Annotated in this window: 105 protein-coding genes, 1 tRNA gene and 1 pseudogene (1 of these 107 only partly in view); 39 read left to right on the forward strand and 68 right to left on the reverse strand. The window is 71.9% G+C overall.

What is annotated here, in order from left to right; translation table 11 throughout:
* Nucleotides 1-533 precede the first annotated feature (533 nt).
* A complete protein-coding gene (gene trpS / locus IO24_RS0127815; RefSeq protein ID WP_031140182.1) occupies nt 534-1568 on the forward strand; it encodes a tryptophan--tRNA ligase in 1035 nt (344 codons plus the stop codon).
* 43 nt (nt 1569-1611) lie between these two features.
* Here the strand turns inward: trpS and proC are convergent, their stop codons facing one another.
* From proC to IO24_RS0127840, 5 genes are all read right to left on the reverse strand, one after another.
* Complete coding sequence (gene proC, locus IO24_RS0127820) at nt 1612-2424, reverse strand: pyrroline-5-carboxylate reductase (protein WP_031140184.1); 813 nt, start codon at nt 2422-2424, stop codon at nt 1612-1614.
* A gap of 104 nt (nt 2425-2528) precedes the next feature.
* Nucleotides 2529-3290 (reverse strand): ABC transporter permease, encoded by a 762-nt coding sequence (locus IO24_RS0127825; RefSeq protein ID WP_031140186.1) that lies wholly within the window; start codon nt 3288-3290, stop codon nt 2529-2531.
* Nucleotides 3287-4120 (reverse strand): ABC transporter ATP-binding protein, encoded by an 834-nt coding sequence (locus IO24_RS0127830; RefSeq protein ID WP_031140188.1) that lies wholly within the window; start codon nt 4118-4120, stop codon nt 3287-3289. The genes IO24_RS0127825 and IO24_RS0127830 overlap by 4 nt, the downstream gene beginning before the upstream one ends.
* A 73-nt stretch (nt 4121-4193) precedes the next feature.
* On the reverse strand, nt 4194-5033 hold the full coding sequence (locus tag IO24_RS0127835; protein WP_031140190.1) for a class I SAM-dependent methyltransferase: 840 nt from the start codon (nt 5031-5033) through the stop codon (nt 4194-4196).
* A gap of 102 nt (nt 5034-5135) precedes the next feature.
* The gene (locus IO24_RS0127840; RefSeq protein ID WP_031140192.1) at nt 5136-5729 is read right to left on the reverse strand and encodes a dihydrofolate reductase family protein; all 594 of its coding nucleotides are present in this window, start codon (nt 5727-5729) and stop codon (nt 5136-5138) included.
* Nucleotides 5730-5799: 70 nt separating this feature from the next.
* Between IO24_RS0127840 and IO24_RS0127845 the strand changes: the two genes are divergently transcribed.
* Nucleotides 5800-6390 carry a TetR/AcrR family transcriptional regulator gene (locus IO24_RS0127845; RefSeq protein WP_031140194.1) on the forward strand — a complete coding sequence of 197 codons (591 nt, stop codon included), beginning with the start codon at nt 5800-5802 and terminating at the stop codon, nt 6388-6390.
* A 9-nt stretch (nt 6391-6399) separates the two neighbouring features.
* On the opposite strand, the gene IO24_RS0127850 is transcribed toward IO24_RS0127845, so the two are convergent.
* The 3 genes and pseudogenes from IO24_RS0127850 to IO24_RS0127860 form a co-directional block, all read right to left on the reverse strand.
* The gene (locus IO24_RS0127850; protein ID WP_031140195.1) at nt 6400-6900 is read right to left on the reverse strand and encodes a hypothetical protein; all 501 of its coding nucleotides are present in this window, start codon (nt 6898-6900) and stop codon (nt 6400-6402) included.
* 42 nt (nt 6901-6942) lie between these two features.
* Nucleotides 6943-7255, reverse strand: a pseudogene (locus IO24_RS41060) (hypothetical protein).
* A 78-nt stretch (nt 7256-7333) separates the two neighbouring features.
* On the reverse strand, nt 7334-7660 hold the full coding sequence (locus tag IO24_RS0127860) for an SH3 domain-containing protein (RefSeq protein ID WP_031140197.1): 327 nt from the start codon (nt 7658-7660) through the stop codon (nt 7334-7336).
* 182 nt (nt 7661-7842) lie between these two features.
* On the opposite strand from IO24_RS0127860, the gene IO24_RS0127865 reads away from it, so the two are divergent.
* Nucleotides 7843-9933: a serine/threonine-protein kinase gene (locus tag IO24_RS0127865; protein ID WP_031140199.1), complete on the forward strand. Its 2091-nt coding sequence runs from the start codon at nt 7843-7845 to the stop codon at nt 9931-9933.
* Nucleotides 9934-9989: 56 nt separating this feature from the next.
* Here the strand turns inward: IO24_RS0127865 and ilvD are convergent, their stop codons facing one another.
* From ilvD to IO24_RS0127885, 4 genes are all read right to left on the reverse strand, one after another.
* Nucleotides 9990-11843, reverse strand: a complete 1854-nt coding sequence (gene ilvD / locus IO24_RS0127870; protein WP_031140201.1) for a dihydroxy-acid dehydratase — start codon at nt 11841-11843, stop codon at nt 9990-9992.
* A 139-nt stretch (nt 11844-11982) separates the two neighbouring features.
* Nucleotides 11983-12615, reverse strand: coding sequence for a TetR/AcrR family transcriptional regulator (locus IO24_RS0127875; protein WP_031140203.1), 633 nt, complete (start codon nt 12613-12615; stop codon nt 11983-11985).
* Nucleotides 12612-13436 carry a sugar phosphate isomerase/epimerase family protein gene (locus IO24_RS0127880; protein ID WP_031140205.1) on the reverse strand — a complete coding sequence of 275 codons (825 nt, stop codon included), beginning with the start codon at nt 13434-13436 and terminating at the stop codon, nt 12612-12614. Before IO24_RS0127880 ends, IO24_RS0127875 begins: the two co-directional genes overlap by 4 nt.
* Before the next feature lie 82 nt (nt 13437-13518).
* Nucleotides 13519-14451, reverse strand: a complete 933-nt coding sequence (locus IO24_RS0127885; RefSeq protein WP_031140207.1) for a Ppx/GppA family phosphatase — start codon at nt 14449-14451, stop codon at nt 13519-13521.
* A gap of 71 nt (nt 14452-14522) precedes the next feature.
* On the opposite strand from IO24_RS0127885, the gene IO24_RS0127890 reads away from it, so the two are divergent.
* Nucleotides 14523-15323: a DUF3109 family protein gene (locus IO24_RS0127890; protein ID WP_031140209.1), complete on the forward strand. Its 801-nt coding sequence runs from the start codon at nt 14523-14525 to the stop codon at nt 15321-15323.
* Between the two features lie 8 nt (nt 15324-15331).
* Here the strand turns inward: IO24_RS0127890 and IO24_RS0127895 are convergent, their stop codons facing one another.
* Nucleotides 15332-17056, reverse strand: coding sequence for a BACON domain-containing protein (locus IO24_RS0127895; protein ID WP_031140211.1), 1725 nt, complete (start codon nt 17054-17056; stop codon nt 15332-15334).
* A gap of 197 nt (nt 17057-17253) precedes the next feature.
* Between IO24_RS0127895 and radA the strand changes: the two genes are divergently transcribed.
* The gene (gene radA / locus IO24_RS0127900) at nt 17254-18663 is read left to right on the forward strand and encodes a DNA repair protein RadA (RefSeq protein WP_031140213.1); all 1410 of its coding nucleotides are present in this window, start codon (nt 17254-17256) and stop codon (nt 18661-18663) included.
* Between the two features lie 80 nt (nt 18664-18743).
* On the forward strand, nt 18744-19868 hold the full coding sequence (disA, locus tag IO24_RS0127905; protein WP_031140214.1) for a DNA integrity scanning diadenylate cyclase DisA: 1125 nt from the start codon (nt 18744-18746) through the stop codon (nt 19866-19868).
* Nucleotides 19869-19947: 79 nt separating this feature from the next.
* Here disA and IO24_RS0127910 read toward each other — a convergent pair whose 3' ends face one another.
* Nucleotides 19948-20805, reverse strand: coding sequence for a hypothetical protein (locus tag IO24_RS0127910; protein WP_078899395.1), 858 nt, complete (start codon nt 20803-20805; stop codon nt 19948-19950).
* 175 nt (nt 20806-20980) lie between these two features.
* Between IO24_RS0127910 and IO24_RS0127915 the strand changes: the two genes are divergently transcribed.
* Nucleotides 20981-21622, forward strand: coding sequence for a phosphatase PAP2 family protein (locus tag IO24_RS0127915; RefSeq protein ID WP_045296582.1), 642 nt, complete (start codon nt 20981-20983; stop codon nt 21620-21622).
* 70 nt (nt 21623-21692) lie between these two features.
* Here the strand turns inward: IO24_RS0127915 and IO24_RS0127920 are convergent, their stop codons facing one another.
* Together IO24_RS0127920 and IO24_RS0127925 are read right to left on the reverse strand one after the other, a co-directional pair.
* Nucleotides 21693-22376 carry a response regulator transcription factor gene (locus tag IO24_RS0127920; RefSeq protein WP_031140221.1) on the reverse strand — a complete coding sequence of 228 codons (684 nt, stop codon included), beginning with the start codon at nt 22374-22376 and terminating at the stop codon, nt 21693-21695.
* Nucleotides 22373-23959 (reverse strand): sensor histidine kinase, encoded by a 1587-nt coding sequence (locus IO24_RS0127925; RefSeq protein ID WP_031140224.1) that lies wholly within the window; start codon nt 23957-23959, stop codon nt 22373-22375. The genes IO24_RS0127920 and IO24_RS0127925 overlap by 4 nt, the downstream gene beginning before the upstream one ends.
* Nucleotides 23960-24078: 119 nt before the next feature.
* Between IO24_RS0127925 and IO24_RS0127930 the strand changes: the two genes are divergently transcribed.
* From IO24_RS0127930 to cseC, 5 genes are all read left to right on the forward strand, one after another.
* Nucleotides 24079-25020 carry an HhH-GPD family protein gene (locus tag IO24_RS0127930; protein ID WP_031140226.1) on the forward strand — a complete coding sequence of 314 codons (942 nt, stop codon included), beginning with the start codon at nt 24079-24081 and terminating at the stop codon, nt 25018-25020.
* Between the two features lie 284 nt (nt 25021-25304).
* Entirely contained in the window at nt 25305-25844 is a 540-nt protein-coding gene (locus tag IO24_RS0127935) for a SigE family RNA polymerase sigma factor (protein WP_030251439.1), read from the forward strand.
* Nucleotides 25832-26485 carry a hypothetical protein gene (locus IO24_RS0127940; protein ID WP_031140232.1) on the forward strand — a complete coding sequence of 218 codons (654 nt, stop codon included), beginning with the start codon at nt 25832-25834 and terminating at the stop codon, nt 26483-26485. Before IO24_RS0127935 ends, IO24_RS0127940 begins: the two co-directional genes overlap by 13 nt.
* A gap of 129 nt (nt 26486-26614) precedes the next feature.
* On the forward strand, nt 26615-27316 hold the full coding sequence (gene cseB, locus IO24_RS0127945; protein ID WP_031140234.1) for a two-component system response regulator CseB: 702 nt from the start codon (nt 26615-26617) through the stop codon (nt 27314-27316).
* Between the two features lie 14 nt (nt 27317-27330).
* The gene (cseC, locus tag IO24_RS0127950) at nt 27331-28680 is read left to right on the forward strand and encodes a two-component system sensor histidine kinase CseC (RefSeq protein WP_031140236.1); all 1350 of its coding nucleotides are present in this window, start codon (nt 27331-27333) and stop codon (nt 28678-28680) included.
* Nucleotides 28681-28693: 13 nt separating this feature from the next.
* On the opposite strand, the gene IO24_RS0127955 is transcribed toward cseC, so the two are convergent.
* The 3 genes from IO24_RS0127955 to IO24_RS0127965 form a co-directional block, all read right to left on the reverse strand.
* Nucleotides 28694-29140: a VOC family protein gene (locus tag IO24_RS0127955; RefSeq protein ID WP_031140238.1), complete on the reverse strand. Its 447-nt coding sequence runs from the start codon at nt 29138-29140 to the stop codon at nt 28694-28696.
* A 65-nt stretch (nt 29141-29205) separates the two neighbouring features.
* The gene (locus IO24_RS0127960; protein WP_031140240.1) at nt 29206-29640 is read right to left on the reverse strand and encodes a helix-turn-helix transcriptional regulator; all 435 of its coding nucleotides are present in this window, start codon (nt 29638-29640) and stop codon (nt 29206-29208) included.
* 236 nt (nt 29641-29876) lie between these two features.
* Nucleotides 29877-31460 carry an MDR family MFS transporter gene (locus tag IO24_RS0127965; protein ID WP_031140242.1) on the reverse strand — a complete coding sequence of 528 codons (1584 nt, stop codon included), beginning with the start codon at nt 31458-31460 and terminating at the stop codon, nt 29877-29879.
* 121 nt (nt 31461-31581) lie between these two features.
* On the opposite strand from IO24_RS0127965, the gene IO24_RS0127970 reads away from it, so the two are divergent.
* Nucleotides 31582-32178, forward strand: coding sequence for a TetR/AcrR family transcriptional regulator (locus IO24_RS0127970; protein WP_031140244.1), 597 nt, complete (start codon nt 31582-31584; stop codon nt 32176-32178).
* 25 nt (nt 32179-32203) lie between these two features.
* On the opposite strand, the gene IO24_RS0127975 is transcribed toward IO24_RS0127970, so the two are convergent.
* Nucleotides 32204-32911: a M23 family metallopeptidase gene (locus IO24_RS0127975; RefSeq protein WP_031140246.1), complete on the reverse strand. Its 708-nt coding sequence runs from the start codon at nt 32909-32911 to the stop codon at nt 32204-32206.
* Nucleotides 32912-33350: 439 nt separating this feature from the next.
* On the opposite strand from IO24_RS0127975, the gene IO24_RS0127980 reads away from it, so the two are divergent.
* Nucleotides 33351-33983 (forward strand): HAD family acid phosphatase, encoded by a 633-nt coding sequence (locus tag IO24_RS0127980; protein WP_031140248.1) that lies wholly within the window; start codon nt 33351-33353, stop codon nt 33981-33983.
* Between the two features lie 176 nt (nt 33984-34159).
* On the opposite strand, the gene IO24_RS0127985 is transcribed toward IO24_RS0127980, so the two are convergent.
* Nucleotides 34160-36685, reverse strand: a complete 2526-nt coding sequence (locus IO24_RS0127985; protein ID WP_031140250.1) for an ATP-dependent Clp protease ATP-binding subunit — start codon at nt 36683-36685, stop codon at nt 34160-34162.
* Nucleotides 36686-37115: 430 nt separating this feature from the next.
* On the opposite strand from IO24_RS0127985, the gene IO24_RS0127990 reads away from it, so the two are divergent.
* Nucleotides 37116-37784 (forward strand): SCO3374 family protein, encoded by a 669-nt coding sequence (locus tag IO24_RS0127990; RefSeq protein ID WP_031140252.1) that lies wholly within the window; start codon nt 37116-37118, stop codon nt 37782-37784.
* 9 nt (nt 37785-37793) lie between these two features.
* Here IO24_RS0127990 and IO24_RS0127995 read toward each other — a convergent pair whose 3' ends face one another.
* From IO24_RS0127995 to IO24_RS0128040, 10 genes are all read right to left on the reverse strand, one after another.
* Nucleotides 37794-38129: a histone-like nucleoid-structuring protein Lsr2 gene (locus tag IO24_RS0127995; RefSeq protein ID WP_010048839.1), complete on the reverse strand. Its 336-nt coding sequence runs from the start codon at nt 38127-38129 to the stop codon at nt 37794-37796.
* Between the two features lie 266 nt (nt 38130-38395).
* The gene (locus IO24_RS0128000) at nt 38396-38929 is read right to left on the reverse strand and encodes an amino-acid N-acetyltransferase (RefSeq protein WP_031140257.1); all 534 of its coding nucleotides are present in this window, start codon (nt 38927-38929) and stop codon (nt 38396-38398) included.
* Between the two features lie 9 nt (nt 38930-38938).
* Complete coding sequence (locus tag IO24_RS0128005) at nt 38939-39412, reverse strand: BlaI/MecI/CopY family transcriptional regulator (RefSeq protein WP_078899398.1); 474 nt, start codon at nt 39410-39412, stop codon at nt 38939-38941.
* A gap of 146 nt (nt 39413-39558) precedes the next feature.
* Nucleotides 39559-39747 carry a hypothetical protein gene (locus tag IO24_RS0128010; RefSeq protein ID WP_031140261.1) on the reverse strand — a complete coding sequence of 63 codons (189 nt, stop codon included), beginning with the start codon at nt 39745-39747 and terminating at the stop codon, nt 39559-39561.
* Between the two features lie 18 nt (nt 39748-39765).
* Nucleotides 39766-40419, reverse strand: coding sequence for a hypothetical protein (locus IO24_RS0128015; protein WP_107063038.1), 654 nt, complete (start codon nt 40417-40419; stop codon nt 39766-39768).
* 144 nt (nt 40420-40563) lie between these two features.
* Nucleotides 40564-41361, reverse strand: coding sequence for a type III pantothenate kinase (locus tag IO24_RS0128020; RefSeq protein ID WP_031140265.1), 798 nt, complete (start codon nt 41359-41361; stop codon nt 40564-40566).
* A 14-nt stretch (nt 41362-41375) separates the two neighbouring features.
* The gene (nadC, locus tag IO24_RS0128025) at nt 41376-42350 is read right to left on the reverse strand and encodes a carboxylating nicotinate-nucleotide diphosphorylase (protein WP_031140267.1); all 975 of its coding nucleotides are present in this window, start codon (nt 42348-42350) and stop codon (nt 41376-41378) included.
* A gap of 5 nt (nt 42351-42355) precedes the next feature.
* Nucleotides 42356-44068 (reverse strand): L-aspartate oxidase, encoded by a 1713-nt coding sequence (locus tag IO24_RS0128030; RefSeq protein WP_031140269.1) that lies wholly within the window; start codon nt 44066-44068, stop codon nt 42356-42358.
* Nucleotides 44065-45066: a pantoate--beta-alanine ligase gene (gene panC, locus IO24_RS0128035; protein ID WP_031140271.1), complete on the reverse strand. Its 1002-nt coding sequence runs from the start codon at nt 45064-45066 to the stop codon at nt 44065-44067. Before panC ends, IO24_RS0128030 begins: the two co-directional genes overlap by 4 nt.
* A complete protein-coding gene (locus tag IO24_RS0128040; protein WP_031140273.1) occupies nt 45063-45992 on the reverse strand; it encodes a Rossmann-like and DUF2520 domain-containing protein in 930 nt (309 codons plus the stop codon). Before IO24_RS0128040 ends, panC begins: the two co-directional genes overlap by 4 nt.
* A gap of 207 nt (nt 45993-46199) precedes the next feature.
* Here IO24_RS0128040 and IO24_RS0128045 point away from each other — a divergent pair, with 207 nt between their 5' ends.
* Nucleotides 46200-47381: a threonine aldolase family protein gene (locus tag IO24_RS0128045; RefSeq protein ID WP_031140275.1), complete on the forward strand. Its 1182-nt coding sequence runs from the start codon at nt 46200-46202 to the stop codon at nt 47379-47381.
* Here the strand turns inward: IO24_RS0128045 and IO24_RS0128050 are convergent.
* Nucleotides 47374-47577, reverse strand: a complete 204-nt coding sequence (locus tag IO24_RS0128050) for a hypothetical protein (protein ID WP_031140277.1) — start codon at nt 47575-47577, stop codon at nt 47374-47376. The two genes, IO24_RS0128045 and IO24_RS0128050, sit on opposite strands and share 8 nt — an antisense overlap.
* Before the next feature lie 159 nt (nt 47578-47736).
* Here IO24_RS0128050 and IO24_RS0128055 point away from each other — a divergent pair, with 159 nt between their 5' ends.
* The gene (locus IO24_RS0128055) at nt 47737-48843 is read left to right on the forward strand and encodes a DUF5937 family protein (RefSeq protein ID WP_031140279.1); all 1107 of its coding nucleotides are present in this window, start codon (nt 47737-47739) and stop codon (nt 48841-48843) included.
* A gap of 18 nt (nt 48844-48861) precedes the next feature.
* On the opposite strand, the gene IO24_RS0128060 is transcribed toward IO24_RS0128055, so the two are convergent.
* Nucleotides 48862-49530 (reverse strand): response regulator, encoded by a 669-nt coding sequence (locus tag IO24_RS0128060; protein WP_031140281.1) that lies wholly within the window; start codon nt 49528-49530, stop codon nt 48862-48864.
* Between the two features lie 54 nt (nt 49531-49584).
* Nucleotides 49585-50778 carry a sensor histidine kinase gene (locus IO24_RS0128065; RefSeq protein ID WP_031140283.1) on the reverse strand — a complete coding sequence of 398 codons (1194 nt, stop codon included), beginning with the start codon at nt 50776-50778 and terminating at the stop codon, nt 49585-49587.
* A 117-nt stretch (nt 50779-50895) separates the two neighbouring features.
* On the opposite strand from IO24_RS0128065, the gene IO24_RS0128070 reads away from it, so the two are divergent.
* Nucleotides 50896-51897, forward strand: a complete 1002-nt coding sequence (locus IO24_RS0128070) for an SAM-dependent methyltransferase (RefSeq protein ID WP_031140285.1) — start codon at nt 50896-50898, stop codon at nt 51895-51897.
* Between the two features lie 4 nt (nt 51898-51901).
* Here the strand turns inward: IO24_RS0128070 and IO24_RS0128075 are convergent, their stop codons facing one another.
* A complete protein-coding gene (locus IO24_RS0128075; protein ID WP_031140287.1) occupies nt 51902-53053 on the reverse strand; it encodes an NADH-quinone oxidoreductase subunit D in 1152 nt (383 codons plus the stop codon).
* A gap of 31 nt (nt 53054-53084) precedes the next feature.
* Between IO24_RS0128075 and IO24_RS0128080 the strand changes: the two genes are divergently transcribed.
* A complete protein-coding gene (locus IO24_RS0128080) occupies nt 53085-53615 on the forward strand; it encodes a PH domain-containing protein (protein WP_031140289.1) in 531 nt (176 codons plus the stop codon).
* On the forward strand, nt 53612-54946 hold the full coding sequence (locus IO24_RS0128085; protein ID WP_031140291.1) for a PH domain-containing protein: 1335 nt from the start codon (nt 53612-53614) through the stop codon (nt 54944-54946). The genes IO24_RS0128080 and IO24_RS0128085 overlap by 4 nt, the downstream gene beginning before the upstream one ends.
* Nucleotides 54947-55005: 59 nt before the next feature.
* Here IO24_RS0128085 and IO24_RS0128090 read toward each other — a convergent pair whose 3' ends face one another.
* Nucleotides 55006-56226 carry a hypothetical protein gene (locus tag IO24_RS0128090; protein WP_167551641.1) on the reverse strand — a complete coding sequence of 407 codons (1221 nt, stop codon included), beginning with the start codon at nt 56224-56226 and terminating at the stop codon, nt 55006-55008.
* Nucleotides 56227-56361: 135 nt separating this feature from the next.
* Nucleotides 56362-57480 carry an alpha/beta hydrolase gene (locus IO24_RS0128095; protein ID WP_031140296.1) on the reverse strand — a complete coding sequence of 373 codons (1119 nt, stop codon included), beginning with the start codon at nt 57478-57480 and terminating at the stop codon, nt 56362-56364.
* Nucleotides 57481-57713: 233 nt separating this feature from the next.
* Here IO24_RS0128095 and IO24_RS0128100 point away from each other — a divergent pair, with 233 nt between their 5' ends.
* From IO24_RS0128100 to IO24_RS0128125, 6 genes are all read left to right on the forward strand, one after another.
* The gene (locus IO24_RS0128100) at nt 57714-59549 is read left to right on the forward strand and encodes a phosphatidylglycerol lysyltransferase domain-containing protein (RefSeq protein ID WP_031140298.1); all 1836 of its coding nucleotides are present in this window, start codon (nt 57714-57716) and stop codon (nt 59547-59549) included.
* Between the two features lie 73 nt (nt 59550-59622).
* Entirely contained in the window at nt 59623-60513 is an 891-nt protein-coding gene (gene folP / locus IO24_RS0128105) for a dihydropteroate synthase (protein ID WP_078899399.1), read from the forward strand.
* Complete coding sequence (locus IO24_RS0128110; protein WP_031140301.1) at nt 60510-61016, forward strand: nuclear transport factor 2 family protein; 507 nt, start codon at nt 60510-60512, stop codon at nt 61014-61016. The genes folP and IO24_RS0128110 overlap by 4 nt, the downstream gene beginning before the upstream one ends.
* 235 nt (nt 61017-61251) lie before the next feature.
* The gene (gene folB, locus IO24_RS0128115; protein WP_031140303.1) at nt 61252-61611 is read left to right on the forward strand and encodes a dihydroneopterin aldolase; all 360 of its coding nucleotides are present in this window, start codon (nt 61252-61254) and stop codon (nt 61609-61611) included.
* A complete protein-coding gene (gene folK / locus IO24_RS0128120; protein WP_031140305.1) occupies nt 61608-62219 on the forward strand; it encodes a 2-amino-4-hydroxy-6-hydroxymethyldihydropteridine diphosphokinase in 612 nt (203 codons plus the stop codon). The genes folB and folK overlap by 4 nt, the downstream gene beginning before the upstream one ends.
* A gap of 58 nt (nt 62220-62277) precedes the next feature.
* Nucleotides 62278-62766, forward strand: a complete 489-nt coding sequence (locus tag IO24_RS0128125; protein WP_031140306.1) for a DUF3180 domain-containing protein — start codon at nt 62278-62280, stop codon at nt 62764-62766.
* Between the two features lie 12 nt (nt 62767-62778).
* Here the strand turns inward: IO24_RS0128125 and folE are convergent, their stop codons facing one another.
* From folE to dacB, 6 genes are all read right to left on the reverse strand, one after another.
* Entirely contained in the window at nt 62779-63384 is a 606-nt protein-coding gene (folE, locus tag IO24_RS0128130) for a GTP cyclohydrolase I FolE (protein WP_031140308.1), read from the reverse strand.
* A 109-nt stretch (nt 63385-63493) separates the two neighbouring features.
* On the reverse strand, nt 63494-65533 hold the full coding sequence (ftsH, locus tag IO24_RS0128135) for an ATP-dependent zinc metalloprotease FtsH (protein WP_031140310.1): 2040 nt from the start codon (nt 65531-65533) through the stop codon (nt 63494-63496).
* A 186-nt stretch (nt 65534-65719) separates the two neighbouring features.
* Nucleotides 65720-66280, reverse strand: a complete 561-nt coding sequence (gene hpt, locus IO24_RS0128140; protein ID WP_030845937.1) for a hypoxanthine phosphoribosyltransferase — start codon at nt 66278-66280, stop codon at nt 65720-65722.
* A 61-nt stretch (nt 66281-66341) separates the two neighbouring features.
* The gene (tilS, locus tag IO24_RS0128145; protein ID WP_031140313.1) at nt 66342-67406 is read right to left on the reverse strand and encodes a tRNA lysidine(34) synthetase TilS; all 1065 of its coding nucleotides are present in this window, start codon (nt 67404-67406) and stop codon (nt 66342-66344) included.
* A 196-nt stretch (nt 67407-67602) separates the two neighbouring features.
* Nucleotides 67603-68730: a zinc-dependent metalloprotease gene (locus IO24_RS0128150; protein WP_031140315.1), complete on the reverse strand. Its 1128-nt coding sequence runs from the start codon at nt 68728-68730 to the stop codon at nt 67603-67605.
* Between the two features lie 68 nt (nt 68731-68798).
* Nucleotides 68799-70385, reverse strand: coding sequence for a D-alanyl-D-alanine carboxypeptidase/D-alanyl-D-alanine endopeptidase (gene dacB / locus IO24_RS0128155; protein WP_031140317.1), 1587 nt, complete (start codon nt 70383-70385; stop codon nt 68799-68801).
* Between the two features lie 79 nt (nt 70386-70464).
* On the opposite strand from dacB, the gene IO24_RS0128160 reads away from it, so the two are divergent.
* The gene (locus tag IO24_RS0128160) at nt 70465-70956 is read left to right on the forward strand and encodes an inorganic diphosphatase (protein ID WP_007452023.1); all 492 of its coding nucleotides are present in this window, start codon (nt 70465-70467) and stop codon (nt 70954-70956) included.
* A gap of 118 nt (nt 70957-71074) precedes the next feature.
* Nucleotides 71075-72772, forward strand: a complete 1698-nt coding sequence (locus IO24_RS0128165; RefSeq protein WP_031140320.1) for a threonine/serine exporter family protein — start codon at nt 71075-71077, stop codon at nt 72770-72772.
* Between the two features lie 24 nt (nt 72773-72796).
* Here IO24_RS0128165 and IO24_RS0128170 read toward each other — a convergent pair whose 3' ends face one another.
* Nucleotides 72797-73705 (reverse strand): DedA family protein, encoded by a 909-nt coding sequence (locus IO24_RS0128170; RefSeq protein ID WP_031140322.1) that lies wholly within the window; start codon nt 73703-73705, stop codon nt 72797-72799.
* Nucleotides 73706-73839: 134 nt separating this feature from the next.
* Here IO24_RS0128170 and IO24_RS0128175 point away from each other — a divergent pair, with 134 nt between their 5' ends.
* Complete coding sequence (locus IO24_RS0128175) at nt 73840-74205, forward strand: YbjQ family protein (RefSeq protein WP_031140325.1); 366 nt, start codon at nt 73840-73842, stop codon at nt 74203-74205.
* Nucleotides 74206-74224: 19 nt separating this feature from the next.
* Here the strand turns inward: IO24_RS0128175 and IO24_RS0128180 are convergent, their stop codons facing one another.
* The gene (locus IO24_RS0128180) at nt 74225-74986 is read right to left on the reverse strand and encodes a MerR family transcriptional regulator (RefSeq protein WP_031140328.1); all 762 of its coding nucleotides are present in this window, start codon (nt 74984-74986) and stop codon (nt 74225-74227) included.
* A gap of 102 nt (nt 74987-75088) precedes the next feature.
* Here IO24_RS0128180 and IO24_RS0128185 point away from each other — a divergent pair, with 102 nt between their 5' ends.
* Both IO24_RS0128185 and gad read left to right on the forward strand, forming a co-directional pair.
* Entirely contained in the window at nt 75089-76375 is a 1287-nt protein-coding gene (locus IO24_RS0128185; RefSeq protein ID WP_031140330.1) for an ion channel protein, read from the forward strand.
* A gap of 33 nt (nt 76376-76408) precedes the next feature.
* On the forward strand, nt 76409-77815 hold the full coding sequence (gad, locus tag IO24_RS0128190; protein WP_031140332.1) for a glutamate decarboxylase: 1407 nt from the start codon (nt 76409-76411) through the stop codon (nt 77813-77815).
* A gap of 88 nt (nt 77816-77903) precedes the next feature.
* On the opposite strand, the gene IO24_RS0128195 is transcribed toward gad, so the two are convergent.
* From IO24_RS0128195 to IO24_RS0128220, 6 genes are all read right to left on the reverse strand, one after another.
* A complete protein-coding gene (locus IO24_RS0128195; RefSeq protein WP_031140334.1) occupies nt 77904-78665 on the reverse strand; it encodes an ABC transporter permease in 762 nt (253 codons plus the stop codon).
* The gene (locus tag IO24_RS0128200) at nt 78662-79612 is read right to left on the reverse strand and encodes a daunorubicin resistance protein DrrA family ABC transporter ATP-binding protein (protein WP_031140335.1); all 951 of its coding nucleotides are present in this window, start codon (nt 79610-79612) and stop codon (nt 78662-78664) included. Before IO24_RS0128200 ends, IO24_RS0128195 begins: the two co-directional genes overlap by 4 nt.
* Nucleotides 79613-79684: 72 nt before the next feature.
* Nucleotides 79685-80326: a PadR family transcriptional regulator gene (locus tag IO24_RS0128205; protein WP_031140336.1), complete on the reverse strand. Its 642-nt coding sequence runs from the start codon at nt 80324-80326 to the stop codon at nt 79685-79687.
* A gap of 10 nt (nt 80327-80336) precedes the next feature.
* Nucleotides 80337-80888, reverse strand: coding sequence for a DinB family protein (locus IO24_RS0128210; RefSeq protein WP_031140338.1), 552 nt, complete (start codon nt 80886-80888; stop codon nt 80337-80339).
* A 104-nt stretch (nt 80889-80992) separates the two neighbouring features.
* Entirely contained in the window at nt 80993-82456 is a 1464-nt protein-coding gene (locus tag IO24_RS0128215; protein WP_031140340.1) for an aldehyde dehydrogenase family protein, read from the reverse strand.
* Nucleotides 82457-82572: 116 nt separating this feature from the next.
* Nucleotides 82573-83397 (reverse strand): helix-turn-helix domain-containing protein, encoded by an 825-nt coding sequence (locus IO24_RS0128220; RefSeq protein ID WP_045296611.1) that lies wholly within the window; start codon nt 83395-83397, stop codon nt 82573-82575.
* 363 nt (nt 83398-83760) lie between these two features.
* Here IO24_RS0128220 and IO24_RS0128225 point away from each other — a divergent pair, with 363 nt between their 5' ends.
* On the forward strand, nt 83761-84252 hold the full coding sequence (locus tag IO24_RS0128225; RefSeq protein ID WP_037668636.1) for an ATP-binding protein: 492 nt from the start codon (nt 83761-83763) through the stop codon (nt 84250-84252).
* A gap of 92 nt (nt 84253-84344) precedes the next feature.
* Here IO24_RS0128225 and IO24_RS0128230 read toward each other — a convergent pair whose 3' ends face one another.
* From IO24_RS0128230 to rpmG, 5 genes are all read right to left on the reverse strand, one after another.
* Nucleotides 84345-84563 (reverse strand): DUF397 domain-containing protein, encoded by a 219-nt coding sequence (locus tag IO24_RS0128230; RefSeq protein ID WP_045296613.1) that lies wholly within the window; start codon nt 84561-84563, stop codon nt 84345-84347.
* A 689-nt stretch (nt 84564-85252) separates the two neighbouring features.
* Complete coding sequence (gene rpsR, locus IO24_RS0128235) at nt 85253-85486, reverse strand: 30S ribosomal protein S18 (RefSeq protein ID WP_031140346.1); 234 nt, start codon at nt 85484-85486, stop codon at nt 85253-85255.
* A gap of 6 nt (nt 85487-85492) precedes the next feature.
* Complete coding sequence (locus tag IO24_RS0128240; RefSeq protein ID WP_031140348.1) at nt 85493-86686, reverse strand: CobW family GTP-binding protein; 1194 nt, start codon at nt 86684-86686, stop codon at nt 85493-85495.
* A gap of 4 nt (nt 86687-86690) precedes the next feature.
* Nucleotides 86691-86939, reverse strand: a complete 249-nt coding sequence (locus IO24_RS0128245; protein ID WP_031140350.1) for a type B 50S ribosomal protein L31 — start codon at nt 86937-86939, stop codon at nt 86691-86693.
* 2 nt (nt 86940-86941) lie between these two features.
* Nucleotides 86942-87106 (reverse strand): 50S ribosomal protein L33, encoded by a 165-nt coding sequence (gene rpmG, locus IO24_RS0128250; protein WP_003991959.1) that lies wholly within the window; start codon nt 87104-87106, stop codon nt 86942-86944.
* A 64-nt stretch (nt 87107-87170) separates the two neighbouring features.
* Here rpmG and rpmB point away from each other — a divergent pair, with 64 nt between their 5' ends.
* From rpmB to IO24_RS0128270, 4 genes are all read left to right on the forward strand, one after another.
* Complete coding sequence (gene rpmB, locus IO24_RS0128255) at nt 87171-87407, forward strand: 50S ribosomal protein L28 (protein WP_031140353.1); 237 nt, start codon at nt 87171-87173, stop codon at nt 87405-87407.
* Nucleotides 87407-87712 (forward strand): 30S ribosomal protein S14, encoded by a 306-nt coding sequence (rpsN, locus tag IO24_RS0128260; RefSeq protein WP_031140355.1) that lies wholly within the window; start codon nt 87407-87409, stop codon nt 87710-87712. Before rpmB ends, rpsN begins: the two co-directional genes overlap by 1 nt.
* Before the next feature lie 125 nt (nt 87713-87837).
* Nucleotides 87838-88344 (forward strand): hypothetical protein, encoded by a 507-nt coding sequence (locus IO24_RS0128265; protein WP_031140357.1) that lies wholly within the window; start codon nt 87838-87840, stop codon nt 88342-88344.
* 836 nt (nt 88345-89180) lie between these two features.
* Nucleotides 89181-89720, forward strand: a complete 540-nt coding sequence (locus IO24_RS0128270; RefSeq protein WP_031140359.1) for a DUF4232 domain-containing protein — start codon at nt 89181-89183, stop codon at nt 89718-89720.
* A gap of 21 nt (nt 89721-89741) precedes the next feature.
* On the opposite strand, the gene IO24_RS0128275 is transcribed toward IO24_RS0128270, so the two are convergent.
* The gene (locus IO24_RS0128275) at nt 89742-90854 is read right to left on the reverse strand and encodes a DUF2786 domain-containing protein (protein WP_031140361.1); all 1113 of its coding nucleotides are present in this window, start codon (nt 90852-90854) and stop codon (nt 89742-89744) included.
* Nucleotides 90855-90951: 97 nt separating this feature from the next.
* Here IO24_RS0128275 and IO24_RS0128280 point away from each other — a divergent pair, with 97 nt between their 5' ends.
* Together IO24_RS0128280 and IO24_RS0128285 are read left to right on the forward strand one after the other, a co-directional pair.
* Nucleotides 90952-91692: a Clp protease N-terminal domain-containing protein gene (locus tag IO24_RS0128280; RefSeq protein ID WP_031140363.1), complete on the forward strand. Its 741-nt coding sequence runs from the start codon at nt 90952-90954 to the stop codon at nt 91690-91692.
* Nucleotides 91693-91752: 60 nt separating this feature from the next.
* Nucleotides 91753-93456 (forward strand): bifunctional 3'-5' exonuclease/DNA polymerase, encoded by a 1704-nt coding sequence (locus tag IO24_RS0128285; RefSeq protein ID WP_031140365.1) that lies wholly within the window; start codon nt 91753-91755, stop codon nt 93454-93456.
* Here the strand turns inward: IO24_RS0128285 and IO24_RS0128290 are convergent.
* Together IO24_RS0128290 and IO24_RS0128295 are read right to left on the reverse strand one after the other, a co-directional pair.
* Nucleotides 93416-96457 carry an AfsR/SARP family transcriptional regulator gene (locus tag IO24_RS0128290; protein WP_107063041.1) on the reverse strand — a complete coding sequence of 1014 codons (3042 nt, stop codon included), beginning with the start codon at nt 96455-96457 and terminating at the stop codon, nt 93416-93418. The genes IO24_RS0128285 and IO24_RS0128290 overlap by 41 nt on opposite strands.
* A gap of 494 nt (nt 96458-96951) precedes the next feature.
* On the reverse strand, nt 96952-97845 hold the full coding sequence (locus IO24_RS0128295; RefSeq protein ID WP_031140369.1) for a glycosyltransferase family 2 protein: 894 nt from the start codon (nt 97843-97845) through the stop codon (nt 96952-96954).
* Between the two features lie 205 nt (nt 97846-98050).
* Here IO24_RS0128295 and IO24_RS0128300 point away from each other — a divergent pair, with 205 nt between their 5' ends.
* On the forward strand, nt 98051-98932 hold the full coding sequence (locus IO24_RS0128300) for an AraC family transcriptional regulator (protein ID WP_031140371.1): 882 nt from the start codon (nt 98051-98053) through the stop codon (nt 98930-98932).
* A 513-nt stretch (nt 98933-99445) separates the two neighbouring features.
* On the opposite strand, the gene IO24_RS0128305 is transcribed toward IO24_RS0128300, so the two are convergent.
* The 9 genes from IO24_RS0128305 to IO24_RS0128345 all read right to left on the reverse strand — a co-directional run.
* A tRNA-Thr gene (locus IO24_RS0128305) sits at nt 99446-99519 on the reverse strand.
* A gap of 107 nt (nt 99520-99626) precedes the next feature.
* On the reverse strand, nt 99627-101249 hold the full coding sequence (locus tag IO24_RS0128310; RefSeq protein WP_031140373.1) for an alpha/beta hydrolase: 1623 nt from the start codon (nt 101247-101249) through the stop codon (nt 99627-99629).
* Nucleotides 101250-101356: 107 nt separating this feature from the next.
* Complete coding sequence (locus IO24_RS0128315; protein WP_031140375.1) at nt 101357-102562, reverse strand: DNA polymerase III subunit delta'; 1206 nt, start codon at nt 102560-102562, stop codon at nt 101357-101359.
* Between the two features lie 165 nt (nt 102563-102727).
* A complete protein-coding gene (gene tmk, locus IO24_RS0128320) occupies nt 102728-106012 on the reverse strand; it encodes a dTMP kinase (RefSeq protein ID WP_031140377.1) in 3285 nt (1094 codons plus the stop codon).
* 153 nt (nt 106013-106165) lie between these two features.
* Complete coding sequence (gene topA / locus IO24_RS0128325; protein WP_031140379.1) at nt 106166-108997, reverse strand: type I DNA topoisomerase; 2832 nt, start codon at nt 108995-108997, stop codon at nt 106166-106168.
* Between the two features lie 247 nt (nt 108998-109244).
* The gene (locus IO24_RS0128330; protein ID WP_031140381.1) at nt 109245-109442 is read right to left on the reverse strand and encodes a hypothetical protein; all 198 of its coding nucleotides are present in this window, start codon (nt 109440-109442) and stop codon (nt 109245-109247) included.
* A 263-nt stretch (nt 109443-109705) separates the two neighbouring features.
* Nucleotides 109706-111232 carry a DUF7059 domain-containing protein gene (locus IO24_RS0128335; protein ID WP_031140383.1) on the reverse strand — a complete coding sequence of 509 codons (1527 nt, stop codon included), beginning with the start codon at nt 111230-111232 and terminating at the stop codon, nt 109706-109708.
* A gap of 148 nt (nt 111233-111380) precedes the next feature.
* A complete protein-coding gene (locus IO24_RS0128340) occupies nt 111381-111971 on the reverse strand; it encodes a hypothetical protein (RefSeq protein ID WP_031140385.1) in 591 nt (196 codons plus the stop codon).
* A 192-nt stretch (nt 111972-112163) separates the two neighbouring features.
* On the reverse strand, nt 112164-112824 hold the final stretch of the coding sequence (locus tag IO24_RS0128345; protein WP_031140387.1) for a sodium-translocating pyrophosphatase. It continues 1745 nt past the right edge of the window; 661 of the gene's 2406 nt are visible here — the last part of the coding sequence; its start codon lies beyond the right edge, outside the window — the gene reads right to left on this strand; its stop codon occupies nt 112164-112166.

The raw sequence follows: 112824 nt of genomic DNA on the forward strand, positions 1-112824 counted from the left end.
CGCGTTTCCCTTTCCGGCGGTTCCGACTCTACCAGATCCTTTCGGGCCTGATCCCCGGTCAGCGGGGTTTGTCTTTGCGGCTGTTGGGCCGTTCCGACGAGTGAGACTTTAGCGGATTCCCCGGCTCCCGAGCCAATCGGGGGCCGCGTCCTTTCGAACGGAGATTCCTCATTCCGTAAATACGCATACCAATGAAGCGACGACAGATGTGCCGTGCGTCGATTGGTGACTGGTACTTATGGATTGGCTGCCCGGGGACCGACCGGAGTCGGCGCTCACGTCGGGCAACTCGGAGAACACTACGGACGGGGTCCGGGCGTGTCAACTCAAGGGCGGACGGCGCTCCGGGCGCGTACTCTGGGCCTCATGACGACGCGTACGTGCACCCAGCTGTGGTGGGCCGCCTGACGGCGGCCGTCCCCACGTATGCACGCAACGGCCGCCGCTTCGGCGGCCGTTTTCGTTTCTCCCTCCTGGAACCGCGGAGGGACGGCCGCCCGGGGCGGCGGTCCCGACCAGGAGGTTGAGCAGAGATGACACGGGTCTTCAGCGGGGTCAAGCCGACGGGGCATCTGACGCTGGGGAACTACCTGGGAGCCATGCGGCGGTGGGCTGCAGTCGACCAGCACGAGGCCGACGCCTTGTTCTGCGTCGTCGATCTGCATGCCCTGACCGTTGACCACGATCCCGCGCGGGTGCGCAGGCTGAGCCGGCAGTCGGCGACCTTGTTGCTGGCGGCCGGGCTGGATCCGGAGCTCTGCACGGTCTTCGTGCAGAGCCATGTGGACGAGCACGCCCGGCTGTCGTACGTACTGGAGTGCGTGGCCACCGACGGTGAGATGCGGCGGATGATCCAGTACAAGGAGAAGGCCGCGCGGGAGCAGCGGCGGGGTGGGAGTGTGCGGCTGTCGCTGCTGACGTATCCCGTGCTGATGGCGGCGGACATCCTGGCGTACGGGGCCGGCGAGGTGCCGGTCGGGGACGATCAGCGGCAGCATGTGGAACTCGCTCGGGATCTGGCCGTGCGGTTCAACCAGCGATACGGGCACACGTTCGTGGTGCCGCGGGCCTCGCGGCCCGGGGTGGCGGCGCGGGTGATGAATCTGCAGGATCCGGCGTCGAAGATGGGCAAGAGCGACGACGTCGGGCCGGGGATCGTCTATCTGCTGGACGAGCCGGACGTGGTGCGCAAGAAGGTCATGCGGGCCGTGACCGACAGCGGGCGGGAGGTCGTCTACGACCGGGAGGCCCGGCCGGGGCTCGCGAATCTGCTGGAGATCCTCGCGGCGTGCACGGGTGCGGAGCCCGAGCGGCTGAGTGGTGCGTACGAGTCGTACGGGGCCTTGAAGAAGGACACCGCCGAGGCTGTGGTCGAGGTGCTCCGGCCCTTGCAGGAGAGGCACAAGGAGTTGTGTGCCGATCCCGGTCATGTGGAGGGCGTGCTGCGGGACGGTGCGGAGCGGGCCCGGGGGATGGCCCGGCCGACGGTGGATGCCGCGTATCGCGCGATCGGGCTGCTGCCGGCCGTGACGGAGGTGGCCGGCGCCGGGGCCGTGGTGGCGGTGTGAGGTGACGCGGCTGCGGGGGCGGGGACGGGCCCGCCCCCGGTGGTCAGCTGTTGTTGCCGGAGGCCAGGGCGCGGCTGCGGTCGCGGGCGGCTTCGAGGGCGGCGATGAGGGCGGCCCGTACGCCGTGGTTCTCGAGTTCGCGGATGGCGTTGATCGTCGTGCCGGCGGGGGACGTGACGTTCTCGCGGAGCTTGACGGGGTGTTCGCCGCTGTCGCGGAGCATGGTCGCGGCGCCGATGGCGGACTGGACGATCAGGTCGTGTGCCTTGTCGCGGGGCAGGCCGAGGAGGATGCCGGCGTCGGTCATGGCTTCGACGAGGTAGTAGAAGTAGGCCGGGCCGGAGCCGGAGAGGGCGGTGCAGGCGTCCTGCTGGGACTCGGGGACGCGGAGCGTCTTGCCCACGGCGCCGAAGATCTCCTCGGTGTGGGCGAGGTGGTCGGCGGTGGCGTGGGTGCCGGCGGAGATGACGGACATCGCCTCGTCGACCAGGGCGGGGGTGTTCGTCATGACGCGGACGACCGGGGTGTCGGGGGCCAGTCGGTCCTCGAAGTACGCCGTGGGGATGCCGGCGGCGCCGCTGATGACCAGTCGGTCGGCGGGTACGTGGGGGGCGAGCTCGTCGAGGAGGGTGCCCATGTCCTGCGGTTTGACCGTGAGGATCAGGGTGTCGGCGGTCTTGGCGGCCTCGGGGTTGGTGACCGGTGTGACGCCGTAGCGGGTGCGGAGTTCCTCGGCTCGTTCCGGGCGGCGGGCGGTGACCAGGAGGTCGGACGGGGTCCAGCCGGCGCGGATCATTCCGCTGAGCAGGGCTTCGCCGATCTTGCCGGTGCCGAGGACTGCGACTTTCTGCGTCATGGCGCGGGATGCCTCCGAAGGGTGCGTCGTCCGGGGTCCATCCTCGCACCGGGGAGTGGGGGACGGCTCGGGTGTCCGCTGGGCGGGATGTCGGGCCGGGCCGGCTAGGCCGTGCGGCGCCTGAGGGTGGCCGCGCCCAGGGTCAGGACCAGGAGGGCGCAGCCCGCGACGATCAGGATGTCCCGGACGAACGCGGTGGTCATGTCCGTGTGGCGCAGGACCTCGTTCATGCCGTCGACGGCGTAGGACATGGGGAGGACGTCGGAGATGGCCTCCAGGGCCGGGTGCATGTGGTCGCGCGGGGTGAACAGGCCGCACAGGAGGAGCTGGGGGAAGATCACCGCCGGCATGAACTGGACCGCCTGGAATTCCGACGCCGCGAAGGCCGAGACGAAGAGGCCGAGGGCTGTGCCGAGGAGGGCGTCGAGGAGGGCCACCAGGAGGAGGAGCCAGGGGCTGCCGGTGACGTCGAGGCCGAGGAACCAGACCGCGAGGCCGGTGGCCAGGGCGGACTGGATGATCGCGAGGGTGCCGAAGGCGAGGGCGTAGCCGGCGATGAGGTCGCCCTTGCCGAGGGGCATGGCGAGGAGGCGTTCGAGGGTGCCCGAGGTGCGTTCGCGCAGGGTGGCGATGGAGGTCACCAGGAACATCGTGATCAGCGGGAAGATCCCGAGCAGGGACGCGCCGATGCTGTCGAAGGTGCGGGGGCTGCCGTCGAAGACGTAGCGCAGCAGGAACAGCATCACGCAGGGGATGAGGATCAGCAGCGCGATGGTGCGGGGGTCGTGGGTGAGCTGGCGGAGGACCCGGGCCGCGGTGGCGGTGGTGCGGGAGGCGCTGAGGGCCCGGGGCGGGGTGGTGGTCATCGGGTCGTCTCCTTCGCGCGGGCTGCTGCTTCGGCCTCGTCCACCAGGTGCAGGAAGGCCTCCTCGACCGTGTCGGTGCCGGTGCGGGTGCGCAGGGCGTCGGGGCTGTCGTCGGCAAGGAGTTCGCCGTCGCGCATGAGGAGGAGGCGGTGGCAGCGCTCGGCCTCGTCCATGACGTGCGAGGAGACGAGGAGGGTCGCGCCGCGGCTCGCCGCGATGTCGTGGAAGAGGGTCCAGAGGTCGCGGCGCAGGACCGGGTCGAGGCCGACGGTCGGTTCGTCGAGGACCAGGAGTTCGGGGGCGTCGAGGAGGGCGACGGCCAGGGAGACGCGGTTGCGCTGGCCGCCGGAGAGGTTGCCGGCGAGGGCGTCGGCGTGGGTGGTGAGGTCGACGTCGGCTATCGCGCGGGTGACGTTGTCGTCGCGGCGGTCGGCTGCCGGTCGGCCGGGGTCGAGGATCGCGGCGAAGTAGTCGAGGTTCTGGCGGACGGTCAGGTCGTCGTAGACGGAGGGAGCCTGGGTGACGTAGCCGATGCGGGTGCGCAGGGTGGGGTGGCCGGCGGGGTGGCCGAGGACGTCGAGGGTGCCGGTGACTTTGGCCTGGGTGCCGACGATCGCGCGCATGAGGGTGGATTTTCCGCAGCCGGAGGGGCCGAGGAGGCCGGTGATCCGGCCTCGGGGGGCGGTGAAGCCGAGGTTGCGAAGGACTGTGCGGGGGCCGCGGTGGACGGTGAGGTTCTCGGCGTGGACGGCTGTGGTGGGCGGGTGGGGGAGTCGGCCGGGGGTGGGTGCCGGGGCTGGGCGTGACGACCCGGGAGCGTTATTCATCATGCGATGAATAATGCTCCCGGGGGTGGGACCCGTCAAGCGGGTGCGTCGAGCGAGCGGATCGAGCGGGTGCGTGTCAGGCCGGCGTCCTGGCGAGGAGGAGGACGACCTCGTAGACCTCCTCCACGAAGCCGTCCGGGAAGGCCCGGAGGAGGTGTTCGCGCTCCTCGGCCAGGAACGATGCGGCGTGTTCCGCCCCGTGTACGAGGAAGACCGAGTGGCTGCCGATGTTGGCGAGGTGGGTGTCGACCGGGACGCTGCGGCTCCAGCGGACCGTGCGGCGGGTGAAGTCGAGGAGGCCGCTGGGGTCGGCGGCGCGGGCACTGACGTTGCGCTTCTCGGCGGAGACGTCGATGCCGAAGTGGCGGCCGGTGCGGGCGGCGGCCTCGGCGATCCAGGGGACGTCCAGGGCGTCGGTGTTCCACCAGAGGGCGAGGGCGCCGCCGGGGCGCAGCACGCGCAGGGCCTCGGGGACGGCTCGGGCGGGGTCGGTCCAGTGCCAGGCCTGGGCGTAGGTGACGAGGTCGACGCAGGCGTCGGTGAGGGGGAGGTCGTCTCCCGTGCCGCGGACGAGCGGGATGCCGGGCAGGCTGCGGCGGAACTGGGCCGCCATGCCGGCGCCGGGTTCCACGGCGACGACGTTCGCGCCTCGCGCGTGGAGGAGGGCGGTGGCGATGCCGGTGCCGGCACCGATGTCTGCGACGCGGGCGCCTATGAGGGGGCGGCCGGTCAGGTCTTCCATCGCGTCGAAGAGGGCCGGGGGGTAGGAGGGACGGTTGGCCGCGTACTGGGCCGCGGCGGCGTTGAAGGAGTGGGCTCGTGCGGTTCGGGCGGGCTCGGCGGCGGGGTGCTCGGCTGGGGGTTCGGCGGCGGGGTCGGCTCCGGTGGGGTGGGGGGCGGAGGGAGATGTGGTCATACCGCCATGGTGGCCGGGGGCGGGGTGGGGCGCGGTGAGATTTGAGTGAGAGCGGCGGGAGTTGGCGCGCGAGGTGGTCTGGTTCGGCGGGAAGCCACAGCCCTAGCGTCGCGTGAGGCGCGTGAGGGTGACGCCGTTGGGGAAGGCCGTGCGCTCGGCGACATCGAAGACGGTGGGGTCGAAGGTGCCGTCGAAGGCCGGGATCCCGGCGCCGGCGACCACCGGGTAGTGCTTGACGACCAGTTCGTCGATCTCGGGCAGGAGGGCGCCGGCGAGCTTGCCGCCGCCGCAGAGCCAGACGTGCAGGCCGGTGTCCTCCTCCCGCTTGAGTGCGCGGACGAGGGCGAGCGGGTCGCCGGGAACGACGGTGACGGCCGGGTCGACGCCGGGGTCGAGCGTGCTGGAGACCACGTACTGGCGCAGGTGGGCGTAGGGGCTGGTGGTTCCCTGGCCGAGGGGGTCGCGGTAGGTGCCGAAGCCCATGACGACGGTGTCGAACTGCCGGTGGGGGGTGTCGGTGAGGCCGACGGCGGCACGGTAGGCGGTCGGGACGGTTTCGGGGTACAGGGTGTTGGCCCAGGTGCTGTAGGCGGCACTCTGCTGCTCGTCACCGGTGGGGAAGAAGTCGTACTCGCCGCCGGGGCCCGCGATGCGGCCGTCGAGCGTGACTGCGATGTAGTACACGAGCTTTCGCATACAAGAAACTCCATACGTAGTACTCTTACTGAAGTGGTTTGAAGGTAGTACTACAGATGGAGTGGTGTCAATGGTGCGACGGAACGACCAGCGGCGTGCCGCCCTCGTCGATGCGGCGATCGAGGTGCTGGCCAGGGAGGGTGCACGTGGTCTGACGTTCCGGGCGGTGGATACCGAGGCCGCCGTACCGGCCGGGACCGCCTCCAACTACTTCGCCAACCGGGACGACCTGCTCACCCAGGCCGGCGCCCGTGTCTACGAGCGGCTGCAGCCCGACGAGGCGACGATCGCGCGCCAGCAGGCGGCCGGCCGCGACCGGGAAACATACGCGGTGCTGATGCGGGAACTCGTCGGCCGCGTCGCCGCCTTCCGCACCGGCTACCTCGCCCTGCTCGAACTGCGCCTCGAGGCCACCCGCCGCCCCGAACTGCGCAAGGTCCTCACCGAGCGGGTCCGCGCCGATGTCGACGCCAACGTCGCCTACCACGAAGCCTCCGGGCTCCCCGGCGACGCCATGGCCGTCAAGCTGCTCATGCTGACCCTGAACTGGCTGATCGTCGAGCAGCTCACACTGCCGGACGTCTTCACCGAGGCCGAGCGCGAACAGCTGGTGACGGCGGCGGTCGAGCGCATCGTGGCGGCCGAGCAGGCGGCCGGGTAGGCGGCGGGGCTACGCGCGGCGGCGGTTCCTCGGGTTGCCGGAGCGGCGGGTCGTGCGCTTCTCGTACTGCCTGCGGGCCTCTTCGTACTCCTCGCGGTGGAGCTTCTCGCCGGGGGCCTCGGTGAGGGAGCGGAAGAAGTAGGCGAGCAGGGAGCCGACGAAGCCGACGGTCAGGAGGCCGCGCAGGGACGCCTGGCGGTCGGGGTCATGGCGGCGGGTGTAGCCGTCCCAGGTGTGGCGGAAGGCGAGGGCGCTGCAGATCGCGAACATCGCGACCATGAGGACCGTGACGAAGTCACCGATCGCGGCGATCCGGAGGCCCTGGTAGGCGAGGCGGAGCACGAGGCAGGAGGCGACGGCGGCGACCAGGGAGCCGACGGCCACGGCTACGCGGCGGGCCGCGTAGCCGTGGCCGTGCTCGACCCAGGTGGTGCCGAAGAGCCGGATCGGCTCTGGGCGGGGGCCGGTGGAGCCCGCGGGTGTCCTGTGGGTGCCGGTGTCGTCGCTCACGCGTCGATTATGGCTCCGAGGTGGCCGCGGGCTCCGGGCGGCTCAGCCGCAGCGCCCGGCGACGTAGCCGTCGCTGCCGGTGTTCACATAGGCGTCCGAGACGTACTGACCGTCGTCGATGTTGTCCCAGATGTTCGTCGTGCCGTACGTACCGGTGATCGTCTGCCCGGGTGTCTGGCAGAAGATCGGCACCTTGGCACCCACGGGAAGGTAGCGGACGATGCCGTACGAGGTGCCGGGGCCGGTGCGGACGGCGAGGCTGACGCCCGGGCGCGACCGAGTAGTAGCGCACGGCTGCGGCCTCGGCGGTGGCCGCGCCGACCATGAGGAGGGCTCCGGTGAGCCCGGCGAGCATCACGGATCTGCGTTTCAGGGATGTACGGATCTGCGTTTCAGGGATGTCATGAGCGGTCCCGGCGTAGTGGTGGTCGGATCAGGAGCAGCGCGGGCGGACGTAGCCGTCGCTGCCGGTGTTCACATAGGCGTCCGAGACGTACTGGCCGTTGTTGATGTTGTCCCAGATGTTCGTCGTGCCGTACGGGCCCGTCACCGTGGTGCCCGGCGACTGGCAGTAGATCGGGACCTTCGCCCCCTCGGACAGGACCCGGACGACCGTGTAGTTGGTGCCGGGACCGCTGCGGACGTTGACACGGACGCCCGGCGCGACCGAGTAGTAGCGCACGGCCGTGGTGCCGGCCTCGGCGGCGACCGCTTCCGTCACCTGGCCGCCCACCGTCTCTTCGACGCGGTCGACAGACATGAAAAACCTCCCCCGTTGATCCCCATGACCGGCATGGGGCCCCGTTGATTCCCCTGCATCACGCCATGAAACACATGTGCGTAACTCGCACGCGGAGACTAACAAGCCGCCTCTGTCCCGTACGACGCATCGACTAGGCTCCGTGCGTCGCGCGCGCGGACGAACAGCACGGGGGTGGTTCCATGGCGCCGCAGAGCAGCACCGGGGCGGGCGCGGAAGCGGAACTTCCCGAATACGCCGGTCACTACCGGCTGGAGACGACTCTCGGATCCGGGGGCATGGGCGTCGTGCATCTCGCGCGCAGCACCTCGGGGATGAAGCTCGCGGTGAAGGTCGTCCACGCCCAGTTCGCCAGGGATCCCGAGTTCCGGGGGCGGTTTCGGCAGGAGGTGGCGGCCGCGCGGAAGGTCAGCGGTGCCTTCACCGCGTCCGTCGTCGATGCCGACTCGGAGGCCGAACGGCCCTGGATGGCCACCCTGTTCATCCCCGGACCGACCCTGTCCGACCATGTGAAGCGGAACGGGCCCATGAGCCCCGCCGAGCTGCGCCGTCTGATGGCCGGACTGGCCGAGGCACTGCGCGACATCCACCGGGTCGGCGTGGTCCACCGGGATCTCAAACCCAGCAACGTACTTCTCGCCGAGGACGGGCCCAAGGTCATCGACTTCGGGATCTCCCGGCCGAAGGACAGCGAACTGCGGACCGAGACCGGCAAGTTGATCGGGACCCCGCCGTTCATGGCGCCGGAGCAGTTCCGGCGCCCCCGGGAGGTCGGGCCCGCCGCCGACGTCTTCGCGCTCGGGTCGGTGATGGTGCACGCGGCCACGGGCCGGGGGCCGTTCGACTCGGACAGCCCGTACGTCGTCGCCTACCAGGTCGTCCATGACGAGCCGGATCTGGCCGGAGTGCCGGAGAGCCTCGCGCCGCTCGTGGCGCGGTGTCTCGCCAAGGAGCCCGAGGACCGGCCGACGCCGGACGAGTTGATGCGGGAGCTGCGGTCGGTCGCGGCCTCGTACGACACCCAGGTCTTCATACCGGCGCAGCGGACGGGGGACGCGCCCGAGCCGGAGCCGCGTGTCACCGAGCCCGAACGGCGGTCCCGGAAACGCCTCGCCACCCGGCTCCTCGTCGGGACCGGGCTCCTCGGCCTGGCCACGGCCGCCACGCTGGCCTCGGTGCAGTTGCTCGGCGGTGACGACCCGTCACCGGTGGGCGGTAGCGCGCCGCGCACCACGGCGGCCGGATCCAGCCCGTGGGAGACGACGTCGGCGCCCGGGAAGGGGGCACCGCAGTGCTCGTACGGGGCGGGGAGGCTGGTCTGCGCGCAGACGGGCCGGGTCTTCGCCCTCGACCCGACCGACGGGCGCCGGTTGTGGCGGCACACCGTCCCCGCGGCGCAGGGCGGGCAGCCCGTCGTGTCCGGTGGCCTCGTGCAGCCCGCGCTGGACCGGAGCACGCGCCTGGAGGCTCTCGATCCCGGCTCGGGCAGGACCCGCTGGCGGCAGACCGTGCCGTCGTACAGCGGGCTGGCGCACGCGGGGGACATGCTTCTCGTCACGGGCGTCGACGGTGGGGTCACCGGCGTGGACAGCGCTTCGGGACGGACGAAGTGGAGCCACCGGATCCCGGGCCACCGGGCCCCGTACTTCGCCTCCTTCGCCGGAGACCCACTGGCCTACGGGACCAGCACGTCGGACGACGGGTCGAGTACCCGCGTCACCGCGGTCGCCCCGGAAACGGGCCGGGTGCGGTGGGACGTACGGCTGAAGGGGTCGCTCCAGCCCGTCGGCGCGGTCGACGGATCGATCTTCTTCGTCGCCCTCGACCCGGTCTACGGATCAGCGGAGGCCGTGGTGCGCTACACGCCGGACGACGGAGTCTCCCGGCGGGTGGTGCTGCCCGTCCCGATCGGCCAGCCGCAGGCCACGGTGCGCGGCAACCTCGTGTACCTCGTGGGGGACGGCGGATCGCTGGTGGCCGTCGACATGCATGCGCGGAAGCAGACGTGGAGCCTGGAGACCGCGGTGACCCGGGGTTCCGCGCCGGTGGCCGACGGCCGGTACGTCTACTTCTCCGCCCCTGACGGGCGGCTGCTCGGCGTGGACGCACGCGAAGGCCGGCTTCTGGGACAGACGTCCCCGCGGCTCGGCGGCAACTCGGACCGGGTCGCGGACGCGGTGCCCGCCCCCGTGCTCGCCCACGCCCGCCTCTACGCCGCCGCGCCCGACGGCACCGTCTTCTCCGTCCCCGCGGGCGACCCCGCCACCTGGTGACACGGTCGAGGGCCGCCCCCCCGGCAGCGGGAGGCGGCCCTCGGGGCGAGAAGGGATCAGCCCAGCTTCGACACGTCCCGCACGGCGCCCTTGTCCGCGCTGGTCGCCATCGCCGCGTAGGCCCGCAGCGCCGCCGAGACCTTGCGGTCGCGGTTCTTCGGGGCGTACACGCCGTTCAGGGCCTGCTCGCGGCGGGCGAGCTCGGTGTCGTCCACCAGCAGCTCGATGGAACGGTTCGGGATGTCGATGCGGATGCGGTCGCCGTCCTCGACCAGGGCGATGGTGCCGCCCGCGGCCGCCTCGGGCGAGGCGTGGCCGATGGACAGGCCGGAGGTGCCGCCGGAGAAGCGGCCGTCCGTGACCAGCGCGCAGGTCTTCCCGAGGCCGCGGCCCTTCAGGTACGAGGTGGGGTAGAGCATCTCCTGCATGCCGGGGCCGCCCTTGGGGCCCTCGTAGCGGATGACGACGACGTCGCCGTCCTTGACCTGCTGGGTGAGGATCTTCTGGACGGCCTCCTCCTGCGACTCGCAGACGACCGCCGGGCCCTCGAAGGTCCAGATGGACTCGTCGACACCGGCCGTCTTCACGACGCAGCCGTCCACGGCCAGGTTGCCCTTGAGGACCGCGAGACCGCCGTCCTTGGAGTAGGCGTGCTCGGCGGAGCGGATGCAGCCGCCCTCGGCGTCCACGTCCAGGGCCTCCCAGCGCTCGGACTGGGAGAAGGCCTCGGCGGAGCGGACGCAGCCGGGGGCCGCGTGCCACAGCTCGACGGCCTCGGCGGACGGGGAGCCGCCGCGCACGTCCCAGGTCTTCAGCCAGTCGGCGAGGGACGGGCTGTGCACGGAGTACACGTCCTCGTTGAGCAGGCCGGCCCGGTGCAGCTCGCCGAGCAGGGCGGGGATGCCGCCGGCGCGGTGCACGTCCTCCATGTAGTACGTACGGTCCTTCGCGACGTTCGGGGCGACCTTCGCGAGGCACGGCACGCGCCGCGAGACCGCGTTGATCTCGTCCAGGCCGAAGGGGACGCCCGCCTCCTGGGCGGCGGCCAGCAGGTGCAGGATCGTGTTGGTGGAGCCGCCCATGGCGATGTCGAGCGCCATGGCGTTCTCGAACGCCGCGAAGGACGCCACGCTGCGGGGCAGAACCGTCTCGTCGTCCTGCTCGTAGTAGCGGCGGGTGATGTCCATGACCGTACGGGCGGCGTCCTCGTACAGCGCCTTGCGGGCGGTGTGCGTGGCCAGGACCGAGCCGTTGCCGGGGAGGGAGAGGCCGATGGCCTCGGTCAGGCAGTTCATCGAGTTGGCGGTGAACATGCCGGAGCAGGAACCGCACGTCGGGCAGGCGTTCTCCTCGATACGGAGGATGTCCTCGTCCGAGATCTTGTCGTTCACGGCGTCGGAGATCGCGTCGACCAGGTCGAGGGTGCGAACCGTGCCGTCGACCAGGGTGGCGCGGCCGGACTCCATGGGGCCGCCGGAGACGAAGACCGTCGGGATGTTCAGCCGCAGGGCGGCGTTCAGCATGCCCGGGGTGATCTTGTCGCAGTTGGAGATGCAGATCAGGGCGTCGGCACAGTGCGCCTCGACCATGTACTCCACGCTGTCCGCGATCAGGTCGCGGGAGGGCAGGGAGTAGAGCATGCCGCCGTGGCCCATGGCGATGCCGTCGTCGACGGCGATCGTGTTGAACTCGCGCGGGATGCCGCCGGCCGCGACGACCGCCTCGCTGACGATCCGGCCGACGGGCGCCAGGTGCGTGTGGCCGGGCACGAACTCGGTGAAGCTGTTGGCGACCGCGATGATCGGCTTGCGGCCGATGTCCGCACCCGGTACACCGGAGGCGCGCATAAGGGCGCGGGCGCCCGCCATGTTGCGGCCGTGGGTGACTGTGCGGGACCTCAGCTCGGGCATCGTCGCTCGCTCCTTCAGAGACGGCGTCAGAGGATTCGGAGACTTCTGACTGCAACCGAGCGTACGCCCGTCATCCAGTGGGCGGGACAGAGTGTCCGGAATGCGGGATGGCCGTCTCGGACGACGGCACCCGCACGCCTCACGGATCGGTCAGATGTCCCTGGACGACCGGTGCCACCCGCGCGATGATCTGCTCCGGGTCCGCCGAGGCCAGCGGCTCGACCTTGATGACGTACCGCAGGACGGCCGTGCCCACGAGCTGGGCGGCGGCCAGCTCGGCGCGCAGCTCGGCGTCCGGCAGCTCCAGCCGTACGGCGATGCGGCGCAGCACCTGGGTGGCGATGATCCGCCGGAAGACGGCGGCCGCGGTCTCGTTGGTGACGGCGGAGCGGACGACGGCGAGCAGGGGCGCGCGAGTCGCCGGGTTCTCCCAGACGCCGAAGAAGAAGCGGGCCAGACGCTCCCCCACCCCGTCGAGCGGGCCCTCCTCGATGGCCTTCGGGGCCTGCAGGGCGGGTCCGAAGGACTGGGTGATCGCCGCCTCGAAGACCTGCTCCTTCGTGCCGAAGTAGTGGTGCACGAGGGCCGGGTCGACGCCGGCCGTCTTGGCGATGCCGCGTACGGACGTCTTCTCGTAGCCGTGCTCGGAGAAGTCGTCGCGGGCGGCGGTCAGGATGCGGTCGCGGGTGTCCGCCGACTCCGTACGCGGGGGGCGGCCGCGGCGGCGGGCGGTGGTGCCGGACCCGCCGGCGGCCGGGGGCCGGCCGGTCATCGCCGCGGCACCTTCACCGCCGAGGCCAGATGGAGGCGGGTGAAGGCCAGCGCCTCCGCCAGGTCGGCCTCGCGCTCCGCGCTGGACATGGCGCGGCGGGTGTTGACCTCGATGACGACATGCCCGTCGAAGCCGGTCAGGGCGAGCCGCTCCAGCACCTCGGCGCAGGGCTGGGTGCCGCGGCCGGGCACCAGGTGCTCGTCCTTGGCCGAGCCCCGGCCGTCGGCGAGGTGGACGTGGCCGAGACGGTCCCCCATGCGGTCGACCATGTCCAGCGCGTCGGAGCGGGCCGTCGCGGTGTGGCTGAGGTCGATCGTGAAGTGCCGGTAGTCGTCCTTGGTGACGTCCCAGTCGGGGGCGTACGCGAGCATCTCGCGGTCGCGGTAGCGCCAGGGGTACATGTTCTCGACGGCGAACCGCACGTCCGTCTCGTTCGCCATGCGCCAGATGCCGGCGACGAAGTCCCGGGCGTACTGGCGCTGCCAGCGGAACGGGGGGTGGACGACGACCGTGCTCGCGTCGAGCTTCTCGGCCGCCGCGCGGGCCCGCTGGAGCTTGGTCCACGGGTCGGTGGACCAGACGCGCTGCGTGATGAGCAGACAGGGGGCGTGCACGGCCAGGACCGGGATCCGGTGGTAGTCGCTGAGTCTGCGCAGGGCCTCGATGTCCTGGCTGACCGGGTCGGTCCAGACCATGACCTCGACTCCGTCGTACCCGAGGCGCGCGGCGATCTCGAAGGCCGTGGCCGTCGACTCCGGGTAGACCGAGGCCGTCGACAGGGCGACCTTCGCGTCCGGGATCTTCACGGCTGGCTCTGCCATGCAGGACAGATTACGGGGTGTGGTCGGGGTGAGGTGGGGGGCCTCTTCGCCGTTGTGGTGTTTGCCATAGGCGGGCAGGCCCCTACACCGACTCCATGTGATCCAGGCGACGCAGGATCACGCCCTCCCGCAGCGCCCAGGGGCATATGTCGACGCGCTCCACGCCGAAGAGGTCCATCGCCGCCTCGGCCACCAGGGCGCCCGCCAGGAGCTGGCCGGCCCTGCCCTCCGAGACGCCCGGCAGCTCCGCGCGCTCCCGCTCCGTCATCGCGGCCAGGCGCGGGACCCAGCCCTCCAGGGACTCCCGCTTGAGCTCGCGCTGGACGTAGAGGCCCTCGGCGGAGCGGGCCGCGCCGGCGATGCGGGCCAGCTGCTTGAAGGTCTTCGACGTGGCGACGACGTGGTCGGGGGTGCCGAAGCGGCTGAACTCGCCGACCGTGCGGGCGATCTCGGTCCGCACGTGGCGGCGCAGGGCGCGGACGTCGTCCGGGGCGGGCGGATCACCGGGCAGCCAGCCGGCGGTGAGGCGGCCGGCGCCCAGCGGCAGCGAGGCGGCCGCGTCGGGCTCCTCGTCGATGCCGTACGCGACCTCCAGGGAGCCGCCGCCGATGTCCAGGACCAGCAGCTTCCCGGCCGACCAGCCGAACCAGCGGCGGGCGGCGAGGAAGGTCAGCCGGGCCTCCTCGGAGCCGGTGAGGACCTGGAGCTCGACGCCGGTCTCGGCGCGCACGCGTTCGAGGACGTCATCGGCGTTGCGGGCCTCCCGTACGGCGGAGGTCGCGAACGGGAGGACCTCCTCGGCGCCCTTGTCCTCGGCGGCCTGGAGCGCCTCCTTGATCACCGAGATCAGCCGGTCGACGCCGTGGGGGCCGATCGCGCCGTCGTCGTCGAGGAGCTGGGCCAGGCGCAGTTCCGCCTTGTGCGAGTGAGCGGGCAGCGGGCACGCGCCGGGGTGCGCGTCCACCACGAGCAGATGCACCGTGTTCGATCCCACGTCGAGGACACCGAGTCTCATGTACGGAACGCTACTGCCCACCGGGCCGTCCGCCGTCCTCGGTGGGGGTACGAGGCCCGTACCCTGGAGGCGTGCCAAAGACGAAAAAGGCGAAGCGCGACAAATCACCGGCCGCCGTGGAACCCGACGAGAAGGGCCTCGACTTCGCTCGCGCGTGGGTTGAGTTTCCCGATCCGGCGGACGACGAGCAGGTGTTCCGCTGCGATCTGACATGGCTGACCTCTCGCTGGAACTGCATCTTCGGCAGCGGCTGCCAGGGCATCCAGGCGGGCCGCGCGGATGACGGGTGCTGCACGTTGGGTGCCCACTTCTCCGACGAGGACGACGAGAAGCGCGTCGCCGGGCATGTGGCCAGGCTCACGCCGGACATCTGGCAGCACCATGCCGAGGGCAAACGGGGCGGCTGGGTCTCCGAGGACGAGGACGGCGAGCGGCAGACGCGTCCGTTCCAGGGCTCGTGCATCTTCCAGAACCGGCCCGGCTTCCCCGGCGGCATGGGCTGCTCGCTGCACATCCTCGCTCTGAAGGAGGGCCGCGAGCCGCTGGAGACCAAGCCGGACGTCTGCTGGCAGTTGCCGGTACGGCGGACGTACGAGTGGATCGACCGGCCCGACGACACGCGCGTCCTGCAGGTGTCGATCGGTGAGTACGACCGCCGGGGCTGGGGCCCGGGCGGCCACGACCTGCACTGGTGGTGCACATCGGCGACCTCGGCGCACGGCGCGGGCGACCCGGTGTACGTCTCCTACCGGCCGGAACTGATCGAGCTGATGGGCAAGGCCGGCTACGACCGGCTGGTCGAACTGTGCGAGGAGCGGCTGGCCTCGCAGCTGCCGCTGCTGGCACCGCATCCTGCGGATCCGGTGACCTGAGGGCCCGCCTACGACGTGGCCGGACTCGGGTCGCCGCTGTCCGAGGGCGGCGGCGTCGAGGCCGTCGGGTCGGTCGGGCCCGGATCCGACGGCGTGGGGTCCGGGTCGGCCGACGGGGGCGGGGTGGTCGGCGTCGGGTCCGGGTCCGGGGCGGATGTCGTGGGAGTCGGGTCGGGCTGGGTGGGAGTCGGGTCGCCCGGGCCGCCGGGGCGGGGGTCCGGGCCGGGGCCGGAGGGGCTGGGCGCGGCGCCGTAGCCCTCGATGCGGACGACGGCGCCCACCGGGGCGACCGCCACCTGCGCCTGCCAGGGGCCGGCGGGCTCCCGCAGGTGGTCGACGTACACCTTGATCGTCAACGACTCGCCGGGCCGGAGCGTTCCCGACGACTGGCTGAGGTACAGCCAGTGGGCTCCGGTGGACGCGGACCAGCGGACCGGGGCCGGGCCGGTCGCGGTCAGGGTGACGAGAGTGGTGTCACCGCTGTTGTCGGCCGTGACCTCGAGGGCGGCCTTGCGGCCGGCGACAGCGACGCCGATGACCTCGACGGAGACGTCGGCCTTGCCGTCCCTGCCGAAGCGGGGGCCGGGCCGGGTGCTCGCGTTGCCGGTGTTCTCGTAGCCGCCGCCCGCGATCTCGCCGTCCAGGCCGAACGGGTCGTCCGCCTCGCGCGCGGAGGCCGAGCGGTCGTCCCGGCCCTCGCCGATCGGGGTGCCCCGGTAGGCGGCCCACAGGGCCAGCACGGGGGCGGCCACGACGGTGGCGACGACGGTCGTGGTGACGGCGCGCGCGCGTAGGCGGTCCCTTCGGGCGGCATGGTCCTTGGGGTCCATCGGGAAGCCGCGCCGGTCGAAGCGGGGTGCGGCGCTTCGCGCGCGCGGGTGGTGGGCCATGGCCACGTGCAGGGCAGCCCGGGGCGCCGGCAGGACGGGCAGTTCGGCGGGCGTGACGCTGGTGCCGGGCCAGCGGCCGGGGATGGCACGCTCGGCGGTGCGGCGGCAGCGCGGGCAGTCGTCGACGTGCCGGACGAGTTCGCTGCGCAGGGCCGTGCCGAGCACGAGCCGGTCGTCGCCGGCGAGGTGCGCGACGCTCGGGCACGCCCCGGTCTCGACCACGGCGAGGGCCGCTCGCGTGCGTTCCACCTCGCACGCGGCGGAGGCGAGCAGATCGCGGGCGGCGGCCGGGTCCATGCCGAGGACGGCGGCGACCTCGCGGGCGGCGAGGTGGTGGCGCACGGCCAGTTCGAGCGCCTCCCGCTGCTCCGGGGTGGTGCCGGCGGCCTCCGGCCAGGCCAGCAGGGCCAGTTCGCGACGGCGCCGCTCCTGGACCTCCTCGGAGGGGGCCGGAGCGGCCGGACGGTCGGCGCGCCGCCGGTCGGTGCGGCCCGCGGCATGGCTGCTCTGACGTTTCTGCTTGGCCTCGGCCAGCTTGCGCAGGCACGCCCAGCGGGCCAGCGCGTACAGCCAGGCCCTGCGGTCCGAGGGTGCCTCGGGGGCGTGCCGGCCGCGGCGTTCGGCGAGTGCGAGGACGTCGCCCAGGGCGGCGGTCGCGGCCTCGTGGTCGCACAGCACGGACAGGCAGTAGGTGAACAGGCCGTCCAGGTAGGGCTCGTAGCGCGCGGGCGGCCGCTGCGCCAGCGTGCGCGCCGCCCCGCGGTCACGCGCTTCCCGGTGGGCCCGGTGCGCGCCGGCCGTGCGGGTCGAGCGGGTCGAGATCTCCGGAGTACTGCTCGTCATTCGGCGACCGTAGGCGGCCGGGAGTGGCACCTTCAGGCGGCTTGAGCACATTTAATCCGTACGGGTGAAACGATCCCTCAATCGGGGACATGAACCGGGCGTTCCGCCGCTGGCGCGGGGTGGCGGACCCCTGGCGCGCAGGTGGCCGCCGCCGGCCGGTCCCCGCGATGTCAGTGCCGGCGGCTACGGTTTCGTCCATGGCTGCCCGTACGAAGACCACCAAGGACCGCCCGTCCTACCGCTGCACGGAGTGCGGGTGGCAGACGGCGAAGTGGCTCGGCCGCTGCCCCGAGTGCCAGGCCTGGGGGACGGTCGAGGAGTACGGCGCGCCCGCGGTGCGCACGACGACACCGGGCCGGGTCACCACCTCCGCCCTGCCCATCGGCCAGGTGGACGGCCGCCAGGCCACCGCCCGCCCCACCGGCGTCCCCGAGCTGGACCGCGTGCTCGGCGGCGGACTGGTCCCCGGCGCGGTGGTGCTGGTCGCCGGCGAACCGGGCGTCGGCAAGTCGACGCTCCTGCTCGACGTGGCCGCCAAGTCCGCGAGCGACGAGCACCGCACGCTGTACGTCACGGGCGAGGAGTCCGCCAGCCAGGTCCGGCTGCGCGCGGACCGCATCGGCGCCATCGACGACCACCTGTACCTCGCGGCCGAGACGGATCTGGCGGCGGTGCTCGGCCACTTGGACGCGGTGAAGCCGTCGCTGCTGATCATGGACTCGGTGCAGACGGTGGCCTCCCCGGAGATCGACGGCGCGCCCGGCGGCATGGCCCAGGTGCGGGAGGTCGCCGGCGCCCTCATCCGGGCCTCCAAGGACCGCGGCATGTCCACACTGCTGGTGGGCCATGTCACCAAGGACGGCGCGATCGCGGGCCCGCGCCTGCTGGAGCACCTCGTGGACGTGGTCCTGTCCTTCGAGGGCGACCGGCACGCCCGCCTGCGTCTCGTCCGCGGCGTGAAGAACCGCTACGGCACCACCGACGAGGTCGGCTGCTTCGAGCTGCACGACGAGGGGATCACGGGCCTCGCCGACCCGAGCGGCCTCTTCCTGACCCGCCGGGCCGAGCCGGTCCCGGGCACCTGCCTGACCGTCACCCTGGAGGGCCGCCGCCCGCTGGTCGCCGAGGTCCAGGCGCTCACGGTCGACTCGCAGATCCCCTCCCCGCGCCGCACCACCTCGGGCCTGGAGACCTCCCGCGTCTCGATGATGCTCGCGGTGCTGGAACAGCGCGGGCGGATCAGCGCTTTGGGCAAAAGGGACATCTACTCCGCGACGGTCGGCGGTGTGAAGCTCTCCGAGCCGGCCGCGGACCTGGCCGTCGCCCTCGCGTTGGCGAGCGCGGCGAGTGACACACCTCTCCCGAAGAACCTCGTCGCGATCGGCGAAGTGGGCCTCGCGGGCGAGGTGAGACGGGTCACCGGAGTGCAGCGCAGGCTGGCGGAAGCCCACCGTCTGGGCTTCACTCATGCCCTGGTCCCGGGCGATCCGGGCAAGGTCCCGGCGGGCATGAAGGTCCTGGAAGTCGCGGACATAGGGGACGCCCTGCGGGTCCTTCCCCGCTCCCGTCGCAGAGAGGCCCCCCGGGACGAGGAGGGTCGCCGGTAGACTTTGCCCTGGTCTCGCCCGTCCGTGCGAACCGAGCGCGCGACACGGGGGCGCCCAGGACCTGCGACCGGAGGAGTGCAGTGGCAGCCAACGACCGGGCATCGGCTCCCGGAAAGTCCGGCGGGAGTGCCGGTACCGATGGCCTGATGCGCGCCTCCCTGAGCGCCGTGGCACCCGGCACCCCGCTGCGCGACGGCCTGGAGCGGGTGCTCCGCGGCAACACCGGCGGGCTCATCGTGCTCGGCTCCGACAAGACGGTCGAGGCGCTGTGCAGCGGCGGTTTCGTGCTGGACGTCGAGTTCACCGCGACCCGGCTGCGCGAGCTGTGCAAGCTGGACGGCGGCATCGTGCTGTCCTCGGACCTGTCGAAGATTCTGCGCGCGGGCGTGCAGCTGGTCCCGGACCCGACGATCCCGACGGAGGAGACGGGCACCCGCCACCGCACCGCGGACCGCGTCAGCAAGCAGGTCGGCTTCCCGGTCGTCTCCGTCTCCCAGTCGATGCGGCTGATCGCCCTGTACGTCGACGGCCAGCGCCGCGTCCTGGAGGACTCGGCGGCGATCCTGTCCCGCGCCAACCAGGCGCTCGCCACCCTCGAGCGTTACAAGCTCCGCCTCGACGAGGTCGCGGGCACGCTGTCGGCGCTGGAGATCGAGGACCTGGTGACCGTCCGGGACGTCTCGGCGGTCGCCCAGCGCCTGGAGATGGTGCGCCGCATCGCCACGGAGATCGCCGAGTACGTGGTGGAGCTCGGCACGGACGGCCGGCTGCTGGCCCTCCAGCTCGACGAGCTGATCGCGGGCGTGGAACCCGAGCGCGAGCTGGTCGTGCGGGACTACGTCCCCGAGCCCACGGCCAAGCGCTCCCGCACGGTCGACCAGGCCCTCGCCGAACTCGACGCCCTCACCCATGCCGAGCTGCTCGAAATGTCCACGGTGGCACGGGCGTTGGGCTACACCGGCGCGCCCGAGACCCTGGACTCGGCGGTCTCCCCGCGCGGGTACCGTCTCCTCGCCAAGGTGCCCCGGCTCCCCGGCGCGATCATCGACCGCCTCGTCGAGCACTTCGGCGGACTGCAGAAGCTGCTCGCCGCGAGCGTCGACGACCTGCAGACGGTGGACGGCGTGGGCGAGGCCCGGGCGCGCAGCGTCCGCGAGGGCCTGTCGCGGCTGGCGGAGTCTTCGATCCTGGAGCGGTACGTCTGACGCGGACGGCAGACAGGGCTGGAACGGCTGAGGGCGGTACCCGGCAAGGGGTACCGCCCTCCGGCTTCTCCGGCCTCAGCTAGTCGGCCGAGAGCACGAACGACGTCTGCACCTTCGCAAAGCCCGGAGCCTTGGCTTCCACCAGGTACGTGCCCGACCCGGCCGAGCCCGCCGGAGGCGTGGCGCACTCGGGGGCGCTCGGCTTGCGGTCCCACTTCACGGTGTAGGTGATGCCGCTGCCGGCGGCGACCCGGTACAGCTGGTGCGCGGCGGCCTTGGGGCAGTCCTCGGAGGACCAGTAGTCGTCGTCGCTGCTCGCCGGGGCGATCGTGAACACCGCGTTCTTCGGCCCGAGATCGATCTTGCAGTCGCTGCCGGAGACGTTCCGCGCGGTCAGCAGGAAGGTGGGCGTCTGCTCGGGGTCGTAGGTGTTGTGCCGGCTGCGCAGGCTGAACTTGACCGCGCTCGCGGTGCAGTTGGGCAGGGTGGAGCCGGCCGGCAGGGTGTCGCCCGCGCCGACACCGCCCGCGGTGGCGCCGCTCCCCGAGCCGCCGGAGCCGCCCGACCCCTCGGAACCGCCCGAGCCGCCACTCCCGGAACCGTCGCCGGAACCCGAGCCGGAACCGTCGTCGGATCCGCCTCCCGAGCCGTCCCCGGAACCGTCCCCCGAGCCGCCGGAGCCCTCGTCGCCCGACTCGTCGCGTCCGCCGGGCGCTTGGCTGATGGCCGGGCCCGAACTCGACGGGCCGGGCGTGATGGAGGGTGCGGGATTCTTGCCGTTGGCGCCGTTGTCGCCGTCCTTGCCGCCCCCGCCGCCCATCGTCACGATCCAGGTGGTCAGCAGCGCCAACACGGCGACCACAGACACCAGTACGACCCTCCGACGCCAGTAGATGGAGGAGGGAAGCGGCCCGACCGGATTGCGCAGAGATCCCACGGCCCAAACCTTACGAGAGATCGGCGCGTTCGCCGGTCCCACCCGCCGCTCGGAGCCACAACTTTTCCGGATCATCATTCCGGAACCCCGGCCCCCACCCCTGTCTTTCGTCAGGTACGGAACCCGACGATCGCTGGGTGTGACGGTATGGGGGCGCCGCCTACCGTCTGTGACCATGGACTCCGAGGACACCGCGCTCTACCGCGACATCACCGACTTCGCCCACGACACCCCGAACTGGGTACAGCACGGCGCCGGGATATGGACCGAGGCCGGACTGCTGGTGTTCGCCGGGCTGTTCGCGACGGCCTGGTGGCATGCCCGCCGGGGCAGCCCCCGCGCGTTCGCGATCGCGGCCCTTGCACCTCTGGCCACAGCAGTGGCCTACGTGTGCAGTGAGGTGCTCAAGTCCGCTGTCGCGGAAGAGCGTCCGTGCCGTGCGGTGGCCGGGGCGGCCGCGTCACTGGCCGCGTGCCCGCCGCACGGCGACTGGTCCTTCCCGTCCAACCACGCCACCATCGCGGGCGCCGCTGCGGTCTCCCTCGCCGTGGTGCGGCGCGCACTGCTGTGGCTGACGGCCCCGCTCGCCCTGCTGATGGCGTTCTCCCGGGTCTTCGTCGGCGTGCACTATCCGCACGACGTCATAGCGGGGTTGGCGCTCGGCACGCTCGTCGCCCTCGTCGCCGTACGGCTGGGCAGGGATCCGGTGACGCGGCTGGCCGGGGCGATGCGCACCTCACCGGCACCGGCCGTGCGGTGGGTGCTGGGGCCGGGCCCGGCGCCCGTCCCGTCGTACGAGACGCACGCGCGCCGGTGAGCCGGGACGCGCGGCGCACCGCCGCGCTCAGCGCTCGTCCACGGCTCACGGGCGCCGTCGCGCCCTGCGGTCACGGCTCCACCAGCCCCGCCTCGTACGCGACGATCGCCGCCTGCACCCGGTTGCGGACGCCCAGCCGGTCCAGGACCGCGCTCACGTACGCCTTCACCGTGCCCTCGACGAGATGCAGGCGGGCGGCGATCTCCGGGTTGGACAGGCCCGCGCCGACCAGGCCGAGCACCTCGCGCTCCCGGGGGCTCAGGGCGGTCACCCGCGCGCGTGCCCGGGCCTCGCGGGTGAGGCGGCCGCCGTCGAGGCCCTCGTCGATGACGTACCGGGCCACCTTGGGCGAGAGGAACGCGGCCCCGGCGGCCACCGCCCGTACACCCGCGATGAGTTCGTACGGGTCCCCGGACTTCAGCAGGAACCCGGTGGCACCGCCGCCCAGGGCGCGGGTCACATGGGCGCCCTCGGAGAAGGTGGTGAGCATCGCGACGGCCGTGCCCGGCACGGTCCGTACGATCTCCTCCGCCGCCGCGAGACCGTCCAGGCGCGGCATGCGAATGTCCAGCAGGGCCACGTCCGGGCGGTGGGCGCGGCACAGTTCCACCGCCTCGCGCCCGTCCCCCGCCTCGGCGACGACCTCCGTCTCGCCGCCGCTGCCCAGGATGGCGCGCACCCCGGCCCGGACCATCGCCTCGTCGTCGGCCAGCAGCACGCGGATCGGCGCCCTGCTCGTGTTCCCGGTACTCATCGTGCGAACTCCTCGTACTCTTCCCGGCCTTCGCCGGACAGGCCGACGCCGGGGACCACGTCCTTGGCGACCAGCCGTCCGGCGTCGAAGCACAGTCTGAAGTGGGCGACGGAGACGAAGAGTTCGCCACTCGCGCGGTAGTAGCGGCAGTCGGCTCCCCCGGGCGCGGCCGGGGCCCGCTCCTCGGGCGGGTCGTTCACGTCGCGCTCGGGCAGCACCCGTTCGACCTCGACGGCCGGGGCGCCCAGGCGGAGCTTCGCGTACGCGGCGGGTTCGAGCACCGAATGCGTCTCGGCGTACGCGTACCAGCCGAAGGCGGCGCCGACGAGCACCACACCCACACCGGCCGCGGTGCCGAGGCCGGAGGCGACCCGGCGGCGGGCGTGCGTGAACGGCGCCCGGGCCGGGCGCGCGGGCCTGACCGCGACCGGCTGCCCCGGGACGTACGCCCGGACCCGGAAGCCCTCCCCGTGCGCACCGGCCTCGAACTCGCCGCCGACGGAGGTCACCGCCGCCCGCAGCCCGAGCAGGCCCGTGCCGCCTCCCGCGGGCCGGGAACCATCCTGCGCCGGGCGGCCGTTGGTGACGGTGACGGAGGTGCCCGCGGCGCGCCCGGTGACCGCCACGACCACGGGGGCGCCCGGTGCGTGCCGTGCCGCGTTGGTCAGCGCCTCCCGGACCACCCGGTGCAGCAGCCGCTCGGCGACCTCGCCGGGACCGGCGGAGTGCGGGTCTGCGGCCGGGTCCCGTCCGCCCGGCTCCCAGCGCACCGGAAGGCCCGACTCGGCGGCACGGGCGACGAGTTGCTCCAGGGTCTCGTCGGCCGGGGACAGCGGCACCGGCTCGTCGTCCTCGCGCAGGACGCCGATGATGCGGTGCAGCCGGTCCGTGGCGTCGGCGGCGGCCGCGCGCAGGTCGGCCGCCGCCGCCCGGTGTTCGTCGCCGAGGCCGGGAGCGACCTGGAGGGCGCCGGCGCGCAGGGCGATGAGGCTCAGCTCGTGACCGAGGGAGTCGTGCATGTCCTGGGCGATCCGGGCGCGTTCGCGCAGCCGGGCGCGCTCCTCGGCGAGGCCGGCCTCGTCCTCCAGCCGGGCGGCGCGCAGCCATCCCGCCTCGGCCAGCTCGCGGCTCTGCCGCCAGTAGCGCCCGCCGAGCCAGGGGAAGACACAGCCGAAGAGCAGCGTGCCCGTCATGACGAGCCACTCGGGGGCCGGGTCGACGCCGGTGAGCACGATCCGTGCGGTGCCCGCGCAGCCGACGGCGGCGAAGCACAGCACGGCGGGGCGCGCCCGGTCCGCCCGCAGCCCGAGCAGCAGCGCGCACACGCCGAGGGCGGGACCGTAGGAGACGGTGAACAGGGCCGGGGCGGCGGTCAGGCTCAGGGCGGCCACCAGCGTGAAGGCGACCGGGGGCAGCCGCCGGGACACGGCGACGGCCACGGCCAGCACGGCCACACCGGCTGCCTGCTGCCAGCCGGGCCGCGGCTCGTTCAGCCCGATCCGGTCCGCCGTGAGCGCCGGGACGGCGAAGGCGGCCCAGAGGAGGGCGCCACGGGCGAGTGAGGCCGGGCCGGGAGGTTCCATGCGCCCGACGCTACAAGTGCCCGGCCTGCCCGCACTGCTGTCGATCGTCAGGTACCCGCCCCCTTCAGGGGTGGCGGTGTGCCCGAACAGACGGCTCTGCGTGGCACCATCGATACGCCATGACTGCTCCCACGAAGCCCCCGCAGCCCACCCCCGCCCCCGCCGACACCCCCTCCGGGCCGCCCCTCGGAGAGAACCTGCACTCCCCCGTCATCGACTGGTTCGACGAGAACGCCCGCGACCTGCCGTGGCGGCGTCCGGAGGCCGGGGCGTGGGGGGTGATGGTCAGTGAGTTCATGCTGCAGCAGACGCCGGTGAGCCGTGTCCTGCCCGTCTACGAGCAGTGGCTGGAGCGCTGGCCGCGCCCCGCCGACCTGGCCAAGGAGGCGCCCGGCGAGGCAGTCCGCGCCTGGGGCCGGCTCGGCTACCCGCGCCGCGCGCTGCGGCTGCACGGCGCCGCCGTCGCCATATCGGAACGGCACGGCGGTGACGTACCGGCCGACCACGCCCAGCTGCTGGCACTGCCCGGCATCGGCGAGTACACGGCGGCCGCAGTCGCCTCCTTCGCCTACGGGCAGCGGCATCCGGTGCTGGACACCAATGTGCGCCGGGTCTTCGCCCGGGCGGTCACCGGCGTGCGGTACCCGCCGAACGCCACCACCGCCGCCGAGCGCAAGCTGGCCCGCGCGCTGCTGCCCGAGGAGGAGCCGACCGCCGCCCGCTGGGCCGCCGCCTCCATGGAGCTGGGCGCGCTGGTGTGCACGGCGAAGAACGAGTCGTGCCACCGCTGCCCGATCGCCGCGCAGTGCGCGTGGCGGCTGGCGGGCAAGCCGGAGCACGACGGGCCGCCGCGCCGCGGCCAGACCTACGCGGGCACCGACCGGCAGGTGCGGGGGCGGCTGCTCGCCGTGCTGCGGGAGGCGCACGGGCCGGTTCCACAGGCGGCTCTGGACCGGGTGTGGCACGAGCCGGTGCAGCGGGCCCGCGCCCTCGACGGTCTCGTCTCCGACGGTCTGGTGGAGCCGATGGCGGGCGGTCTGTACCGGCTGCCGCTGACCTGACGTACAGACACCTCACAGCCGCAGGTCACCATCCGTCACATCATCCGGGGTGGACAAATCACCCCGAATCCGCCTCAACACCCCCACCGCTCTCCCCCGTTCGGGCTTCCGTTACACAACCGACGGACAGCCGAGCGCTGGCCGCAGGCTGCTTCGGACAGCGCCGTGACAACGCCTCCGTACCTTCAGATGCGTTCCCGGAAGACACGGGACGACGGAAGACCAAAGGCAGTACACGGGCGGCGCGGAGCCGGCCCGTACGGGGATACGGGAGGCGGTTCACCATGGCGCAGGGCGAGGTGCTCGAGTTCGAGGAGTACGTCCGCACCCGGCAGGACGCGCTGCTGCGCAGTGCCCGCCGCCTGGTCCCGGACCCGACGGACGCGCAGGACCTGCTGCAGACGGCGCTGGTCCGGACGTACGGCCGGTGGGAGACCATCGAGGACAAGCGGCTGGCGGACGCCTACCTGCGCCGGGTGATGATCAACACCCGTACGGAGTGGTGGCGGGCGCGCAAGCTCGAGGAGGTCCCGACCGAGCAGCTCCCGGACGCCTCGGTCGACGACGCCACCGAGCAGCACGCGGACCGCGCCCTGCTCATGGACATCCTGAAGGTGCTCGCCCCGAAGCAGCGCAGTGTCGTGGTGCTGCGACACTGGGAGCAGATGTCCACGGAGGAGACGGCCGCCGCCCTCGGCATGTCGGCCGGAACGGTCAAGAGCACGCTGCACCGGGCGCTCGCCCGGCTCCGCGAGGAGCTGGAGTCCCGCGATCTGGACGCACGCGCGCTGGAGCGTGAGGAGCGGGAGCGGTGCGCGGCCTGACCGGCGAGGGTTCTGCACGGACCCGGGGCAGTATCCAGGCGGTGAGCGCGGCACTGGCCGTACCCACCGCCCTCGCCCTTTTGGTGTCCGGCTGCGGTGCCGGCGGGACCGGCGCCCGTGACGAGGGCCCGGCGCACGCCGACTCGGTGGCGGGCGCCGCCGCCACCCCGTCCGCCGCGCCGTCGACGTCGCCCGACACCGTGAACGCGGTCAAGCTCGTCAAGGACGACCCGAAGGTCGCGCCCGAGGTGAAGCGCGAGCTGAAGCCGTGCGTGGCCGACGAGTACCCGGTCGACGTCTCCTACGGCAATCTGACCGGAGGCTCGGCGGACGACGTCGTCGTCAACGTGCTGACCTGCGGTGACGCGGTGGGTGTGGGCAGTTACGTGTATCGCGAGCAGGACGGCTCGTACGAGAATGTGTTCAAGGCCGAGGAAACGCCGGTCTACGCGGAGATCGACCGCGGCGACCTGGTGGTGACCAAGCAGGTGTACGAGAAGGGCGACCCGGTGTCGAGCCCCTCCGGGGAGAACGTGATCACGTACAGATGGACCTCCGGCCGCTTCGCCGAGAAGTACCGCACGCACAACGACTACGGGAAGGTCGTCGGCGACAGCGCGACGCCGGTGCCCGCGAGCTGACGCGGGCGCAGGGCCGCGTGAACCGATCGGGCCGTTCGGACCGTTCCGTCGGTGAACGCATCGCCGGGACCGTGCGTCCCAGCAGTAGGAACGCACCCCCACGGACCACGAAGGACTGAGAGCACCGGGATGGCAGACCAGACCCACGTCCTGTTCGTCGAGGACGACGACGTCATCCGCGAGGCCACGCAGCTCGCCCTGGAACGGGACGGCTTCGTGGTCACCGCCATGCCCGACGGGCTGTCGGGCCTGGAGGCCTTCCGGGCGGACCGCCCCGACATCGCGCTGCTGGACGTCATGGTTCCCGGCCTCGACGGGGTCAGCCTGTGCCGCCGTATCCGCGACGAGTCGACCGTGCCGGTGATCATGCTGTCGGCGCGGGCCGACTCCATCGACGTCGTGCTGGGCCTGGAGGCGGGCGCCGACGACTATGTGACCAAGCCGTTCGACGGTGCCGTCCTGGTCGCCCGGATCCGCGCGGTGCTGCGCCGCTTCGGGCACGCGGGCGGTGGCCGGGGCGAGGAGCCGGACGGCCCGGCGAGCGGCGGGATGCTGGCCTTCGGTGACCTGGAGGTCGACACCGAGGGCATGGAGGTCCGGCGTGCCGGGCAGCCGGTGGCGCTGACGCCGACCGAGATGCGGCTGCTGCTGGAGTTCTCCTCCGCGCCGGGCACGGTGCTCTCCCGCGACAAGCTGCTGGAGCGGGTGTGGGACTACGGCTGGGGCGGGGACACCCGCGTCGTCGACGTGCATGTGCAGCGGCTGCGGCAGAAGATCGGCCAGGACCGGATCGAGACGGTCCGTGGCTTCGGCTACAAGTTGAAGGCCTGAGCAGGGGCAGGGGTATGAGGGGGCACTTCCGGCGCGTGGTCGCCGCGGGCTTGGAGCGTGCGGGCATCCGTACGGGCCTCAGATGGAAGCTGAGCGCGGCCATCGCACTGGTGGGCGCACTGGTGGCGATCGCGCTGAGTCTCGTCGTGCACAACGCCGCCCGGGTCTCGATGCTGGACAACGCGCGCGACCTCGCCGACGAGCGGATCATGATCGCCCAGCGCAACTTCGAGCTGTCCGGGCGGATGAACTTCCCCAACACCAAGATCAACGACCCGGATCTGCCGCACGCGCTGCGGGACCGGGTCGAGGCGGGCCAGCGGGCGACGTACGTGGCGGACCGGCCGGGTGACGTGCCCGACATATGGGCCGCCGTGCCTCTGAAGAACGGGCAGGTGATGTCGCTGCACTCGGGCTTCACCGACCGCAGCTCGGACATCCTCCAGGACCTCGACCAGGCCCTGCTCATCGGGTCCATCGCGGTCGTCCTCGGCGGCAGCGCGCTCGGCGTGCTCATCGGCGGGCACCTCTCGCGGCGGCTGCGCAAGGCCGCCATCGCGGCCAACCAGCTCGCGGGCGGCGAGACGGACGTGCGGGTACGGGACGCCATGGGCGGGGTCGTACGGGACGAGACGGACGACCTGGCGAGCGCGGTGGACGCCATGGCGGACACGCTGCGGCAGCGCATCGAGGCCGAGCGGCGGGTCACCGCCGACATCGCGCACGAGCTGCGCACCCCGGTGACCGGACTGCTGACGGCCGCGGAACTGCTGCCGCCCGGGCGCCCGACCGAGCTGGTGCTGGACCGGGCGAAGGCCATGCGCACGCTGGTCGAGGACGTGCTGGAGGTGGCCCGGCTGGACGGGGCCTCCGAACGGGCGGAACTGCAGGACCTCATGCTGGGCGAGTTCGTCGCCCGGCGGGTGGCGGCCAAGGATCCGGCCATCGAGGTGCGCATCGTGCACGAGTCGGAGGTCACCACCGACCCGCGCCGCCTGGAGCGTGTCCTGTTCAACCTCCTGGCCAACGCGGCCCGGCACGGCAAGCCGCCCATCGAGGTCAGCGTCGAGGGCCGGGTCATCCGCGTGCGCGACCACGGCCCGGGCTTCCCCGAGGACCTGCTCGCCGAGGGGCCGAGCCGCTTCCGCACCGGCAGCAAGGACCGGGCCGGGCACGGCCACGGACTCGGCCTGACCATCGCGGCAGGGCAGGCCCGGGTGCTGGGCGCCCGGCTGACCTTCCGCAACGTCCGCACCCCGGGAACGCCGGAGCATCTGCCGGCCGAGGGCGCGGTCGCCGTGCTGTGGCTGCCGGAGCACGCGCCGACGAACACGGGCAGCTACCCGCTGCTGCCGGGGTCGTAGGCCGCCTGTCGCTTCAGCAGGACCAGTCCTGGTCCATGTCGAGGCCGCCCTCGCGGGACTGGGTGAAGGAGAACCAGTTGCCGGAGTCGTCGCGGAACAGCGCCTCCGTGCCGTAGGGGCGCTCCTGCGGCTCCTGGAGGAACTCCACGCCCCGGTCCTTGAGCTTCTTGTAGTCGCCGTGGATGTCGTCGGTGGTCAGCACGCCCGCACCGAGCGCGCCCTTCGCCACCAGCTTGCGGAGCATCTCGGCGGACTCGGGGTCCATCGCGGGCCCGCCGGGCACCATCAGCGTCAGCTCGACGTCGGGCTGGTTCGGCGAGCCGACCGTGAGCCAGCGCATGCCGCCCTCGCCCATGGTCATGTCCGTACGGACCTCCAGGCCCAGTTTCTCCGTGTAGAACTCCTTCGCCCGGTCCTGGTCGAGGACCCAGACGGTCGAGATGGCGAGACCCTTGATCATGGCGTGCTCCTGCTCTGACGCTGCGGCCGGTTGTGCCTGCTCTGCCACGGTAGGCAGCCGGGGTGTCAGCCCGCTTCTCCGGAATTGCGCTGCTTGCCGGCACCGGGGGCGGAGCGGAAGCCGCCGGCCCAGAGCATGGCGTAGCACCCGGGTATGAGGGCGGCTCCGCGGCCCACGTGTTTCGTCCGGTATTCGCTGGGTGTCAGGCCGGTCCAGGCCTTGAAGCGGGCGGAGAACGTGCCGACGCTGCTGAAGCCGACCAGGTGGCAGATCTCCGTCACCGACAGGTTCGCCGTGCGCAGCAGGTCCTCGGCGCGTTCTATCCGGCGGTGGGTGAGGTACTGGCCGGGGGTCTCGCCGTACGCCTCCTTGAAGGCGCGGATGAAGTGGTAGCGCGAGTACCCGGCGTGCGCGGCCACGGTGTCCAGGTCGAGCCCGGGATCGGCCCAGTCCCGGTCCATGGCGTCCTTGGCCAGCCGGATTTGCCGCGTCTTGTCCATGTGACCGATGGTGACACGGAGGTCTGACAACGACCCCGGCTCGCTGTACAGAGCCGAGCCGGAGACCGACTGCGTGCGCGACCTCCGCCAGGACGCCTTCGGCCTCGACTGGTCGGCCGTCACGGCCGCGCGGGACTCTTCACGGCCGCGGCCCTCGTCAACGGCCTGCGCACGGCGCCCGCCGGGCATGACGAAGGCCCCCGGGCGGACACTCCCGGGGGCCTCGTGCGGTGCGGTCAGACGGCCTCGACCACGGGCGGCTGCGCCGACGGGGCGTCCGGCCTGCCGTCCTCCTTCGGTCCCGCTCCCTTCAGCGGGACCTCCTTGACGAACACGGCCGCCACGAAGGCGACCACCGCCACCACGGCCCCGAGCAGGAACGCCGAGTGCGTGCCCGCGGACACCGCGTGCTGGTACGCCTCCCGGACCAGCACCGGAAGCTTCTCCAGGCTCTTCGCGTCGAGCTGCGCGGACTGCTCGGTCACCTGGGACCCCAGGGAACCGGCCCGCTCGGTCATGACGTCCTGGACGCGGTGGTTGAACAGCGCGCCCATGATCGCGACGCCGAAGGAGGAGCCGAGGGTGCGGAAGAGCGTGCTGGACGAGGACGCGACGCCCATGTCCTTCATCTCCACGCTGTTCTGCGCGACCAGCATGGTGATCTGCATCAGACAGCCCATGCCGAGCCCGACCACGGCCATGAAGACACCGGAGGTCAGACGCGAGGTCCCGGTGTCCATCGTGGACAGCAGGTAGAGCCCGACGATCATCAGCGCGCTGCCGGCGATCGGGAAGACCTTGTACTTGCCGGTGTTCGTGGTCACCCGCCCGGCGACCATCGAGGTCACGAGCATCGCCCCCAGCATCGGCAGGAGCAGCAGCCCGGAGTTCGTCGCGGAGGCACCCTGCACGGACTGCTGGTACAGCGGCAGGAACAGCGTGGCGCCGAACATCACGAAGCCGGTGATGAAGCCGATGACCGCCATCAGCGTGAAGTTGCGGCTGCGGAAGATGTGCAGCGGCACCACCGGCTCGGCGGCCCTGGTCTGCCAGAACACGAACCCGACGAGCGCGGCGACCCCGATGCCGATCAGCTCCATGATCCGGGCGGAGCTCCAGGCGTACTCCGTGCCGCCCCACGTCGTGACGAGCACGATCGCGGTGATGCCGACGGTCAGCAGCCCGGCGCCCAGGTAGTCGATCCGCGCCTCGGAGCGCTTCTTCGGCAGGTGCAGCACCGCGCTGACGGCGACGAGCGCGACCGCGCCGAGGGGGAGGTTGATGTAGAAGGCCCAGCGCCAGCCCCAGTTGTCGGTGATGGTGCCGCCGACCAGCGGACCGCCGATCATCGCCAGCGCCATGACGCCGGCCATCATGCCCTGGTACTTGCCGCGTTCCCGGGGCGGGATCAGGTCACCGATGATCGCCATGACGCCGACCATCAGGCCTCCGGCACCGAGGCCCTGCACGGCGCGGAAGCCGATCAGCTCGCTCATGTTCTGGGCCATGCCGCTGAGCGCGGAGCCGATCAGGAAGAGGACGATGGACGACAGGAACATGCCCTTGCGGCCGTACATGTCGCCGAGCTTGCCCCACAGCGGGGTGGAGGCCGCGGTCGCGAGGGTGTAGGCGGTGACGACCCAGGAGAGGTGTTCGAGCCCGCCCAGCTCACCGACGATCGTCGGCATCGCCGTACCGATGATCATGTTGTCGAGCATCGCGAGCATCATGGCGATCATCAGCGCGAGCAGCACGACCCGCACACTCTTCGGCTGTTTCTCCGCGGCGTCGGCCGCCGGTGTGTCCGTCGTGTCCGTCATCGCTTCCCACTCCCCCAGCTGTGCTACTTACTTGCCGACCGGCTAGTGACTACACTCGGAAGCTAGACCTGAACTAGCCGGGCGTCAAGTAAGTTTTATGGAAAGCGGGGGGCGTAGGAGGATGGGCGGCACCATGGACGGCACCAGGCAGCGGCGCCGCGGGAACACCCGCCGGCGCATCCAGGACGTGGCCCTCGGCCTCTTCGCGGAGCACGGCTACGAGAAGACCTCCCTGCGCGAGATCGCGGAGCACCTGGAGGTCACCAAGGCGGCGCTCTACTACCACTTCAAGACGAAGGAAGAGATCCTCGTCAGCATCTTCGAGGACCTCACCCAGCCGATCGAGGACCTGATCGAGTGGGGCCGGCAGCAGCCGCACACCCTGGAGACCAAGCAGGAGATCGTCCGCCGCTACGCCGACACGCTCGCCCAGGCGGCCCCGCTGTTCCGCTTCATGCACGAGAACCAGGCGACGGTGCGGGACCTGCGCATCGGAGACTCCTTCAAGGAGCGCATCCGCAGCCTGCGCGACATCATCATCGACCCGGACGCGGACATGGCGGACCAGGTCCGCTGCGTCAGCGCGCTCTTCACGCTGCACGCCGGGATGTTCCTGATGCAGGACATGAAAGGCGACCCCGAGGAGAAGAACAGAGCCGTCCTCGAGGTCGCCACGGAACTGGTGACCCAGGCCCACCGGGGAGCAGGGCGCTCCTAGCGGGCCGGGGGGATCACCCCTCCGGTCAGACCTTCACGCCCTTGGCGCGCAGGAACTTCACCGGGTCGACCGCCGAGCCGTAGTTCGGGGTCGTACGGATCTCGAAGTGCAGGTGCGGACCGCTCGAGTTGCCGGTGTTGCCGGACTTGGCGATCTCCTGGCCGGTCTTGACGATCTGGCCGACCCGCACGGTGACCTTCGACAGGTGGGCGTACTGGGAGTACGTGCCGTTGCCGTGCTTGATCACGACGGCGTTGCCGTATGCGGGGCCGTCGCCGGCGCCGTTGCCGCCGGACTTGACCACGGTGCCACCGTGGGTGGCGACGACCTGGGTGCCGCTCGGCACGGCGAAGTCCTGGCCGCTGTGGGTGGACTGCCACATGCCGCCGTTCTGGGCGAAGGTCGCGGAGAGCTTGTACTTCTTCACCGGGTCGACCCAGGACGGCTTGGCCTTCTTGGCAGCGGCCTTCTTCGCGGCCGCCTTCTTCGCGGCGGCGGCCTTGGCGGCCTTCTCAGCCTTCGCGGCCTTCGCGGCCTCGGCCTTCGCGGCCTTGGCCTGGGCGGCGGCCTGAGCCTGAACGGCACTGGCGGCACCGGACGCGGCCGTGGTGTCGGCGGCGGACGCGACCCCGGCTCCCAGTGCGACCGAGACACCAAGGCCGGCGGCCAGCACGGTCGCACGGGTGCGGAGCTGGGACGTACGGGAAGAGCGGGACGTGACGCGCTGGGACATCGAAACCTCGTGGGGAAGGGGACGGAGAAAACCACCCGGCGCACAGACGCTCGCCGCATGGCCATCCCTTGGTAACCCGAAGCCCGACAAACTCCCAAAAGCGTGATCTACGACGCTAGTTAGTAATTTGGTTCAGTGTTCTACGTCTCTTGACAGAGCCGTCATTCGGGACGAATCCGGGCACTAGCCCGCACTTCCACGCCTACCGCGGGGCAAGAATCCCTTTCCTCCCACTCCGTTATCCACTATTCCAGCTAGTAACGGACATATCGCCTGTGCGGCATGTCACCGGGGGCCCTCTTCGGCCATTCCGGAAATGTGGCGCACGCCTCTAGGCACCTACCATCCGGTAACCCTACGGTTCCCCTCGCGCCACCCTCGAGCACAAGCATGCACACGACATGTTGGCAGCGTCACGGCCGTGAGAGGACCCCCACACATGCAGACCCGACGCCCCTGGTTGCGCCGCGCATCAGTGACCGCCGTCTCGGCGGCAGCCCTCGTGGCGATGGCCGCACCGGCCGACGCCGCGACCGCCACCCGGGCCTCCACGGCCGCCACCGCGTCCGCGGCCGCGGACGTCGACTACGGCACCTGGCAGAAGGACTGCCAGGCCGTGATGGACCAGGCGCTGCCCTATCTGAAGCAGCGGATCGCGGCCACGAAGCCGGGCGAGAAGCAGGCGATCGTCCTCGACATCGACAACACGGCGCTGGAGACGGACTTCGGCTTCAGCTACCCGCAACCGGCCAACAAGCCCGTCCTGGAGGCCGCCAGATACGCGCAGGAGCGCGGCGTCGCCCTGTTCTTCGTGACCGCCCGGCCGGACATCATCGCCTCGTTCACCCAGTACAACCTGAAGCAGACCGGATACCAGGTCTCGGGGCTCTACGTCCGCAACTTCATCGACCTCTTCAAGAACGTCGCCGAATACAAGACGGCCCAGCGCGTCGACATCGAGCGCAAGGGCTACACGATCATCGCGAACATCGGCAACAGCAGCACCGACCTCTCGGGCGGCCACGCCGAGAGGACGTACAAGCTGCCGGACTACGACGGTCAGCTGTCCTGACCCGTCTGTCCGACTCCCGGCAGTACCCGGCGGCAAGCCGGCCTCCGCAGGGGTGGCTCCGCTGCTGAGGAAGCTCTTGTGCCCGGACGGACCGGGAGCGGGCCTGGTCTGTCCCGGGCACGCGAGAGGGGCCGGTGCCCCGGAAGGCACCGGCCCCTCTCACTGGATCGTTACGCTCAGGCGTCCTTGCTCAGGTTCGGACCCGAACCGCCGGCCGCCTGCTCGATCGGCGGGACGTCCGGGAGAGCCGCCTTCTCCTCGCCGCGGAAGGTGAAGGTCTTGGTCTCGCCCTCGCCCTCCGTGTCGACGACCACGATGTGACCGGGGCGCAGCTCGCCGAAGAGGATCTTCTCCGACAGCGAGTCCTCGATCTCGCGCTGGATGGTGCGACGCAGCGGACGCGCACCCAGCACCGGGTCGTAGCCCTTCCTGGACAGCAGCTCCTTGGCGGACTGGGAGAGCTCGATGCCCATGTCCCGGTCCTTCAGGCGCTCGTCCACCTTGTCGATCATCAGGTCGACGATCTTGAGGATGTCGTCCTGGCTGAGCTGCGGGAAGACGACCACGTCGTCGACGCGGTTGAGGAACTCGGGCCGGAAGTGCTGCTTGAGCTCGTCCGAGACCTTGTTCTTCATGCGCTCGTAGTTGGACTTGGTGTCGCCCTGGGCCGCGAAGCCCAGGTTGAAGCCCTTGGAGATGTCCCGGGTGCCGAGGTTGGTCGTCATGATGATGACCGTGTTCTTGAAGTCCACGACCCGGCCCTGGGAGTCGGTCAGGCGACCGTCCTCCAGGATCTGCAGCAGCGAGTTGAAGATGTCCGGGTGGGCCTTCTCGACCTCGTCGAACAGGACGACCGAGAACGGCTTGCGGCGGACCTTCTCGGTCAGCTGGCCGCCCTCCTCGTAACCCACGTAGCCGGGGGGCGAACCGAAGAGACGCGAGACCGTGTGCTTCTCGCTGAACTCCGACATGTCGAGGGAGATCAGCGCGTCCTCGTCACCGAAGAGGAACTCGGCGAGCGCCTTGGACAGCTCGGTCTTACCGACACCGGACGGGCCGGCGAAGATGAACGAGCCACCGGGACGCTTGGGGTCCTTCAGACCGGCACGCGTACGGCGGATCGCCTTCGACAGCGCCTTGACGGCGTCGACCTGGCCGATGACCCGCTTGTGGAGCTCGTCCTCCATGCGCAGCAGACGCGAGGACTCCTCCTCCGTCAGCTTGAAGACCGGGATGCCGGTCGCCGTGGCGAGGACCTCGGCGATCAGCTCGCCGTCGACCTCGGCGACGACGTCCATGTCGCCGGCCTTCCACTCCTTCTCCCGCTTGGCCTTGGCGGCCAGGAGCTGCTTCTCCTTGTCGCGGAGGGAGGCGGCCTTCTCGAAGTCCTGCGAGTCGATCGCGGACTCCTTGTCGCGGCGGACGCCGGCGATCTTCTCGTCGAACTCGCGCAGGTCCGGCGGCGCGGTCATCCGGCGGATGCGCATCCTCGAGCCGGCCTCGTCGATCAGGTCGATCGCCTTGTCCGGGAGGAAACGGTCCGAGATGTACCGGTCGGCCAGGGTGGCGGCCTGGACCAGCGCCTCGTCCGTGATGGAGACGCGGTGGTGGGCCTCGTACCGGTCACGCAGACCCTTGAGGATCTCGATCGTGTGCGGCAGGGACGGCTCCGCGACCTGGATGGGCTGGAAGCGGCGCTCGAGGGCGGCGTCCTTCTCCAGGTGCTTGCGGTACTCGTCCAGCGTGGTGGCACCGATGGTCTGCAGCTCACCGCGGGCCAGCATCGGCTTCAGGATGGAAGCCGCGTCGATGGCGCCCTCGGCGGCACCCGCACCGACCAGCGTGTGCAGCTCGTCGATGAACAGGATGATGTCGCCGCGGGTGCGGATCTCCTTGAGGACCTTCTTCAGGCGCTCCTCGAAGTCACCGCGGTAGCGGGAGCCGGCGACCAGGGCGCCGAGGTCCAGGGTGTAGAGGTGCTTGTCCTTGAGGGTCTCGGGCACCTCGCCCTTGACGATGGCCTGAGCGAGGCCCTCGACGACGGCGGTCTTGCCGACGCCGGGCTCACCGATCAGCACCGGGTTGTTCTTCGTACGGCGGGACAGCACCTGCATGACCCGCTCGATCTCCTTCTCGCGCCCGATGACCGGGTCGAGCTTGGACTCACGAGCGGCCTGGGTGAGGTTCCGGCCGAACTGGTCGAGGACCAGGGACGTCGAGGGCGTGCCCTCGGCAGGCCCGCCGGCGGTGGCGGTCTCCTTGCCCTGGTAACCGGAGAGCAGCTGGATGACCTGCTGCCGCACGCGGTTCAGATCTGCGCCCAGCTTGACGAGGACCTGGGCGGCGACGCCCTCGCCCTCGCGGATCAGGCCGAGCAGGATGTGCTCCGTGCCGATGTAGTTGTGGCCCAGCTGAAGGGCCTCGCGGAGCGACAGCTCCAGGACCTTCTTGGCACGGGGGGTGAAGGGGATGTGGCCGGACGGGGCCTGCTGGCCCTGGCCGATGATCTCCTCCACCTGCTGGCGGACCGCCTCGAGCGAAATCCCGAGGCTCTCAAGGGCCTTGGCGGCGACACCTTCACCCTCGTGGATCAGGCCCAGGAGGATGTGCTCAGTGCCGATGTAGTTGTGGTTGAGCATCCGGGCTTCTTCCTGAGCCAGGACGACAACCCGCCGCGCGCGGTCGGTGAACCTCTCGAACATCGTTAATCGCTCCTCAGAGCGGTCAGGCAGTGGGGGGAACTTCCCCTCCCTGTCCTTCCGCAGCTTAGTCCCGCAAGCGGGGACCGCTCATTCCAACTGCCGACACCGTCCTTGGCCTCCTGACCCCGAACGCCGACATCTGCTCCAACCCGATGGTGCGAGACGATGTTCCCGCAGGCCAGGCAGATACCCCACTCGCCAGTACGCCGATGGCGAACGTGAGACGGCCTTTCCTGCGTGTCGCCCCCTCCCACTAGGGATGTCTTACCCGCAGCGACCGGAAGTCCATGCCGAGCGCCCCCGTTCCCTCCGCTACGGGCGAACAACCTTGCGCCTCCCCGCGCGCCTCACGCGCCCCCATTTGGCCACTCTGTGCACCCGTGACACCACCCAGCGTAACTCGCACGGTCTTCCGGCTGTTGCACTTGGCATGCTCGGCGCCCCTCACCCCGTGATCGCGTCCGCGACCCCACTCGTCCCGCTCCCCCGCCGGCCGCTCGACCCGGCCGTCGCGAGCGGTCAGGTCCGGCGGTGGTACGAGAACGAACTGGGCTGGCCTACGGTGCCCGGCGATCCCCTGCGGCTGGCCGTGGGAGTGCGCTACGACGTCCTGGACGTCCCGGCGGAGGCGGGGTACGCGGCGCTGCGGCGCCTGCCGGCGGACTCTCCTGTCGCCCTTCACGGCGACCGGATGCTGTTCCTGGTGGCCGCGGGCAGCGCGGAGGAGCTTCCCGGGCTGCTGGAGTGGCTGGACTGGGGGTCCCTGTCGCTCGATCTGGTGGCGGTCGGGGCGGGCGGCCTCATGGAGGCGCCGTCGCGCCCGGTGCCCCGCGAGAAGAGGGACACACCGCTGAGCGACGCGTTGCCGCCGCCCGGCCCCCCGGGCCGAGTCGGTTCCCAGGGGGCCGCCGTGTGGCTGCGGCCCCCCGAGCCGGGATGCGAGGCCGGGGCCTCGCTGCCGACGCTGTCGGCACTGGGGGGCTGTGAGGACGCCCCCGATCTCGTGCGGCTGGTGAACACGGTGGCCACACAGTGCCACCGGGTCCGGCTGCGACGCGTGTGCGCCCAGCCACCGGCCTCGCGTGCGCAGGGTCGGTAGTGCCGCTGTTCAGCCGTTGGCCTTCTCGTAAGCCTCGCGGATGGTCGCGGGAACACGGCCGCGGTCGTTGACCTCGTAGCCGTTCTCCTTCGCCCAGGCACGGATCGCCGCGGTGTCCTGGCTGCCGCTCGATGCGGCGCGCGCCTTTCCACGCCCACCCGAAGCACGGCCTCCGGTACGACGACCGCCCTTCACGTAAGGCTCGAGAAGGCCACGGAGCTTGTCCGCATTGGCAGTGGTGAGATCGATCTCGTACGTCTTGCCGTCCAGCGCGAACGTCACGGTCTCGTCCGCCTCGCCACCGTCGAGGTCGTCGACAAGAAGGACCTGAACCTTCTGTGCCACCGGATTTCCTTTCATCGATATCTTCAGGGCCGGGGTGTGCCGGCGTCCGCCGTATCGCCGTCCCCTGTTATATGCAGTACTGCAGTACGTCGGAAAGCAAACCGCTTTTGCCGGAAAAACACAAACCCTCGGCAGAGACCGGCAGCCCGGACTCCGTCCGGAAACGTGCGCGTTTCGGACATAGGGCACCGGGGCAGGGGCGGGCGCCGCTGAATATGCCTTGACGAACCGACCGGACCCTCTTGCGGCCCACTAGCGCCCGACGATCACAGATGCAGAAGCATCCGGCTGTTGCCCAAGGTGTTCGGTTTCACTCGTTCGAGTCCGAGGAACTCCGCGACGCCCTCGTCATAGGAACGGAGCAGCTCCGCGTAGACATCCGTGTCGACGGGCGTCTCGCCGATCTCCACGAAGCCGTGCTTGGTGAAGAAGTCGACTTCGAAGGTCAGGCAGAAAACACGCCGAACGCCGAGCCAGCCGGCGGTCTGCAGCAACTTCTCCAGCACACGGTGTCCGACGCCCGCGCCCTTCAGGCCGGGCTTCACCGCGAGAGTGCGGACTTCCGCGAGATCTTCCCACATCACGTGCAGCGCACCGCAGCCGACGACCTCGGCGTTGTCGTCCCGTTCCGCGACCCAGAACTCCTGGATGTCCTCGTAAAGCGTCACCGTTGCTTTGTCGAGCAGGATGCCGCCGCGGACGTAGGCGTCAAGGAGGCGGCGCACGGCCGGGACATCGCTGGTGCGGGCCCGTCGGACGGTGATGGCTTTTGCGGTGGCTTCGGGGCTCTTCGCGGACATGACCGGACGCTATCGCCCGCCGCGGTCCTGAGCGGAGGCGGGGTTCTCCGGGGGGCCTTCCCGGGGTTCCGCTCGTTCGGCCGGTTCTGCGGATTCCGACGGTTCGGTCGGTTCCTGGGTTTCCGGGCCCTGGACGATGCGTACGGCATCGCTGAGAGACCGCCGCTGTTCCTCGCTCATCATGCCGAAGAAGGCGACCAGAGCGGCTGCGGGGTTGTCGCTCTGCGACCAGGCCTCGTTCATCAGGGCGGCTGCGTAGGCGGCGCGGGTGGAGACGGCCTCATATCGATAGGCACGGCCTTCCGCCTCACGGCGCACCCAGCCCTTCTGATGGAGATTGTCCAAAACGGTCATCACGGTGGTGTACGCGATGGACCGCTCCTTCTGAAGATCTTCCAGGACTTCTCGAACGGTCACCGGGCGGTTCCACTTCCACACCCGCGACATGACCGCGTCTTCGAGTTCTCCCAATGGGCGAGGCACAGCTCAGAACAATAGTGGGAGATCCCGGTAATGGCGTGGCGGACGTGCGCTTCACCGGCGAACGGGAACAAAAAGGGCGTACGACTCGAGGTGCGGGCGCCGCGGAGTGCGGGCTCGCCGAGTCGTACGCCCTGGGAGCGGGTGGGTCAGGCGTCGGTCGTCGAGGGCGTCGCCGTGGGCTGGCGGGCGTCCTCCACGCGCGCGAGGGCGGCGTCCACGGCCGCGTCCTCCTTGGCCTTGTTGGCGCCGCCCTGGGTCTTCACGATCACCCGGATCACGCCGATGAAGAAGACGGCCATGACGGCCGGGGGCAGCAGCGCGGAGACGTAGTCCATGGATCCAGGGTAGCCACGTCAGCCCGCGGCGAGCTGCTGGGGGTTCGCGGGCGGTGGCGGGGCCGGCTTGCGGCGTGGGAAGACCTCGCCCGGCGTGGGGATCGGACGGGAGGGCTTCGGGGTGCCCGGGCCGGGGGCCGGGGCGGGCCTGGGGGCCGGGGCGGGCTTGCGTGCGGGTTTCTTCTCGGGCTGCTTCTCCGGGTCGCCGCCGCCCGCGAAGTCGCCGGTGGCGGCGCAGCGGCCTCCGGGAATGGCCAGGAGGCGGGTGCGGGAGCCGGGGACGGCGGCCACGGGGAGAGGGGCGGCGGTGGCGGCGCAGCGGCCCAGGAGGGCCGCTGCGGCGGGGTTGCCGCGCAGGGCACGGAGGGCGGCGAGGTCGTCGGGCAGGGGGCGGTAGCCGGCGCTCAGCGCCTCGTCCAGCAGGGCGAGGTAGCCGGCGGCGGTGCCGGGGAGGGCGGCGCGGTACCGGTCCAGGTCGGCCACGAGGAAGGCGCGCAGTCTGGCCCCCTCCCGCAGTGCCTCGTCGAGCGACTCTGCGAGACGGAGACAGTCCTGGACGTCGTCGGCCGAGGCGGGGGTGGGGTGGAGGGCAAGGGCGAGAGCGCGGCGGAGCACACGCAGCTCCTCCACGCCGAACGCCATGCCGCCGCGGGATCCGTATGGCGTGGGCATGCGGCGACGATACGCGCTAATCAGACAAATCTCGCATAGGGGGCGGGTGTGGCGTGGGGGACCACTCGTCCCGCCCAGGTGCGCTGTCCCGGGAGGCGTCCCGTTCGCAACCGGCCCCGGCAGCCCTCCCGCCCCCGGCAGCCCTCACATACGCGACACGTTCCGCTCGTACACCAGCCGCAACCCGATCAGGGTCAGCCACGGCTCGTGCTCGTCGATCACCGACGACTCGCCCAGGACCATCGGCGCCAGGCCGCCCGTCGCGATGACGGTGACGTCGTCGGGGTCCTGCGACAGCTCGCGGGCCATGCGGTTGACCACGCCGTCGACCTGGCCGGCGAAGCCGTAGATGACGCCGGACTGCATCGCCTCGACCGTGTTCTTGCCGATGACGCTGCGGGGCCGGGCCACCTCGATCTTGCGGAGCTGGGCGCCGCGGACGCCCAGGGCCTCCACGGAGATCTCGATGCCGGGCGAGATGACGCCGCCGACGTACTCCCCTCGCGCGCTGACCGCGTCGAACGTCGTCGCCGTGCCGAAGTCGACGACGATGGCCGGGCCGCCGTAGAGCTCGACCGCCGCGACCGCGTTGATGATGCGGTCGGCGCCGACCTCCTTGGGGTTGTCCATGAGGATCGGTACGCCCGTCTTGACGCCCGGCTCGATGAGGATGGCGGGCACGTCGCCGTAGTAGCGGCGCGTCACCTCGCGGAGTTCGTGCAGGACCGAGGGGACGGTGGCGCAGATGGCGATGCCGTCGATGCCGTCGCCCAGTTCGTCGCCGAGGAGCGGGTGCATGCCCATCAGGCCCTGGAGGAGGACCGCCAGTTCGTCGGCGGTGCGGCGCGCGTCCGTGGAGATGCGCCAGTGTTCGACGATCTCGTCGCCGTCGAACAGTCCGAGCACGGTGTGGGTGTTGCCCACGTCGATCGTCAGCAGCATGACCCGTACCGCCCCTACTCCGCCGGTCGCAGATCGAGGCCGATGTCCAGGATCGGCGAGGAGTGGGTGAGGGCTCCGACGGCCAGGTAGTCGACGCCGGTGTCGGCGTAGGCCTTGGCGTTGTCGAGGCTGAGGCGGCCCGAGGCCTCCAGGGCGGCGCGGCCCTGGACGAGGGCCACCGCCTGCGCGCACTCGCCCGGCGTGAAGTTGTCCAGCAGGATCAGGTCGGCGCCGGCGTCCAGGACCTCGCGGAGCTGGTCCAGGGTGTCGACCTCGACCTCGATGGGGACGTCGGGGAAGCGTGCGCGGACCGCCTGGAAGGCCTGGGCGACGCCGCCCGCGGCGACCACGTGGTTGTCCTTGACGAGAGCGGCGTCCGAGAGGGACATGCGGTGGTTGACGCCGCCGCCGCAGCGGACCGCGTACTTCTCCAGGGAGCGCAGGCCCGGCGTGGTCTTGCGGGTGTCGCGGACCCTGGCCTTCGTGCCGTCCAGGACGTCCGCCCACGCGCGCGTGGCCGTCGCGATGCCCGACAGGCGGCACAGGATGTTCAGCGCGCTGCGCTCGGCCGTGAGGAGGTCGCGGGTGCGGGTGGTGACGGAGAGGAGCTTCTGGCCCGCTTCGACACGGTCGCCGTCCTCCGCGTGGCGCTCGATCTCGAGTTCCTCCTGGCAGACCACGGAGATGACGGCCTCGGCGATGCGCAGGCCGGCCACCGTGCCCGCCTCGCGGGCGGTGAAGTCGGCCGTGGCCACCGCGTCCTCGGGGATGGTCGCCACCGTCGTCACGTCCACGCCGTGGGCCAGGTCCTCCTGGAGGGCCACGTTGGCGATGTCCTCGACCTCGACGGGGTCGAGGCCGGCGTCGGCCAGGAGCTGGGCGAGTGCGGGGTCCAGGCCGCACTCCAGGTATGCCTCGTCGTCCGCGCCGCAGGCGCAGCCGTCTCCGCAGCCTCCGGAGGAGGCGAGGGGAAGGTCGGGGGTGCTCACGTCGGTCACTGCTCCTGGGGGGCCTGGGGCGGGAAAGTCGTAGGGGGGAAGTGTGTGGTGTCCGTGGTGTGCACGGCCAGCGTGCGGTCCGGGTTCAGGGTCACGACGATGTGGCGGCGCCAGGCGGTGTCGTCGCGCTCGGGGCGGTCCTCGCGCCAGTGGCAGCCCCGGGTCTCCTCGCGCTGCAGGGCGGCGGCGACCAGGACGCGGGCCACGCACAGGAGGTTGGTGGCCTCCCAGGTGTCGACGCCGGCCTCGGCCGTCTTGCCGTTCTCGGCGAGGGCCTCCCGGGCGTCGGTGTGCAGGCGCTGGAGCTGGTCGGCGGCCTTGGTGAGGGAGCCGGCCGAGCGCAGGACGCCCGCCCCGATCGTCATGATCCGCTGGATCGTGAAGCGGGCCTGAGCGGTCTGCAGGGGATGCTCGGGGATCTCCGGGTGCGGGACCGGCTCGGGCACGCGCGCGTGGAGGCCGTTCGCCGCGATGTCGGCCGCGATGCGCTCGGCGTAGACGAGGCCTTCGAGCAGAGAGTTGGACGCCAGGCGGTTGGCTCCGTGCACGCCGGTGCAGGCGACCTCGCCGCACGCGTACAGGCCGGGGACGGTCGTACGGCCGTGGGAGTCGGTGCGGACGCCGCCGGAGGCGTAGTGGGCGGCCGGGGCCACCGGGACGGGGGTGGTCACCGGGTCGATGCCGTGGGCGCGGCAGGCGGCGAGGATCGTCGGGAAGCGGTGCTCCCACATCTCGGCGCCGAAGTGCCGGGCGTCGAGGAACATGTGCTCGGCGTCCAGCTCCTGCATGCGGCGCGTGATGCCCTTGGCGACGATGTCGCGGGGGGCGAGTTCGGCGAGTTCGTGCTGACCGACCATGAAGCGCACGCCGTCGGCGTCGACCAGGTGGGCGCCCTCGCCGCGTACGGCCTCGGAGACCAGGGGCTGCTGGCCCTCCGCGTCCGGGCCGAGGAACAGCACGGTCGGGTGGAACTGGACGAACTCCAGGTCGCTGACCTCCGCGCCCGCCCGCAGCGCGAGCGCCACGCCGTCGCCCGTCGACACCGACGGGTTGGTGGTGGCGGAGAAGACCTGGCCCATACCGCCGGTCGCGAGCACCACCGCGGGGGCGTGGACGGCCCCGACGCCGTCGTGCTGACCCTCCCCCATCACGTGCAGGGTGACACCGGCGGTGCGGCCCTCGGCATCCGTGAGGAGGTCCAGGACGAGCGCGTTCTCGACGGTGCGCATGCCCCGCGCGCGGACGGCCTCGACCAGGGCGCGGGAGATCTCGGCACCGGTGGCGTCGCCGCCGGCGTGGGCGATGCGGCGGCGGTGGTGGCCGCCCTCGCGGGTCAGTTCCAGTCGGCCCTCGGAGGACTCGTCGAACCGGGCGCCGGTCTCGATGAGGCGGCGTACGGCGTCGGGGCCCTCGGTGACCAGGAGGCGGACCGCCTCCTCGTCGCACAGGCCGGCGCCCGCCACCAGGGTGTCGTCGAGGTGCTGCTCGGGGGTGTCGCCGTCACCGAGGGCCGCGGCGATGCCGCCCTGGGCCCAGCGGGTGGAGCCGTCGTCGAGACGGGCCTTGGTGACGACGACCGTGCGCAGGCCCGCGGCCTCGCAGCGCAGGGCCGCGGTCAGCCCGGCGACGCCGGAGCCGACGACGACCACGTCCGCGGCGATGGACCACCCGGGGGCGGGCGCGTGCAGTCGTATGCCTGTGGTGGTCACGAGGCGGCTCCGAAGCTTCCGAAGGTGAGGGGGACGTTGTCGATCAGCCGGGTCGCCCCGACCCGGGCGGCGACGGCGAGGACCGCGTCGCCGGTGAAGTCCTCGCCGATCTCGGTGAAGTCGGACGGGTCGACCAGGGCGAGGTAGTCCAGCGCGAGCGGCGGGTCGAGGCGGGCGGCCTCGTCGAGGACCTGGCGGGCGGCCGCTCGGACGGCCGCCGGGCCGCCCGGAACGACCGTGGCCACGGCATGCGCGTCGGCCGCCGCGCGAGACTCCCCTATGGCGCTGAGCGCCTCGGCACGCGCGCGTGTGGCGGGCACTTCGCGGGCCCGGGCCCGCAGCGCCTCCTGCGCGGCATGCCGGTCCTGGCCCGCGAACAGGGCCCCGGACAGGGCGAGGGCGGTGCGCCGCTCCGGGGCCGACAGGTAGCGGTTGCGGCTGGACAGGGCCAGGCCGTCCTCCTCGCGGACGGTGGGCACGCCGACGATCTCCACGCCGAAGTTCAGGTCCCGCACCATGCGGCGGATCAGGGCGAGCTGCTGGGCGTCCTTCTGGCCGTACAGGGCGACGTCGGGGCGGGTGAGGTGCAGCAGCTTGGCGACGACGGTGAGCATGCCGTCGAAGTGGCCGGGGCGGGAGGAGCCCTCCAGGCGCTCGCCCATGGGGCCCGCGGTGATGCGGACCTGGGGCTCGCCGCCCGGGTAGACCTCCTCCACGGAGGGCGCGAACACGACGTCGGCGCCCGACTGTTCGGCGACGACGAGGTCGGCGTCCAGGGTGCGCGGGTAGCGGTCGAGGTCCTCGCCCTGGCCGAACTGGAGCGGGTTGACGAAGACGGTGACGACGACCTCGCCGTCCGGCCCGGCGATGCCGCGCGCGGTGCGGATCAGCGTGGCGTGGCCCTCGTGCAGCGCGCCCATGGTCATCACCACGGCGCGGCGGCCCGCACGCGCGCGTGCGTGCAGTTCTCCGGCGGTGCGCAACAGGGTGGTGGTCATCGGGCGTCCCCTTCGGTGCCGTCGGTCCCGTCGGCGAGTACCCCGAGGAGGTCCTCGGCGAGTTCCGGCTTCAGCAGTCCGTGGGCCAGGGCCCGGTCGGCGGTCGCGCGGGCCATCGCCAGGTAGCCGGCGACGGTCTGCGGGGCGTGCCGGCGCAGCTCGGTGACGTGCGCGGCGACCGTGCCCGCGTCGCCGCGCGCGACCGGGCCGGTGAGGGCCGCGTCGCCGGAGCGCAGGGCGTTGTCCAGGGCCGCGCCGAGCAGCGGGCCGAGCATCCGGTCGGGCGCCGTGACCCCGGCCGCGCTCAGCAGCTCCATGGACTGGGCGACCAGCGTGACCAGGTGGTTGGCGCCCAGGGCGAGCGCCGCGTGGTAGAGCGGCCGGTTCTCCTCGGCGATCCACTCCGGTTCGCCGCCCATCTCGATGACGAGGGCCTCGGCGGCCAGGCGCAGCTCCTCGGGGGCGGTGACGCCGAAGGAGCAGCCGGCCAGGCGCTGGACGTCCACGGGCGTGCCCGTGAAGGTCATCGCGGGGTGCAGGGCGAGCGGCAGGGCGCCCGCGCGCAGGGCGGGGTCGAGGACCCGCGCGCCGTAGCGCCCGGAGGTGTGGACGAGGAGCTGGCCCGGCCGTACGGACCCGGTGTCGGCGAGGCCGGTGACCAGGCCGGGCAGGGCGTCGTCGGGAACGGTCAGCAGCACCAGGTCGGCCCGCTTCAGGACCTCGGCGGGCGGCATCACCGGCACGTCGGGCAGCAGTTGCGCGGCCCGGCGCCGGGAGGTCTCCGAGACCGCCGAGACGGCGACCGGGCGGTGCCCGGCGAGCTGCAGGGACGCCGCCAGGGCGGGGCCGACGCGGCCGGCGCCGACGACGCCGACGGTGAGCCGCGCGGGGCGGTCCCTGGGGTCTGGCTGTGGGGTTGTGTTCACTCGACGGCGGCCTTCCCGTTCCAGTCCGCTCCGGGTACCGGACGATTTCTCGTCATGTTAACGCGATCGGTTCGAGGGACGTTCGGCCGTCCACAGGCTGTGCATGCCCGTGCGGCGTTCCCGTGCGGCGCTCCCGTGCGGCGCTCCCGGAAGGGCTTACCGAAATGCGGGTGCCCCGGCGCACGCGCGCGGGGGAGGATCCGGGGCATGACCGATACGGCGGAACACGACGACCAGGTGACGGACGACGCCCCGGGCGCACGGCTGCATGAGCGACGGCCGGCCGCCCACCGCAACGCACGGCGGGTGCTCTCGCGCTTCTGCTTCCACCGGACCCTCCGGGAGCGTCTGGCCGTGCTGGAGGAGGCGGCGGACCTCCACGACCTGGACGAGCTGTCCGACGTGTACGGCGACGGCATCGTCGAGGCGCTGGAGTCGAAGGTCGCCGGGCTGCTCGGCACCGAGGCCGCCGCGTTCTTCCCGACGGGCACGATGGCCCAGCAGGTGGCCCTGCGCTGCTGGGCGGGCCGCACCGGGAACGCGACCGTCGCCCTGCACGCGCTCAGCCATCCCGAGGTGCACGAGCGGAACGCGTTCAGCGAGGTCGGCGGCCTGCGCCCGGTGCGGCTGACGAGCGAGCCGCGGCTGCCGACCGCCGCCGAGGTGCGCGACTTCGCCGAGCCCTTCGGGGCGCTGATGCTGGAACTGCCCCTCAGGGACGCCGGTTACGTGCTGCCCGCCTGGGAGGAGCTCACCGAGGTCGTGGAGGCCGCGCGGGAACGGGACGCGGTGGTGCACTTCGACGGGGCCCGCCTGTGGGAGTCCACCGTCCACTTCGGCCGGCCCCTGGAGGAGATCGCGAGCCTCGCCGACAGCGTCTACGTGTCGTTCTACAAGTCCCTGGAGGCGTTCGGCGGCGCGGCGCTGGCGGGTCCGACGGAGCTCGTCGAGGAGGCGAAGACCTGGCGGCACCGGTACGGCGGGATGGTCTTCCAGCAGTTCCCGACGGTGCTGTCGGCGCTGGTGGGGCTGGAGCGGCAACTGCCCCGGCTGCCGGAGTACGTGGCCCACGCGCGCGTGGTGGCCGCCGCCCTGCGCGACGGTTTCGCGGCGGCCGGGGTGCCGTGGGTGCGCGTGCACCCGGAGGTGCCGCACACCCACGACTTCCAGGTGTGGCTGCCGTTCGAGCCGGACGTCCTCACGGAGACGGCGGCACGGACGGCGGAGGAGACGGGGGTCGTGCTGTTCGGCGGCTCCTGGGACCGGGGCGGCCCCGGGCTGGCGTCCACGGAGGTGCATGTGCGGGCCGAAGCGCTGGAGTGGACCGCCGAGGACGTGAAGGCGGCGGCGGCCGAGTTCGTGGCCCGGCTGCCGGAGCAGGTCAGGTAGGGCGCCGCCGCCACCTGCCGAGGGCGTCCCGGAGGCGGCGCCGGGCCGGGCGGCCGGCGAGGACCGCGCGGAACCGCCGTTCGTCGCGCCATTCCCGTACGGCCTGCCGGTCGTGGGTGCCGGGCGCGGGCGGGGCGGGCTCGCCCAGGGACCGGGCGCGGTAGCTGTCGAGGAGGTACTGCTGCGTGATGCTCATGGTGAATCGCCTCTGGGGGACGGGGTGATGGAGGTCCGAAGGCTCCGCGGCTGCCCCGGTGGTCCTACCGTGCGGCCGTGCCGGGGACGGCGTCGCGTCGATTGACGAGGCCTGTCAATCGACGCAGGCGTGGTCTGTGGCGAGGTGCACCATGAGGTCATGAGCGTGCACATCGACATCGGCGGGCTGCGACCGGAGAGGGTCGCCGTCGTGCCCTCGCCCCTGGCCGAGCTCGGCATGGCGTTGCACGCGCTGTCCGAGCCGGCGCACCATCCGGGTTTGCAGGGCTGGGTGACGGGCGTGACGGCCCGGCTCGACCCGCATCTGGCCGACCGGATGTGCGAGGCGGACTTCCTGTGGCGGACGACGTTCTCGGACCTGTTCCTGCCCTGGGCGGGCCTGCCGGACCGGCGCACCCCGCCGGGCGCGACCCTCGCTGAGGAGCTGGACCAGCTCGACAAGCTGTCCGACGAGCAGTTCGTGGACGCGGCACTGGAGTTCACCTGTGCCGTCGGCTACGGCGAGTGCGGGCCGACGGCGCTGTCCGACCCGCGGACGCGCCGCCGGGCACTGGACCTGGCCGCCGCGCGCGGACCGCAGCAGCTGCGCTTCGGTGAGCGGCTGCTGGCCGACCCGCCCCGGATCCGGGCCTGGTTGCGGCAGTTCCTGCGGGACTGCGACGAGGCGTTCTTCGCGGAGGCCTGGTCCCGGCTGCGCCACCAGCTCGCGGCGGACGCCCGGCACAAGACGGACCTGCTGCGGCGCAAGGGCCTGGCCGAGGCGCTGGCCGCGGTGTCCCCGGCCCTCACGCTCGACGAGGCCGCCGCCCGGATCACGGTCGACAAGCTGGGCGACGGCCGTACGGCCACGGGCGACGGCGGCCTGCTGCTCGTCCCGACCAGCCTCGGCTGGCCGCATCTGATGGTCCTGCACCGGTACGGCTGGCAGCCGGTGCTGCACTACCCGGTCGGCTCCCCGGAGCTCGCCGCACCGCAGACGCTGGAGCAGCTGGCCATGCGGATGACCGCGCTGTCCCACCCGGTCCGGATGCGCATGTGCCGCCATCTGGCCCGCAGCGCGCACACCACCAGCGAGCTGGCGCAGGTGCACGGCATGACGGCCCCGGAGATATCCCGGCACCTGGCCGTGCTGAAGAAGGCGGGCCTGATCACCACCCGCCGCCGCGGCCGCTACGTCCTGCACCAGCTGGACGTGACGGTGGTGGCCCGGCTCGGCAGCGAGTTCCTGGAAGGGATTCTCAGGTAGCCGGCCCGGGCGTACGGGTCAGCCGTGCCCGCCGGCCCGCACCAGCCCCGTCTCGTAGGCCAGCACCACGACCTGCACCCGGTCCCGGAGACCGAGCTTGGTCAGGATGCGGCCCACGTGCGTCTTCACGGTCGCCTCCGACAGCACCAGCCGCGCCGCGATCTCACCGTTGGACAGGCCCTGCGCGACCAGCATCATGACCTCGCGCTCGCGCTCGGTGAGCCGCTCCAGCTCCTTGTGCCGGGGCTGCTGGGTGCCCGGCAGCATCGGTGCGAAGCGGTCCAGGAGCCGCCGGGTGGTGGAGGGCGCCACGACCGCGTCACCGCTGTGCACGGCCCTGATCGCGGCCAGCAGCTCGGCCGGCGGCACGTCCTTGAGCATGAAGCCGGAGGCGCCCGCCTTCAGACCGGAGAAGGCGTACTCGTCGAGGTCGAAGGTGGTCAGGATGAGCACCTTCGGCGGGTCGGTGTCCGCGCAGATCCGGCGGGTCGTCTCCACCCCGTCGAGCTTCGGCATGCGGACGTCCATCAGCACCACGTCGACCTCGCTCGTCCGCAGTTCCTGGAGGGCCTCGACGCCGTCGCCCGCCTCCGCCACGACCTCCATGTCCGGCTGGGCGGCGAGCACCATCCGGAACCCGGTGCGCAGCAGCACCTGGTCGTCGACGAGCATCACGCGGATCGTCATCGGGCCTCTTCCCTATCGGGGTCGTTACAGGTGTCAGTGGGGCGTGTGCCGGTGTCAGTGCGCGGGTTTGAGCGGCAGCAGGGCACTGATGCGGAATCCTCCGCCCGGGCGCGGGCCCGCGTCCAGGGTGCCGCCGACCATGCCGACCCGCTCGCGCATGCCGATCAGACCGTGGCCCTGGCCGTCGAACCCGCCCTCCTCGTACAGCTCGTGCGGGGCGCCCTTGCCGTCGTCCTCGACGAGCAGGCCGAGGCCGTCGTCGAAGTAGACGAGCCGGACGCTCGCGCCCGCGTTGGGCCCGCCGTGCTTGCGGGTGTTGGTGAGCGCCTCCTGCACGATGCGGTAGGCGGTGAGCTCGACGCCGCTGGGCAGTGGGCGGGGCGTGCCCTCGACCTTGAAGTCGACGGGCAGTCCGGAACCGCGGCACTGCTCGACGAGGTCCTCGATCTGCTGCACGTCGGGCTGCGGCACGTACTCGCCGGCCTCCTGGTGCTCGCCGGTACGCAGCACGCCGAGCAGGCGGCGCATCTCGGCGAGGGCCTGGCGGCCGGTGGAGGAGATGGTCTCCAGGGCCTTCTTCGCCTGGTCGGGCGCGGCGTCGAGGACGTAGGCGGCGCCGTCGGCCTGGACCACCATCACCGAGACGTTGTGCGCGACGACGTCGTGCAGCTCGCGTGCGATCCGGGCGCGCTCTGCGGCGACGGCGACCTTGGACTGCGCCTCGCGCTCCTTCTCCAGGCGGGCGGCCCGCTCCTCCAGCTGCGCGAAGTAGGCGCGGCGGGTGCGGATGGAGTCGCCGAGCACCCAGGCGAGGGCGAAGGGGACGGTCTGGAGGACCGCCAGGGCGATGTCGCCCGCGACACCCGTCTGCTCGTTCGACCAGCGCAGCTGCGCCAGCGGGGCCGCGCACAGGCCGGCGACCAGCGCGAAGCGGGAGGCCCAGCGGGCGCCTTCCGCCGCGACCGTGTAGACGATCACCAGCATGGCGAAGTCGGCGGGCAGGATCGCGACGTCGGTGACCAGCTGCGCCACGCCGACCGCGGCCGCCAGCAGCAGCATCCCCTCCGGCGTACGGCGGCGCAGCGCGACCACCAGGCTCAGCAGCAGCGTGATCGGAACGACAGCGGCCCAGGGGCCGATCTGCTCGCTCGCCGCCCCGCCCAGCATCGAAATCCCGAGGAGGACCACGGCCCAGAAGCCGTCGACCCACATCGGGTGCCTGCGGAGGAAGTCATAGAGGCGCTGCACGTAACCCAGCGTAGGGAAGCGGATAGGTGCAGGGGTCAACCGGAGGACCGATCCGCACCGGGTACGCATACTCCGCAAGGTGGAGTTGCGTTCGTTGTGTCCGCTTAGCCTGGCCCGGTGACGGCAGGAACGAGGGATGAGTGGCGCGAGTGGCGCGGGTGGCGTGCGGCGGCGCAGGACGCCTTGTACGCGCCGGGGGGCTTCTACCGGCGCGTGGAGGGGCCGGCTGGGCATTTCCGGACGTCCGTGCACGTGTCGCCCCTGTTCGCCGGGGCCGTGGCGCGGCTGCTGTGCCGGGTCGACGAGGCGCTGGGGCGGCCCGCGGTCCTGGACTTCGTCGACATGGCGGCCGGGCGTGGCGAACTGGCGGGCGGGGTGCTGGCCGCGCTCCCCGCCGACGTGGCGGCCCGCACGCGCGCGTGCGCCGTGGAGATCGCCGAGCGGCCCCCGGGGCTGGATCACCGGATCGAGTGGCTGCCCGCGCCCCCGGAGGGGACGACCGGGCTGCTGTTCGCCAACGAATGGCTGGACAACGTCCCCGTGGAGGTCGCGGAGGTGGACGCCGCGGGCGTCGCGCGGCGGGTGCTGGTGCGGGAGGACGGCACCGAGCGGCTCGGGGAGCCGGTGGACGGGGCGCAGGCGCGCTGGCTTCAGCGGTGGTGGCCGCTGCCCGGCGCGGAGGGGCTGCGGGCCGAGATCGGCCTGCCCAGGGACGAGGCCTGGGCCGCGGCGGTCGCGACGCTCCGGCGGGGGCTCGCCGTCGCCGTGGACTACGCGCACACGGTGGACACCCGGCCGCCGTTCGGGACGCTCACCGGCTTCCGTGAGGGCCGCGAGACCACACCCGTACCGGACGGCTCCTGCGACATCACCGCCCATGTGGCCCTGGACGCGTGCGCGCTGCCCGGCGGGCGCGTGCTCCCCCAGCGCGAGGCGCTGCGCACCCTGGGCGTGACGGGCGCACGCCCCCCGCTCACGCTGGCCTCCACCGACCCCGCCGCATACGTCCGCGCCCTCGCGAGCGCCGGGGCGTCCGCCGAGCTCACCGCGGCGGGCGGGCTGGGCGACTTCTGCTGGCTGGTGCAGCCGGCCGGGATCGCGGACCCGTTCCCGGAATGAGTTCCTACTTGTCGATGTCCCCGACCACGAAGAACATCGACCCCAGGATCGCCACCATGTCCGCGACCAGCGTCCCCGGCAGCAGCTCCGTCAGCGCCTGGATGTTGTTGTACGACGCCGAGCGCAGCTTCAGCCGGTACGGGGTCTTCTCGCCCTTGCTGACGAGGTAGTAGCCGTTGATGCCGAGGGGGTTCTCGGTCCACGCGTACGTGTGGCCCTCGGGTGCCTTCAGGACCTTCGGGAGCCGCTGGTTGACCGGCCCGGGCGGCAGCTCGGCCAGCCGGTCGAGACAGGCGTCGGCCAGGTCGAGCGCGTTGTGCGTCTGCTCCAGGAGGCACTCGAAGCGGGCGAGGCAGTCGCCCTCCTGCCGGGTGACCACCTTGAGGGTGTCCTGGAGGTCGCCGTAGGCGAGGTACGGCTCGTCCCGGCGCAGGTCGAAGTCGACGCCCGAGCCACGGCCGATCGGCCCGCTGACGCCGTACGCGTGCACGGCCTCCGGGGTGAGGACACCGACGTTCCTCGTGCGGCCGCGGAAGATCTCGTTGCCGAGCACCAGGTCGTCGAAGCGGTCCATGCGGGAGCGCACGTCGGCGACGGCAGTGCGCGCACGGGTGGTCCACCCGGCCGGGAGGTCCTCCTTGAGGCCGCCCACCCGGTTGAACATGTAGTGCATCCGCCCGCCGGAGACCTCCTCCATGACGTGCTGGAGCTCCTCGCGCTCCCGGAAGGCGTAGAAGATCGGCGTGATCCCGCCGAGTTCCAGCGGGTACGAGCCGAGGAACATCAGGTGGTTGAGCACCCGGTTCAGCTCGGCGAGCAGCGTGCGCAGCCACACCGCGCGCTCCGGGACCTCCATGCCGAGCATCCGCTCCACGGCGAGGACCACGCCCAGCTCGTTGGAGAACGCCGACAGCCAGTCGTGGCGGTTGGCGAGCATGATGATCTGGCGGTAGTCGCGCGCCTCGAACAGCTTCTCCGCGCCGCGGTGCATATAGCCGATCACCGGCTCGGCGTGCCTGATGCGCTCGCCGTCCAGGACGAGCTTCAGCCGCAGGACGCCGTGGGTGGACGGGTGCTGCGGCCCGATGTTGAGCACCATGTCGGTGCTTTCCGCGGCGCCGCCGATTCCGACCATGGTCTCCGTCGTAGGAGTCATGGACACAGTCTCTCCTACGTACGCTGGCCCCATGGATACGGGGAGTCCGCACGAGGCGGGGCCGGACGGGCCACAGGGCACGATCGAGGCGGCCGGGGACGAGCCGGTGTGGATCGCGCTGCCGCCCGGCCTGCTGAAGATGCGGCGGCTGCTGCTGGTGGTGTGGCTCGGGCTGATCGCCCTGGCCGCCGGGCTGGTGCCGGGGCTGCTGGCCGGGCCCGCCTGGGCCGCCTTCGCGCTGCCGCCGCTGGCGCTGATGGTCTGGGGCTGGGTGATGATCGAGCGCAACTGGCGTTCCTGGCGGTACGCCGAGCGCGCCGACGACCTGCTGATCAGCCGGGGCGTGCTGTGGCGCGAGGAGACGGTCGTGCCGTACGGGCGGATGCAGCTGGTCGAGGTCACGTCCGGGCCCGTCGAGCGGCACTTCGGGCTGGCCAGCGTGCAGCTGCACACGGCCGCCGCGGCCACCGACGCGACCATCCCCGGCCTGGACCCGGCCGAGGCGGAGCGGCTGCGGGACCGGCTCACCGAGCTGGGCGAGGCCCGATCGGCGGGGCTGTGACGGCGGACGGGGCCGCCGAGGCCTCGAAGGCCGCCCCCGAGGTCACCGAGCGGCGGCTGCATCCCGTCACACCGCTGCGCCGCGCCTGGGCGCCGGTCGCCGTACTCATCGGCTGGGCCGTGCACGATCCCGACGGGACGCAGCGCCATCTGACCCGGCTGACGACGACCACGCTGCTGATCGGCCTCGCCGTGCTCGTCCCGGCCGCCGCCCTCTACGGCTTCTGCTCCTGGTGGTTCACGCATTTCGCGGTGACCGAGTCCGAACTGCGCATCCGTACCGGGCTCGTCTTCCGGCGCACCGCGCACATCCGGCTGGAGCGGATCCAGGCCATCGACGTCACCCAGCCGCTGCTGGCCCGGGTCGCGGGCGTCTCCAAGCTGAAGATCGACGTCATAGGCACCGACAAGAAGGACGAACTGGCCTTCCTCGGCGCGGACGAGGCCCGGACGCTGCGGGCCGAACTGCTCGCCCGGGCGGCCGGTTTCGCACCCGAGACCGCGCACGAGGTCGGCGAGGCGCCGTCCCGGCAGCTGCTGCGGGTGCCGCCCGGCGTCCTCGCCCTGTCGCTGGTGCTGACGGGCGCGACCTGGGTGTCGGTGGCCGCGGCGCTCGTCGTCCCGCCGGTGCTGTGGCTGTTCACCCACAGCCTGTGGACGGTCCTCGCGGTCGCCCTGCCGCTGCTGGGTGCGGCGGGCGCGAGCAGCGTGGGGCGGTTCGTCGCCGAGTACGACTGGACGGTGGGCGAGTCGCCCGACGGCCTGCGCATCGACCACGGGCTGCTGGACCGGGCCCACGAGACGGTGCCGCCGGGGCGGGTCCAGACCGTGCGGATCGTGGAACCGCTGCTGTGGCGGCGGCGCGGCTGGGTGCGTGTGGAACTGGACGTGGCGGGCTCGTCCAACTCCGTGCTGGTGCCGGTCGCGCCGCGCGAGATCGCCGAGGACGTCGTCGCGCGTGTGCTGCCCGGGGTGAGCGTGCCGGGGCCCACGGCCCTGTCACCGGCGCCGCGCAGCGCCCGCTGGTGCGTGCCGCTGTGGTGGCGCGGGTACGGACTCGCCGTCACGGACGCGGTGTTCGCGTCCCGGTCCGGGCTGCTGCGGCGGAGCCTGGCGCTGGTGCCGCACGCCAAGGTGCAGAGCGTGCGGATGACGCAGGGGCCGTGGGAGCGGGCCCGGGGCGTCGCCGACGTGTGCGTGGACACGGGCGCGAACAAGACGGTGCGGGCCCGGCTGCGGGAGGCCGGTGAGGCGCGCGAGCTGCTGGCGGCGCAGGCGGAGCGCTCCCGGACGGGGCGCCGGGACGCGCGGCCGGACCGCTGGATGGCCTGACCGCCCCCACGCGGAGGGCCCCCCGGCCGTAGCCGGGGGGCCCTCCGTCGGAACACGCGTCAGGACACCGCGCTGCGCAGGCCCTGTATGTCGATCTGCTCCGTCTCGTCGTGCGCCGTCAGGTCGATGACCTGGCCGATACCGCGCGACTCCTCGTCGGCCGGCTTGTAGCGGGCCTCGGTCTCGGCCTTGTGCAGGGCGAGCGCCTCCTGGCCGACGACATCGGCGAGGTCCTCGTTCTGCACCGCCTCGAGGGCCGCCCGCGAGGTGCCCGCCTTCGCGCCGAAGAAGTCGAACCCGCCCTCGGCCAGCGGACGCCGCACCGGCGCCTGCGGCGCGACGGCCACGGCGGTCGGCACGGTGTAGTGACCGGAGAGCCGGCCCGCGGGCTGCTCGGCCCGCGCGGGCTCCGGCAGCTGACCGGCCACCCCGGCCGGAGCGGAGGTCTCGCCGCCCGGCACGGGGGTCTCGGCGGTCGCACGCTCGTGCCCGCCGACCGCCTCGGACTGCCCCTGCGCCTCGTCCTCCCCCGTCTGCTCCCGCTGCTCCGCCCGCTCCTGCTTCGGCTCCTTGGCGGGCTCCGCGTCCTCGCCCTTCGGTACGCCGTCACCGTCGCCGCCACCGTCCGGATCCGGGACCGTCTCACCGTCGAGCCGGGCGAGTGCGGCAGCGGCCCGCAGGAACAGCCGGGAACCCTCGGGCGAGAACACCGCGGGAACCGCGGGCTCCTCCTCGACGGCGAGAGCGGCCGGCGCCGCGGTCGGCTCCGGCGCACCGTCCGCCGCGTCCGACGCCCCCGCCGGCAGCGCGGCCCGGACCGGAACCGTCGCCTCTATCTCGAGCACGCGGCGTTCCTCGAGGACGCTCGCGCGTTCGGTCTCCGACGTGGCGTACCGGCGCAGCAGCGCGGCGTGCTCGTTGCGCAGCCCGGCCAGTTCCGTGCGCTTGGCGCGCAGCCGCTGCTCCAGCTTGCCGCGCAGCTCGCGCGACTCCTCGAGGTCGGCCTCCAGTTCGGCGACCCGCTCCTCGAAGCGCCACTCGTCGCTCGCCCGCGCGCGCGTGAGGTCGGCGACGCGCTTGCCCGCCTGGGTGTCCCAACGGCGCAGCACGACCGCGCCGATGACCGCCGTCGCCGCGGCGGCCGCGGCCAGACCGCGGAGCACCATCGGCTCCGTGAACACCCAGGGCCCCAGGGCGCAGACGAGGGAGACGCCTGCGATCGCCGACGGGGGGAGCATCCTGTGCAGGGGCGGGGAATGGCGGTGACGTCCACGTGGCATGGCCAGAAACTTACCGCGCGTAGGCGAATCTTGGTGACCCACCCCGCAAAAACAAAGCCACACCGAAACGTTCACACGGCATCAGAACTCGGGAAGAACCGGAATCGGCCGCTCATCCAATTCCCAAGATCGTTTTCAACGGCCGCTCAGCCGCCCGCTCATCCACTCCAGCGCCGCCGGAATCTCGCGCCGCCAGGTGTTGAAGTTGTGCCCGCCGCTTTCGAGGATGATCGAGGAGATCCCCGTCCGCCCGTTGGCCTTCACCCGCTCTATGAACCTCAGCGTGTCCTTGTAGTTGGTCTCGCCCCGCTTGCTGCTGCTGACCAGCAGGGACGTATCGGGAGCGGGCATGCGGGCGAGGTACCACCACAGGTCGGCGCGATTCCGCAGCGCCTTGTCACCCTGGAAGAGATCGCCTGTCGTGGCGTCGATCGGCGCCTTGTAGTAGGCGGACAGCCCCGCCCCGGCGGCGTACACATCGGGATGGTGCAGGGCGATCTTCAACGCGCAGTAGCCGCCCGTGGAGTTGCCGATGATGCCCAGACCGCCCGGCTTTTCGGCCACCCTGTAGTGCGTGCGCAACGCGTCGGGGAGATCCTTCGCGAAGAACGACTCGGTCTGCGGACCGCCCGGGATGTCGACGCACTCCGTGTCCCGGGGCGGCGCCACCGTGGGCCGCAGCATCACCAGGATCATCGGCTTCGCCCGGCCCGCCCGGGCCAGTTCCAGAGCCGTACGCGGATAGTGGAGCTTCTCCACCAGCGCCGACGCCGTACCCGGGTAGCCGGTCAGCACGACGGCCGTGGGAAACCTGTGGGTGCGGTACCGCGACTGGAAGTACTCCGGCGGCAGATAGACGTACGCGGGTGTGGCGATGCGGGTCGTACGGCCCACGATGTCGACCTGCTGGACCCGGCCGCCGGCCCGGGGCAGCGCACCGCCCGCCCCCGGCACCCGGCGCGAGCCGACCACCTCCAGCGGGCCGCCGCCAGGCGTGTGGTCGACGACCACGCCCTGTCCCTTCTCCTGCCCGAGCAGGTCCGCCCAGCTCGCGTAGAAGCCGAAGGCCTGGTTGGCGGCGAGGCCCACCGCGGCGAACAGCGCCAGCTGGGTGCCCAGCAACAGGCCGACACGCCCGCCCACCGCACACCAGCTCCGCCGGGCCAGCCGTGGCCACAGCCAGACCGTGCCGGCGAACAGCAGCACGGCGGACAGCACCGCCAGCGCCAGCACCTTGTTACTCGTCAGACCCATGGGTTGGTTACCTGTCCGCGCTCTCCGTCCGGGCACGCCCCGCGATCACACCTTCGCAAGGGCTTGTCCCGGACTTTCCTCGGCCTTTGAAACAGCTTTGACATGGGGAGTGAACCTCTCCCCCTGAGACACCGTCCTAGAGGGCGCAATGTCGCCGGATGCCCGAATCGGCACCGGAATCAAGGTCTCTCGCAGAACTACGGGATGCGATGTCTGTCAGGACAGATGAGGAAATGTCGGGCGAGGTTCCGCGTCGCAGCAGCGACGCGGCCCGTCCGGGCCGGGCGAGCCGGATACTGCGCGGGCCACGCCCCGAGGCCGTCCCTGTCCTCGTCGGCAGAGCCTGCGCCCTGGTGGGCGTCCTGGACATCGCCGCGGGCGTCTTCCCCCGCTTCCGGCACAGCCGGATGCACGCCATCGCCGAGGTCCTGCCCGGCGCGCTCGGCCCGTTCGCGGCCGCCCTGTCCCTCAGCACCGGCGTGCTGTTGCTGCTGCTCGCCCACGGCCTCAAGCGCGGCAAACGCCGGGCCTGGCGGGCCGCGGTGGCACTCCTGCCCGCCGGGGCCGTCGCGCAGTTCACCTACCGGCACTCGCTGGTGGGCGTACTGATCTCCCTGGCCCTGCTGGCCCCCCTGCTGCGCCACCGCGACCAGTTCGACGCCCTGCCCGATCCGCGCAGCCGCTGGCGGGCCGTCGCCAACTTCGTGCTCATGAGCGCCGGTTCGCTCCTGCTCGGGCTGCTCATCGTCAGCGTCCACGGCGAGCGCATCGTCGGCGACCCGAGCCTCGCCGACCGCATCACCCACGTCATCTACGGCCTGTTCGGCTTCGAGGGTCCGGTCGACTACCAGGGCACCACCTCCTGGACCGTCGCCTTCTCCCTCGGCGCCCTCGGCCTGCTCACCGCCGTCACCACGATCTACCTGGCCTTCCGCCCCGAACACCCGGCCGCACAGCTCACCGAGGAGGACGAGACCCGGCTGCGCGCCCTGCTGGACAAGCACGGACGCCGCGACTCCCTCGGCCACTTCGCCCTGCGCCGCGACAAGGCCGTCGTCTTCTCCCCCAGCGGCAAGGCGGCGGTCACCTACCGGGTCGTCTCCGGCGTGATGCTCGCCAGCGGCGACCCGATCGGCGACGTCGAGGCCTGGCCCGGCGCCATCGAACGGTTCATGGACGAGGCCAAGGCCCACTCCTGGACCCCCGCCGTCATGGGCTGCTCCGAGACCGGCGGTGAGGTGTGGACCCGCGAGACCGGGCTCGACGCCCTCGAACTGGGCGACGAGGCGGTGGTGGACGTCGCGGATTTCTCCCTCGCCGGCCGCGCGATGCGCAACGTGCGCCAGATGGTCAAACGCATCGAGCGCGCCGGTTACGAGACCCGGGTACGACGTGTCCGTGACCTCGGCGAGGCCGAGCTGGAGCGCATCCGGCGGGCCGCCGACGACTGGCGCGGCACCGACACCGAACGCGGCTTCTCCATGGCACTGGGCCGCGTCGGCGACCCCGCCGACGGCGACTGCCTCATCGCCACCGCCCACAAGCAGGACGACCACCCCGGCCCCTACGGCGACCTGAAGGCGATCCTGCACTTCGTGCCGTGGGGCACCGACGGCGTCTCCCTGGACCTGATGCGCCGCGACCGCTCGGCCGACCCCGGCATGAACGAACTGCTCATCGTGGCCGCCCTCCAGGCCGCCCCCAGGCTCGGCATCGAGCGGGTCTCCCTGAACTTCGCCATGTTCCGCGCGGCGCTCGCCCGCGGCGAGAAGATCGGCGCCGGGCCGGTGCTGCGCGCCTGGCGCGGACTGCTGGTCTTCCTCTCCCGCTGGTTCCAGATCGAGTCCCTGTACAAGTTCAACGCCAAGTTCCAGCCTCGCTGGGAGCCGCGCTTCGTCGTCTACCGCGCCTCCGCCGACCTGCCCCGCATCGGTTTCGCCGCCATGCAGGCCGAGGGCTTCGTCAACCTCGCCCTGCCCCTGCCGCGCTTCCTGCGCCGCCGGCGCCTGACCACCCATCGCCCGTGCGCCCACGCCGGCACGGCGGAACGGGACGTCCGGGCGGCGTGACCCGGCCCCTCCCGCGGGGCCGCCGCCCGGGCCGCAGCGCCTGACGGCCCCCGCCGGGGCCTACGCTGAACATATGAGCAACCAGAGCGGACGCGGGCGCGTGGCGGGCCTACCGGAACGGGACCGCTGCGCGGTCATGGGAGTCGTGAACGTCACCCCCGACTCCTTCTCCGACGGCGGCCGCTTCTTCGACACCACGGCCGCCGTCAAACGCGGCCTCGACCTGGTCACCGAGGGCGCGGACCTGGTCGACGTCGGCGGCGAGTCCACCCGCCCCGGCGCCACCCGGGTCGACGAGGCCGAGGAACTGCGCCGCGTCGTCCCCGTCGTCCGCGGCCTGGCCTCGGAGGGCGTCACGGTCTCCGTCGACACCATGCGCGCCTCCGTCGCCGAACGGGCCCTCGCGGCCGGTGCCGCCCTCGTCAACGACGTCAGCGGCGGTCTCGCCGACCCCCGTATGATCCCGGCCGTCGCCGACGCCGGAGCCCCCTTCGTCGTCATGCACTGGCGCGGCTTCCTCCAGGGCGGCAACGTCAGAGGCGAGTACGCCGACGTCGTCACCGAAGTCGTCGACGAGCTCCACGCCCGCGTGGAAGCCGTCCTGGCCGGGGGCATCGCCCCCGACCGCGTCATCGTCGACCCCGGTCTCGGCTTCTCCAAGGACGCCGAGCACGACCTCGCCCTCCTCGCGGGCCTCGACCGGGTTCTCGCCCTCGGCCACCCGCTGCTCGTCGCCGCCTCCCGCAAGCGCTTCCTCGGCCGGGTCCTCGCCGGCCCCGACGGCCCGCCACCGCCCGCACGCGAACGCGACGCGGCCACCGCCGCCGTCTCCGCGCTCGCGGCGCACGCCGGCGCATGGGCGGTCCGCGTCCACGAGGTGCGCGCCACGGCGGACGCGGTCCGGGTCGCCCGCGCCATCGCGGGCGCGCGCGGCACGCGCACCGGCGCAGAAGGAGTCCGGTGAGCGCCCCGCACACCGACGTCGAGCAGGTCGAGGCCGCCAACACCGCCTTCTACGAGGCGCTGGAACAGGGCGACTTCGAGGAACTGGCGTCGCTCTGGCTGACCCCCGCCGACCTGGGCGTCGACGAGTCGTACCACGACCCGGCCGACACCGGCGTGGTCTCCTGCGTCCACCCCGGCTGGCCCGTCCTCACCGGCCGCGGCGAAGTCCTCCGGTCCTACGCGCTGATCATGGCGAACACCGACTACATCCAGTTCTTCCTCACCGACGTGCACGTCTCCGTCACCGGCGACACCGCCCTGGTCAACTGCACCGAGAACATCCTCAGCGGCGGCCCCGCCCCGGAAGAAGCCGGCGAGGAGCTCGGCCCGCTCGTCGGGCAGCTCGTGGTCGCCACCAACGTGTTCCGGCGCACGTCCCAGGGGTGGAAACTCTGGTCGCACCACGCTTCGCCCGTCCTCGCCGAAACCGACGACGACGAGCAGGACGACACCCCCGCCTGAGTGGGTAGGCGGCAGGAAGTGGTTGGAATCACGGGCGCCCGGGTAGGGGCGGCTACCAGCCTGTGCACCGACGGGTTCCCCGGGGGAAACGCCGGATGAATCCTGCCGGGCCCGGCGAAAGCCCCCACCCGTGGCCCGGCCCCGTCCGTGCTCGCAGGTAGATTCGACCGAGGCCGGTACGCCGACCGCACACGGCGCCGACCGGCTCTGACCGACGATTGCAGGAGTGATTCGCGTGGATCGTGTCGCGCTGCGCGGCCTGAAGGCCCGCGGGCACCACGGCGTGTTCCCCCAGGAACGCGAGGAGGGCCAGACCTTCATCGTGGACGTCGTCCTCGGCCTGGACACCCGGCCGGCCGCGGCCGACGACGACCTGGCGAAGACCGTGCACTACGGCATCGTGGCGGAGGAGGTCGTGGCCCTCGTCCAGGGCGATCCCGTCGACCTCGTCGAGACGCTCGCCGAACGCATCGCCCAGGCCTGTCTGCAGCACGAGGGAGTGCAGGAGGTCGAGGTCTGCGTCCACAAGCCGGACGCCCCGATCACCGTCCCCTTCGACGACGTGACCGTCACCATCACCCGGAGCCGAGCATGACCGCGCCCTTCATCAAGGGTCCCAGCGACCCGACCGTACAGCCGGTACCCGCCTCCGTCGTCGAGAAGGTCGACGCCGCCGACACGACCCTGTCCAACCCCAAACGGGCCGTGGTCGCCCTCGGCTCCAACCTCGGCAACCGCCTGGAGACACTGCAGGGAGCCATCGACGCCCTCGAGGACACGCCGGGCGTCCGCATCAAGGGCGTCTCCCCCGTCTACGAGACCGAGCCCTGGGGCGTGGACCCCGGCAGCCAGCCCGCCTACTTCAACGCCGTCGTGGTCCTCAAGACCACCCTCCCGCCCGCCTCGCTCCTGGAGCGCGCGCACGCGGTCGAGGAGGCCTTCCACCGCGTCCGGGACGAGCACTGGGGCCCCCGCACCCTCGACGTCGACATCGTCTCCTACGCCGATGTCGTCTCCGACGACCCGCAGCTCACCCTCCCCCACCCCCGCGCCCACGAACGCGCCTTCGTCCTGGCCCCCTGGCACGACCTGGACCCCGAGGCCCAGCTGCCCGGCCGCGGCCCGGTCGCCGGTCTGCTGGACACCGTCACCCGGGACGGTGTGGCGCCCCGCAAGGACCTGGAACTCCGGCTGCCCGAATAGCCGTTAAGGTCAAGACGGCCGCGAACCGGCCGGAAGCCGGGGGAACCGAAGGGACACCGTGAGAGAGCTGCGTATCAGGGTGCTGGCCGGCGTCTTCGTCGTGGCCGGCATCCTGTCCTGGGCGGGCGCCCGCCTGTGGAACTCGGTCGGAACGCTCCCCAGCGTCCCCCTGGCCGCACCCGTCGTCCTGGCCGTGATCGCCGTGATCCTGCTGGCCACGGCGCTCTCGATCCGCGCCCGGCTCAAGGCCCAGCGCGAGCGCCGCCCCGAGGCCAAGGGCGTCGACCCCCTCATGGCGGCCCGCGCGGTCGTCTTCGGCCACGCCAGCGCCCTGGTCGCCGCCCTCGTCGCCGGCATGTACGGCGGCACCGGCGTCTTCCTCCTGGAATCCCTCGACATCCCCGCCCGCCGCGACCAGGCCATCTACGCGGGCCTGTCCGTCCTCGCGGGCATCGGCGTCATAGCGGCAGCGATCTTCCTGGAGCGCGTCTGCAAGCTCCCGGAGGACGACGAGAACGACGGCACGGGCGCGGCGCCGACGGTGTGAGGCAGGGCGGCGTCAGCGGGCCATGATGAGGCTCATCGCCTCGTTCCGCGTCGCCATGTCCCGCAGCTGGCCCCGCACGGCCGACGTCAGCGTCTTGGCGCCCGGCTTGCGGATCCCGCGCATCGACATGCACATGTGCTCGCACTCCACGACGACGATGACCCCGCGCGGCTCCAGAATCTCCATCAGGGAGTCCGCGATCTGCGTGGTGAGACGTTCCTGCACCTGCGGGCGGCGGGCGTAGACGTCCACGAGCCGGGCCAGCTTGGACAGCCCGGTGATCTTGCCGCTGGTGGACGGGATGTATCCGACGTGAGCGACGCCCCTGAACGGCACCAGATGATGCTCACACGTCGAGTACACCTCAATGTCCTTGACCAGCACCATCTCGTCGTGCCCGATGTCGAACGTCGTCGTCAGCACGTCCTCGGGCTGCTGCCACAGCCCCGCGAATATCTCCTTGTACGCCCGCGCCACGCGCGACGGCGTCTCGCGGAGGCCCTCGCGGTCCGGGTCCTCGCCGACCGCGATCAGGAGTTCGCGCACGGCGTTCTCGGCGCGCTTCTCGTCGAACTCGCCGATCGTGCCCTCGCCGTCCAACGTCACGGGGTCGGTCATCTGTGCCTCGTTCCTGTGTCCCTCATGGCGGAAAAGCCGCGCCCCCCAGGCTAAAACCTGGGGGGCGCGGCATCCATTCCGGGGCCGAGGGGCCACCGCAAGAGCTCGGTCAGCTCTCGGGGCGGTCCTCCGGGGTCCGCTCGGGCGCCGGGGCGGGCTCCGCCGCGGCGCTCTTCGCGGTGGTGATGGCCGGCGTAGCGCCGTTCGCCCCGTTCGTCAGGGCCAGCTCCTTGGGGGAGAGGACCGGCGGGCGGGTGGACGGCGTACGGCGGGAGGAGCCGGTCCAGGCGGGCCTGGGCGGACGCTTGACGATCGGGGCGAAGATCTCCGCGATCTGCTCCTTGCCCAGCGTCTCCTTCTCCAGCAGCTGCAGCACGAGGTTGTCGAGGACGTCGCGGTTCTCGACCAGGATCTCCCAGGCCTCGTTGTGCGCGGTCTCGATGAGCTTCTTGACCTCTTCGTCCACGAGCGCGGCGACCTCTTCCGAGTAGTCGCGCTGGTGAGACATCTCACGGCCGAGGAAGGGCTCGGTGTTGTCGCCGCCGAACTTGATCGCGCCGAGACGCTCGGTCATGCCGTACTGCGTGACCATCGCGCGGGCCAGACCGGTGGCCTTCTCGATGTCGTTGGCGGCACCCGTGGTCGGGTCGTGGAAGACGAGCTCCTCGGCCGCGCGGCCGCCCAGCATGTAAGCCAGCTGGTCCAGCATCTCGTTGCGCGTGGTCGAGTACTTGTCCTCGTCCGGCAGCACCATCGTGTAGCCGAGGGCACGGCCTCTCGACAGGATCGTGATCTTGTGGACGGGGTCGGAGTTCGGCGAGGCCGCCGCGACCAGGGCGTGTCCGCCCTCGTGGTACGCGGTGATCTTCTTCTCCTTGTCCGACATGATCCGGGTCCGCTTCTGCGGGCCCGCGACCACACGGTCGATCGCCTCGTCCAGCATGTGGTTGTCGATCAGCTTCTTGTCGCTGCGGGCCGTCAGCAGGGCGGCCTCGTTCAGCACGTTGGCCAGATCGGCACCCGTCATGCCGGGCGTACGGCGGGCCATGGCGCCCAGGTCGACGTCGGGCGCGACCGGCTTGCCCTTCTGGTGGACCTTGAGGATCTCCAGACGGCCCTGCATGTCCGGGCGGTCGACGGCGATCTGCCGGTCGAAACGGCCGGGGCGCAGCAGCGCCGGGTCGAGGATGTCGGGCCGGTTCGTCGCGGCGATGAGGATCACGCCGCCCTTGACGTCGAAGCCGTCCATCTCGACGAGGAGCTGGTTCAGGGTCTGCTCGCGCTCGTCGTGACCGCCGCCGAGGCCGGCGCCGCGGTGGCGGCCGACCGCGTCGATCTCGTCGACGAAGACGATCGCCGGGGCGTTCGCCTTGGCCTGCTCGAACAGGTCACGGACCCGGGAGGCACCGACACCGACGAACATCTCGACGAAGTCGGAACCGGAGATCGAGTAGAAGGGGACGCCCGCCTCGCCCGCGACGGCACGCGCGAGCAGGGTCTTGCCGGTGCCGGGAGGCCCGTAGAGCAGGACGCCCTTGGGAATCTTGGCGCCGACGGCCTGGAACTTGGCCGGCTCCTGGAGGAACTCCTTGATCTCGTGGAGCTCCTCGACTGCCTCGTCGGACCCGGCGACGTCGGAGAAGGTCGTCTTGGGGGTGTCCTTGGTGATGAGCTTCGCCTTGGACTTCCCGAAGTTCATGACCCGGGAGCCGCCGCCCTGCATCTGATTCATCAGGAACAGGAACACGACCACGATCAGCACGAAGGGCAGCAGCGAGAGCAGGATGCCGACGAACGGGTTCTGCTTGGACGGCGAAACCGTGTAGCCGTCCGGGATCTGCTTGTCCTGGTACTTGTTCTGCAGCGTGTTGGCGAGGTCAACGCCTTGGGTGCCGATGTAGCTCGCCTGGATCTTCGAGCTGTCCTCGACCTTTACGCCGTCCTTGAGCGTGACCTTGATGATCGATTCGTCACCGGTGGTCAGCTTGGCCGACTCGACCTTGTTCTGGTTGATCGCCTGGACGACCTGGCCGGTGTCCACCGTCTTGTAGCCGCCGGACGAGCCGACGACCTGCATCAACACGACCACGGCAAGGACGGCCAGCACGATCCACATGACCGGCCCACGGAAGTATCGCTTCACGTCCATCCATACGGAGCGGTGCCGCCCCGTCCCTCCTGCCATAGTGAGTTTGATAAAGACTGTTCTTCGGACGGTACCCCAGCATTGTCACCTGAAGCCGCGTGGGACAGCTGGCGATCCGCCTACGCCTGCTCCAACGGCGGGGAGCCCGCTGGGGTTCCCGATCACCGTCACGGCACGACCGGCCGGGTTTCAGCCGCCGTACACGTGGGGCGCGAGCGTACCGACGAACGGGAGGTTGCGGTACTTCTCGGCGTAGTCGAGGCCGTAGCCCACGACGAATTCGTTGGGGATGTCGAAGCCGACCCATTCCACGTCGATGGCCACCTTCGCGGCCTCGGGCTTGCGCAGCAGCGTGCACACCTTGAGGGAGGCGGGCTCGCGCGAGCCGAGGTTGGAGAGCAGCCAGGACAGGGTCAGGCCGGAGTCGATGATGTCCTCGACGATCAGGACGTGCTTGCCCTTGATGTCGGTGTCGAGGTCCTTGAGGATCCGCACCACACCGGAGGACTGGGTGCCCGCCCCGTACGAGGATACGGCCATCCAGTCCATGGTGACGGGGGTGGACAGCGCCCGGGCGAGGTCGGCCATGACCATCACCGCGCCCTTGAGGACTCCGACGATCAGCAGGTCCTTGCCCGCGTACTCCGCGTCGATCTTCGCGGCCAGCTCGGCCAGCTTGGCGTCGATCTCTTCCTTGGTGATGAGCACCTTCTCGAGGTCGGCACCCATGTCTTTCGCGTCCACCCGCATCACTTTCGGTCGTCCAACCGGCCGATCGGCCCCTCCGCCGGCTGCGGGGAGGGGTCGTGGTTCAGCCTTGCCGAATCACCAGTCTGCCACCCTGGCGCCGGGCCACGACTTTGCCGGGGAGATTGATGGCTCCCTGACCGCGCCAACCGGTGATCAGCCGGTCGACTTCCTCGATGTGTCGGGCGAACAGCGATCCGGCGGGCGCACCGGCCGCGATGGCGGCCCGGCGCAGGATGCGGCGGCGTACGGCGGGCGGCAGGGCGTAGAGCTTGGCGCACTCCAGAAGTCCGGCGGCGTCACGGACGGTGGCCTCGGCCTGGCCGGCCCAGGAGTCGAGGGCGTCGGCGTCGTCGCGGGAGAGCCGGGCCGTACGGGCGAGGGCCTCGACGACGCCTTTGCCGAGGGCCTTCTCCAGCGCGGGCAGGCCCTCGTGGCGCAGCCGGGAGCGGGTGTAGGCCGGGTCGGCGTTGTGGGGGTCGTCCCAGACGGGCAGGGACTGGACCATGCATGCCTTGCGGGCGGTCTGCCGGTCGAGTTCCAGGAAGGGGCGGCGGTAACGGCCGCCGGCCCCCGAGACCGCGGCCATGCCGGACAGGGAGCGGATGCCGGAGCCCCGGGCGAGGCCGAGCAGGACGGTTTCGGCCTGGTCGTCGCGGGTATGGCCGAGCAGCACCGCGGCGGCGCCGTGGCGTTCGGCCGCGGTGTCGAGGGCGGCGTAGCGGGCGTCGCGGGCGGCGGCTTCGGGTCCGCCGGCGCGGCCGACGGTGACGGCGACGGAGTCGACGGGGTCGAGGCCGAGTTCGCGCATGCGCTGGACGACCTCCTCGGCGCGGGCGTCGGAGCCGGGCTGGAGGCCGTGGTCGACGGTGACGCCGCCGGCTCTGATGCCGAGCTTGGGGGATTCGAAGGCGAGGGCGGAGGCCAGGGCCATCGAGTCGGCGCCGCCGGAGCACGCCACGAGCACGAGCGGCGGGGACGGGGGCACCGCCTTGGTCGAGCGGAGCATAGAGCTCGGGGCAGGCTCGTGCGGGACCGCGGCAGGGGCGCGGTGGTGCTCGGTGAGGAGGTCGTGGAGGACGCGGCGGACCGCCAGGCGTATCGCCGCGACCGCAGGATGGGGACCCATGTCCGGTTCCCTTCATGAAGTTTTCGGGGGGTGAGCCCGCGTGTCGGTCACGCAGAGTGTGTAGATGGTGACAGAACCGGGCCGTTCCCCGAGCATTGCACGCCTACCCCTGCCTCACGGTCCCTCGGACGGGTGATTACAGGGGCGTTCGCCTGCCGTCGGCCGGTTTCCTTTCACGACCCTCCCGCGATGTTCACTACTCGGCCCTGCGATGCACCCGCGCGACCCAGTCCGCCGGTTTGGCGATCTCCGACTTGGTGGGGAGGGTGTTGGGCGAGGTCCACACGCGGTTGAAGCCGTCCATGCCGACCTCGTCGACGACGGCCCGCACGAAGCGTTCGCCGTCCCGGTACTGGCGGAGCTTGGCGTCCAGGCCGAGCAGCTTGCGCAGGGCCAGGTCCAGGCGGGAGGCGCCCTTGGCGCGGCGCTGCTGGAACTTCTCGCGGATCTCGCCGACGGACGGCACGACGGACGGGCCGACGCCGTCCATCACGAAGTCGGCGTGCCCCTCCAGCAGCGACATCACGGCCGTGAGGCGGCCGAGGATCTCGCGCTGGGCGGGGGTCTGGACGATCTCGACGAGGGAGCGCCCCCCGTCGTCCTCCTCGGCCTCGGGACGGCCTCCGGCGAGGGTCTGGGCGGCTTCCCGGACGCGTTCCAGGACGGTCATGGGGTCGACGTCGGTCTCCGCCAGGAACGACTGGATTTCACCCTCAAGGTGGTCCCGCAGCCAGGGAACGGCGGTGAACTGCGTGCGGTGCGTCTCTTCGTGCAGGCACACCCAGAGCCTGAAGTCGTGCGGGTCGACGTCGAGTTCGCGCTCCACGTGGACGATGTTGGGGGCGACGAGCAGCAGCCGGCCGCCGCCGTTCTGCCCGGAGGGGAGTTCGCGGGTGGCCGGTGCGAAGGTCTCGTACTGGCCGAGGACGCGGGAGGCCAGGAAGGACAGCAGCATGCCCAGTTCGACGCCGGTGACCTTGCCGCCGACGGCGCTCATCACCGATCCGCCGGGGGTGTCGCCGCGCCGTTCCTGCATCTTGTCGAGCAGGGGCCGGAGGATCTCCCGGAACCCGGCGACGTTCGCACGGATCCAGCCCGGGCGGTCGACCACCAGGACGGGGGTGTCGTGGCCCTCCTCGGTGCCCAGAAGGGTGAATCCGCGGACGTGTTCCTCCGAGGCCCTGGCATGCCTGCGCAGCTCCGCGACGACGGCCCGGGCCTCGTCGCGACTGACCTCCGGGCCCGGCCGCACGAGCCGGGTCGCGGTCGCGACCGCGAGGTTCCAGTCGACCATGCCGGTTGAAGCACCACCGATGCTCGTCATGCGTCAACCGTACGTGAGCGCCGCCCGCTGGGGCAGGGCGGCGAGGGCCGGGTGCTGCCGGACCCCGTTCACCTGCAGCCGCAGGCCGCCAGTGCGCTCGCCACTCTGTCCAGGGCTTTCTGGGTCGTCGCGGGGAGGGTCCCGTCGGTGCCGGTGGCCATGAACGCGAAGGCCAGCAGGCGGCCGTCCTCGTCGACCAGGGTGCCCGCGAGGGTGTGGACGCCCGAGAGGGTGCCGGTCTTGGCGCGGACGACGCCGGATGCTCCGTCCGTGTAACGGGTGGTCAGGGTGCCGGTGAAGCCGGCGACGGGGAGGCCGGTGAGGGCCGGGCGGAGCTCGGGGTGGGAGGGGTCGGCCGCTTTCGCGAGCAGCGCGGTGAGGAGGCCGGGGGTCAGTCGGCCGGCGCGGTTCAGGCCGCTGCCGTCCTTGAAGGCGGCGCCCGTCAGGGGGAGGCCGAGCCCCCGCAGCTGTGCGCTGATGGCCTTGCCGGCGCCGGCGAAGTCGGCCCGGTTGCCCGTGGCGATCGCCGTCTGGCGGGCGAGGGCCTCGGCGATGTCGTTGTCGCTGTTGGTCAGCATGCGTTCGACGACGGCGGAGAGCGGGGGCGAGGAGACCGCCGCGAGGGTCTTGGCGCGGGTCGTGGCCTTGGACGGGCCGGGGGCCGTCGTCTTGACGCCGTGGGACTTCAGGAGGTCCCCGAAGCGGCGGGCCGCGTCCGCCGCCGGGTCCGGCACGCGCTCGACCGGGCCGCTCGTCGAGTCGTTCGTGCGGCCTTCGTCTGCCATCAGGGGGCTGACGCGGGCGAGATTGCCGTCGACCCCGATCGGGTGCATTTCGTCGCCCGCGTAGAGAGTCGTGTCGTAGGAGAGGGTCACCTCGCGGATGCCTCGGTCGGCGAGGGCGGCGGCCGTCCCGGCGGCCAGGGTGCGCAGGCTCGCCGCGCCGTCGGTGCTCTCGCGGGCCGTGAGGGTGGGGTCGCCGCCGCCGACCAGGACGACTTCCCTCGTGTCGGGTTCCAGCGCGGCACGGGTGGTGAGGCGGTGGTCGGCGCCCATCGCGGACAGCGCGGCGACGGCCGTGGCGACCTTCGTCGTCGAGGCCGGGGTTAGCGCGGCGTCCGAGGCCTTGCCGAACAGGCGCCTGCCGGTGGTCACGTCGATGACCGCCGCGGCGGGCCGGGGGCCGAGTGCCGGGTCCTTGAGCAGGGGCGTGAGGGCGTCCGTGAGGGCCTTGCCGTCCGGGGCGGACTTCACGGTGCTGACGCCGCCGAGGCCGGTCAGCACCGGTCCGGCGCTGGGGGCGGGCCGGGGCCGGCCGGGTGCGCCGGGGGCGGAGCCGTGATCTGTGCCACCCGCGCGGCCCAGGGCCACTGCCCGGTCCCGCTCGGCCGTACGCTGACCCGAGGAGTCCCAGGGGCCGGCGGCGGTCACCACCCCGGCGGCCAGTGCGAGTCCGGCGGTGGCGGCGCCTGCGGTGTACTGCCAGGTCTTGGATCGCGTAACCTGCGTGACCTGCGGTTTCCCGGCTCGTGCGAGCCGCGCGAGCTGTGGTTTCGTGGCCGCTGCGGCCCGGGCCAGGCGCGGTCGTACGGCATCCGCGAGCCGCACCACGTGCGGTTTCGCGGCTCGCCAAGGCCTCAGCTCTGGCACGACCACCAGCCCCTTTCGCGATCACACACCTGCGTGAGGGACACTTAACCACCAGAACTATGTGTTGATCATGGAGGAGCCACCGGTGGAGTTCGACGTCACGATCGAGATTCCGAAGGGTTCGCGCAACAAGTACGAGGTGGACCACGAGACCGGTCGTATCCGCCTGGACCGGCGACTCTTCACCTCGACCGCCTACCCGACCGACTACGGTTTCGTCGAGAACACCCTCGGCGAGGACGGCGACCCGCTGGACGCGCTGGTCATCCTCGACGAGCCGACGTTCCCGGGCTGCCTGATCCGCTGCCGGGCGATCGGCATGTTCCGCATGACGGACGAGGCGGGCGGCGACGACAAGCTGCTGTGCGTGCCGTCGACGGACCCGCGTGTGGAGCACCTGCGCGACATCCACCACGTGTCGGAGTTCGACCGCCTGGAGATCCAGCACTTCTTCGAGGTCTACAAGGACCTGGAGCCCGGCAAGTCCGTCGAGGGCGCCGACTGGGTGGGCCGCACCGACGCCGAGGCCGAGATCGAGCGGTCCTACAAGCGCTTCAAGGACCAGGGCGGTCACTGACCCCTCTGCTGATACTCACGGGCCGCACGCCTGCGCGTGCGGCCCGTTCGTCCGTCTGTGCGCATACTGAGGCTGTGGGGGGTACGAGGCTGACGTGTCGTACAGGGAGCGCCAGGCAGTGACGGACGCGGAGGACCGCAAACCGAAGTCGGACGAGGCGAGGAGTGCGTTCCTGCCTCCGGCCGGGACCGGCGTCGACGGGGACATGTCCACGACGTCGGAGTTCGCCATCCCCGAGGGACTGGCCTTCCACCGCACGGCTCCCACGGAGTCCGAGACCACCTCCGAGTTCGCCGTGCCGCAGGGGCTGGACGTCCACGGGGCGCCCTCGGCGGAGCAGGAGGGGTCGGCGTTCACCCCACCGAGCACGTACAGCACGAAGCACGCCCTGACGGCCTTCACGCCGCCGAGCGGGATCCCCGTGGTCAGCCTGACCAAGGACGTGCCCTGGCAGGACCGGATGCGCACGATGCTGCGCATGCCGGTGGCGGAGCGGCCGGCGCCGGAGGCGATCCAGCGCGGCGGCGACGAGAGCGGGCCCGCGGTGCCGCGCGTGCTCGACCTGACGCTGCGTATCGGCGAGTTGCTGCTGGCGGGCGGTGAGGGGGCCGAGGACGTGGAGGCGGCCATGTTCGCCGTCTGCCGGTCCTACGGGCTGGACCGCTGCGAGCCCAACGTCACGTTCACGCTGCTGGCGATCTCCTATCAGCCGTCCCTGGTCGACGACCCGATCACGGCGTCGCGGACCGTGCGGCGCCGGGGCACCGACTACACGCGGCTGGCGGCCGTGTACCAGCTGGTGGACGACCTCAGCGACGACGAGACGGCGGTCTCGCTGGAGGAGGCCTACCGGCGGCTGGCGGAGATCCGCCGTAACCGGCACCCCTACCCCGGCTGGGCGCTGACCGGTGCGAGCGGGCTGCTGGCGGGTGCGGCGTCCGTGCTCGTGGGCGGCGACCTGATCGTGTTCGTCGCGGCGGCGCTGGGCGCGATGCTCGGTGACCGGCTGGCGTGGCTGTGCGCGGGGCGTGGGCTGCCGGAGTTCTACCAGTTCACCGTGGCCGCGACGCCGCCGGCCGCGATCGGGATCGCGCTGACGCTGGCCCACGTCGATGTGAAGGCGTCGGCGGTGATCACCGGTGGGCTGTTCGCGCTGCTGCCCGGGCGGGCGCTGGTGGCGGGCGTGCAGGACGGTCTGACCGGCTTCTACATCACCGCGTCCGCGCGTCTGCTGGAGGTCATGTACTTCTTCGTGGGCATCGTCGCGGGTGTGCTGCTGGTGCTGTACTTCGGCGTGCAGCTGGGGGCGCGGCTGAACCCCGACCAGGCGCTCGGGGCCTCCGACGACCCGGTGATGATGATCGGCGCCTCGATGCTGCTGTCACTGGCGTTCGCGGTGCTGCTCCAGCAGGAACGATCCACCGTGGTGTGGGTGACGCTGAACGGCGGTGTCGCGTGGGTCGTGTACGGCGCGATGCACTACGTGGGGGACATCTCGCCGGTGGCCTCGACGGCGGCGGCCGCGGGGCTGGTGGGACTCTTCGGGCAGTTGCTGTCCCGGTACCAGTTCGCCTCCGCCCTGCCCTACACGACGGCGGCGATCGGACCCCTGCTGCCGGGTTCCGCGACGTACTTCGGGCTGCTGGCGATCGCGCAGAACGAGGTGGACGAAGGACTGGTGTCGCTGTCGAAGGCGGTGGCGCTCGCCATGGCCATCGCCATCGGGGTGAACCTCGGGTCGGAGATCTCCCGGATGTTCCTGCGGATCGGGTCCGCGGAGAAGCGGCGGGCCGCCAAGCGGACCAGGGGTTTCTAGGGTCCACCGGCGGCCGCGGGCGGCTCAGTAGCCGTTGTTGTAGGGGCCCTGCTGCGTGCCGTACGGCTGCTGCGGCTGCTGCGGCTGCTGCGGCTGCTGCGGCTGCTGCGGCTGCTGCTGCCGGCCGTAGCCCGGGCTCTGCGGGTACTGGCCGTAGTACTGCTGGTCGTCGTAGCCGTTCTGGTGGCCGTACGGGGGCTGCTGCGGCTGGTGGTGGGGCGGCTGGCCGTCCGGGGTGATGCGGCGGAGCTGGGTCGTCGCGTCGTCCATGGCGGGGGCCTGCTGCCGTTCCGCCGGGGCCTGCGCCGCGGCGCGCTTCTTCTGCGAACGGTCGCGCAGGTACTCGACGATGATGGGGACGACCGAGAGCAGGACGATGAGGATGAGGATCGGCTCGACGTTCTTCTTGATGAAGTCGATCTGACCGAGCCAGTAACCCGCGAGGGTGACGCCGGTGCCCCAGGCGATGCCCCCGATGACGTTGTACGTCAGGAACGTGCGGTACTTCATGCGGCCGGCGCCGGCCACGATGGGGGCGAAGGTGCGCACGATGGGGACGAAGCGGGCCAGGACGATGGCCTTGGGGCCGTACTTCTCCATGAACTCGTGGGCCTTGTCCAGGTTCTCCTGTTTGAAGAGCTTGGAGTTGGGGCGGTTGAAGAGCTTCGGGCCCAGGAACTTGCCGATCATGTAGCCCACTTGGTCACCGATGACGGCGGCGAGCACGATCAAAGTGCAGACCAGCCACAGCGGCTGGGTGATGTAGGTGCCCTCCGCCACGAACAGACCCGCCGTGAACAGCAGGGAGTCACCCGGCAGGAAGGCGAAGAGACCGGACTCCGCGAAGACGATGAGCAGGATGCCGGGCAGGCTGAACGTCGAGATCAGGTAGTCCGGGCTGAGCCACTCGGGGCCGAGCGCAAGCGTGGTCACGGGGATGTGGCTCCTGCTGCTGTGGGGTACGGGCTGGGCTGGCTGCCTCAAAGTATCAACGCAGCCGTCATGGCCCAGGTTCCATGGGCGTACTCAGGATGCACTGTGCGCGGTCCCGGTCAAAGCTGTGAACCATGGGCATCGATGAATACGGCGGCGGACAGGGCCCGGAGCCCGACGTCCTGGTCGTCACCACGAACGACGTACCCGGCTACCACGTGCGGGAGGTGCTCGGCGAGGTCTTCGGCCTGACGGTGCGCTCCCGGCACCTGGGGAGCCAGATCGGCGCCGGGCTGAAGTCGATGGTCGGAGGCGAGCTGCGCGGGCTCACCAAGACGCTCGTGCAGACCCGCAACCAGGCGATGGAACGGCTCGTCGAACAGGCACGCGCGCGTGGCGCCAACGGCGTCCTCGCGTTCCGCTTCGACGTGACGGAGGCGGCGGACGTGGGCACCGAGGTGTGCGCGTACGGCACGGCGGTGGTCCTGACCCGGGAGTGAGTCACTCCCGGGTCGGGGATCAGGAGGTGTGCCGCGCGGCGTTCGCGGTGATCGCGTCCCTCAGGTGCTCGGCGAGACCCGGGCGCATCGCGTCGTAGAACGCCTTGAACCGCTCGTCGGAGACGTACATCTCCCCCAGGCAGCGGTGGAGCTCGTGGGAGCACTCGTAGAACCACGTGCAGATGTGCTGCCGGTGCTCTTCCGCCAGGGTCATGGCCGCCTCGCCGGCGGGCGGCTCGTCCGCCGACATCAGGGCGCCGTAGCGCTCCGCCCAGTCGGCGGCCTCGGCCTGGATGCGCTTCCAGTCCTCCTTGGTGTAGCTCGCGGTACGGCGCTGCGACTCGGCGTACTCGTCCGTGTCGCCCCAGCGCGCCTCCACCTCGTCGGCGTACTGCTCCGGGTCCTTGCCCCCGAAGACCTCGAACTTCTCCTCGGGCGTGAGGTTGAGTCCCATCTTGCGTGCCTCCATGGCGTGCTCCACGGCCGCCGCCATCTTCCGCAGCTTCTCGATCCGGGCGGTCAGCAGCCGGTGCTGGCGGCGCAGGTGTGCGCGCGGGTCCGCGTCCGGGTCGTCGAGCAGGGCGGCGACCTCCTCGAGCGGGAAGCCGAGCTCCCGGTAGAACAGGATCTGCTGCAGCCGGTCGAGGTCGGCGTTGTTGTAGCGCCGGTGGCCCGCGTGGCTGCGTTCGCTCGGGACGAGCAGGCCGATGTCGTCGTAGTGGTGCAGCGTGCGCACCGTGACACCGGCGAAGCCCGCGACCTGTCCCACGGAGTAGCTCACTTCCGCTCCCTTCTTCTTCCGCGCTCCACGGTCGGGCCTCACGCCACGTGAGGTGCAAGCGTGTTTCCGGTTTGTCCTCTTTGGTGCGTTTATGGTGTGCGCGTGGTCCAGGATTCCGCGCAGCAGGCGCCCTCCGTCACCCCCGCGACTCCCGCCCGCACACTGATGCCGACGATCCTGCCCGCTCTGGCCGTGGGCATCCTGTCCAGCCTGGTCCTGGTCGGGGTGGAAGTCGCCGCCGAGGAGCTCCAGAACGTGCTCTGGGGGCCGCTGCCGGACGCGCTGGGGATCGGCCGGTACTCCGTGGCGTGGATGTTCGTGATGCTCTTCGCGACAGGCGTCGCGGTCGGGCTCGTGGTGTGGAAGGCGCCGGGGCACGCCGGCCCGGATCCGGCGACCATCGGACTGGACGCCCCCGTGCTGCCGCCCGTCGTGCTGCCGGGGCTGCTGCTGGTGACCGCGCTGATGCTGGCCGGCGGACCCAGCCTCGGCCCCGAGAACCCCGTCATCACCGTGAACGTCGCCCTGGCGGCCTGGCTGGGCGCCCGGCTCGTGCCGCGGGCGCCGGGCCGGGTCTGGCCGGCGCTGGCCGAGGCGGCGACGATCGGCGCCCTGTTCGGCACGCCGGTCGCGGCGGCCCTGGTGATCTCCGAGGCGCTGGCCGGGAAGGAGACCCGCGGACTGCTGTGGGACAACGTCTTCGCCCCGCTCACCGCCGCCACGGCCGGAGCCCTCACCGCCACCCTCATCGACCATCCGAGCTTCGACCTGGACCTGCCCTCCTTCGGCCGGCCGGACTGGAGCGACCTGCTGGCGGCGGCCGTCGTCGCCGCCGTGGCCGCAGTGCTCGGCATGGCCGCCGTGCGGGCCTTCCCCTACGTGCACGGCGTCTTCCGCCGGCTGCGCCACCCGATGCTGATGCTCCCGGCGGGCGGCCTGGTACTGGGCGCCCTCGCGGCCCTCGGCGGGCATCTGACGCTGTTCAAGGGGCTCGAAGAGATCGCCGAGCTCGCGCGGGACCCGGACAGCCGGTCGGCCGGGGAGTACGCCCTGCTGACGGTCGTGAAGCTGGCCGCGCTGCTGGTCGCCGCGTCCTGCGGCTTCCGGGGCGGGCGCATCTTCCCGGCGGTGTTCGCCGGCACCGCCCTGGGCCTGGGCGCCCACGCCCTGGTGCCCGGGGTGCACCCCTCGATCGGCGTCTCGGCCGCCGTGCTCGGACTGCTGCTGGCCATCACCCGGCAGGGCTGGGTGAGCCTGTTCGTCGCCGCGGTGCTGGTCGCGTCGCCGGCGATCATCGCCGTGCTCTGCGTCGCCTCGCTGCCCGCCTGGCTGCTGGTGACGGGCCGGCCGCAGATGCAGCTGCGGCCGGACGGCACACCGGTCCGCTGAAGCCCCCCTCTCGAAACCACCCTGGAGGCACCCATGCCGCTCCACGAAGGCCCCCACCGGCCCGGCGAACGCCGCCTGTCCGTCAACCCCTTCTACGGTCCCGCCAACCCGCTCGGCGACATGGCCGAGGCCCCGCCCACCCACCGGCTCCCGGACCAGCCCATGGCACCGGCGACCGCCCACCAGCTGGTGCGCGACGAGCTGATGCTCGACGGCAACGCGCGGCTGAACCTCGCCACCTTCGTCACCACCTGGATGGAGCCCGAGGCCGGGGTTCTGATGGCGGAGTGCCGGGACAAGAACATGATCGACAAGGACGAGTATCCGCGCACCGCCGAGCTGGAGCGGCGCTGCGTGGCGATGCTCGCCGACCTGTGGAACGCACCCGACCCGGCGACCGCCGTGGGGTGTTCGACGACCGGGTCGAGCGAGGCGTGCATGCTCGCCGGGATGGCGCTGAAGCGGCGCTGGGCCAAGCGCAACGCCGACCGCTACCCCGCGGCCCGTCCCAATCTGGTGATGGGCGTGAACGTGCAGGTCTGCTGGGAGAAGTTCTGCAATTTCTGGGAGGTGGAGGCCCGGCTGGTGCCCATGGAGGGCGAGCGGTTCCACCTCGATCCGCAGGCCGCCGCCGAGCTGTGCGACGAGAACACCATCGGGGTCGTCGGCATCCTGGGCTCCACCTTCGACGGGTCCTACGAGCCGGTCGCCGAGCTGTGCGCGGCGCTGGACGCGGTGCAGGAGCGGACCGGGCTCGACATCCCCGTGCACGTCGACGGGGCGTCCGGGGCCATGGTCGCGCCGTTCCTCGACGAGGACCTCGTGTGGGACTTCCGGCTGCCGAGGGTGGCGTCGATCAACACCTCGGGGCACAAGTACGGGCTGGTCTACCCGGGGGTCGGCTGGGCGCTGTGGCGGGACGCGGAGGCGCTGCCGGAGGAGCTGGTGTTCCGGGTGAACTACCTGGGCGGCGACATGCCGACGTTCGCGCTGAACTTCTCGCGGCCGGGCGCGCAGGTCGTGGCGCAGTACTACACGTTCCTGCGGCTGGGCCGGGACGGCTACCGGGCGGTACAGCAGGCCGCGCGGGACGTGGCCACGGGGCTCGCCGGGCGGGTCGAGGAGCTCGGCGACTTCCGGCTGCTGACCCGGGGCGAGCAGTTGCCGGTGTTCGCCTTCACGACCGCGCCGGATGTGACGGCGTACGACGTCTTCGACGTGTCCCGGCGGTTGCGCGAGAGCGGCTGGCTGGTGCCCGCGTACACGTTCCCGCCGAACCGGGAGGATCTGTCCGTGCTGCGGGTGGTGTGCCGCAACGGCTTCTCCGCCGACCTCGCGGAACTGCTCGCGCAGGACCTGGAGCGGCTGCTGCCGGATCTGCGCCGGCAGCCGCACCCCCTGACCCGGGACAAGGGTGCGGCGACCGGGTTCCACCACTGAGGGGTCGGGCGAAGCGCCCTGAAGGGGCGCGGGGAACTGCGCGACCGGCCACGATGGCGCCGCGGACGAACGACGGCACGCCGGCGGGCTACCGGCTCAGCCGCCCGAACCTCCGTACCGCCAGCGGGAAGAAGGCCGCCAGCAGGGCCAGGGGCCACAACACGGCCGCCCAGAGGTGCCCGGACTCCGTGCCGGGCACACCGAACAGGTCCCGTACGGCCGTGGCGGTGTGGGACATCGGGTTCCACTCGACGACCGTACCCAGCCAGCCGGGCATGGAGCCGGGGGCGGCCAGGGCGTTGGAGAGGAAGCCGACCGGCCAGACCAGGATCTGCACGGCCTGGACCATCTCCGGCTTCCCCGCCACCAGGGCCAGGTGGATGCCGATCCACAGCATGGCGAACCGGAACAGGAGCAGCAGGCCCACGGCCCCGAGCAGGGCCGTCGGGCCGCCGCCGGGACGCCAGCCGAGTGCGGCACCCACGCCGATGAGCACGACCAGGGCCATCGCCGACTGGAGCATGTCGGCGGCCGAACGGCCCACCAGTACCGCCCCGTTGGCCATGGGCATCGAGCGGAAGCGGTCGATCACGCCCTTGTTGAGGTCCTGCGTGACGGCGAGCATCGTGCCCTCCAGGCCGAAGGCCATGGTGAGCGCGAGCATGCCGGGGATCAGGTAGTCGCGGTACTCGCCGCTCACGCCCCGGCCGCCGCCGACGAGGTAGCCGAACATCAGCAGCAGCATCACCGGGAAGACCAGGTTGACGACCAGCTGCACCGGCTGCCGTCCCCAGCGGGCGAGTTCCCGTCGGGTCATGGTCCACGAGTCGGTCACGGCGTGGGCGCTCACGCGGCCTCCTTCACCCGGCGGTCGTCCCCGGTGAGGTGCAGGAACACCTCGTCCAGAGTCGGGCGGCGCAGGGCGACGTCCTCCGCCTCGATCCCGGCCTCCTGGAGGGCCCGTACGACACCGGAGAGCGCCTCCATGCGGTCGGTCACCGGGGCGCTCAGCAGGCGGCGGTCGGCATCGACGCCGGCCCCGGTGAGGGGCAACAGGGCCAGCGCCGCGCCCAGTTGGCCGGCGTCGCGCAGGACCACGTCGATGCGGTCGCCGCCCGTCTCGGCCTTCAGCTCGTCGGCCGTGCCCTCGGCGATGACCCGGCCGGCGTCGACGACCGAGATGCGGTCGGCGAGCTGGTCGGCCTCCTCCAGGTACTGCGTGGTGAGCAGGACCGTCGTACCGCCGCCGACCAGGGAGCGGACGGAGGCCCACACCTCGGCGCGGCCGCGCGGGTCGAGGCCGGTGGTGGGCTCGTCCAGGAACAGCACCTCCGGCTCGGTGATCAGGGAGGCGGCGAGGTCCAGGCGGCGCCGCATGCCGCCGCTGTACTGCCGGACCGCCTTGCGGCCGGTGTCGGCCAGGTCGAAGCGTTCCAGGAGTTCTCCGGCACGCGCGCGTGCCCGCTTCGCGCCCAGGTGGTGCAGCCGGCCGAACAGCTCCAGGTTCTGCCGGCCGCCGAGCTCCTCGTCGAGCGCGGCGTGCTGGCCGAGCAGGCCGATGCGCAGCCGGACGGCGTACGCCTCACGGACCACGTCGTGCCCGGCCACCTGGATCCGGCCCGCGTCGGGCCGCAGCAGGGTGGACAGGACCCTCACCAGGGTGGTCTTGCCCGCCCCGTTCGGGCCGAGCACCCCGTGCACCGTGCCGCGCGCGACCGTGAGGTCGAGCCCGGCCAGTGCCTTCTTGCCGCCGTACGTCTTCTCCGCGCCTTCGACGATGATCGCCGTGTCGGCCATGGGTCCCCTTCGCTAGTCAAACTTGACTACGAGCTCAAACGTAAACCCGCCCGAGTCATTCGTCAAACTTGATTAGTCGGCGTCTCCGGGGTGCCGCTCCCCCGTCGCGTACGGGTTCTCCTCGTCGTCGGCCAGGATGCCGACAAACGGGTCGCCCTCGTCGGCGAAGGTGTAGGCGCCGCCCTCGATGCGCTCGATGAGACCGTGAGTCCACTCGGCCTCGGAGTCGGCCGTGTGGACCCACATGTTCATGATCTCGCCGATGTGCCCGAGCTGCCCGGGGCCCTCCTCGGGCACGTAGTGCTCCAGGACGGAGGCCCGCCACTGCTCGATCCTGTGGGTCCGCTCCTTCAGCAGCGCGACCGCCTCCGCCCGCGGCAGGTCGACGACGAAACCGACGGCGGCCGTCTTCACGTCCCCGCGCTGGTCGTAGGTGACCAGCGCCTCCCGCAGCAGCCGGAAGTACTCCTCGGCGCCCGGCCCGGTGATCTCGTACTCCGTGCGCGGCGGGCCGCCGGCCGTGGACGGGGCGATCTCGTGCGCGTGCAGCAGCCCCTGCTTCGCCAGCTGCTTCAGGGCGTGGTAGATCGAGCCGGGCTTGGCGCTGGACCACTCGTGCGCGCCCCAGAACTCCAGGTCGTTGCGCACCTGGTAGCCGTGGGCCCGCCCGTGCATGCGGACCGCGCCGAGCACGAGGAGACGGATCGCTGACATACGGTCCAGGTTAGGACCCGGCGGCCACCTGCTGTTCCTCGGCCACCAGCTCGAAGGCGGTCCTGCCGTCCAGGGACTCCCGGATGATGTCGGCGTGGCCGGCGTGCCGGGCCGTCTCGCGGATGAGGTGGAGACAGAGCCAGCGCATCGAGAGCCACTCGTCCTTCGGATTCCACGAGGTCGCCGGCAGCTCGAAGGTTTCGTCCAGGCTGGGTACCGCGCGGATGAACGCCTCCGTCTCGGCCGCCACCTTCTCGTAGTACGCGAGCTGCGACTCCACACTCTCGTCACCGACCAGCCGGAAGCACTCGTGCCAGTTCGACTCGTCCCGGTGGACGGCCGGCGGCTCCCCCTTGGCCCGGGCGACCCAGCCCTGCTCCACCTCGGTGACGTGCTTGAGCAGTCCGGCCAGGGACAGCTCGCTGGCACTGGGGCGGGAGGACGCCTGCTCGTCCGTGAGGCCCAGCAGCGCCCGCCGGATGCCGCCGCGCTGCTCGGCGATGAAGGACAGGAGCGCTCCGCGCTCGTCGCCGTGTGCCTCCGAGGGAACGTGAGTGACCATGACCGCCGCCTTTCGCCGCTCGGGGGCTTCTCCCCCTGACACCGACCAAGCTACGGACCCTTGCGGTCAGCTTCTGTCCGCAAGGGTCCGGGCGCCGGAAGGCTCTAGAACGGGAACCCGCTCCGGCCGTGCTGCACCGAGATCCACTTGGTCGTGGTGAACGAGTCCAGCATCGTGTCGCCGTTGAGCCGGCCGATGCCCGAGTGCTTCTCACCGCCGAACGGGACGATCGGCTCGTCGTGCACGGTGCCGTCGTTCACGTGGAACATGCCCGTGTCGATCTGCTTGGCGAAGTTCACACCGCGCTCGATGTTCCCGGTGTGGACGGCGCCGCTCAGCCCGTAGGGGGTGTCGTTGACGAGGCGCACGGCCTCCTCCTCGCCGTCGAACGGGACGAGGAACGCGACCGGCCCGAAGACCTCCTGCCTGAGCAGCGCCGAGTCGGCGGGGACGTCCGTCAGCACGGACGGCTCGAGGAGGTTGTCGGTCCGTGCGCCGCGCACCAGGGCCGTGGCGCCCTCGGCGAGGGCCTGCTCGACCACACCGGAGACGGCGTCCGCCTGCGAGGAGTTGATGACCGGGCCGATGACGGTCTCCGGGTCGCGCGGGTCGCCCGCCTTGAGGGTCTTCACCTTGGCGACGAACTTCTCGGTGAACTCGTCCGCGATCGAACGGTCGACCAGGACCCGGTTGGCGGCCATGCAGACCTGGCCCTGATGGACGTACCGGCTGAAGACGGCCGCGTCGACGGCGTAGTCGATGTCCGCGTCGTCGAGGACCACCAGGGCGCTGTTGCCGCCCAGTTCGAGGACGGAGCGCTTGAACAGCCGGGCGCAGACGGTCGCCACGTGCCGGCCGACCTGGTCGGAGCCGGTGAAGGAGATGACCTTGGGGACCGGGTGCTCGAGGAAGGCGTCGCCGATCTCCGCGATGTCGGTGATGACGACGTTCAGCAGACCGCCGGGCAGCCCCGCGTCCTCGAAGAGCTTCGCGACCAGGGAGCCGCCGACGATCGGCGTGTTCTGGTGCGGCTTGAGCACCACGGCGTTGCCGAGCGCGAGGGCCGGGGCGACGGACTTGATCGACAGCAGGAACGGGAAGTTGAAGGGGCTGATCACGCCCACGACACCGACCGGCACGCGATAGACGCGGTTCTCCTTGCCGTCCACCGGCGAGGGGATGATCCGGCCCTCGGGGGCCAGCGCCAGATGGACCGCCTCGCGCAGGAACTCCTTGGCGAGGTGCAGCTCGAAGGCGGCCTTCAGGCGCGTGCCGCCGAGCTCGGCGATGATGGCCTCGGAGATCTCGGCCTCGCGCTCCTCGATCAGGCGCAGCGCCTTCTCGAAGACCGCCCGGCGGGCGTAGGGGTTGGTCGCGGCCCACTGCTTCTGGGCGCGGGCGGCCGCCCGGTACGCCTGATCGACCTCGTCGGCCGTGGCTATGGTGATCGACGCCAGCTTCTCGTCGTCGTACGGGTTGAAGTCGATGATGTCCCAGGAGCCGGTACCCGGGCGCCACTCACCGTCGATGTACTGCTGTGCAAGGTCGGTGAAGCAGGACGACGACATGTGTGATCCCTCGATCCCTGGCAGACCTCTGATCGCGCCTTCACGATCTGATCACACGTCATCGTACGTGTGTTTCAGGAGAGTTGGAGGGGCACTTCGAAGAGCTGAGGACCACTTCACGAGAGCTGAAGGAGACCCCGGAGAAGATCCCGGCTCTCCGAAGGGCCCGGGCTGTCGCTCTGGAGCTCCTTGAGCGCCTTCTCGTACTGGGTGACGTCCTCGGCCTTGTCCAGGTACAGCGCGCTGGTCAGCTGCTCCAGATAGACGACGTCCGAGAGGTCGGACTCCGGGAAGCTGAGGATCGTGAACGCGCCACTCTCGCCGGAGTGGCCGCCGAGACTGAACGGCACCACCTGCAGCCGTACGTTGGGCCGCTCGGAGATCTCGATGAGGTGCTGGAGCTGGCCGCGCATCACCTCGCGGCCGCCGTACGGGCGGCGCAGGGCGGCCTCGTCCAGGATGATGTGGAAGTCGGGCGCGCTCTCGTCGACGAGGTGCTTCTGCCGCTCCAGACGCAGCGCCACGCGCCGCTCGACATCGGCCTCGCCGGCCCCCTGCATGCCCCGACGGACCACCGCGCGGGCGTACGCCTCGGTCTGCAGCAGGCCGTGCACGAACTGCACCTCGTACGCCCGGATCAGCGAGGCGGCGCCCTCCAAGCCGACGTAGGTCGGGAACCAGCTGGGCAGCACGTCCGAGTAACTGTGCCACCACCCCGCGACGTTGGCCTCTTTCGCCAGGGACAGCAGGGAGGCGCGCTCCTGCTCGTCCGTGATGCCGTACAGGGTCAGCAGGTCCTCGACGTCTCTGGTCTTGAAGCTCACCCGGCCCAGCTCCATCCGGCTGATCTTCGACTCGGAGGCGCGGATCGAGTAGCCCGCCGCCTCGCGCGTGATGCCCCGCGCCTCACGCAGTCGCCTGAGTTGTGATCCGAGCAGCATGCGCCGCACCACCGATCCCGGCTCTCCCGCGCTCACGTTCGCCAGCCTCCCCAACGTCTTCAAGGGCCGCAGTCTGCCACTAAAACACTCCGAGCAGTACTCGTCCGGTTACGGAAACGGAATCGAGACGGTCGACGCTCGCGCGCGGAGCAAGAAGAAGGCAAGTGAACGGCCAAAGAGGGACGCGAAGATGACGGAAAAATTGACCAACAAGCGGTACGGGACATCTCATTCCGGTCACGTGCACGTGCATCTGCCCTTGCATCTGCTGTACGCATCCGAAACCATGGTCCCGCACCACCGCCGCATCGCACCGACCGCGAATTCCCGGGAGTGCCTCGCATGGGGACGAATGGATCGACCATGCTCGAGCCGTTACGGCAGGGCCTTCCGCCGCTGGATCCCGCGGCCGTGTCCGACGCCGCCTCCTGCGCCCTGCCCGCCCGCTACGAAGCGGTGCGCGAGGCGCGGCGGTTCACCCGCGGAACCCTCGACCAGTGGGACATGGGCGAGCGGTTCGACGACGTCTGCCTGGTGGTCTCGGAACTCGTCACCAACGCCCTGCGGCACGGCCTGCCGGCGAACGACGCGTGTGTCCGCCGTGAACCTCCCGTGCGACTGCACCTGATGCGGTGGACCGAGCGGCTGGTGTGCGCGGTGCGCGATCCCAGTCACGACAGTCCGGTCGCCCGGGAGACGGACGACTTCTCGGCCGAGTCGGGCCGCGGGCTGTTCCTCGTCGACTCCTTCAGCGACAGCTGGGGCTGGCATCCGCTCGCAGGGGCGCTCAGCGGCAAGGTGGTCTGGGCGCTGTTCCGGCTGCCGCGGACCGGTTCGCGGCCGAACGGGGAATGAGAAACCGCGGCGCTTCCTCGCGCCGCGGTTCTACGCGCGTCACCGCGTATTGAGTATCGATTGCCCCGATTTCTCTCGGGGCCGGCGGCTCGTCAGCCGCCCACCAGGTGGTCGAACTCGCCGTCCTTCACGCCCAGCAGCATCGCTTCGATCTCCGCACGGGTGTAGACCAGCGCCGGGCCGTCGGGGAAGCGTGAGTTGCGGACGGCCACGTCTCCGCCCGGCAGCCGGGCGAACTCCACGCACGAGCCCTGCGAGTTGCTGTGCCGGCTCTTCTGCCAGGCCACGCCGTGCAGCCCGGCGGCCGCCATACCGTTGTACACGTCGTGGTCCACAGGTCGCTCCCCGATGGTGCACTGGCTGGTGTGGCCATTGATGCAGTGGTCAACTGACCCGGATCATAGCCCTGTTCATGTGCAGACGCATGGGCAGATGCACGTGCACGCGGGGTGGTCCTGCGGTTACAGCTTTGACGACCGCTTCACCGAAGCTCTTGACTGTCTGACGGCTTGGCCCCGCCTCTCGTTCCCGGAGACCTGCGACGAAGTCGGCGGGTCCGGGGAGGTCCGGTGGAGGCGGAGCATCCGCTCGAGGGCGCGGCGAAGAGGTCCGGAGGCCGCAGCCGGAGACAGCGGGAGGTGAGACGCGGGACCGGGGGACGGCCGTTCGACCGGCCGGCCCGCATCCGGAAGACGGCCACTGCCTGCGGGGACGGGGAGAAATGGGCCGGTCGCAGGAGGGCGGGGTCATCCCCGCGGCCGGTGCCCTGCTCGGACCATCGCCGGACACCCGCTCGGCTTTTCGGCCCCCGGCGACCCGTGCGGCACGCACTCCGGGCCGCCCCGGCTCCAGAGCCCCGCAACGCCGGTCCGGGCCGGTCCTGAAAGCCGTCGGGGGTCACCGCACCGGGCAGCCGGCCGCGGCCTGCGGCCCGGGCGGAGCATGAGCAGGAGGTTCCCCACCCGTCAAGCGTGGGGAACCTCACCCGGACCGGATGCCTTCAGCGGCCGGCGTACGGCAGCAGCGCCATCTCGCGCGCGTTCTTGATGGCCTTGGCCAGCTGCCGCTGCTGCTGGGACGACACCCGGGTGACGCGGCGGCTGCGGATCTTGCCGCGGTCGGAGATGAACTTCCGCAGCAGGTCGGTGTCCTTGTAGTCGATGTACGTGATCCCGGCCTGGTACAGCGGGTTGGGCCGGTCCTTGGCGGGCTTGCGGTCGGGCTTGCGCTGCATGGGGGGTCAGACCTCCAGAAGGGTGTCGAAGGCGTGCGGCAGCCGCTGCCAGGCGTCAGGGCCGGCGGCGTACTCGGCGTCGGTCAGCAGGCAGGACTCCAGCAGTCGCTCCAGGCCGTCCCGGTCGAGGCCGGGCGAAGTGAAGACGAGGTGCTGGCAGCGGTCGCCGTGCTCGGGATGCCAGTCCAGCGCGGCGGCGGCACGGCGCACCGGCGGGACCATCTCCCAGGCCGCGTCCGGCAGGGAGGCCAGCCACGGGCCCGTGCTCTCCACGCACAGGGCCCCGCCCGCCGCGTCCCAGTGGAACAGCGTGTCGGGCTTGTCGGCGAGCCAGAACCGGCCCCGGCTGCGGGCGGCCGCGCAGGTCAGGTCCTCCAGTGCGGCGTAGAGCCGCTCCGGGTGGAAGGGGCGGCGCCGATTCCAGACCAGGGTGGAGACGCCGTGCGCGTCGGCCTCGGCGGGGAGCAGGGCGCAGGCCGGGTGCTGGGCGGCGGCGGCCGACTCGACGTCGAAGCCGGCCAGGGCGGCCTCGGCCAGGGCCGCGGACGGGCGGCGTCGGGGAGCGGGCACCGTCAAGTCGTCCACGGCCGCGTCCGCCGGGTCACCGTTCCCGATCGGGACCTGGCGGGCCGTCGGGTGCAGCTGTGCGAGCAGTTCCCGGTCCTCGTCGTCGGCCTCCGGGGAATCGGCGACGGCGAGCACGGGGGCGTACTCCAGCTGGCGCGCGAAGGTGTCGGCGACCGTGCGCTGGTCGGTGGTGGCGGCGGCGAGACCTCCGTCGGCCAGGTCGTCGCCGTTGCCGAGGTAGGGCAGGACCAGGGCCGGGTCGACGGCGGTGATCACGCCGGTGACGGTGAGCCCGCCGGCCGTGACCACCTCGGCCATGGCCTTGGGCTCCACGGAGTCCCACAGCTCGACGACGGCGAGACGGGTGCCGCCGGTGTCCCGCAGCCGCTCCAGCTCCGGCACGAGGTCCTCCCGCAGGGCACAGCAGGCGCAGTCGTTGACGAGGGGCGCCTCCCCCGCGTCGAGGAGGCCGGAGGCGTCCCTGATGGTCCGTACGACCGTGCCCGCGGCGGCCGTCGCCAGGTCGTGGTGGAGGACGACGCTGCCGGGCACGTCGGCGAGCAGCCGGGCGACGGCCGCCCTGCGGGCGTCGGCGTGCAGTCCGCCGACGATCACGACGGGGAGCTCGGGCATGGGGTCAGCCCTTCTTTCCGTACCGGCGCTCGAAGCGCTCCACGCGGCCGGCGGTGTCCAGGACGCGGGCCGTGCCGGTGTAGAAGGGGTGGCTGACGTCGGAGATCTCGACGTCGACGACCGGGTAGGTGTGGCCGTCCTCCCACTCGATCGTCTTCTCGCTCGTCATGGTCGAGCGGGTGAGGAAGGCGTAGTCCGCGGCACGGTCACGGAAGACGACGGGGCCGTACGCCGGGTGGATTCCCTCGCGCATGGTCAGCGCTCCTCTCGGAAGTCGACGTGGCGGCCGGCGACCGGATCGAACTTGCGCAGGGTCAGTCGGTCCGGGTCGTTGCGGCGGTTCTTGCGGGTCACGTAGGTGAAGCCGGTCCCGGCGGTGGACCGGAGCTTGATGACCGGACGGAGTTCGTTGCGTGCCATGCCGCTATGATACTGAAAATGAAATCCATTTCCAATGCCTGAGCAGAGAGGTACGTCACCACCCATGTCCGCGCACTGCATGCTGACCGGCACACAGCCGGGCTTCGGCAACCGCATCTCGCACTCCCACCGGCGCACGTCGCGCCGGTTCGACCCCAACATCCAGTCCAAGCGCTACTGGCTGCCGAGCGAGAGCCGGTACGTCCGGCTCCGGCTCAGCGCCAGGGGGATCAAAACCATCGACACGATCGGGATCGAGGCGGCCGTCGCCCGGATCCGCGCCAGGGGAGTGAGGGTCTGATGGCGAAGAAGAGCAAGATCGCGAAGAACGACCACCGGCAGGAGGTCGTCGCGCGGTACGCCGCCCGGCGGGCCGAACTGAAGGAGATCATCCGGCGGCCGTCGTCGACGGAGGCCGAACGGCTCGCCGCACAGGCGGAGCTGCGCAGGCAGCCACGCGACGCCAGCGCCACGCGGGTACGCAACCGCGACCAGGTGGACGGCCGGCCGCGCGGCTACTTCCGGGCGTTCGGGCTGTCCCGGGTGGGTCTGCGGGAGCAGGCGCACGCGGGGTATTTGCCCGGGGTGCGCAAGTCATCCTGGTAAGAGGCGTTCGCGGGGGCTCTTGACGGGCCCTGGTAGCTTGCTGCGGTCGTTCCGGCCAGGAGGCCGACCGGTGCCGTCCGCCGGTCGGCCGGCCGGCTACAGCTTGGGGGCTTGCAGTGACTTCGGTGATCTTCTTCCGGCGCTCCGGTGCCGTGCGCGTCGCGGCGGCGGCCGTGGGACTGGCGAGCGCGTTCACGCTGAGTGCGTGCAGCAGCGACGGCGGCTCGGGGGAGGACTCGGCGTCCAGCCCGGCTCCGTCGGCCTCGGCGTCCGCTTCGACGGGCGAGGACTCCGGCTCCGGTTCCGGCGGGTCGGCCGCTGGTGAGCTGGCGGGCAGCTGGCTGGCGACAACCGACGGCAAGGCCGTGGCCCTGGTCATCACCGGCAAGCAGGCCGCGCTGTTCGCCACCGGCGGGAGCGTGTGCAGCGGCACCGCGGGTGAGGAGTCCGGGATGCGGATGATCCGCCTGAAGTGCACGGACGGCTCCAAGGACCGGGCGGCCGGCATGGTCGACTCCGTGAACGGGAGCAGCCTGAAGGTCACCTGGGAGGGCGGCCTCGGAGCGGAGACCTACACGAAGGCCGAGGGCGGCAAACTGCCCACGGGCCTGCCGACGGCAAGCCTCGGCTGACACCCGCACCGTACGGTCCGGGCCCCGGACCGCCCACGAGCACCGCACCGCGGCCCGTCCGGCGTCGGGGGAATCGCCGGGGGCGCGTGCGGGGCTCAGCGAGGGCGTGCCCGCCCGGCGAGGGCGCGTGTGCCCGTCCGGCGGGCCCGGGGCATCGCACGCGGCGCGTGCCGGAGGAGCGGCGCGTGCGACCGTCGGCGGGCCCGCGCCACCGCAACCAACGCTCGCCGGAGAATCGGCGAGGGCGTACGCCCCACGAGGAGGCCCGGACTCCGCGAGCGGAGCACCCCGGAGGACCGGGAGGCGACCGCCCGACGGGCCCGCACCACCGCAACCCACGCTCGCCGGAGAACCGGCGAGGGCGTACGCCCCACGAGGAGGCCCGGACTTCGCGAGCGAAGCACCCCGGAGGACCGGGAGGCGACCGCCCGGCGGGCCCGCACCACCGCACGCGCGCCGGGGAATCGACCAAGGGCCTGCCGCCCCACCGGGGGCCGCGCCGCGATCGCAAGCGGCGCAGCCCGGAGGATCGGCCAGGGTACGCGCCCGTCCGGCGGGCCCTGGGCGCAGCCGTGACGCGTGCCGGAGGGTCGGCCGGGAAGCGCGCGCAGCGACAGGCCCGGGCCACCGCGACCGACGCGCGCCGGAGGGTCGGTCAGGACCCGCGCCCGACCGGCGGGTCCGCGGTGCCGCGACCGATGCGTGCCGGGGATCGGCGAGGGTGTGCCCGTCCGGCGTTCGGGGGAATCGTGGGGGGTGCGTGCCCGTCCGGGAGCCTCGTGCGTGATGATCCAGGGGCCCGAAGCCGCTCCCGTACGACTCGCCCAGAGGACCCCATGCGCACCTTCCCCCTCACCCTGGCCGCCGCCCTCGCCGCGACGGCCCTGCTGACCGGCTGCAGCGACGACAAGTCCGGTGGCGACGACGTCAAGAACGCGGACCGGCCGAGTGATGCGGCCTGCGCGATCGGCGACATGGGCGTGGAGGTCGGTGACGGTGCCGCCCCGGCCGCCGGGGACACCGGCACCGTGACGGTGACGCTCACCAACAAGGGCACGCAGTGCACGCTCAAGGGCTTCCCCGCGGTAGACCTGCTGGCCGACGACAAAACGACGTCCGTCTCCCCGGACGAGGGCGCGAAGCCCCAGTCGCTAACCCTCGGAAAGGGCGGCACCACGTCCTTCACGATCACCTACGTCCGGGGCGAGGCGGACTCGCCGAAGAGCCTCGACGTGCACAAGGCGTCCTTCACCCTGCCCGGCGACACCGAGGCCGCGCACGACCTGACGTGGTCGTACGGCGAGGTCGCCCGCAGGGACGGGGACGGCGGCGCGGCGCAGGCCTCGGTGAGCGGCTTCGAGACCTCGGGCGACTGACGGGAGATCAGCGCGGAGAGATCAGCGCAGCGGCGGCCGGTGCCGGACCTGGGCCCGGTCCGCCGCCTGCGCGCCCTCCGTCCAGCCCGCGGCGTCGTGCACCCCCCGCAGCCGGGTCGTGGTGGTCTCCGGGAACATCCGGTCCAGCCGCCCGGTGACGGCGACCTCGCGGGAGGCGAGGACCGGGAGCAGGTCGTCGGTCACCTGAGTCTGGGCGGCTGCCGCCAGGCGGGTTCCGATGCGGTGGGCGTAGGCGGCGAGGAAGGACTGCCGGAACGTCTTGGTGCGCTTGCGGCCCCCCGCCCGCTGCGCGGCCTCCGCCTTCGTCATCGCGGTCGTGGCCTGGACGAGGAGCGAGGTGTGGAGGAGTTCGACCGCCTCCAGGTCCGTTTCGAAGCCGACGACGGTGGAGAAGCCGAGGGGCTCGTTCCACACCGCCCGGCAGTGGTTGGCTGCGGCGACGGCGTCCAGCAGCACCGCCTTGGCCTGCTCGTACGGCGGTTCGACCCCGATCCGGCAGGCGCCGGGCGCGTCCGGCGACGGCGCCCGCGCCGCAAGCAGCGCCTCGTCGACACTGTGCCGGGCCATCAGCTCCTGCGCCTTGGCACTGAGCGCCTCGGCCTCCTCCGGGAACCCGGTGGCCTCCGCCTTGGCGAGCAGGGCACGGATGCGGGTGAGCATGCGGGACTCGGTCCTCGTTCCGCCGGGTGCCTCCCCGGGCGTCTCGTCGAGGGCCTCCAGGGCCGGCAGCCGCAGCAGCAGGCGGTACAGCTCCAGTACGGCGGTGGCGTGCGAGAAGCGGTCGGTGCGGTGCGGGGTGTCGGCGGGGAGTTCCGCGAGCTGCGCGTTCCAGCGGCGGCCCCGGGGGCCGTCGCCGGGTGCCTGTGCCCGGATCAGCGCGGCCACGAGGAGCACGTGCACGTCGTCGAGCGCGCGCCGGACGATCCGTACGACATCGGCCGGCTGCCAGCCGCGCCGCCAGGCTCCCGCCACGAACTCCTGCCCGCTCCCGGCGAGTTCGGCGTCCGCCGCCGGGTCGGCGGCGAGCAGGGACGCGCCGGTGTCGAGGCTCGTCTCGCCGGTGTCGTAGAGGGCCGATGCGAACGCGCGGTCGACGGTGCTGGACGTACTCACGGGCCGATCGTGCCATGCCGTCGCGTCCGGCCCGGAACCCGCTCGAAGATGTCAACCCGAGGTTGACAGTCGAAGGGGCGCAACCTACGGTTGACACATGGCGAACCCCGACACCACGTCATCCATCCGTCTCGACGACCTCATCGCGGCCATCAAGAAGGTCCACGAGGAGCCGCTCGACCAGCTTCAGGACGCGGTGATCGCCGCGGACCACCTGGGCGACGTCGCCGACCACCTGATCGGCCACTTCGTCGACCAGGCCCGGCGGTCCGGTGCGTCCTGGACCGACATCGGCAAGAGCATGGGCGTCACCCGGCAGGCCGCCCAGAAGCGGTTCGTGCCGAAGGAGTCGAACGACCTCGACCCGAGCCAGGGCTTCAGCCGCTACACCGAGCGCGCGCGGAACGTGGTCATGACCGCCCACAGCGAGTCCAGGGCCGCGCGCAACGCCGAGGGTGTGCCCGAGCACCTCGTCCTCGGACTGCTGGCCGAACCCGAGGGCCTCGCCGCGAAGGCGATCGTCGAGCAGGGCGTCCCGCTCGACACGGTCCGCGAGGCGGCGACGGCGGCGCTCCCGCCCGCCGTGGACGAGGTCCCGGAGCTGGTGCCGTACGGCCAGGCCGCCAAGAAGGTCCTGGAGCTCACCTTCCGCGAGGCCCTGCGCCTCGGCCACAACTACATCGGCACCGAGCACCTCCTGCTCGCCCTGCTGGAGCACGAGAACGGCCAGGGCGTCCTCAGTGGCCTCGGCATCGGCAAGGAGCCGACCGAGCGGTACGTGGCGGCGGTGCTGGAGAAGATCGTCCAGGCGCAGAAGAAGGTGCTGGACGAGTCCTGACGCCCCTCGTCCGGGCGGCGATCGCAAGGCGTTGTCAGACCCCCCTGTCAGACTCGCGGCATGGCCGACCGGTGGGCGCTCGCTCCGGCCGAGGACGGTGGCGTGGACGTCGCCCCCCTCGGTCCGGAAGGGCTGCCCGCAGGGCCGGTGCGGCGGGAGGCCGATCCCGCCGAGGCCGTCCGGAGCCGTCCCGGCGTCACGCGGTGGGTGTGGCGGTCCACCGCCGAGGTCTACCCGCGCCTGCTCGCCACGGGGGTGCGAGTCGAGCGGTGCTACGACATCGAGGCCGCCGAGACGCTCCTCCTCGGCCACGAGGGGCGGTACGGGGAACCCCGCTCGGCCGCGGCCGCCCTGGCCCGGCTGCGCGGCGGCCCCGTACCGCCCGATCCGCCCCAGCGGTCCGCCGAGCCGGGCTCGCAGTCCTCGCTGTTCGAGCCGCAGGGCGTCCACCTGCCCCTGCCGGACCTCCTCGCGGTCCACGCCGAGCAGCTCAAGCGGCACGAGCGGGCCGAGCACCCCGGCCGGATGCGGCTGCTGACGGCCGCCGAGTCGGCGGGCATGCTGGTGGCCGCCGAGATGAACCGCGCCGGGCTGCCCTGGAGCGCCGAAGTGCACCGCGCGCTGCTGCACGACCTGCTGGGCGAGCGCTACGCCGGCGGCGGCGAGCCACGCCGCCTGGCCGAGCTGGCCGACGAGGTGTCCGCCGCCTTCGGCCGCCGGGTCCGCCCCGACCTGCCCGCCGACGTGGTCAAGGCCTTCGCCCGGGCCGGGATCAAGGTCTCCTCGACCCGCCGCTGGGAGCTCGAGTCGGTCGACCACCCCGCCGTGAAGCCCCTGCTCGAGTACAAGAAGCTGTACCGCATCTGGGTCGCCCACGGCTGGTCCTGGCTTCAGGACTGGGTCCGCGAGGGCCGCTTCCGCCCCGAGTTCCTCGCGGGCGGGACGGTGACCGGGCGCTGGGTGACCAACGGCGGAGGCGGGCTCCAGATCCCCAAGGTGATCCGGCGGGCCGTGGTCGCCGACCCCGGCTGGCGGCTCGTGGTCGCCGACGCCGACCAGATGGAGCCGCGCGTCCTCGCGGCGATCTCCCGCGACCCCGGCCTGATGGAGGTGGCCGGCCGGGAGACCGACCTGTACCAGTCCGTCTCCGACCGCGCCTTCTCCGGGGACCGCTCCCAGGCCAAACTCGCCGTGCTCGGCGCGGTCTACGGCCAGACCTCCGGCGACGGCCTGAAGAACCTCGCCGCGCTCAGACGCCGTTTCCCCAGGGCGGTGGCCTACGTCGACGACGCGGCCCGGGCCGGTGAGGAGGGCCGGCTCGTGCGGACCTGGCTCGGCCGGACCTGCCCGCCCGCGGCCCGGGGGACGGACGACGCGACGGAGGAGGCCGGCATCCCGACGGCCGCCGTCGTCTCCGGGGAGGACGACCAGCCGGACGGCGGGCAGTGGGTACCCGGCTACGCCTCCACCAACGCCCGCGCCCGCGGCCGCTTCGCCCGCAACTTCGTCGTCCAGGGCAGCGCCGCCGACTGGGCGTTGCTGCTGCTCGCCGCGGTGCGCAAGGCCTGCGCGGGGCTGGCGGCCGAGCTGGTCTTCTTCCAGCACGACGAGGTGATCGTGCACTGCCCCGAGGAGGAGACGGAGACGGTCCTGGCGGCGATCCGCGAGGCCGCGGACCTGGCCGGGCGGCTGACCTTCGGGGAGACACCGGTCCGCTTCCCGTTCACGACGGCGGTGGTGGAGTGCTACGCGGACGCGAAGTAGCCGCCTCGGGCGGGGCGTTGCCGAGAACGCCGTGTGCTCGGCCGGCGGGAGCGAGCAACGCGCGTAGCTCCGTCACCACCGCCTGCTCGTCCGTTCCCTCCAGCGCCGCGAGAGCCCAGCCCCACTCCTCGCGCGCCTCGCCGATGTGCCCCCGCTCGCGCAGCAGCAGCCCGAGCTGGTGGCGGGCGAGACCGCCGGTATAGCGGTCGGCGCGGGCGTCGGCCCGGCCGAGCAGCTCGGCGCATTCGCGGGCGGCCCGTCCGCCGCGGCCCAGCAGACGCAGGGCCCGGACCAGGCCGAGCCGGGTCCGGGATTCGCCGTGCCAGTCGCCGTGGCCGCCGAGGATGCGCAGGCTCTCCTCGAAGTGCGGCAGCGCGGCGGCCGGTTCGCCGAGCCGCAGATGGGCGTATCCGATGTCGCGGTGCGCGGAGTGCCGCACGATCACCGCTTCGAGCTCGTCGCCGAGGGCGAGGGAACGCCGGTGCTGCTCGATGGCGGCCCGCGGGTCGGTGTGCTCGAGCAGGTTGCCGAGGTGGCCGTGGGTGACGGCCTCGCCGTACGGGTCGTTCAGCTGCCGTGCGTACCGCAGGCTCCGCGTCAGCGCCTCGCCCGCCTCGGTGCGCCGGCCGAGTCCGTCCAGCAGCAGGCCGCGGTGGGTGAGGCAGCGGCGGATCCAGGAGGGGTGGTCCAGCCGCCGCCAGAGGGCGAGCGCCCGGTCGTTGAGTGCGAGGGCCTCGTTCTGCCGGCCGGTCAGCAAGTGCAGCCCGGCGAGGTCGGCCAGCGCGTACGCCTCCGCCGCCGCGTCACCGAGCCGCCGGGCCACCCGGAGGCCGGCCTGCCCGAGCACCTCCATCTCGGCGACGCGACCCCGGCGATGCGCGTAGGGAAAGATCAGCCGGACGAGTGTGCCGACCAGGCCCGCGCGCTGCCCGGAGGCGTCGTCCGCGTACCGCTCGACCAGGGTGACGACGTTCTCCAGCTCTCCGTCTCCCCAGGCGAAGGCCTCCTCGGCCCCGGCGAAGGGGGCGACGGTGCCGACGTGGGCGTGGCCGCTCGGCTGAGTCGGGGTGGGCCGGCGCCGGTCGTCCTGATCGAGGCCGGGTTCCACGATCGCGGCGAGGACGCGTTCGGCGACGGCCGCGTACCAGTGCAGCGCCGTGTCGGCGGTGTTGGCGGCGTCCCGCTCTCCGGCCCGTTCACGGGCGAAGTCACGCACCAGGACGTGCGGTGCGTAGCGGCCGTACGTCGGCTCCTCCAGCAGGGCCACGTCGAGGAGACGGTCCAGGGCGGCCTCGGTGCGGGGTTCGCCGGTGCCGGTGAGGCGGGCGAGCAGGGGGGTGCCGTACGTGGGCAGGTCGAGCGCGCCGATACGGCGCAGGGTGCGGGCCGCGTCCCGGTCGGCCTCGCGCTCGGAGACGGCGAGCGCGTCGTGCGTGACGGCCAGGGAGCGGCGGACACTCAGGTCGTCGTACTCCAGGTGGTGCAACCGCCTGTCCACCGCGGCGAGTTGCCCGGCAAGGGTGTCGGGGGTCAGGGCCCGGCGGGCGGCGAGCCGCGCGGCGACCACCCGCAGGGCCAGCGGGAGCCGGCCGGTGAACCCGACGAGGAGCCGGGCGGCGGCCGTACCGTCCAGGCCGTCGCGGCCCGAAGCCCTGCGCAGGAGTTCGGCGCTCTCCTCGTCCGGCAGCGGGGCGAGCGGGAACCGGACCGCGCCGTCGAGGGCGGTCAGCGGTGAACGGCTGGTGATGATCACCCCGCACCCGGAGCCGCCCGGCAGCAGCGGCCGCACCTGCGCGGCACTCGCGGCGTCGTCCAGCACCAGGAGCGTGCGGGTCGGTGCGAGCAGCGAACGCAGCAACGCGGCTGCGGCGTCCGGCTGTTCCGGGATGCGGCAGGGCTCGGTGCCGAGGTCACGCAGCAGGGCGGTGACCGCCTGACCAGCGGTGAGGGGAGTCGTGCCCGGGGTGGCGCCGTGCAGGCCGAGGTGGATCTGCCCATCGGGGAAACGTTCCGCCAGCTGATGGGCGACATGCAGTGCGAGCGCGCTCTTGCCGACACCCGCCATGCCGCTGATGACGGCGGTGGGATGCGGACCGGGCGACGTGAGGGCCCGGTGCAGGGAGTCGCACAGGGCAGTACGGCCTACGAAGTGAGAGGGAGCCGGAGGCAGTTGGGCGGGCGGCGGCACCGGCCTGCCCGCTTCGCCCGGCTTCCCCGCACCACCGTCCCCCGCGGCGCCCCGCAGCACCTCCATATGCGCCTCCCGCACCCCCGGCCCCGGTTCGATGCCGAGTTGGCCGACGAGACGGGTGCGCAGGTCGTGGTGAACGGCCAGGGCCTCGGTCTGACGGCCGGTGCGGTGCAGGGCGAGCATCAGCTGCCGGTGGTACACCTCCCGCAGCGGATACGCGCCGGTCAGCGCCACCAGCTCCGGCACCAGCTCGTGGAGCCGCGGGCCGCCCAGCGCCAACTCGGCGTCGTAGCGCCACTCCAGAAGCAGCAGCCGGGCCTCGCACAGCCGCTGCGCGAAGGCGTACCCGCCCACCTCGGGCGGCAGCCCGGCCAGCGGTGCGCCCCGCCACAGGGCGAGCGCGGCCGCGCACTCGCGCACGACCCGCTCCCAGTCCCGGCGGGTGTGTGCGGCACGCGCCTCGGTGACGTGGGCGTCGAAGAGGTGGACGTCCAGCTCGCCCGCGTCGATCCGCAGCAGATACCCGGACGGCGCGGTGCGCAGCCGGCCGGGGTCGTCGAGCAGCCGCCGCAACCGGGCGATGTGATTGTGCAGGGAGGCCTGCGCGGACACCGGCGGCGCCCCGCCCCACAGCGCGTCCTTGAGCGACTCGACGGAGACGACCCGTCCGGCGTCGAGGATCAACGCGGCCAGCAGAACACGGGACTTGGGACTTGCGATGATCCGTCCCGCACTCCCCCGGAACACGCGGACGCCGTCCTGGACCTCGTAGAACAGCACCGGCGGCCCCAAGAGCCCGAACCGCATCATCGCGCTACTACCCCCGTGCGCCCCGCCTTGACGTTTTTTCACCCCTGGGCAGCGAGTTTCCGCCACCTCGGCTTCGTCTCTCCGCCGTCTGCTCCGCCGGGATCAGCCGCTGACCCGGCCGCCTTCGACCTTGGTTCGGCGACTTCCGGCCAATCGGCAGGCGACGCAACGGCGAACCGTTGGCCACATGTTAGCGATCGGTTGGCAAAGCCTGATGTGATCACTACATCGGATCTGGCCCGGGGGCGCGCGCGTCTGACGCGCAACTCGGGGGAGTGTCGCCGCCGCGGCCGGGTCCGGGTCCCGGTCGGCGGAGGTGAACGGCCGGGGCCCACTCAACTTCTCCGGGGCGTTCACGGCGTCAGCCGTACGGCCTCTTCGGATGCCTTACGGCGTCAGCCGGTCTGCTCCTCCGGTGCCCTCACGGCGTTCGGCCGGACGGCCTCTTCGGTGCCCGGTGGCTACGGGTGCCCTCAGGGCGTCAGCCGTCGGCATCAGATGACGGGCGGCCGCCCCAGCCGGGTGAGCCGCCACACCGTCCGCCACCGCATGGGCCGCCGCTCCCCCGCCGGCTCCCGTACCCCTTCGACGAATCCGCCGAACCACGCGCGCAGCCCGGCAGCCGACCGGTTCCGGGCAATGGTGAGCAGCACCCAGACGCCCAGATGGACGGGAACGAGCGCGGCCGGCAGCCGGCGGCGGGCCAGCCAGACCCGGTTACGGGCGTTCACCCGGTAGTAGATGGCGTGCCGGGCGGGCGAGGTCTTCGGATGCCGGAGCAGCAGCTCCGGCGCGTACAGGATCCGCCAGCCGGCATCCACCGCACGCCATGCGAGGTCGGTCTCCTCGTGCGCGAAGAAGAACTCGGCGGGCCAGTCGCCGACCTCGTCGAGCATCGCCATCCGCAGCGCGTGCCCGCCGCCGAGGAATCCGGTGACGTAACCACCGCGGCCGGGGTCCGAGTTGCCGATCCGGGGCACGTGCCGCTGCTGCGTCTCACCGAGCTCGTCGGCGATGCGGAAGCCGACGATGCCGAGCCGCTCGTCGGCGGCATACAGGTCCCGCACACGGCGCAGCACATCGGGGTCGACGAGCAGACCGTCGTCGTCCAGATCCACCACGACGTCGATGTCGCCGAACTCCCGCAGCCGGGCCAGGGCCGCGTTGCGCCCGCCGGGGCAGCCGAGGTTCTCGTCGAGCTCGACGGCGGTGACCTCGCCGGGCAGCGACAGCCGCCGGGCGAAGTCGGGCAGCGGGCAGCCGTTGCCGACGATGACGATCCGCTCGGGCGGCACATCCTGCTTGGCCACGGACTCCAGCAGGGCGTCTACCTCTTCGGGCCGGTTGCCCATCGTCACCACGGCGACGGCGATCCTGGGTGCCCCCATGTCCTCACCTCATCCGGTCGGCGACTGACGGGTCGAGGGGCGATGCTAGCCGTTCACGGTATGGACGCCTCCAGTACGCCTGCCTCACGGCGGTTCGCCTGCGCAGATCGGCGCAGACGGCACCCGACCGGAGCGGGCACGAGATGTCGGGTGCGGCAGGGCCCGCGCTGCCTAGCGTGAGGCACGAAAAGGAAGGGGACCGGACGTGCTGGACCGGCTCAACCAGGCGATGGACCGGATCGAACGGAACCTGGACGGAACCGTCGACGTCGCGGACCTGGCGCGCACGGCATACACCTCGGAGTACCACCTGCGCCGCATGTTCTCCGCCCTGGCAGGCATGCCCCTGTCGGAGTACATCCGCCGCCGCCGGCTGACGGTCGCGGGCGCGGAGGTGCTCTCGGGGGAGGCGACGCTCCTGGAGATCGCGGTCCGCTACGGCTACGGCTCGGGCGAGGCGTTCGCGCGGGCGTTCCGCACGATGCACGGCGTGGGCCCGGGCGAGGCCCGGCGCACCGGCGCCGCGCTCGTCTCCCAGCCCCGGTTGACCTTCCGCCTCACCGTCGAAGGGAACAGCAGCATGCACTACCGCGTCCTCGATCGCCCTGCCTTCACCGTCACGGGCTTCAAGACCCGGATCCCCCTGATCCACTCCGGCCCGAACCAGGCGATCATCGACTTCGTCCGCAACCTCGACAAGCCGGCTGTGGACCAGTTGGGGAAACTGTCCGACCAGGAGCCGCAGGGCATCGTCGCGGTCTGTGACGACCTGGACCCGAGCCGCGCGGAAGGAACGGAGCTCGACTACTACCACGCCGTGATCACCTCGGCCGCGACCCCGGCGAGGGCCCCCGAGGGCACCACCACCCTCCCGGTCCCGCCCGGCACCTGGGCGGTCTTCACCACCTCGGGGCCCGCCCCGCAGGCCATCCAGGAACTGTGGCGCGACGTGTTCACCGAGTGGTTCCCGTCCAACCCCTACCGCACCCGCCCCGGCCCGGAAATCCTCCGCACCCGCCTGTCCCCCGACGGCACGGAGGCCGACGCCGAGCTGTGGCTCCCGGTGGAGCGGGAATCGACCCGCTGAGGAACTGATCTGCCGTTCCCCGCGTCTTGAAGCCGACTCGGGTGACGGGGAACGGCACGGCTGTGACGCCCGGCACATCAGGCGGGCAGGCTGGTGAACAACAAGTCGGCGCCGGTGTGCGACCGCTGTGGCGTCATCGGCGCGCGCGGTGAGGCAGCCGGGGGGCACCAGCGCGCCCCGCCCTTCGGGTTTCCGGTGGAGGTCGTTCAGGGATCCTCCCGGGGCCGAGGCGCTGGGCGGCTTACCCACCGGCCCCGGTAAACCGATTACGCGCACAGACGTGGTGGAGGGCAGGATTCCAGCCAAGAACGGCTACATGACTCCCGCAGTGCAGGTCAGATGAGGTGGCATTCACCATGAGACTCACCCTCGACGACAACTGGACCGCGACGGTGACGGGCGATCCGCTGCGCAGCACCCCACGCTTCGACTTCCGGGGCCACTCCCGCGCGGACCACACAGCACGAGCAGCAAAAAACCCCAGGGACAGAAGCCTGACCTGGGGTTTAAAAGAGCCGCCTTCGGGATTCGAACCCGAGACCTACGCATTACGAGTGCGTTGCTCTGGCCATCTGAGCTAAGGCGGCGCGCTGTCCGCACTATGGTGCGATCAGCAACGACGGTAAGTCTACACAGTTTCCGAGGGTGCTCCGCACCAGCCCCGGAGGCAGCCGTCACGGGGCTGGGAGCAGGACTATGAGCAGCGTTTTCCGTCCGTGGGCGGGGTGCCTCGGAGGAGGTAGGCGTTGATCGTCCGGTCGATGCAGGAGCTGCCGCGGCCGTAGGCCGTGTGGCCGTCGCCGTCGTAGGTGAGCAGGCGTGCCGAGGAGAGCTGGCCGGCCAGGGCCTGCGCCCAGCGGTACGGGGTCGCGGGGTCCCGGGTCGTGCCGACCACGACGATCGGCGCCGCGCCCTTCGCCTCGATGCGGTGCGGTTCGCCCGTGGCGCGCACCGGCCAGTACGCGCAGTTCAGTGCGGCCCACGCGAGGCCCTCGCCGAAGACCGGCGACGCCTTCTCGAACTCGGGCAGCATCCTGCGCACCTCGTCGGGGGTGTCGAAGGAGGGCGGCAGGTCCAGGCAGTTCACCGCCGCGTTGGCGAACATCAGGTTGCTGTAGGCGCCGTCGGCGTCCCGCTCGTAGTAGCCGTCGGACAGGACGAGGAGTCCGGAGCCGTCGTTCTCCTTCATCGCGGACGTCAGTGCCTCGCGCAGCTGGTCCCAGGAGCCCTCGTCGTACATGGCCGCGATCACGCCGGTCGTGGCGAGCGATTCGGTGAGCTTGCGGCCGTCGGCGTCGCCGGTGCGTACGGGCCGATTGTCCAGCGTTTCGAAGAACGCCTTGAGGTTCTCGCCGACCTTCTCGGGCGAGGTGCCCCGGCCGCCCAGCGGGCAATCGGCCTGGCGTACGCAGTCCTTCGCGAACGACCGGAACGCCGTCTCGAAGCCCGCCGTCTGTTCGAGGTTCAGCCGCCGGGCCGGCAGCGACGGGTCCATCGCGCCGTCCAGCACGAGCCGTCCCGCCCGCTTCGGGAAGAGTCCGGCGTACGTCGCACCGAGGAAGGTGCCGTAGGAGGCGCCGACGAAGTTCAGTTTCTCGTCGCCGAGCACCGCCCGCACAATGTCCATGTCCCGGGCCGTCTCCACGGTGGACACATGGCGCAGCAGCCGGTGCGCGTCCGCGCCGCAGCCCTCGGCGAACGTCCGGTACGCGGCGACCAGCCCGTCCGTCTCCTTCCCGTCGTCGGGCGTGACGTCCGTCTGCGTGTACGTGTCCATCTGCGGCCCGTCCAGACACTCGACGGGCTCGCTGCGCGCCACGCCGCGCGGGTCGACCGCGACCATGTCGTAGCGGGCGCGCACCTCGGCCGGGTAGCCGATGCCGGCGTACGCCTGGACGTAGCCGATCGCCGAGCCGCCCGGCCCGCCGGGGTTCACGAGGAGGGAGCCCAGCCGCTTGCCGGGGCCCGTGGCCTTTTTGCGGGTGAGGGCGAGCCGGACGTCGCCCGAGGACGGCTTGGCGTAGTCGAGCGGTGCCCTGAGGGTGGCGCACTCGAAGCCGGGGACACCGCAGCCGCGCCAGGCCGGTTTCTGCCTGTAGTACGACGAGAGCGCCGCGGGCGTCGCCTGTGGCAGTGCGACCAGCGCCGCGTCCGGCGCCGCGGAGGCGGCTGACGTCGTCGCGCTTCCGGAGGAACAGGCGGAGACGAGCAGCGCGGCCGTGGCGAGGAGACCGGCGGCGGTCTTGACCCGGTTGCGTGTCCTGCGGTGGAGACCGCCGGAGGCGGAGGCGGAGCGGGGGGTGCGCCGTGTGTGCATCCAACGAGCGTAACTCTGCGCGACGGGATGGGTGCCGAGCGTGCGTGTCGTGCCTCGTACGAGTTACGGCGTCGATCCACGTCCGGCCCGCGTCTCCCGCCGGCCTGTCAGCCCGCTCTGAGCGCCATCGTCATCGCCTCCACCGCGAGCAGCGGCGCCACGTTGCGGTCGAGGGCGTCGCGGCAGGCGGCGATCGCCTCGATGCGGCGGAGCGTGGACTCCGGGGAGCTGCCGCGGGCGAGGCGCTCCAGGGCGTCCTCGGCGTCCGCGTTGGCGATGGCCACGCGCGAGCCGAGCTGGAGGGCGAGGACATCGCGGTAGAAGGCCGTCAGGTCGGTCAGGGCGAGGTCGAGGCTGTCCCGCTGCGTGCGCGTCCTGCGGCGTTTCTGCTTGTCCTCCAGGTCCTTCATCACACCCGCGGTGCCCCGGGGCATGCGGCCGCCCTGGACAGCGCCGAGAGCGGCCTTCAGCTCCTCGGTCTCCTTGGAGTCCGTCTCCTCCGCGAGCTGCTTGGCGTCCTCGGCGGCCGCGTCGACGAGTTCCTGGGCGGCCTTGAGCGCACTGCCGATCTCCTCGACGCGCAGCGGGAGCCTGAGCACGGCGGCGCGGCGCTCACGCGCGGCCGGGTCGGTGGCCAGGCGGCGCGCCCGGTCGACGTGGCCCTGGGTCGCGCGGGCCGCCGCGATGGCGACGTCCGGCTCGATGCCCTCGCGGCGCACGAGCATGTCGGCGATGGCGTCGACCCTCGGCGTGCTCAGGTTCAGGTGGCGGCAGCGGGAGCGGATGGTCGGCAGGACGTCCTCGATGGAGGGGGCGCACAGCATCCACACCGTCCGGGGCGCGGGCTCCTCCACGGCCTTGAGGACGGCGTTGGCCGATTTCTCGTTCAGCCGCTCGGCGTCCTCGACGAGGATGATCTGCCAGCGCCCGTTCGCCGGCGACGTGAACGACTTGCGGACGGTGTCGCGCATGTCGTCGGCGAGGATCTGCGTGCCGACGGCGGCGACGGTGGTGACGTCGGCGTGTGTGCCGATGAGTGCCGTATGGCATCCGTCACAGAAGCCGCAGCCCGGGGAGCCGCCGAGGGCGCGGTCGGGGCTGACGCACTGCAGCGCCGCCGCGAACGCCCGCGCCGCCTGGTTGCGCCCGGCCCCCGGAGGGCCCGTGAACAGCCACGCGTGCGTCATCTTCGACGCCTCGGGCGGCGGGACGTGGGCGGAGGCCGCGGTGACCAGGGCGTCGGCGTCCCGGGCGGCGGCGGCCAGCTGCTCGCTCACCCTCTCCTGCCCGACGAGGTCGTCCCACACGGTCATGGGTCACGCCGCCCTTCCGTCACATGCTGCGTTGCCGGATCCATTGTGGGGGCGACCACTGACAACCACTGACAACGCCTGCCGCCGCCACCCGACCTCGCAGTCCGGGCTCCTACGTCCTCGCGGTCCGGAGTCCGGGCTCCTACATCCGTCCGTCCGGAGGCGTCAGCGGCCCCGGCCGCCCCTGCCCCGGCGTCCGCGCCCCTCGTCCGGCTCGTCGTCGTGCGGTCCGAGCAGCTCGTCCGCCAGCGAGGGCAGATCGTCCAGCGGCGTCTCCTCGGCCCAGTCGGACCGGCGGCGGCGTGGCGCCCCGTCGGCGTCGACCTGGGGCATCTCGCGCGTACGGTCCTCGGTGCCGTCGGGCCGGGCGGCCGGGGCGTCCTTCCGGAAGTACCCGGGCGGAACCCGGTCCGCCGGTTCGTCTTCGCGCACCGGCGGGAGTACGGCCGTCTCCTCGGCGTCCCCCGGCCGGACCGGAGGCAGCACCGCCGTCTCGTCGGCCGCACCGGAGGCGTCCCGGTCGCGTACCCGCGGCAGCACCTCCGTCTCGTCCCCGGCGCGAGGCGAGACCGGCGGCAGGACCTCCGTCTCCTCCGCGGCCACGGGCGGAACCGGCGGCTTCGGCAGCTCGGCCGTCACCTCGGCATCGGACGAACCGGTCCGGCCGCGGCCCGAGCCCTGCTCCGCGTCCCGCACCGGGCGCAGCACGGTCGTGTCGTCCCCCGCGCCACCCGGTGTCACCACGGGCGTGGGCACGGTCGCCGCGTCCTGAGCGGCCGCAGACGGCGCGGCACCCTTCGGAGGGGTGCTCCTGGAAGCGGAGCTCTTCGGTCCTGCCCCGGCAGCGGCGGCCGCCGCCTCCGCGAGGCGACGCGCCTCCTCGGCCCTCAGCAGCGCCTGCTCGGCCTTGCGCTGCTTGTCCAGACGGAGCGCCTCGGCCTCGGCACGCAGTCGCGCCTCCTCCTCGGCCTGCTTGCGGCGGCGTTCCTCCTCGGCCTTGCGGCGGGCCTCCTCCTCGGCGCGGGCCTTCTCCTCCGCGAGGAGCCGGGCCCGCTCCTCCTCGGCCTTCCTGCGCGCTTCCTCGGCCCGGCGCCGGGCCTCCTCCGCCTGCCGTTCGGCCTCGCGGCGCTGCGCCTCCTCCAGCTCGCGCCGCTTGCGCTCCTCCTCCTCGGCGCGCAGCTTGGCCAGCTGCTCCTGGCGCTCGCGCTCCAGGCGCTCCTCCTCGGCCTTGCGGGCGGCCTCTTCCTCGGCCTTGCGGCGGGCTTCCTCCTCGGCCTTCTTCCGCGCCTCCTCCTGGGCCTTGATCTCGGCCTCGGACAGCGGCAGCACCTGGTCGAGCCGGTGCCGGATGACCGTCGTGACGGCCTCGGGCTCCTGGCCGGCGTCCACCACCAGGTACCGCCCTGCGTCGGCGGCGGCCAGGGTGAGGAAACCGGCCCGCACGCGCGCGTGGAACTCGGCGGGTTCCGACTCCAGCCGGTCCGGCGCCTCGGTGAACCGCTCACGCGCGGTCTCCGGCGCGACGTCCAGCAGGACGGTCAGATGCGGCACCAGTCCGTTCGTCGCCCAGCGGTTGATCCGGGCGATCTCGGTCGGCGAGAGGTCGCGGCCGGCACCCTGGTAGGCGACGGACGAGTCGATGTACCGGTCGGAGATGACGACCGCGCCACGCTCCAGGGCCGGCCGTACGACGGTGTCGATGTGCTCGGCCCGGTCGGCGGCGTACAGCAGCGCCTCCGCGCGGTGGGACAGGCCCGCGCTCGACACGTCCAGCAGGATCGACCGCAGCCGCTTGCCCACCGGCGTCGCCCCCGGCTCGCGCGTCAGCACGACCTCGTGGCCCTTGGCGCGGATCCACTCGGCGAGCGCCTCGGCCTGCGTGGACTTGCCGGCCCCGTCGCCGCCCTCCAGGGCGATGAAGAAGCCGGCGGCCGAGGCCCCCTGCTCCGGGTCGTCGCCGCCGAGCAGCGCGTCCTTCAGGTCCTGCCGCAGCGGCACACCGGAACGGTCGTCGACCTTGGCCAGAACCAGCGCGGCGACCGGCAGCAGCAGGGCACCGCTCAGCATCAGCGTGAAGGCCGCGCCGCCGTGCGCGAAGACGAACTTGCCGCTCTCCAGCCGGTGCGGCCCGATCGCCGCCGCCACCAGCGGGGCGAGCACCGCGCCGAACGCCACGCAGACCCGGACGACCGCGTGCAGGTGCTCCGTCGTACGGGAGCGCCGGTACTCCTCGGTCTCCTGGTCGAGCAGGGTGTGCCCGATGTTGGCGGACATGCCCGCGCCGACTCCGGCCAGCGCGAGGATCAGCAGCACGGTGGTGACGTCCGGGACCAGCCCGGCGGCCAGCAGGGCGACACCGGTGAAGGCGATCGTCAGCGCGAGCAGCCGGCGGCGCGACAGGGCGGGCATGACGGCGGGCGCGGTTCGGATGCCGACGACGACACCGCCGGTCAGCGCGGCCACGAACAGGCCGTAGAGCACCGGGCCGCCGCCCAGGTCCTTGGCGTGCAGCACGGCCACGGCGACGGCGGCGGACACCGCGGCGGCGACGGCCGCGCAGGACAGGACCAGCAGCGGCATCGCGCCGGTGCGGCCCTTGCCGGCGCCGTTGCCGCTCTTCGGGCGGCGCAGTCCCTCGAGCGGCGACCGCGCGCGTGGGGTGCGCGTGCCGGGCAGCTCCAGGAAGGTCAGCACCGACAGGGACGCGGCGAACAGCCCGGCGGCCACGTAGGAGGCGAGGGCCGCCTGGTGCTGGCCGAACCAGTCGATGCCGGCGCCCAGCAGGTTGTTGAACAGGGCCGCGACGACGAGCGCGACAGCCGCGAGGGGGATCGCCACGAAGCCGGTGCGCAGCGACAGGCGGCGCAGGGCGTCCATGTGGTCGGGCAGCGGCCGGACCGTCGCGCCCTCCGGCGGCGGGGCGGGGAGCAGCGCGGGGGCCGCGCTCTCGCGGCACACCGTCCAGAACCGCTCGGCGACCCCCGTCACGAAGGCCGTGACGAGCAGGATGGCCAGTGCGTTCTCGGGCGTCCAGTCGATCCACAGGGGCGCGACGATGAGCAGCACCGCGCGCAGCCCGTCGGCTCCCACCATGGTCCAGCGGCGGTCCAGCGGGCCGTCCTGCGAGGTGAGCGCGGTGAGCGGGCCGAGCAGGACGGCGCCGAACAGGAGCGTCGCGAGGATACGCACCCCGAAAACGGTCGCCACTGCGAACGCCACGCCCCGGTAGCCGCCCCCGAACGACCCCTCGGCGACAGCCGTCTGGAGGACGAGGACGACCAGCACGAGGAGGGCGAGGGTGTCCCCCACCCCGCCCACGAGTTGTGCGCTCCACAACCGCTTCAGCTGCGGTCGCCGCAGCAGGGCGCGGACGGCCCGCTCGCGGGAGTCCGCGACCAGGGCATCGTCGGGGGCGGGCTGAGGGGCCGTTGGGTGGTCGGCTCGCGTCATGCGTTCAGCCTATCGGGAGCCGCCGACACCCTGGGCGGCGCGGGCTGGCATGCGCACGCCCCGACACCGAAGTGTTGCCGGGGCGTTCGCTTTCCGAACCCTGGGCGAAGATCCGGACGCGGCGGTCCGGGTCCGTCCAGGACTCGAACGACCTCAGTCCTCCGCGGACTTGGCGGCGGTCGCCGTCTTGGCGGCCGTCTTCTTCGCCGTGGTGGTCTTCTTCGCCGTCGTCTTCTTCGCGGTCGTGGTCTTCTTCGCCGCGGTCTTCTTGGCCGTCGCCGTCTTCTTCGCCGGCGCCTTCTTGGCCGCCTTCTTCGCGGTCTTCTTCGCCGGTGCCTTGGCACGCTTCTCGGCGAGCAGCTCGAAACCGCGCTCCGGGGTGATCTCCTCGACGCTGTCGCCGGAGCGCAGGGTCGCGTTGGTCTCGCCGTCGGTGACGTACGGGCCGAAGCGGCCGTCCTTGACCACGACCGGCTTCTCGCTCACCGGGTCGGTGCCCAGCTCCTTCAGCGGCGGCTTGGCGGCCGCCCGGCCACGCTGCTTGGGCTGGGCGTAGATCGCCAGCGCCTCCTCCAGCGTGATCGTGAAGAGCTGCTCCTCGGCCTGGAGCGAGCGCGAGTCCGTGCCCTTCTTCAAGTACGGGCCGTAGCGGCCGTTCTGCGCGGTGATCTCCTGGCCCTCGGCGTCGGCGCCGACGACACGCGGCAGCGACATCAGCTTCAGGGCCTCGTCGAGGGTCACCGTGTCCAGGGACATCGTCTTGAACAGGGACGCCGTGCGCGGCTTGACCGCGTTCTTGCCCGTCTTCGGGGTGCCCTCGGGGAGGATCTCCGTCACATACGGGCCGTAGCGGCCGTCCTTGGCGACGATCGTGTGGCCGGTGGCCGGGTCCGTGCCCAGCTCGTAGTCACCGCTCGGCTTGGCGAGCAGCTCCTCCGCGAGGTCGACGGTCAGCTCGTCGGGCGCCAGGTCGTCGGGGATGTCGGCGCGCTGGTGCTGCTCGGTGTCCTTCTCGCCGCGCTCGATGTACGGCCCGTAGCGGCCGACCCGCAGCACGATGCCGTTGGCCACCGGGAACGACGACACCTCGCGGGCGTCGATCGCGCCCAGGTCCGTCACCAGCTCCTTGAGGCCGCCGAGGTGGTCCCCGTCGCCGTTGCCGGCGTCGGCCGCACCGCCGCTGACCGTGCCCTCGCCGAAGTAGAACCGCTTCAGCCACGGCACGGACTGGGCCTCGCCGCGGGCGATGCGGTCGAGGTCGTCCTCCATCTTGGCGGTGAAGTCGTAGTCGACGAGCCGCCCGAAGTGCTTCTCCAGGAGGTTGACGACGGCGAAGGACAGGAAGGACGGCACCAGGGCCGTGCCCTTCTTGAACACGTAGCCGCGGTCGAGGATCGTGCCGATGATCGACGCGTACGTCGACGGGCGGCCGATCTCGCGCTCTTCGAGCTCCTTGACCAGGGAGGCCTCGGTGTAGCGGGCCGGGGGCTTGGTGGCGTGGCCGTCGACCGTGATCTCGCGGGCGCTCAGGGCGTCGCCCTCGGAGACCTGGGGCAGTCGGCGCTCGCGGTCGTCCAGCTCGGCGTTCGGGTCGTCGGCGCCCTCGACGTAGGCCTTGAGGAAGCCGTGGAAGGTGATCGTCTTGCCGGACGCGCTGAACTCGACGTCCCGGCCGTCGGCCGCCGTGCCGCCGATCTTGACCGTGACGCTGTTGCCGGTCGCGTCCTTCATCTGGGAGGCGACGGTCCGCTTCCAGATCAGCTCGTAGAGCTTGAACTGGTCACCGGTCAGTCCGGTCTCGGCGGGAGTGCGGAAACGATCACCCGAGGGGCGGATCGCCTCGTGGGCCTCCTGCGCGTTCTTGACCTTCCCGGCGTACGTCCTCGGCTGCGGCGGCAGGTAGTCGGCGCCGTACAGCTGCGTGACCTGGGCGCGGGCGGCGGAGACCGCCGTGTCGCTCAGGGTCGTGGAGTCCGTACGCATGTAGGTGATGTAGCCGTTCTCGTACAGCTTCTGCGCGACCTGCATGGTGGCCTTCGCGCCGAAGCCGAGCTTGCGGCTGGCCTCCTGCTGCAGCGTCGTCGTACGGAACGGGGCGTACGGCGAGCGGCGGTACGGCTTGGACTCGACGGAGCGCACCGCGAACCGCGTGTCCTCGAGGGCGGCGGCCAGGGCGCGGGCGTTCGCCTCGTCGAGGTGGAGGGTGTTCGCGCTCTTCAGTTGTCCCAGGGAGTCGAAGTCACGGCCCTGCGCGACCCGCCTGCCCTCGACGGTCTGCAGGCGCGCGACCAGCGACGACGGGTCCGACGAGTCTCCCGCGCGGCCGGTCGCGAAGGTGCCGGTCAGGTCCCAGTACTCAGCCGAACGAAAGGCGATGCGCTCGCGTTCCCGCTCCACGACGAGTCGTGTGGCGACCGACTGGACACGGCCCGCGGACAGCCGCGGCATGACCTTCTTCCACAGGACCGGCGAGACCTCGTAGCCGTAGAGGCGGTCGAGGATGCGGCGGGTCTCCTGGGCGTCGACGAGCTTCTGGTTCAGCTCGCGCGGGTTGGCCACGGCGGCCTGGATCGCGGCCTTGGTGATCTCGTGGAAGACCATCCGCTTGACCGGGACCTTGGGCTTGAGCACCTCCTGGAGGTGCCAGGCGATGGCCTCGCCCTCGCGGTCCTCATCGGTGGCGAGGAAGAGCTCGTCGGACTCCTTCAGCAGGTCCTTGAGCTTCTTGACCTGCGCCTTCTTGTCGGCGTTGACCACATAGATGGGTGCGAAGTCGTGTTCGACGTCCACACCGAGGCGGCGGACCTCGCCGGTGTATTTCTCGGGCACCTCGGCGGCGCCGTTGGGAAGGTCGCGGATGTGCCCGACGCTCGCCTCGACGGTGTATCCGGGGCCGAGATAGCCCTTGATCGTCTTCGCCTTGGCAGGCGACTCGACGATGACGAGTCGGCGGCCGCCGTTCGCGGTCTCGCTGGTCGGGGACAACTTCGCTCTTCTCTCCGGTCGACGCTGGGGCCTCCCCGGAGTCGCTTACCGGGGGCTGGGTACGTGGTGACGCTGCGGAGTGTGACGGTACATCCCGCCCCCGTGTCAAACGGGAAAAGCCCGCAACGGCCACTCGAACGGTAACCCGACTACCACCAATCCTGCCGCCCGGAGTAGCGGGAGCCGGCCCGCCCCTGTGCGGAGTGCGACCCCCCGGTCACCCGCCGGTACGTCGCCGGAGGGGGCCTCAGAGGCGGGTGAAGCACCAGGTTCCGGCCGCCAGGGCGAGCACCGCGACGACGCCGGCGAGGGTCGCCGATGCGACCGGCCTCACACCCTCGGCGACGGGCCGCTCCTGACGCACGCGCGTCGCGGTCCACGCCAGCAGCCCGCCTCCGAACAGGGAGAACACCGCTCCCGCGAAGATCGCCGGTTCGCTCTCCATGACCCGCCACACCCCTCTTCCCCTGCCCGCGCATCTCCAGCCACGGGAGGCTGACACGCACGGGCGGCGGGCAGGCGAACCCGAGGTGAACGCCAGGGCGACACGTCGGTGGATCAAGGGCGTCCGGTTCCTCATGACCCGTTTCGGACGAGGTGTTCAAATCGACTCGAATTTGTTGGCGAGCCGTCTCGACGGGCCCACGGCAAGCTCCCGCACAGGCATCCCGGCGGCACGGGTGGGCGCGGGCGGCACCCCGCAGCGCCTCAGCGGACCGGCTCCAGGAACCCCTGCTCGACCAGCAGCCGGATCTGGGCCGGTGTGCGATCGCGCAGCAGCACCGGGTCCTCGCCGATCAGCTGGGCGATGGCGTCGAGGATGCGGCCCGCGCTCATCGTGCCGTCGCAGACGCCCGCGAAGCCCGCGCCGACCGTGTCCACCCGGGTGGCCCTGCGCATGCCGCGGTTCTGGCGCAGCACGACATGCTCGGGGTCCTCCGCGCCGGGCAGCCCCACCTGCTCCTGCACGATCTCGGCGGCGAGCCGGAAATGACCTTCGAGCAGGGCGGCGTCGTCGCGGTCGCGCAGGTGGTCGAGCCGGTCGAAGTGGGCCCGGATCGTGTCGCCGAGCGGCTGCTCGACCGGGTGCGGCCACTCCTCCACCGTGAGCGAGGGCACGGCGGCGCTCGTCCTGCGCAGGGTGATCCAGCCGAAGCCGACGGCCTTCACCTTGCGTGCCTCGAACTCGTCGAGCCATGCGTCGTACCGCGCCTGGTACTCCGCCGCGTCGCCCTGGTGGTCGCCGGCGTCACGCAGCCACAGCTCGGCGTACTGATTGACGTCCTGCACCTCGCGCTGCACGATCCACGCGTCGCAGCCCCGGGGCACCCATGACCTGAGCCTGTCCTGCCAGTCCTCCCCTTCCACGTGCTGCCAGTTCGCGAGGAACTGTGCGAACCCGCCCTCGTTCAGGCGGTCGCCCGCTTGCTGAACGAGCGTGCGGCACAGATCGTCCCCGCTCATTCCGCCGTCGCGGTAGGTGAGCCGGGCGCCGGGCGAGATCACGAAGGGCGGGTTGGAGACGATCAGGTCGTATGTCTCGTCGCCCCGCACCGGCTCGAAGAGGGAGCCCTCGCGCAGGTCGGCGGCCGCGGTGCCGGACAGCGCCAGTGTGAGGGCGGTGCTGTGCAGGGCGCGCGGGTTGAGGTCGGTGGCCGTCACGCGCGTGGCGTGCTGCGCGACGTGCAGGGCCTGGATGCCGGAGCCGGTGCCGAGGTCGAGCGCGGTGGCGACGGGCGTCCGGACGGTGATGCCGGCGAGGGTCGTGGAGGCGCCCCCGACTCCGAGGACGACCCCCTCGTCATGCCGGCCGATCCCGCCGGCGCCGCCGACCGCGCAGCCGAGGTCCGACACGATGAACCAGTCCTCGCCGCCGGGCCCGCCGTAGGGCCGGACGTCCACCGTGGCGGCGAGTGCGTCCTCGCCGGTCCGGGCCAGCCAGCCGCTCTCCAGGCAGTCCACGGGCAGGACCTCGGCCAGGCGCGCGTGCGGCACGGGCTGCTGGAGCAGGAACAGCCGGACGAGCATCTCCAGCGGCGTGTCCCCGCGGGTCGCCCGGAGAGCGGGCACGGTCTCGCTCCGGGCCAGTGCCGCGTACGCGGGGGCGCCGAGCAGTTCGAGCAGTCCGTCGGCGGTGAAGGAGGCCGCGAGCAGGGCGTCCCGGAGCCGGGCGGCGACTTCGGGACGGTCGGAGGCGGGCAGCGGGGGCAGGGGTGACTGACTGGCGTTACTCACGCCCCTATTGTGGCCGCCGGTACGGGTGTCGCACGTGTCCGTGCGACCGGTCGCGTGCGTTCCTGCCGCTCGGCACGATCAGGCACCCTCGGTCACCTGCGGCGCGACCGTCGCATTTCCGTCGTCGTGCTGCCTGCCGCTCAGCCCCTCAGCTCTGCGTGGCCCCGGCCGACGCCGTGGCCGCCTTGCAGCTGGACTGCTCGGCCATCGCCTGGCCGACCTCGCCCTCCTCCAGGTTCCTGAGGGCGTCGTTCCCGCTCTGGCTCAGCTTGTCCAGCTCGGTGGCGATGTCCTTCAGGCCGTCGGCGAACTTGCCCTGGTCCTTGGTGTCGAGCCCGTCGACCTGCTTCTTCAGCGAGGCGTACGAGGTGGAGATCGTGTTGAGCTCCTTGACGGCGTCCTGCTGCTTCTTCTCGCCGTTCTCGACGTCCGGGGCCCCGGCCTTGTTCACGGCGGTCCCGATCGCCTTGTAGGCGTCGGACATGTCCTGGAAGGCCTGTGCGTCGGTCTTCTGGACGTCCTCCGGCGTGCTGTTGTCCGAGGTCTGTTTCTGGATGGCGGCATTGGCCGACTCGATCTTCTTGGCCTGCGGCTGCACGGCGTCACAGACCTGCTTGGCCCAGGAGTCCAGCTTGTCGTTGCCGTCGTCGCCGCCGCAGCCCGACAGCGCCAGTACCAGTACCGCACCGCCGGACAGTGCGGCCGCGAGCTTCTTGTTCACCGGTTTGGTCCCTTCCATGGCTCTCGGCCCCGGAACATACACGCCGGATGCACGGCAGCAGCACGCCGAACGCCTATTAAGACCTTTTTGTAACCTTTTGCACCAAGCGAGAGAAGGCTCACGCGGGAGCGTGTACCCACATAGCGCGGGCGGGCGACGCGTCAACGCGCGCCGCCCGCCCGCACCTTGAACCGGGGCTCGGACAACCTCCTACGAAACCACCGCCGGATCGGCCGACTTGGGCTCCGATTCGGCATTGTCTTCGTCACCCATGGCGATTCCGCGCCGCTTTGACACGTACACCGACCCGGCGATCACAAGGAACGCCAGGGCGGCGATCAGAATCCGCACCGCGATGCTCTTGTCCGGGCCGTAGGAGAACTTGATCACCGCGGGCGCGATGAGCAGCGACACCAGGTTCATGACCTTCAGCAGCGGGTTGATCGCGGGGCCCGCGGTGTCCTTGAAGGGGTCGCCGACCGTGTCACCGATCACGGTCGCCGCGTGGGCCTCGCTGCCCTTGCCGCCGTGGTGGCCGTCCTCGACGAGTTTCTTGGCGTTGTCCCAGGCGCCACCGGAGTTGGCGAGGAACACCGCCATCAGCGTGCCCGCGCCGATCGCGCCCGCGAGGAACGCGCCGAGCGGGCCGACGCCGAGCGTGAACCCGATGAAGATGGGCGCCAGCACGGCGAGCAGACCGGGCGTGGCGAGCTCGCGCAGGGCGTCCTTGGTGCAGATGTCGACGACCTTGCCGTACTCCGGCTTCTCGCTGTAGTCCATGATCCCGGGCTTCTCCCGGAACTGCCGCCGCACCTCGTAGACCACGGAACCCGCCGACCGCGACACGGCGTTGATCGCCAGCCCCGAGAAG

Source organism: Streptomyces flavovariabilis (genome assembly GCF_000725785.1).
Classification (GTDB): Bacteria; Actinomycetota; Actinomycetes; order Streptomycetales; family Streptomycetaceae; genus Streptomyces; species Streptomyces hawaiiensis.

Coding starts and splice junctions, on each gene's coding strand:
- trpS (WP_031140182.1), top strand. CDS start 534: ATGACACGGGTCTTCAGCGGGGTCAAGCCGACGGGGCATCTGACGCTG.
- proC (WP_031140184.1), bottom strand. CDS start 2,424: ATGACGCAGAAAGTCGCAGTCCTCGGCACCGGCAAGATCGGCGAAGCC.
- IO24_RS0127825 (WP_031140186.1), bottom strand. CDS start 3,290: ATGACCACCACCCCGCCCCGGGCCCTCAGCGCCTCCCGCACCACCGCC.
- IO24_RS0127830 (WP_031140188.1), bottom strand. CDS start 4,120: ATGATGAATAACGCTCCCGGGTCGTCACGCCCAGCCCCGGCACCCACC.
- IO24_RS0127835 (WP_031140190.1), bottom strand. CDS start 5,033: ATGACCACATCTCCCTCCGCCCCCCACCCCACCGGAGCCGACCCCGCC.
- IO24_RS0127840 (WP_031140192.1), bottom strand. CDS start 5,729: ATGCGAAAGCTCGTGTACTACATCGCAGTCACGCTCGACGGCCGCATC.
- IO24_RS0127845 (WP_031140194.1), top strand. CDS start 5,800: ATGGTGCGACGGAACGACCAGCGGCGTGCCGCCCTCGTCGATGCGGCG.
- IO24_RS0127860 (WP_031140197.1), bottom strand. CDS start 7,660: ATGTCTGTCGACCGCGTCGAAGAGACGGTGGGCGGCCAGGTGACGGAA.
- IO24_RS0127865 (WP_031140199.1), top strand. CDS start 7,843: ATGGCGCCGCAGAGCAGCACCGGGGCGGGCGCGGAAGCGGAACTTCCC.
- ilvD (WP_031140201.1), bottom strand. CDS start 11,843: ATGCCCGAGCTGAGGTCCCGCACAGTCACCCACGGCCGCAACATGGCG.
- IO24_RS0127875 (WP_031140203.1), bottom strand. CDS start 12,615: ATGACCGGCCGGCCCCCGGCCGCCGGCGGGTCCGGCACCACCGCCCGC.
- IO24_RS0127880 (WP_031140205.1), bottom strand. CDS start 13,436: ATGGCAGAGCCAGCCGTGAAGATCCCGGACGCGAAGGTCGCCCTGTCG.
- IO24_RS0127885 (WP_031140207.1), bottom strand. CDS start 14,451: ATGAGACTCGGTGTCCTCGACGTGGGATCGAACACGGTGCATCTGCTC.
- IO24_RS0127895 (WP_031140211.1), bottom strand. CDS start 17,056: ATGACGAGCAGTACTCCGGAGATCTCGACCCGCTCGACCCGCACGGCC.
- radA (WP_031140213.1), top strand. CDS start 17,254: ATGGCTGCCCGTACGAAGACCACCAAGGACCGCCCGTCCTACCGCTGC.
- IO24_RS0127915 (WP_045296582.1), top strand. CDS start 20,981: ATGGACTCCGAGGACACCGCGCTCTACCGCGACATCACCGACTTCGCC.
- IO24_RS0127920 (WP_031140221.1), bottom strand. CDS start 22,376: ATGAGTACCGGGAACACGAGCAGGGCGCCGATCCGCGTGCTGCTGGCC.
- IO24_RS0127925 (WP_031140224.1), bottom strand. CDS start 23,959: ATGGAACCTCCCGGCCCGGCCTCACTCGCCCGTGGCGCCCTCCTCTGG.
- IO24_RS0127930 (WP_031140226.1), top strand. CDS start 24,079: ATGACTGCTCCCACGAAGCCCCCGCAGCCCACCCCCGCCCCCGCCGAC.
- IO24_RS0127935 (WP_030251439.1), top strand. CDS start 25,305: ATGGCGCAGGGCGAGGTGCTCGAGTTCGAGGAGTACGTCCGCACCCGG.
- cseB (WP_031140234.1), top strand. CDS start 26,615: ATGGCAGACCAGACCCACGTCCTGTTCGTCGAGGACGACGACGTCATC.
- cseC (WP_031140236.1), top strand. CDS start 27,331: ATGAGGGGGCACTTCCGGCGCGTGGTCGCCGCGGGCTTGGAGCGTGCG.
- IO24_RS0127955 (WP_031140238.1), bottom strand. CDS start 29,140: ATGATCAAGGGTCTCGCCATCTCGACCGTCTGGGTCCTCGACCAGGAC.
- IO24_RS0127960 (WP_031140240.1), bottom strand. CDS start 29,640: ATGGACAAGACGCGGCAAATCCGGCTGGCCAAGGACGCCATGGACCGG.
- IO24_RS0127965 (WP_031140242.1), bottom strand. CDS start 31,460: ATGACGGACACGACGGACACACCGGCGGCCGACGCCGCGGAGAAACAG.
- IO24_RS0127970 (WP_031140244.1), top strand. CDS start 31,582: ATGGGCGGCACCATGGACGGCACCAGGCAGCGGCGCCGCGGGAACACC.
- IO24_RS0127975 (WP_031140246.1), bottom strand. CDS start 32,911: ATGTCCCAGCGCGTCACGTCCCGCTCTTCCCGTACGTCCCAGCTCCGC.
- IO24_RS0127980 (WP_031140248.1), top strand. CDS start 33,351: ATGCAGACCCGACGCCCCTGGTTGCGCCGCGCATCAGTGACCGCCGTC.
- IO24_RS0127985 (WP_031140250.1), bottom strand. CDS start 36,685: ATGTTCGAGAGGTTCACCGACCGCGCGCGGCGGGTTGTCGTCCTGGCT.
- IO24_RS0127990 (WP_031140252.1), top strand. CDS start 37,116: ATGCTCGGCGCCCCTCACCCCGTGATCGCGTCCGCGACCCCACTCGTC.
- IO24_RS0128000 (WP_031140257.1), bottom strand. CDS start 38,929: ATGTCCGCGAAGAGCCCCGAAGCCACCGCAAAAGCCATCACCGTCCGA.
- IO24_RS0128010 (WP_031140261.1), bottom strand. CDS start 39,747: ATGGACTACGTCTCCGCGCTGCTGCCCCCGGCCGTCATGGCCGTCTTC.
- IO24_RS0128015 (WP_107063038.1), bottom strand. CDS start 40,419: ATGCCCACGCCATACGGATCCCGCGGCGGCATGGCGTTCGGCGTGGAG.
- IO24_RS0128020 (WP_031140265.1), bottom strand. CDS start 41,361: ATGCTGCTGACGATCGACGTGGGCAACACCCACACCGTGCTCGGACTG.
- panC (WP_031140271.1), bottom strand. CDS start 45,066: ATGACCACCACCCTGTTGCGCACCGCCGGAGAACTGCACGCACGCGCG.
- IO24_RS0128045 (WP_031140275.1), top strand. CDS start 46,200: ATGACCGATACGGCGGAACACGACGACCAGGTGACGGACGACGCCCCG.
- IO24_RS0128050 (WP_031140277.1), bottom strand. CDS start 47,577: ATGAGCATCACGCAGCAGTACCTCCTCGACAGCTACCGCGCCCGGTCC.
- IO24_RS0128055 (WP_031140279.1), top strand. CDS start 47,737: ATGAGCGTGCACATCGACATCGGCGGGCTGCGACCGGAGAGGGTCGCC.
- IO24_RS0128060 (WP_031140281.1), bottom strand. CDS start 49,530: ATGACGATCCGCGTGATGCTCGTCGACGACCAGGTGCTGCTGCGCACC.
- IO24_RS0128075 (WP_031140287.1), bottom strand. CDS start 53,053: ATGACTCCTACGACGGAGACCATGGTCGGAATCGGCGGCGCCGCGGAA.
- IO24_RS0128080 (WP_031140289.1), top strand. CDS start 53,085: ATGGATACGGGGAGTCCGCACGAGGCGGGGCCGGACGGGCCACAGGGC.
- IO24_RS0128090 (WP_167551641.1), bottom strand. CDS start 56,226: ATGCCACGTGGACGTCACCGCCATTCCCCGCCCCTGCACAGGATGCTC.
- IO24_RS0128095 (WP_031140296.1), bottom strand. CDS start 57,480: ATGGGTCTGACGAGTAACAAGGTGCTGGCGCTGGCGGTGCTGTCCGCC.
- IO24_RS0128100 (WP_031140298.1), top strand. CDS start 57,714: ATGTCGGGCGAGGTTCCGCGTCGCAGCAGCGACGCGGCCCGTCCGGGC.
- folP (WP_078899399.1), top strand. CDS start 59,623: ATGAGCAACCAGAGCGGACGCGGGCGCGTGGCGGGCCTACCGGAACGG.
- folK (WP_031140305.1), top strand. CDS start 61,608: ATGACCGCGCCCTTCATCAAGGGTCCCAGCGACCCGACCGTACAGCCG.
- folE (WP_031140308.1), bottom strand. CDS start 63,384: ATGACCGACCCCGTGACGTTGGACGGCGAGGGCACGATCGGCGAGTTC.
- ftsH (WP_031140310.1), bottom strand. CDS start 65,533: ATGGACGTGAAGCGATACTTCCGTGGGCCGGTCATGTGGATCGTGCTG.
- hpt (WP_030845937.1), bottom strand. CDS start 66,280: ATGCGGGTGGACGCGAAAGACATGGGTGCCGACCTCGAGAAGGTGCTC.
- tilS (WP_031140313.1), bottom strand. CDS start 67,406: ATGGGTCCCCATCCTGCGGTCGCGGCGATACGCCTGGCGGTCCGCCGC.
- IO24_RS0128150 (WP_031140315.1), bottom strand. CDS start 68,730: ATGACGAGCATCGGTGGTGCTTCAACCGGCATGGTCGACTGGAACCTC.
- IO24_RS0128175 (WP_031140325.1), top strand. CDS start 73,840: ATGGGCATCGATGAATACGGCGGCGGACAGGGCCCGGAGCCCGACGTC.
- gad (WP_031140332.1), top strand. CDS start 76,409: ATGCCGCTCCACGAAGGCCCCCACCGGCCCGGCGAACGCCGCCTGTCC.
- IO24_RS0128200 (WP_031140335.1), bottom strand. CDS start 79,612: ATGGCCGACACGGCGATCATCGTCGAAGGCGCGGAGAAGACGTACGGC.
- IO24_RS0128205 (WP_031140336.1), bottom strand. CDS start 80,326: ATGTCAGCGATCCGTCTCCTCGTGCTCGGCGCGGTCCGCATGCACGGG.
- IO24_RS0128210 (WP_031140338.1), bottom strand. CDS start 80,888: ATGGTCACTCACGTTCCCTCGGAGGCACACGGCGACGAGCGCGGAGCG.
- IO24_RS0128215 (WP_031140340.1), bottom strand. CDS start 82,456: ATGTCGTCGTCCTGCTTCACCGACCTTGCACAGCAGTACATCGACGGT.
- IO24_RS0128220 (WP_045296611.1), bottom strand. CDS start 83,397: ATGCTGCTCGGATCACAACTCAGGCGACTGCGTGAGGCGCGGGGCATC.
- IO24_RS0128225 (WP_037668636.1), top strand. CDS start 83,761: ATGCTCGAGCCGTTACGGCAGGGCCTTCCGCCGCTGGATCCCGCGGCC.
- IO24_RS0128230 (WP_045296613.1), bottom strand. CDS start 84,563: ATGGCGGCCGCCGGGCTGCACGGCGTGGCCTGGCAGAAGAGCCGGCAC.
- rpsR (WP_031140346.1), bottom strand. CDS start 85,486: ATGCAGCGCAAGCCCGACCGCAAGCCCGCCAAGGACCGGCCCAACCCG.
- IO24_RS0128240 (WP_031140348.1), bottom strand. CDS start 86,686: ATGCCCGAGCTCCCCGTCGTGATCGTCGGCGGACTGCACGCCGACGCC.
- IO24_RS0128245 (WP_031140350.1), bottom strand. CDS start 86,939: ATGCGCGAGGGAATCCACCCGGCGTACGGCCCCGTCGTCTTCCGTGAC.
- rpmG (WP_003991959.1), bottom strand. CDS start 87,106: ATGGCACGCAACGAACTCCGTCCGGTCATCAAGCTCCGGTCCACCGCC.
- rpmB (WP_031140353.1), top strand. CDS start 87,171: ATGTCCGCGCACTGCATGCTGACCGGCACACAGCCGGGCTTCGGCAAC.
- rpsN (WP_031140355.1), top strand. CDS start 87,407: ATGGCGAAGAAGAGCAAGATCGCGAAGAACGACCACCGGCAGGAGGTC.
- IO24_RS0128270 (WP_031140359.1), top strand. CDS start 89,181: ATGCGCACCTTCCCCCTCACCCTGGCCGCCGCCCTCGCCGCGACGGCC.
- IO24_RS0128280 (WP_031140363.1), top strand. CDS start 90,952: ATGGCGAACCCCGACACCACGTCATCCATCCGTCTCGACGACCTCATC.
- IO24_RS0128285 (WP_031140365.1), top strand. CDS start 91,753: ATGGCCGACCGGTGGGCGCTCGCTCCGGCCGAGGACGGTGGCGTGGAC.
- IO24_RS0128290 (WP_107063041.1), bottom strand. CDS start 96,457: ATGATGCGGTTCGGGCTCTTGGGGCCGCCGGTGCTGTTCTACGAGGTC.
- IO24_RS0128295 (WP_031140369.1), bottom strand. CDS start 97,845: ATGGGGGCACCCAGGATCGCCGTCGCCGTGGTGACGATGGGCAACCGG.
- IO24_RS0128310 (WP_031140373.1), bottom strand. CDS start 101,249: ATGCACACACGGCGCACCCCCCGCTCCGCCTCCGCCTCCGGCGGTCTC.
- IO24_RS0128315 (WP_031140375.1), bottom strand. CDS start 102,562: ATGACCGTGTGGGACGACCTCGTCGGGCAGGAGAGGGTGAGCGAGCAG.
- tmk (WP_031140377.1), bottom strand. CDS start 106,012: ATGACGCGAGCCGACCACCCAACGGCCCCTCAGCCCGCCCCCGACGAT.
- IO24_RS0128330 (WP_031140381.1), bottom strand. CDS start 109,442: ATGGAGAGCGAACCGGCGATCTTCGCGGGAGCGGTGTTCTCCCTGTTC.
- IO24_RS0128340 (WP_031140385.1), bottom strand. CDS start 111,971: ATGGAAGGGACCAAACCGGTGAACAAGAAGCTCGCGGCCGCACTGTCC.